Source organism: Pseudoxanthomonas suwonensis (genome assembly GCF_010093235.1).
GTDB classification, from domain to species: domain Bacteria; phylum Pseudomonadota; class Gammaproteobacteria; order Xanthomonadales; family Xanthomonadaceae; genus Pseudoxanthomonas; species Pseudoxanthomonas suwonensis.
Genome location: NZ_PDWP01000017.1, coordinates 1 through 93834, shown reverse-complemented (window position 1 = coordinate 93834; position 93834 = coordinate 1). Strand labels below are relative to the sequence as shown.

Genomic DNA, 93834 nt, shown 5'->3' with positions numbered 1-93834 from the left:
GGGCGGGCATGGCCGCATTATCCCAACCGGGCCCGTCCGTGCGTATCTTCCGGCCTTGAAACCGGGCCGGCGGACCGCATCTGGTGGACATCGCCGGCACGGCCGGCCCCCTCTTCGAGGACTACCCCATGCGGATGGACAAGCTCACCTCGCGTTTCCAGCAGGCGCTGGCCGACGCGCAGTCGCTGGCCGTGGGCCGCGACCACAACATGCTGGAGCCGGTGCACGTGCTGGTCGCCCTGATCGACCAGGCCGGCGGCAGCACCCGGCCCCTGCTTTCCCAGGCCGGCGTCAACGTGCCCGTGCTGCGCGAGCGGCTGGGCGAGGCGCTGGAGCGGCTGCCGAAGGTTTCCGGCCAGGCCGGCAACCTGTCGGTCGGCAACGACCTCGGCCGCCTGCTCAACCTGACCGACAAGCTTGCCCAGCAGAGCGGCGACCAGTTCATCGCCAGCGAGTGGTTCGTGCTGGCCGCGCTGGAAGACACCGGCGCCGTGGGCCAGGCGCTCAGGGCCGCCGGCGCCGACAAGGCGCGCCTGCAGGCCGCCATCGAGAAGATCCGCGGAGGGGAGACCGTGCAGTCCGAGAACGCCGAGGACCAGCGCCAGGCGCTGGAGAAGTACACCATCGACCTAACGGCGCGCGCCGAGTCCGGCAAGCTGGATCCGGTGATCGGCCGCGACGAGGAGATCCGCCGCACCATCCAGGTCCTGCAGCGCCGTACCAAGAACAACCCGGTGCTGATCGGCGAGCCGGGCGTGGGCAAGACCGCGATCGTGGAAGGCCTGGCCCAGCGCATCGTCAAGGGCGAGGTGCCCGAGCAGCTCAAGGGCAAGCGCGTGCTGAGCCTGGACATGGGCGCGCTGATCGCCGGCGCCAAGTTCCGTGGCGAATTCGAGGAGCGGCTGAAGGCCGTGCTCAACGACCTGGCCAAGAACGAGGGCCAGATCATCCTGTTCATCGACGAGCTGCACACCATGGTCGGCGCCGGCAAGGCCGAGGGCGCCATGGACGCGGGCAACATGCTCAAGCCGGCGCTGGCCCGCGGCGAGCTGCACTGCATCGGCGCCACCACCCTGGACGAGTACCGCCAGTACGTGGAGAAGGACGCCGCGCTGGAGCGCCGCTTCCAGAAGGTGTTCGTGGGCGAGCCCAGCGTCGAGGACACCATCGCCATCCTGCGCGGCCTCAAGGAGCGCTACGCGGTGCACCACGGGGTGGAGATCACCGACCCGGCGATCGTCGCCGCGGCCACCCTGTCCAACCGCTACATCGCCGACCGCCAGCTGCCGGACAAGGCCATCGACCTGATGGACGAGGCCGCCTCGCGCATCCGCATGGAGATCGACTCCAAGCCCGAGGAGCTGGACCGCCTCGAGCGCCGCCTGATCCAGCTCAAGATCCAGCGCGAGATGCTGAAGAAGGAGAAGGACGACGCTTCCAAGCAGCGCCTGGCTGATCTCGAGGCCGACATCGAAAAGCTCGAGCGCGAGTTCTCCGACCTCAACGAGGTATGGAAGTCGGAGAAGGCCGCGCTGCAGGGCGCGACCAGGGTCAAGGAGCAGCTGGAGCAGGCCCGGATCGAGCTGGAAGCCGCGCAGCGCGCCCAGGACTACGCGCGCATGAGCGAGATCCAGTACGGCCGCATCCCGGCGCTGGAGAAGCAGCTGGCCGCCGCCGCCGAGGCCGAGAAGAAGGACTTCAAGCTGGTCCAGGACAAGGTCACCGAGGAGGAGATCGCCGAGGTGGTCAGCCGCTGGACCGGCATCCCGGTTAGCAAGATGCTCGAGGGCGAGCGCGACAAGCTGCTGCGCATGGAGCAGGAGCTGCACAGGCGCGTGGTCGGCCAGGACGAGGCGATCCGCGCGGTGTCCGACGCGGTGCGCCGCTCGCGTGCCGGCCTGTCGGATCCGAACCGCCCGATCGGCTCGTTCCTGTTCCTGGGCCCGACCGGCGTGGGCAAGACCGAGCTGTGCAAGGGCCTGGCCGAGTTCCTGTTCGACAGCAGCGAGGCCATGGTCCGCATCGACATGAGCGAGTTCATGGAGAAGCACTCGGTGGCCCGCCTGATCGGCGCGCCTCCGGGTTACGTCGGCTACGAGGAGGGCGGCTACCTGACCGAGGCCGTGCGCCGCCGGCCGTACTCGCTGATCCTGCTGGACGAGGTCGAGAAGGCGCATCCGGACGTGTTCAACATCCTGCTGCAGGTGCTGGACGACGGCCGCCTGACCGACGGCCAGGGCCGCACGGTGGACTTCCGCAATACCGTCATCGTGATGACCTCCAACCTGGGCTCGCACCAGATCCAGGAGCTGTCCGGCGACGGTTCGCCCGAGGCCTACGTGCAGATGAAGGCGGCGGTGATGGGCGTGGTGCAGGCGCACTTCCGCCCGGAGTTCATCAACCGGCTGGACGAGATCGTCGTGTTCCACCCGCTGGACAAGGCGCAGATCACGTCCATCGCCCGCATCCAGCTGCACGGCCTGGAGAAGCGCCTGCACGAGCGCGGCCTGAAGCTGGAGCTGTCGGACGCGGCGCTGGAGCTGCTGGGCAACGTCGGTTTCGACCCGGTGTACGGCGCGCGTCCGCTCAAGCGCGCGATCCAGGCCCAGGTCGAGAACCCGCTGGCGCAGAAGATCCTGTCCGGCGAGTTCGCCAGCGGCGACACCATCAGGGTCGACGCCGAAGGCGGCCATCTGGTGTTCGCGCGGACGTGAATTGGTGATTGGTGATTGGTGATTGGTGATTGGTGATTGGTGATTGGTGATTGGGCGGCGGCGGCCGGGGGCCGCCGCCTGCCTTTTGCGGAATGAGGACATTCCGCGTGGCGATGGTTGGCGCTGAAACCGTGCGCTCCGTCGCGCCTTTGCTCGGCTATCTTCGGCGCTCCCGTCCATGCAACCGCGAGCGCAGCGCATGAGTGCACCGAACTGGAAGCCCGAGACCCTTGCCGTCCATGCCGGCTACAGCCCGGATCCGACCACCCGCGCGGTGGCCGTGCCGATCTACCAGACGGTGGCCTACGCCTTCGACAACACCCAGCACGGCGCGGACCTGTTCGACCTCAAGGTCCCGGGCAACATCTATACCCGGATCATGAATCCGACCCAGGAAGTGCTGGAGCAGCGCCTGGCCGCGCTGGAGGGCGGCATCGCCGCGCTGGCCCTGGCCTCGGGCCAGGCCGCGATCACCTACGCGATCCAGACCATCGCCGAGGCCGGCGACAACATCGTCTCCTCCAGCGCGTTGTACGGTGGCACCTACAACCTGTTCGCCCACACCCTGCCGCAGTTCGGCATCGAGGCGCGGCTGGCCGACTACCGCGATCCGGATGCGGTCGCCAGGCTGATCGACGGACGCACCAAGGCGGTGTTCGTCGAGTCGATCGGCAACCCGCGCGGCAACATCACCGACATCGAGGCGGTGGCCAAGGTCGCGCACGCGCACGGCGTGCCGCTGATCGTCGACAACACCGTGGCCACCCCGTACCTGCTGCGCCCGTTCGACCATGGTGCCGACATCGTGGTGCATTCGCTGACCAAGTACCTGGGCGGCCACGGCAACAGCGTCGGCGGCGCCATCGTCGATTCCGGGCGTTTCCCCTGGGCCGAGCACAAGGCGCGCTTCCGCCGCCTCAACGAGCCGGACGTCAGCTACCACGGCGTGGTCTATACCGAGGCCCTGGGCCCGGCGGCCTACATCGGGCGCGCGCGGGTGGTGCCGCTGCGCAACACCGGCGCGGCGATCTCGCCGTTCAACGCGTTCCTGATCCTGCAGGGCATCGAGACCCTGGCGCTGCGCATGGACCGGATCAACCAGAACACCCTGGCCGTGGCCCGCTACCTGAAGCAGCACCCGAAGGTGGCCTGGGTGAACTACGCCGGCCTGGACGACCATCCCGAGCATGCGCTGGTGCGCAGGTACCTGCCGAAGGGCGCTTCCGGCCTGCTGACCTTCGGCCTGCCCGGCGGGCGCGAGGCCGGCGCGCGCTTCCTCGATGCGCTGCAGCTGTTCACCCGCCTGGTGAACATCGGCGACGCCAAGTCGCTGGCCACCCATCCGGCATCGACCACCCACCGCCAGCTGTCGCCGGAGGAACTGGAGAAGGCCGGGGTCAGCGAGGACACCGTGCGCCTGTGCGTGGGCATCGAGCACATCGACGACCTGGTCGCCGACCTGGAGCAGGCGCTGGCAGCGGCCTGACGCGAAACGGCCACCGCGGGCGGGTGCCGCGGTGGCCGTGGATCGACAGCGTGAACAGGCTTTCCACGCGTTTCCCGGGTCAGACCGGCGGCACCGTCATCTCCGGGCGGCCGGCGTAGCGGTAGGCCGGGGTCGACATGACCATCTCCGCCAGCGAGTAGGCCAGTTCGCGCTCGGCCATGACCGCGCCGTCGGCGCCATGGGCCAGCAGGTGCTTGACCTCGGCGTCGCTGTGGGCGCGCGCCAGCACCGGCAGGGCGGGGTTGAGCGCGCGCAGCTTGGCGATCGCCTCGCCGGCCTCCAGCGGCTGCGGGATGGCGAGGATGGCGATGCTGGCAGACTCCGGATGGGCCTCGGCCAGGACCTTGTCCGAGGCGGCGTGGCCGCGGATGCCGGGGATGCCGAGGGCGTGGGCGCGGTCCACGTGCAGGCTGTTGTCGTCGATGATCACCACCGGCACGCCGCGGTCGCGCAGCACGTTGGCCAGCTCGCTGCCGACCCGGCCGTAGCCGATCACGATGGCATGGTTGCCGGGCTGCAGTGGCGGGCCCGGCTGCACCTCCGGTTCCGGCTGCACCTGGACTTCCTCGCGGTGCGCCGCTTCCCAGCGGTCCAGCAGCATGAAGATCATCGGGTTGAGCATGATCGAGATCAGCGCGCCGGCCAGCACCAGGGCCTGGCCGGTTTCCGGCAGGATCCGCAGGCTCACGCCCAGGCCGGCGATGATGAAGGCGAACTCGCCGATCTGCGCCAGCGAGGCGGAAATGGTCAGCGCGGTCGACTTGGGATGGCCGAAGGCGCGCACGATCACGAACGCCGCCGCCGACTTGCCGAACATGATGATCGCCGCGGTGGCCAGCACCTGCCAGGGATGCTCGATCAGGATCCTCGGGTCGAACAGCATGCCCACCGAGACGAAGAACAGCACCGCGAATGCGTCGCGCAGCGGCAGCGAATCGTTGGCCGCCTTGTGGCTGAGCTCGGACTCGTTGAGCATCATGCCGGCGAAGAACGCGCCCAGGGCGAAGGACACGCCGAACAGGGCGGCCGCGCCGAACGCCACGCCCAGGGCGATGGCCAGCACCGACAGGGTGAACAGCTCGCGCGAGCCGGTGCCGGCGATGCGCTCCAGCACCCAGGGAATGACCCGGCGCCCGACCAGCAGCATCACCGCCACGAACAGGCCCAGCTGGACGAAGGTCCAGCCGATCGAGCCCAGCACGCTGCCGAAGCTGTGGCGCTCGCCGCCGGCTTCCGGACCGAACAGACCCGCGATCACCGGCATCATGACCAGGGCCAGGACGCAGGCCATGTCCTCCACGATCAGCCAGCCGACCGCGATCTTGCCGCGCATGGTCTCCAGCAGGCGCCGCTCCTCCATCGCCCGCAGCAGGACCACGGTCGAGGCGGTCGCCAGGGAGAAGCCGAACACGATGCCATGCAGGTGCGACCAGCCCATTACCCAGGCCACGCCCCAGCCGAGCAGGGTCGCCACCGCGATCTGCGCCACCGCGCCGGGGATGGCGATCCACTTCACCTCCAGCAGGTCGTCCATCGAGAAGTGCAGGCCGACGCCGAACATCAGCAGCATCACGCCGATCTCGGCCAGCTGGTTGGCGATTTCCTGGTCGGCGACGAAGCCGGGGGTGAACGGTCCCACGCAGATGCCGGCGATCAGGTAGCCGACGAGCGGGGACAGGCGCAACCGGTTGGCGATGGCGCCGAGCACGAAAGCCAGGGCCAGGCCAACCGCGACGATGTCGATCAGGCTGGTGTCGTGGTGCATCAGGGGTGGTCGTGTGCGGGAAGTCCGCGCGGCCCCCGAGTTTCGCTGATGGCGGTGTCCGCCGTAAATAAAACGTTGGCACGAATCGTGCCGGGCTTGCCCTACGCCGGGCCGGTGTCCAGTGGCGGGGGAGCCCGGCCCCACCTGCCTTTCGCCGCGGGCGGAGCGCCCGGGCCAGGCGGCAGGGCGGATCGCCAGCCGCGCGGCCCGCCCGGAAAGGGACAGGCCCCGGCGCGTGCCGGGGCCCCGTCGGGCGGGCCTGCAGCCGCCTTACCAGCGGTAGCCGACCCGGCCGTACACGTAGCGGCCGTTGAAGCCGAACGGCGAATACAGGCTGTACGGGATCAGGCCCGAGGTGGAGTTCGGGAAGATGGTCTCTTCCGGGTACTCATCCAGCACGTTGTCCGCGCCCAGGGTGAGGGTCCAGTTCGCGGCCGGCCGGAAGCTGACCGAGGTGTCCAGGGTCCACTTCGCGTCGTAGGTCTGGTCCTGCGCCGGGTTGGAGAGGTGGCGGCTGGTGAACTCGCCGTAACGGGTGGCATTGGCGCTGAAGTCCCACTGCGCCAGCCGCCACGTCGCCCCGAGGGCGAACTTGTCGCGCGGGGCGCCTTCCTCGATGCGGCCGCGCTCGTCGCGCGCGATGCGCTCCAGGTTGGCGCCCAGCGCGGCCAGGGCCGCCGGATTGGGCGCGATCCGGGTGACCTCGGTCTTGTTGTAGTTGTAGCTGGCGGTCAGGTCCAGGCTGGAGGCGGCCAGCGGCACCGACCAGGTGCCGACCACGTCCACGCCGCGGGTGCGGGTGTCGATGGCGTTGTTGAAGTAGCGCGCCGCGGTCACCCCGGTGATGCCCAGGCTGGCCAGCAGGTCCTGTGCGGCCTGGTTGTCGGTGAGATTGAGGTTGGAGGACAGCACGATGCGGTCGTCGATCTCGATCTGGTAGGCGTCGACGGTCACGTACACCCGCTCTGCCGGCTGCAGCACCAGGCCCAGGCTGTACGACAGCGAGGTCTCGGCCTTCAGCGGCTCGGCGCCCAGGGCCTGGGCGGCCGCGCCGGTGGCCGGGAAGGTACCGGTTTCGGTCACAACGCTGTTGTTGATGTTGGTGGTGACCGCCTGGTAGTTCTGCTGCGCCAGGGCCGGGGCGCGGAAGCCGCTGGCCACGGTGGCGCGCAGGGCGACCGCGTCGGTGAAGGCGTAGCGTGCCGAAAGCTTGCCCGAGGTCTCGCTGCCGAAGTCCGAATAGTCCTCGTAGCGCCCGGCCAGGCCGGCGGAGAAGCGCTCGCCCAGGTCCGCCTCCAGGTCAACGTAGAGCGCGTAGCTGTCGCGCTGGTAGCTGCCGGCGTTGCGCGGAGTGAAGCCGCCGAAGCCCTGGGCGCCGGAACCGAAGTAGGAGTCCGGCTCGCCCGGGCCCTGGCGCCACTCCTCGTCGCGGTACTCGGCGCCGAAGGACAGCGTCGCCGGGTAGGCCAGGCCGATGTCCAGGGTCTTGGAGAAGTCGGCGTTGAACACGTCCTGGGCGTAGCGGAGGTTGCCGGCATGGAAGCTGCGCGGGCTGTCCGGGCCGAGGGCGTAGTTGACGGTGTTCCGGGTGTGGAAGTCGAGGTCGTTGCTGCCGAAGCTGTAGCTCAGGTCCCAGGTCCAGCCGCCCGCGGTGTCGCCCCTGAAGCCCAGCACCGCGCTGCGGTCCTTCGAATACTGGTTGATCTCCGGCACGTAGCCGCCCGGATACACCTGCGCCAGCAGCGCGCCCTGGTCGCTGTGGTTGCGCGAGCGGTAGAAGGCGAACGAGGTGATGTCGCGGTTGCTGGCGATCGCGGTCAGGTAGATCCGCGCACGCTCGCCGACGTTGAACGCGGCATTGGCCGAGACCGCGGACTGGTCGACCTCGGCCTCGCCGAAGCGGAACGCGCGCTCGCCGATGCCGGGGAAGTTGCCGGTATGGGGGGCGGTGCCCTGGTAGCGGCCGGAACGGTTGGTCGGGTCCTGCTGCCCGGCCTGCGCGGCCAGGTGCACGGTGCCGCCATCGCCGGCCAGGCTCAGCCCGGCGTCGCCGGCCAGCTGCCACTGTGCGCCATCGCCCTCGGAATACTCGCCGCCGGTGGCCGACAGGCTGCCGCCATGGCCGGCGCTCTTGAGCACGATGTTGACCACGCCGGCGATGGCGTCCGAGCCGTACTGCGCCGAGGCGCCGTCGCGCAGCACCTCGACCCGCTCGATCGCCGCCACCGGGATGGCGTTGAGGTCCACCGCCGAGGAGCCGCGGCCGATGGTGCCGTTGACGTTGACCAGGGCCGAGACGTGGCGGCGCTTGCCGTTGACCAGCACCAGCACCTGGTCCGGCGACAGGCCGCGCAGCTGCGCCGGGCGCACGCCGCTGGTGCCGTCGGCCATGGCCGGGCGCGGGAAGTTGAGCGAGGGCAGGGCGCGGGCCAGGGCGGTGGCCAGCTCGGTGGTGCCGGTGGCGGCCAGCGCCTCGGGGGTGATGATGTCGATCGGCGACTGCGATTCGGCCACGGTGCGGTCGGCGATGCGGGTACCGGTGACGATCAGGGTGTCCAGCACCGTGGGCGTGCGGGAGTCGGTTCCACCGGGCTCCTGCTGGGCCTGGGCCGCCGGAGCGGCGGCCAGCAGGGCGGCGGTCACGGCGGAGGCGAGAAGATGGGGCTTGGATGCCATGGGCTAGCTCCTTGCTGCGAGGTACGGGATGCATTGCAGGATGCTGCGCGGGTCCGCGCTGCATGCTGGACCGATGTCATGTCAAGTATTCGTTAACGTAGAATGGGACGTCGCAGGATGCCTCGGCATCTGCTGATTCCTTTTCGTTCTGAAAGCAAACTCCCGATGATTTCCCTGCGCAACTTCGCCCTGCGCCGCGGCGAACGCCTGCTGCTGTCCAATGTCGACCTGGCCCTGCATGCCGGTTACCGCGTCGGCGTGGTCGGCCGCAACGGCACCGGCAAGTCCAGCCTGTTCGCCGCGATCAAGGGTGAGCTGGAAGCCGACAAGGGCGACGTCGACCTGCCCGGCAAGGTGCGGATCGCCTCGGTCGCGCAGGAGACGCCTTCGCTGCCGGATCCGGCGCTGGACTTCGTGCTCGGCGGCGACGCGGTGATCGCCGCGGTGTTGCGCGAGGAAGCCGAGGCCAATGCGCGCGAGGACTGGGAGGCGGTGGCTGCCGCGCACCAGAAGCTGGCCGAGCTCAACGGCTACGACGCCGAGGCCCGCGCCGGCAAGCTGCTGCACGGCCTGGGCTTCCCGGCCGATACCCACCAGCGCCCGGTGTCCTCGTTCTCAGGCGGCTGGCGCGTGCGCCTGAACCTGGCGCGCGCACTGATGATGCCCTCGGACCTGCTGCTGCTGGACGAGCCGACCAACCACCTGGACCTGGATGCGGTCTACTGGCTGGAGCAGTGGCTGCTGAAGTACCCCGGCACCCTGCTGCTGATCTCGCACGACCGCGAGTTCCTGGACAACGTCGCCACCCACACCCTGCACCTGCACGGCGGCAACGCCAGGCTGTACGTGGGCGGCTACACCGACTTCGAGCGCCAGCGCGCCGAGCAGCTGCGCCAGCAGCAGATCGCGCACGAGAAGGAGCAGGCCGAGCGCGCCCACCTGCAGAGCTTCATCGACCGGTTCAAGGCCAAGGCCTCCAAGGCGCGCCAGGTGCAGAGCCGGATGAAGCGCCTGGCCAAGCTGGCCGGGACCGAGGCGGTACGCGTGGAGCGCGAGTTCACGATCCAGTTCGCACCGCCCAGCCGCCTGCCGCATTCGCTGATCCGGATCCAGGACGGGCAGTGCGGCTACCCGGCCGAGCCGGCAAGCGGAAACGGGCCGGCGGTGATCCTGAAGAACGTCGGCTTCGGCCTGGAGGCGGGCGACCGCATCGGCCTGCTCGGCCCCAACGGCGCCGGCAAGACCACCCTGGTGCGCACCCTGGTCGGCGAACTGCCGCCGCTGGTGGGCGAGCGCAACGCGCACCCGGACCTGCGCATCGGCTACTTCGCCCAGCACACGGTCGAATCGCTGCACGAGGGCCAGTCGCCGATCGACCACTTCCGCGAGATCTCGCCCGACAGCCCGACCCAGGCCTTCCGCGATTTCCTCGGCAAGTGGAATTTCCCGGGCGACCGCGCCTTCGAGACGGTGGACGGCTTCTCCGGCGGCGAGCGCGCGCGCCTGGCCCTGGCCCTGATCGCCTGGCAGCAGCCGAACGTGCTGCTGCTGGACGAACCGACCAACCACCTGGACCTGGAGATGCGCGAGGCCCTGGCCGAAGCGCTGGCGGACTTCGATGGGGCGATCGTGATGGTCAGCCACGACCGCCACCTGATCGGCCTGGTCTGCGACACCTTCTGGCGCGTGGCCGACGGCGTGGTCGAGCCGTTCGACGGCGACCTGGACGACTACGCCGCCTGGCTGCGCACCCGCCCGGTGGCGCAGGGCACCCGCGCGCGCCTGGAGCAGGCCGCGGCCGAGGCTCCGGCACCCACGCCGGCGCCCGCCGCGCCGGCACCGGCGAAGAAGCCGGCCAACCCGGTCAAGCTGGCCGCTGCCGAGAAGAAGGTCGCCGAGCTGGAAGCGCAGCTGGCCGAGCTCGATGCCCAGCTTGCCGACCCGGCGGTCATGGCCGATGCCGCCCGCCTGGCCGATCTTGCCCGCGCCCGCGAAGCCCTGGCCGCGCGCCTGGAGCAGGCCGAGCAGGCCTGGCTGGAAATGCTGGACTGAGTCAGCGGGGCCTCGTTGCCGCGCCCCCACTCCGCCCGCGGCAAGCCAGGCGCGGGCCGCGACAGGCGTGGCCCTGGTCAGCCGCCCACGGCCTCGCGCCCCTGTTCCTCCAACCACAGGCGGAAGCGTGCGGCCGGCTCGCGCTCGGTGCGCGAACGCAAGCGCGTGAGCCAGTAACGTCCCAGCTCGACCGTCGCCGCGAACGGCTGCACCAGCCGGCCCTCTGCGATCTCGCGCTCGAACATGCGCAGCGGCAGCAGGGCCACGCCACTGCCACCCGAGGCCGCGGCCGCCAGCGCCAGCGATGAATCGAACACCGGCCCGCGCGCCTCCACGCCAGCGGCGCCTGCGGCGGCCAGCCAGCGCGGCCATTCGTCGGTGCGGTAGGAGCGCAGCAGCGGCACGCCGGCAAGGTCGGCCGGGTCGTGCAGGCGCGTGGCCAGGCCCGGTGCGCACAGCGGCGCGAACGGGGTGTCCAGCACGGCCGTGCATTCCTGGCCCTGCCAGTCGCCGTCGCCGAAGCGGATCGCCAGGTCCAGGCCCTCGCTGGCCAGGTCGATGCGGTTGTTGTGGGTCTGCACCCGCAGTTCGATGTCCGGGTGCGCGGCCTCGAACCGCGCCAGGCGTGGCAGCAGCCAGCCGGCGGCAAAGGTCGCCACCGCGCCCACGGTCAGCACCTGGCGGTCCTCCGCGCCGAGGAAGCGCTGCATGCCCCCGGCGATGCGGTCGAACGCATCCTGCAGCACCGGGTACAGCGCCGCGCCTTCATCGGTCAGCGCGACGCCGCGCGGCAGGCGGTGGAACAGGGCCACGCCCAGGCGCTGTTCCAGGGTCCGGATCTGGTGGCTCAGCGCCGCCTGGCTCACGCACAGTTCCAGCGCGGCGCGGGTCAGGTTCTGGTGGCGCGCAGCGGCCTCGAAGGCGCGCAGCGCATTGAGCGGAAGCGGCGGGCGGGGCATCGCGAGCGGGAAGGTGGCGGAATGCCGAGGCTACAGCAGCGGGGCGGGCGATGTTCCGTGCGACCGGGGCCGCTGCCTTCGTGGCGCATCATCCCGGGTGGGCTTCACCGCAACGCGTAGCCCGGATAAGGCCGAAGGCCGCATCCGGGGTCCCGCCATCACCCCCGATGACCCTGTCCTGCAATCCAGCGGAAACCCTGCGACGCGTGGCGACGCGCCAGACGTTCGTCCCTGGCGCCTGGCATTGCCGCGGCGCGGCGAGCTTCGCTTGCCCGGGCTATGACGCCACAAACGCAGCTAATGGCTGCTCCCGAAAACTTGTGGTGGTGGCGGTTCGCTGGCGCTGCGGATAATCGCCGTCCACCCCCGAGGAGGATCGATCCATGCCCGACCGCCGCCGCTTCCTGCAGTCCGCTGGCCTGGCCGCCACGTCCATGCTCGTCGCGCCGGTGATGGCGCGCGCTGCGGCGTTCGCACCCGCGTCCAGCGGCGACGCGGTGCGGGCACGCATCGCCGCGGCAGCGGACTTCGCCGCGCTGGAGGCAGCCGCGCAGGGCCGGCTGGGCGTGGCCGTGCTGGACGCCGCCGGCGGCCGCTACCTGGGCGGGCATCGCCCGGACGAGCGTTTCCCGATGTGCAGCACGTTCAAGGCGGTGCTGTCGGCCGCGGTGCTGGCCCAGGCCGACCGCGGCGCGCTGGAACTGGACCTGCGCCTGCCGGTGCGCCGGTCCGACATCGTTTCGCATTCCCCGGTGACGCGCCGCCACGTGGGCAAGGACCTGACCGTGCGCGACCTGTGTCGCGCGACCATGACCACCAGCGACAACGCCGCCGCCAACCTGCTGCTGGGCCGGATCGGCGGGACTGCCGGCCTGACCGCCTTCCTGCGCGGGATCGGCGACGAGGTCACCCGCAGCGATCGCATGGAGCCGGAGATGAACAGGTTCGCCCCGGATGATCCGCGCGATACCACCAGCCCGAGGGCGATGGCTGCCAGCCTGGCCCGTTGCGTGGCCGGCGACGTGCTTGCGCCGGCCTCGCGCCTGCAGCTGGCCGACTGGCTGATCGACAACCGCACCGGCGACGACTGCCTGCGCGCCGGGATCGGCGACGGCTGGCGGGTAGGCGACAAGACCGGCAGCAATGGCACCGATACCCGCAACGACATCGCCATCGTCTGGCCACTCGCGCAGGGACGTCCCTGGACGGTGGCCGCCTACCTGCAGGGGGCCAGGGTCGACAGCCCGGCCCGCGACGCGGTGCTGGCGCGGGCCGGGGCGCTGGCGGCGGAGCTGGTCGCGGCCGGTTGAGGCCTCGGTGGGGGCGGAACGGCCTCCCTGCCGCGCAGGCACGGACAGGGCGGGCGCTCCGCGAGCCTGCTGGGCCCCGGGAGCGCCTCTTCTGCACGGGCTACGGTTCCTCCCGGGGCGTGGGGATGCCGGGGGGCGCCGGCTGGTTGTTCCCGCGCTGCCCCCGGGCGCCGGATGAGCCCTTCAGGCCGCCCGCAGGCCTTGAATCGTGAATACGTGCCACCATATCGCCTGCGGTTTTCCCACTGTCGTGTGTGCCATGCCCATCTACGCCTTCCAGTGCGACGCCTGCGGTCACGCCTTCGACCGCCTGCAGAAACTGTCCGATGCCGACCCGGACACCTGCCCTTCCTGTGGCGCCCCGGGCCAGGTCCGACGCCAGGTGACCGCCCCCTCGTTCCGCCTTGCCGGCGGCGGCTGGTACGAGACCGACTTCAAGAAGGACGGCGACAAGAAGCGCAACCTGGCCGACAAGGGCGAGGGCGGCGGCTCCAAGGCCTCCGATACCTCGTCCATTCCGGCGGCGGCGGCGACCGCCAGCTGATGGCCCGCCGCGCGGTGGTTCCGGCCCTGCTGTCGCTGGCCCTGCTGGCGGCCTGCACGCCGGCCCCGCCGTCCACGGGCGATGCGCCCGGGGCCACCCCTGAATCGACCGGTGCCGGCGATGCGTCCGCGTCGCCGGCCGATGCTTTCCTGGCCGCGCTGGCCAGCCATTGCGGCCAGGCCTTTGCCGGCAGGGTGGTGGCCGACCAGCCGGCGCCGCCCGCGGGCCAGCCCGACCCGTTCGCCGGCAAGGCCCTGGTGATGCACGTGCGTGGCTGCGACCAGCCCCGGCAGGGGCTGCGGATCCCGTTCCATGTCGGCGAGGACCGATCGCGCACCTGGGTGCTCACCCGCACCCCCGGCGGACTGCGCCTGGAGCACGACCACCGCCACGAGGACGGCAGTCCCGACGCGGTGACCATGTATGGCGGCGACAGCCGCGCGCCGGGTACTGCGGCCCGCCAGGAGTTCCCGGTGGGTGCGTCGTCGGTGGCCATGTTCCAGGCCGCCGGGCTGCAGGCCTCGCTGCGCAATACCTGGGCGATGGAGATCGAACCCGGCCGCCGCTTCCGCTACGAGCTCTCGCGCCCGGACGGGCGCCTGTTCCAGGTCGACTTCGACCTGTCCACGCCGGTGGAGCCGCCGCCGGCGCCCTGGGGCGCCGGAACGCCCTGACGGGCAGTCCCGCCGCATCCGGGACATCCCGCCCGGAACGCCAGTGTCCCCACGCTTGCCGGACCCAGGACGCGCGTCGCTTGCCCGGACTACGGCATCCGATCTCCCGGGTCGCGCCATCCCCCCACCATGCGCCCTTGGTCTGGCTCGCGCCGGCCACGCCTGCCGGGCATGATCGGGGTCGGACACAACGGGGAGAGGGAAACATGCAGATCACGCCGTCGCCGGTGACCGCAGCCGCGGCCGGGGTCGTCTCGGCACTGGTGATGACCGCACTGTGGCCGCGCCTGGGAGACGACAGCCTGTACTGGGTGCTGGCCTTCCTCCTGGTGATCGCCCTGCCGGTGCACGTGTTCGTGGTCGGCTTTGGCCGCGCCCGTCCGGCCAGCAGCGCGGATCCGGCGATGATCCGCCGCGTTGCGGTCTGGCTGGTGGCCGGCCTGGCGACCGTGGGAATCGGCCTGCTGTTCGGGCGGTGATTGGTGATTGGCTTGCGGCGGGTGCGCCTGGGCGCACGGCCGGAAGCCGCGCCCGGGGATACCGTCGCAATGCGGCACGGGTGGCCGGGTGTCTGTTGCCGGATGCGCTTCGCTTGTCCGGGCCGCGAATGACCAATCCCGATCCCGGCCTTCAACGCACTCCGAAGCGCGCGCGGCAGCCGCCATCGACCCAGATCGAGCCGCCGCTCCAGCCCCAGTTGCGGTTTTCCTCGCAACGGGTGCTGGAGATCTGCTGCACCACCACCGGGCGGCCCTGGCGCCGGTCCCAGTCGCAGGTGCGACGGCGCTTGTTGTCGCTGCTGCAGGTCACGCTGTAGTCCCTGCCGGGCCCCGGGCCCGGGCGATGGCCCGGCGCGGGGCCGTGGCCGGTGGTGAATTCCGCGCGGCAGCCGTCGTCCACCCAAAGGGTGTCGCCGCGCTGGCCCCAGGTGCGGCCTTCGACGCAGGCGGTCCTCGACAGCTGCCGCACCAGCACGGCGCGGCCGCGGATGGCGCAGATCTGCCGCCGGTTGTCGCGGCTCTCGCAGCGCACCAGCTCGCCGTTGCCGCCGCTCCAGCCGCCGCGGCCCTCGGCGAAGCGTCCACGGCAGCCGTCGTCCACCCACATCGTGCCGCCGCCGCCGCCGAAGTTGCGGCCCTCGATGCAGCGCGTGCCGGAGATGTTCTCGACCAGCACCGGGCGACCCTTGAACGGGGGGCGGCATTCGCGCCGGCGGCGGTCGTTGCTGGAGCTCACCAGGGTGGCCCCGGACCAGCTGGATCCGCTCCAGCGCCGGCCGTCGCGGCCGCGGAGCGACCCGGAGATGTCGCCGCGTACCTCGGGCATGCCCCAGCCATCCTCGACCCGGTCCAGGTAATAGGCCAGCTGGTCGTCGGGGATGGTGCGCCCGCCCGACTGCGAGGCGTATTCGCGCTCGATCAGCAGCACGCGCTGCGACGACGGCAGGGCACGCAGGTCTTCGCCGAGGCCGCGCGCGGCCGCGGGCGCGATCGCGGCCAGGGCCAGGCAGGCGGCGAGGAAGGCGGGGAAGGCTCGGGTCACAGGCAAAGCTCCATGCAGCGCCGTCGGGAAGGCGGTCGGGCGCGAATATAGCCGCCGGCCGCCTTAACCATGCCCGACCCCAGCCCTCAGCCGCGCCGGCCGGGATTCCTGGTCGGCACCACGGCCACGCGCTCGACTTCCAGTTCCTCGGTGTGGTCCAGCCAGGCGCGGATCACCAGCTGGTCCACCGCCGAATCCAGCCACAATGGCAGGCGGATCTGCTGGCCGGCGCGGTCGGGATCGACCTGCACCCATTCGCGGGCGCGGACCACGGTGCCGTCGTCGGACACCGCCTCCAGCCAGAACGAATGCGAAGGCAGGTTCCGCGTCTGTACCCGCAGCTGGTACTGGCCCGGCTTCATCGGCCGCGTCTGCCGGGCGACGGTAAGCGCGCGCCGCGGGCGTGGCCGCGCATCGGCCGCTTCCTGCAGCGGCGCGTCGACCTGGATGCCGCGCTGCAGCTCCTCTTCCGGGTAGAGGGTCAGGGCGTTGTTGCGGTCGACCACCAGGGCGCACCACTCGCCCTTGCCCGGCTCGTCGAAGAAGGCGGTGCAGCGGTCGACGTAGGCCAGGATGTTGTCCGGATCGCGCTGCGCGAACTGGCGCGGCGCGTCCTCCAGCACGATCGAGGCGATGTTCCAGCCCTGGTCGTACTCCAGCATCACCGGCGGGCGGATGCGCTGCATTCCCGCCACCACGCGGTCCTCCTCCACCCGCAGGGTGCGGGTCTCGCTGCCGGTCCACAGCTGGCGGGCGAAGCCCAGGTAGAGCGGGTAGCGCTCGCCGCCCTCGCGCGCGGCCAGGCTGGCGCCATGGGCGGGCGGATCCTGCAGCAGCGAGCGGCCGAAACCCAGGGCGCCCAGCTCCGGATCCAGCAGGTTGAGCAGGGTGGCGCCGGTGTCCAGGGTGCTGCCGGTGGTGGCGACCTGGCGCGGCTCCAGGCCGCTGCCGAGGAACAGCAGCAGGTTCTCGCGCTTCATCCCGGCCAGCACGTCGCCCAGGTCGTTGGGCATGGCCAGGTGGTCGGAGGCGACCACCACCAGGGTGTCCCCGGCCCAGGGGCTCTGGCGGATACGCTCGACCAGGCGGCCGATCAGGCGGTCGCTGCAGGCGATCGCGCGCAGCAGGCCGATGTCGCCATGCGGGCTGCCGTAACGCACGTCACGGCAGGCCTGGGGCAGGTGGCCGGCCGGATGGTGGGTATCCATGGTCAGGGCGGTGAGCATGAACGGGGCGCCGGCCTGCGACAGGCGCTGGAAGTCCTCGAACACGCTGTCCAGCAGCACGTCGTCGTGCACGCCCCAGCTGGAGAAGTGCCGGCGCGGCACGCGGCGGGCGCGGAACCAGGCCTGGTCCTTGACCGTCCCGAAGCCATGGCTGGCCAGGAAGCGGTCCTTGGCGGCGAAGGCCGAATCCGCGCCGCCGCTGAACTGCAGGGTGTAGCCCTGCTGGGCGAGGTAGTCGGTCAGGCAGTGCGCGCCGGGGAGGAACTGCTCCATCCGGCCCATGCTGTTCTCGTCGCCGCGGGAGGCGGTCAGCGGCACGCCGCACAGGGAGGCGACCATGCCGGCGATGGTCCAGCCGGTGCCGGGCGGGGAGGCCACGTCGCGGAAATCCAGCGCCTCGGCGGCGAGCCGGGTCAGGTTGGGCATCAGCCCCGGGAACACCGTCTCGTCGAAGTAGGTGCGCTCCAGGCTCTCGGCATAGATCCAGACGATGTTGCGGCGCTGCCCCAGGGGGCGGTCCGGGACCAGGTACTCGGCCGCAACCTGGCTGGCGTCCACCGGGCGGCTGTGCTGGTACAGGCGCCAGCCGTCCCGGGCCAGCGGGCTGGCCAGGACCGCGACCACGAAGGTCGCCAGGAAGGCGGGGAACACCACTGGCCGGGCCGGGCCCGGCGCCGGGCGACGGCGCAGGCGCCAGGCCATCCAGGCCGGCAGGGCCAGGGACAGCAGCAGCAGGGCGGTGGTGATGGCCAGCGGCCCGCTGAAGTCCGCCACGCCGGCGCCTTCGATGCCGCTGTAGAGATGGTAGAGCGTGGCCGCGTCCAGGCCGTCGCCGCTGAGGCGGTCGACCAGCCACCACAGGCTCAGCCCGGCCAGCAGCAGGGCCAGCAGGGCGGCCTTAATGCGCACCAGGCGGGGTGAGGCAAGCAGGAGCCCGGCCAGCATGGCCAGGGCGAAGGCGAGCACCGCCCCCGTCATGCAGCGCTTCCCGCCGGAAGGGGGGCTGCCGTCACCGGCGTGTCATGCAGGGGTGTCAGGATCATCGGGGCACCTCGAGTCATGTTTCGACGCGCAAGCTGCCCGCACAATCCTGAACGAGATGTTTTGTCGCGGCCTGGCGCCCCGTGGCACCGGTGCGCCGCAGGCGCCCCGCGGGGACGGGGCGAGAGGGTAAAATTGCCCCTTTCCGCCCGGCAGCCGGGCGGTTGCCCCACTCGCGGAGCCTGCATGCGTACCCATTTCTGCGGCCTGGTCGACGAATCGCTGATCGGCCAGACCATCACCCTCGCCGGCTGGACCGACGTCGCCCGCAACCTCGGCGGCGTCTGCTTCATCGACCTGCGCGACCACGAAGGCATCGTCCAGGTCACGGTCGAGCCCGACAACGCCGAGGTCTTCGCCGTCGCCGCCTCCCTCGGCTACGAGGACGTGATCCAGGTCGAGGGCGTCGTCCGCGCCCGCCACGCGGTCAACGACAGGATCCGCTCCGGCAAGGTCGAGGTGATCGCCACCCGCATCACCATCCTCAACAAGGCCGCGCCGCTGCCGTTCCACGCGCACGAGAACCCGTCCGAGGAAACCCGCCTGCGCTACCGCTACCTGGACCTGCGCCGTCCGGAGATGCAGCGCATGCAGCGCACCCGGATCAAGCTGGTGCAGGCCCTGCGCCGCTACCTGGACGCGGCCGGCTTCCAGGACATCGAGACCCCGATCCTGACCAAGGCCACCCCGGAAGGCGCGCGCGACTTCCTGGTGCCGGCGCGCATGCACCCGGGCGAGTTCTACGCCCTGCCGCAGAGCCCGCAGCTGTTCAAGCAGATCCTGATGGTGGCCGGCTTCGACCGCTACTACCAGATCGCGCGCTGCTTCCGCGACGAGGCCCTGCGCGCCGACCGCCAGCTGGAGTTCACCCAGCTGGACATGGAGTTCGCCTTCGTGCGCGAGCGCGACGTGCAGGACTTCGTGGAAGGCATGATCCGCCACATCTTCAAGGAGGTCGTGGACGTGGAGCTGGACGCCCGGTTCCCGCGCATGACCTGGGCCGAGGCCATGCGCCGCTACGGCTCGGACAAGCCGGACCTGCGCATCGACCTGGAGCTGGTCGACGTGGCCGACCTGGTCAAGGACAGCGGCTTTGCCGTGTTCACCGGCCCGGCCAACGACCCGGACGGCCGCGTGGCCGCGCTGCGCATCCCCGGCGGCGCCAGCCTGTCGCGCAAGCAGATCGACGAGTACGCCGCCCACGCCGCCAAGTTCGGCGCCAAGGGCCTGGCCTACATCAAGATCGACGAGGCCGGTGCGGTCTCCTCGCCGATCCAGAAGTTCTTCGGCGAGGACGCCTTCGCCGCGCTGCTGAAGCACGTCGGCGCCGGCAACGGCGACATCGTGTTCTTCGGCGCCGGCGGCTACAACAAGGTCTCCGACTTCATGGGCGCGCTGCGCCTGAAGGCCGGCAGGGACTTCGGCCTGGTCGCCGAGGGCTGGCGCCCGCTGTGGGTCACCGACTTCCCGATGTTCGAGTGGGACGAGGAGGAGCAGCGCTACGTGGCCCTGCACCACCCGTTCACCGCCCCGGCCGTGGACGACATCGCCGAGCTGCGCGCGCACGCGAAGACCGCGGTGTCGCGCGGCTACGACATGGTGCTCAACGGCAACGAGATCGGCGGCGGCTCGATCCGCATCCACCGCCCGGAGATGCAGAGCGCGGTGTTCGAGCTGCTGGGCATCGGCGCCGAGGAGGCCGAGGCCAAGTTCGGGTTCCTGCTGGACGCGCTCAAGTACGGCGCCCCGCCGCACGGCGGCATCGCCTTCGGCATCGACCGCATCGCCGCGCTGATGGCCGGCACCGAGTCGATCCGCGACGTGATCCCGTTCCCGAAGACCACCTCGGCGCAGTGCCTGATGACCGGCGCGCCGTCGCCGATCCCGGCCGAACAGCTGGCCGAGGTCCACGTGAAGGTACGCGAAGAATCGCTGCACAAGTAAGGCCTGCCCTGCATCGCGCTGGCGCGATGCCGGGTGGGTTTCTCCCGCAATCCCCGCGGCTGCCGCCGCGTCCTCCCTTGACCCAAGGGAGGCTCCAATTGATCAGACGGAGCTGTTCGATGACCGAGTTTGCTTTTGCACTTGAATGGGAACGCCTGGGCAACGAGGGTTCCGACCCGGCCCTGGTGACCGAGCGCGCCCGCGTGTTCGGCGGCTGGCTGGTCCGCGTCGGCACCTCGCCGGCGTCGATGGCGCTGGCCTTCGTGCCCGATGGCGAAGGCCGCTGGGACGGCGAGGACTTCGGCGAGGAAGACTACGAGTACGACGAGGACGCCGAAGAGGAAGAGGACGAGGAAGAAGAGGACCTCGACGACGACGAGGACCTCGACGAAGAAGAAGACGAGGACGAGTGAGCCTGCTCATCCGGCGCGCGACGGTCGACGATGCGGCGACGCTGTCGTCGCTGTGCGCGCGCACCTTCACCGAGACCTTCGGCCATCTCTACCCGCCGGAGGACCTCGAGGCCTTCCTGTCCGAGGCCTATGAAGTGGGGCGCCAGGCGACGATCCTGGCGCACCCGGACTATGCGGTGTGGCTGCTGGAGGACGACGGCGTCGCGGTCGGCCATGCCGCCGCCGGCCCCTGCGGCCTGCCGCACCCGGAAGTGGCCCCCGGCGACGGGGAGCTGAAGCGGTTGTACGTCCTGGCCTCGCACCAGAATGCGGGCTGGGGCGGGCGCATCTTCGCCGAGGCCGAGCGCTGGCTGCTCCGCGACGGTCCGCGCACCCTGTGGATCGGCGTGTGGTCGGGCAACGACGGCGCCCAGCGCTTCTACGCGCGGCACGGTTACGAGAAGGTCGGCACCTACGAGTTCCCGGTCGGGCGCGTGCGCGACCTGGAATACATCCTGCGCCGCCCGGCGGCCTGAGCCGCGCTGGCGCGCGTTTGCCGCGCCAGTCTGGAGCCTGCGGCGCGACAAAGGAGGCGGTTATGGTCGATCGGCTGGCGGTACTGCTGGAGCGTTTCCCGGTAAGCGCGCGCGTGTTCAATGCCGGCGCGCTGTGCGGCATCAACCTGCTGGAGGACCGCGACACCGGCCAGATGCACCTGGTCCGGCGCGGGCCGCTGGAGGTGTCCCACGGCGGGCCGCCGGTTCTGGTCGAGGAGCCCAGCCTGCTGCTGTATCCGCGGCCGATGCCGCACCGCTTCAACAGCGATCCGGAGCTGGGCGCGGACATGGCCTGCGCCGACCTGCATTTCGACGGTGGCGCGCAGAACCCGCTGGCGGCGGCGCTGCCGGCCTTCACCTGCGTCCCGCTGTCCGCCCTGGCCGGGACGGGGCCCGTGCTGGACCTGCTGTTCGAGGAAGCCTTCGACCACCGTTGTGGCCGCCAGGCCATGGTCGACCGCCTGTTCGAGGTGGTCATGATCCAGTTGCTGCGCCATCTGATGGAGCAGGGCGAGGTGAAGGGCGGGCTGCTGGCCGGCCTGGCGCAGGCGCGCCTGCGCCATGCGCTGGTGGCCATGCATGAAGCGCCGGCGCGGGAATGGACGCTGGAGGAACTGGCCGAGGCGGCCGGCATGTCGCGCAGCGTGTTCGCCGAGACCTTCCGCGAGGTGGTCGGGCTGACGCCGGGCCAGTACCTGCAGGGCTGGCGCGTGCGCCTGGCCCAGCAGGCGCTGCGTCGCGGCCGGCCGTTGAAGGTGGTCGCCTCCGAGGTCGGTTATGGCAGCGAGGCGGCGCTGTCGCGCGCGTTCAAGTCGCATGCCGGGGTCTCGCCGCGGGCCTGGAAGCGCAAGCAGCAGGAGGCCGCGGCCTGATGGCGGCACCGGCCCCGGCCCGTGAAAGGGTGCTGCTGGTGCACGGCCTGTGGAACTCGCCCTGGTGGTTGCTGCCGCTGGCGCTGCGGCTGCGCAGGCTCGGGTTCGAGGTCGAAGGTTTCGGCTATCCCAGCATCCTCGGCGGGCCGGAGCCGGCGATCGCCGCCCTGGCGGAGCGGCTGCGCGCCGGCCCGCCATGCAACCTCGCCGGGCACAGCCTGGGCGGACTGATCGCGGTGGAGGTCCTGCGCCGCTACCCGGAGCTGCCGGTGCGGCGGGTGGTCTGCCTGGGTTCCCCGCTGTGCGGCAGCGCCACGGCCCGTTTCCTGGCCACGCACCGGGCCCTGGCCTGGGCGCTGGGACGCAGCGCGCCGCTGCTGCTGTGCGGCTGCCAGCCGTGGCGGGGGAGGGCGGAGCTGGGAGTGGTCGCCGGCGACTCGCCGCGTGGCGTCGGCAGGCTGCTGTCGGCCGTGGGGCCGGATTCGGACGGCCCCGGGGCCCTGGAGGAGACCCGGCTTCCCGGGGCCAATGCGTACTGCCGGATACGCGCCAGCCATACCGGACTGGTGCTGTCGGCCAAGGCTGCGCGGCAGGTGGCGGCCTTCCTGCGCACCGGCGCGTTCGTGCCGGCGTCGGCCGGCAGCGCTGGGGATGGTGGCGGCCGGCTATAATCCGTCGCTTCGCAACGCAGTACGAACGGTACGCCCATGGGTCGTGGTCCCTCGATCGAAGCGCGCAAGAACGCCAGCGACGCCAAGCGCGGCAAGATTTTCACCAAGCTGATCCGCGAGATCGGCGTCGCCGCCCGCGCCGGCGGAGGCGATCCGAACAACAACCCGCGCCTGCGCGCGGCGGTGGACAAGGCATTGTCGTCGAACATGTCCAAGGACGTGATCGAGCGCGCGATCAAGAAGGCCACCGGCGAGCTCGAAGGCGTCGAGTACGAGGAAGTGCGCTACGAGGGCTACGCCCCCGGCGGCGTCGCCGTGATCGTCGACTGCCTGACCGACAACCGCGTGCGCACCGTGGCCGACGTGCGACACGCCTTCTCCAAGTGCGGCGGCAACATGGGCACCGAGGGCTCGGTCGCCTTCATGTTCAAGCGCTTGGGCGTGCTCAGCTACGAGGGCGCCGACGAGGAGAAAGTGACCGAGGCGGCGATCGAGGCCGGTGCCGACGACGTGGTCGTGTATCCGGACGATGGCGCGATCGACGTGGTCACCGCGCCGGAGAACTTCGAGGCGGTGAAGCAGGCCATGGAAGCCGCCGGCCTGGCCCCGGGCTATGCCGAGGTGACCTTCCGCGCCGACAACGACGTCGCCGTGTCCGGCGAGACCGCGCAGCAGGTGCAGAAGCTGCTGCACATGCTCGAGGACCTGGACGACGTGCAGAACGTCTATTCGAACGCCGACCTGGGCGACGCCGGCTGAGCATGCATCCGGCCCGGGGCGAACAGGCGGCGGGCCGGAAGGCGCCGGGGGCGGGCGCATGAACGCCGCGCGCGTGCCGTTGCCCGCCATCCGCATCCTCGGGATCGACCCGGGTTCGCAGCGCACCGGCGTGGGCATCATCGACGTCGACCCGGCGGGCAGGGTGCGCCATGTGCACCACCAGCCGCTGGTGCTGCTGGGCGAAGGCGACTTCGCCGCGCGCCTGAAGCGGCTGCTGCACGGGTTGACCGGGCTGATCGAGGAGTACCGGCCGCAGGAAGTGGCGATCGAGCAGGTGTTCGTGGGCCGCAGCGCGGATTCGGCGCTCAAGCTGGGCCAGGCCCGCGGCGCGGCGATCAGCGCGGTGGTGCTGCGCGACCTGCCGGTGTCCGAGTACGCCGCGCGCGAGGTGAAGCTGGCCGTGGTCGGCACCGGCGCCGCCGACAAGGCCCAGGTCCAGCACATGGTCGCGGCCATGCTTGGATTGCCGGGCAAGCTGCAGGCCGACGCCGCCGACGCCCTGGCCATCGCCCTGACCCATGCACATGTGCGTGCCACCGCACAGAGGCTGGGGGTCAGCACGAAGCTGGCCTGGAGGAAATAGAGCCGTGATTGGTGATTCGTCATTGGTGATTCGTGGAAAGCGCGGGCGCCTTCCTGCCGTGCCGGCGCTTTCGCTTTTGCTTTCTCGAATCACCAATCACGAATCCCGAATCACGCTCCGTAGGAGCCCCCCATGATTGGAAGACTGCGCGGAACCCTGGTCCTCAAGCAGCCGCCGTGGCTGGTGGTCGACGTCAACGGCGTCGGTTACGAGCTGGAGGCGCCGATGAGCACCTTCTACGACCTGCCCGAGCTGGGCCGGGAAGTCTCGCTGTTCACCCACTACGCGCAGAAGGAGGACAGCGTCTCGCTGTACGGCTTCCTGCGCGAGGGCGAGCGACGGCTGTTCCGCGACGTGCAGAAAGTCAGCGGCATAGGCGCCAAGATCGCGCTGGCGGTGCTGTCGGGAGTGAGCGTGGACGAGTTCGCGCGGCTGATCCAGGCCGGCGACGTCACCGCCCTGACCCGGATCCCCGGCATCGGCAAGAAGACCGCCGAGCGCATGGTGGTGGAGCTGCGCGACCGCGCCGCCGACCTGGCCGGCGGCGGCGCCGGGGCCGGGTTGACGGCGGCCCCCGGCGACCCGCTGGCCGACGCCGCCACCGCCCTGCAGCAGCTCGGCTACAAGCCGGCCGAGGCCCAGCGCATGGCCCGCGACGCCGCGGCACCGGGCGACGAGGCCGCCGCCATCCTCCGCAAGGCGTTGCAGTCGGCCCTGCGCTGAGGCGCGCTCGCGCCCTGCTCACGCCCGACCGCGCTAAGGTTCGCCCGCCATGTCCGCAGCGTCATCGCCGTCCCCACATGCCGGCCACGGGCCCGGTGCCCACGGGCCGGGCGGCTCGCACCTGGCCCTGGTGCTGGGCGCCATCGGCGTGGTCTTCGGCGACATCGGCACCAGTCCGCTGTACACGCTCAAGGAAGCGTTCTCGCCGCACTACGGCCTGACCAGCGACCACGACACCGTGCTGGGCGTGCTGTCGCTGGCGTTCTGGTCGCTGATGGTGGTGGTCACGCTGAAGTACGTGACCATCATCATGCGCGCCGACAACGATGGCGAGGGCGGCATCATGGCGCTGATGGCCCTGGCCCAGCGCACCCTGCGCAACGGCTCGCGCTCGGCCTACGTGGTCGGCATCCTCGGCATCTTCGGCGCCTCGCTGTTCTTCGGCGACGGCGTGATCACCCCGGCCATCTCCGTGCTGGGGGCGATGGAGGGCCTGGAGGTGGCCGCGCCGGGCCTGCACCACTTCATCGTGCCGCTGACCATCGTCGTGCTCGTGGTGCTGTTCGCCGGGCAGCGTTTCGGCACCGCCAAGGTGGGCAAGGTGTTCGGGCCGGTGACCATGCTCTGGTTCGTGGCCATCGCCGCGATCGGCGCCTGGAACATCATCAAGGCTCCCGAGGTGCTCAAGGCGTTCAACCCGTGGTGGGCGGTGCTGTTCTTCGCCGACCACGGCTGGCACGGCGTGTTCATCCTCGGCGCGGTGGTGCTGGCGGTGACCGGCGGCGAGGCGCTGTACGCGGACATGGGCCACTTCGGCGCGCGCCCGATCCGCCACGGCTGGTACTTCTTCGTGCTGCCGTGCCTGGTGCTCAACTACCTGGGCCAGGGCGCGCTGGTGCTCGAGCACCCGGAACTGGTGCGCAACCCGTTCTACGAGTCGGTGCCGGCCTGGGCGCTGTACCCGATGATCGTGCTGGCGACGATGGCGGCGGTGATCGCCTCGCAGGCGGTGATCACCGGCGCGTTCTCGATCGGCCGCCAGGCCATGCAGCTGGGCTACATCCCGCGCATGCGCATCAAGCACACCTCCAGCGAGGCCATCGGCCAGATCTACGTGCCCGGCATCAACTGGATGCTGATGGTGATGGTGATCGGCCTGGTGCTGGTGTTCCGCAGCTCCTCCAACCTGGCCGTGGCCTACGGCATCTCGGTCTCGGCCACGATGCTGATCGACACCCTGCTGCTGGCCCTGGTGGCGCGCGCGCTGTGGCCTGCCGGGCGGCGCTGGATCCTGGCGCTGTGCGTGGCGTTCTTCTTCATCGACGTGGCCTTCGTGGTCGCCAACGGCGCCAAGCTGCTGCAGGGCGCCTGGTTCCCGGTGGTGCTGGGCCTGGTGCTGTTCACCCTGATGCGTACCTGGCGCCGCGGCCGCGCGCTGCTGCGCGAGGAGATCCGCAAGGACGGCATCCGCGTGGACACCTTCCTGCCCGGCCTGATGCTGGCGCCGCCGGTGCGGGTGCCCGGCACGGCGATCTTCCTCACCGCCGATCCCGGCCTGGTGCCGCACGCGCTGCTGCACAACCTCAAGCACAACAAGGTGCTGCACGAGCGCAACGTGTTCCTGACCGTGGAGACACTGCCGGTGCCGTATGCGCCGGTGGAGAAGCGGATCCGGGTCGACGCGATCGGCGACGACTTCTACCGGGTGATGGTCCGGTTCGGCTTCATGGAGCCCCCGGACGTGCCGCTGGCGCTGATGCGTGCCTGCGACCGCGACGGCCTGTCCATGGACCCGATGGATACCACCTACTTCGCCAGCCGCGAGAACGTGGTTGCCGGCGCACGCCGCGGCATGCCGACCTGGCGCGACAAGCTGTTCGCGGTCATGCACCGCAACGCGGCGCCGGCCACCGGCTTCTTCCGCATCCCCGGCAACCGCCTGGTCGAACTGGGCGCGCAGGTCGAGATCTGACGCCCGGGCTCGGCCCGGCCGCCAGGAGTCTCGGCACGCGCGACCGGCAACGGCCATAATCGCGGCATGAACGAACACCGCAGCATCCTCGGCGCCGGCGCCACCCGCGAGGACGAGGCCCTGGAAGCCTCGATCCGGCCGCAGCGACTGGACGAATACCTCGGCCAGCAGCCGGTCCGCGAGCAGCTGGGCATCTACATCGAGGCTGCCCGCGCCCGCGGCGAGGCGCTGGACCACGTGCTGATCTTCGGTCCGCCGGGCCTGGGCAAGACCACGCTGAGCCACGTCATCGCCAACGAGCTGGGAGTGAACCTGCGGGTCACCTCCGGCCCGGTGATCGAGAAGGCCGGCGACCTGGCCGCGCTGCTGACCAACCTGCAGCCGCACGACGTGCTGTTCATCGACGAGATCCACCGCATGTCGCCGGTGGTCGAGGAAGTGCTCTATCCCGCGATGGAGGACTTCCAGATCGACATCATGATCGGCGAGGGCCCGGCCGCGCGCTCGATCAAGCTGGACCTGCCGCCGTTCACCCTGATCGGCGCCACCACCCGCGCCGGCCTGCTGACCGCGCCGCTGCGCGACCGCTTCGGCATCGTCCAGCGCCTGGAGTTCTACACGCCCGAGGAGCTGACCCGGATCGTGCGCCGTTCGGCGCGGATCCTGGGCATCGACTGCGAACCGGATGGCGCCGGCGAGATCGCCCGCCGCGCGCGCGGCCCGCCGCGCGTCGCCAACCGCCTGCTGCGCCGGGTGCGTGACTACGCCCAGGTCAGGGCCGGCGGGCGCATCGACCAGGCGGTGGCGCAGGCGGCCATGGCCATGCTCAAGGTCGACCCGGAGGGCTTCGACGAACTCGACCGGCGGCTGCTCAACACCATCATCGGCCACTTCGACGGCGGCCCGGTGGGCGTGGAATCGCTGGCCGCGTCGCTGTCGGAGGAGCGCGGCACGCTCGAGGACGTGATCGAGCCGTACCTGATCCAGCAGGGCTTCCTGGTGCGCACCGCGCGCGGGCGCATGGCCACGTCCAAGGCCTATCGCCACCTCGGCCTGGTCGCCCCGGCGCGGGACACCGGCGAGCTGTTCTAGCGGCGTCGCCCCATCCTTGTAGCCCGGACAAGGCCGCAGGCCGCATCCGGGGGGGCATGCGCGGTCCATCGCAGCATTCCGGTAGCGCGCTCCATCCGCGCACGCGGGTGCGCTTCGCTTGCCCGCCTACGGCGGAAGACGGGAAGTCAGCCCTGCATCCGCCGGGCGGCCATCCGCGCGCAGGTAGCCACCGCCGCCTCCAGGCTGGAAGGATCGGCCAGGCCCTTGCCGGCCAGGTCCAGGGCGGTGCCATGGTCCACCGCCACGCGCGGGTAGGGCAGGCCCAGGGTCAGGTTCACCGCACGCTCGAAGCCGCTGTACTTGAGCACCGGCAGGCCCTGGTCGTGGTACATGGCCAGCACCGCGTCGAAACCGCGCAGCTTGCCCGGCAGGAAGGCGGTATCGGCCGGCAGTGGACCCACCAGGCGCATGCCCTCGGCGCGCAGCGCCTCCAGCACCGGGATGATGGTGTCGATCTCCTCGTGGCCGAGGTGGCCGTCCTCGCCCGCGTGCGGGTTCAGGCCCAGCACCGCGACCACCGGATCGGCGATGCCGAAGTCCTCGCGCATGGCCCGGTCCAGGATCCCAAGCACCCGTCGCAGGAGGCCGGCGTCGATCGCGTCGGGGACCTGGCGCAGGGGCAGGTGGGTGGTCGCCAGGGCGACCCGGACCACGTCGTTGGCCAGCATCATCACCACGTCGCGGCCGGCATGACCGGCCAGCAGTTCGGTGGTGCCGGTATAGGGGATGCCGCCCTCGTTGATCGTCGACTTCTGCACCGGGCCGGTGACCATGCCGGCGAAGCGGCCTGAAAGACAGCCTTCGGCGGCGCCCAGCAGGGCATCGACCACTGCCTGGGCATTGCGTGCGTCGGGACGGCCGAAGGCGACCGGGACGGAATTCCGGACTTCCTGCAGCGGCAGGTCACCGGGCCGGGTGGCCGGCTGGTCCGGGGGCAGCAGTTGCAGCGGCAGGCCAAGGGCCGCGGCGGCGGCGTGGAGCGCGTCGGGGTCGGCGAGGGCGACCAGGGTGCAGTCCTGGCGCGGATCCTGCGCCAGGCGGACGCAGAGCTCGGGGCCTACCCCGGCCGGTTCGCCGGGAACCAGCGCCAGCCGGGGGAGCATGGATCAGGTGCCCGGCGGCGTGCGCTGGTCGCTGGCGCCAGCGCCGACCGGATCCACTTCCTCGGCGCGGTCGCCAGTGCGGAACACGACGTAGGCTTCGCCGCGCATTTCCTGCAGGTAGCGCTCGTATTCCTCTTCCAGCTTGCGGCGGCCGATGGTGTCGCGCACCTGGGCGCGGCGGTTCTCGTCGGTCACGTCGGTCTCGCGCCGGGCCACGCGCTCGATGATGTGCCAGCCGGCGTCGGTGCGGAACGGCTGAGACACCTGGCCATCCTCCAGCGCGGTGACCTGGTTGCCGAAGTCCGGGCCGTAGGCATCGGCCGGGAACCAGCCCAGGTCGCCGCCCTGGCCGCGGGTGCTGTTGTCCTCGGACGCCTCGCGGGCCACGGCCTGGAAGTCGGCGCCGCCGGCGATGCGGGCGCGTAGCGTGTCGATCTTGGCGCGCGCGGTGGCGTCGTCCTGGCGGTCGTTGACCCGCACCAGGATGTGTCGCACGTGGTACTCGGTGATGGTCTGCGCCGGGGCCTCGTTGCTGTCGCGGACCTCGGACAGGCTCAGCAGCTGGAAGCCGCTGGGGCCGCGCACCGGACCCAGGATCTCGCCCGGCTGCATGCGCCCGATCTGCTGGGCGAAGGCCGAGGGGATCTCGTCCAGCGTGCGCCAGCCGAGGTCGCCGCCTTCCAGCGCGTTGGGGCTGTCCGAATAGCGGACGGCGGCGGCGGCAAAGTCCATCTCGCCCCGGTTGATCACGTTGAGCACGCCTTCGATCTTGCGCTGGCCGGTGGCGATCTGCTCGGCGGTGGCGCCGTCGGGCAGGGCGACCAGGATGTGGGCCAGGCGGTACTGGCGGCTGTTGCCGGCCTCGCGGGCGAGCGCGGCGTCGACCTCGCCCTCGCTGACGTTGATCCGCTGGATGAAGCTCTGGCGCAGGCGCTGGACCGTGATCTCCTCGCTCAGCGAGCGGCGGAACTCCTCGAAGGACAGGCCGTCGGCGGCCAGGCGCTGGCGCAGGCCGTCCAGGGTCAGCCGGTTCTGCTGGGCGATCGCGGCGACGGTCTGGTTGAGCTCCTGGTCGCTGACGCGGATGCCCTGCTGGCGCGCGCGCGCCACCTGCAGCTTGACCAGGATCAGGCGCTCCAGCACCTGGCGCTCGAGTACCGGACGCGGCGGCAGCTGGGCTTCGCGGCCGGCGTACTGGGCCGCGATGTTGCGCATGGCCACGTCCAGCTCGCTCTGCAGGATCACGTCCTCGTCCACGATCGCGGCGATGCGCTCGATGGGCTGCAGCTGCTGCTGGGCCACGCCGGCGAAGGGGAGGAACAGCAGGGCGGAGGCCGCCAGGAGAATCGCGGGAAGGCGTCGGCTCATGGACTCACGGAATGAGGTTCGGATCGTAGTCGTCCGGATCGGGCGTGGTGTTGCTGGGCGGGACCAGGTAGAGGTCGTCGCGGTGGTACCCGAGAATAGCACGGCGCAGGGTGCGCTCCGTGTCCTGGCCCGCCGCGCCCAGGCCCTTCAGAACGAATTCCACCTGCAGCGCGTTGTCCAGCTCGCCCTCGCGGTTGTGCACGAAGCGGCGGGCGATGGCGCGCACGGCCAGGCAGCAGCTGTCCCACTGCACGCCGGCGATGGCCTCCAGCAGCTTGTCGTCGGAGATGGAGTGGTAGTAGCGGCCGACCACGCTCCAGGTGGCATTGATCGGATACAGGAACGAGAAGTCGGCCTGCTCGAGCAGGTCGCGGCGATAGCGGTAGCTCAGGTTGACGACGCCGTCGTCCGGCCACAGGTAGCGGGCCCGGACGCTGACCAGGTCCTGGCGGCGGAACTTCGGGTCCCACTGGTACGAGGCGCCGAGGTTCCAGCGGTCGTTGATCATGTAGTTGCCGTCCGCCACCCACGCCGACTTGCCCTGCGGCACCTCGGTCTCGCCGGGCGCGGTGACCCGCGAGTCCTGGAAGTAGCGGATCTGGCCGACGCTGGCCGACAGCTTCTCGCGGCCGTCGGCCTGGCGGATCAGGCGGGTGCTCAGCGCGATGGTCAGCTGGTTGGCATCGGACTGGCGGTCGGCGCCGGAATAGCGGTTGTCGCGGAACAGCTGGCCCCAGCTGAAGGTGAAGGGGCGGGTATCGAACAGCGGCAGGTCGTCCTGGTCGCGGTACGGCGCATACAGGTAGAACAGCCGCGGCTCGAGGGTGTGCAGGAAGCGCTCGCCGCCCCAGCTGGCCTCGCGGTCGAAGTAGACGCCGGCGTCGAAGCTGGCGATCGGCAGGCTGCGCGAGGGATTCTCGTCGCCGCGCCGGCCCTCGGCGTCCACCAGGGGTTCCTCCAGCTGGTAGGCGGTGTGCCGCCATGCCAGGGTCGGGGTGACGTACCAGGCCGGGCCGCCAAGGCGTGCGGACACGAAGGGCTTGAGGTCCAGGCGCTCGCCGCCGGCCCTGCTCGAATCGGGATGCTCGAAGTGCACGGCCTCGGCGTACACGCCGGCATCCAGCCAGCGGCCCAGCGGCTGCTGCCAGGTGGCGTAGATGCGCGGCAGGCGGCTGAAGGGCAGGTGCCTGTCCTGCAGCGTGTAGTCGGTGCGCTGGAAGTGCTCGACCATGGCGCCGGCGCTCCAGTGTTCCCCGACGCCGTATACCCCCGCGGTGCTCTGCAGGTAGGACGCGGACACGCCGGCCAGGCGGTTGGAGAAGTCCTCGACGAAACGGTCGTCGCTGACCCAGCCGACATTGGCGCGTGCCTGCCAGTGGCGGTCGATGTTGTGGTAGCCGCTGTACTGGAAGCGGCCGCGGTCGCGGTTGCGCAGGTCGTCGTCGGGCATGTAGCTGCCCTCGAAGATGCCGCGACCACCCTCGTACAGGTAGCGGAACTCGGCGTCCAGCATCAGCCCGCGCTTGGTCATCAGGCGCGGCGAAAGGGTGGCGTCGTAGTTCGGCGCGAGGTTGAGGTAGATCGGCTGGCGGTAATCGAAGCCGTTGCGCCCGGACATGCTGGCCGACGGATACAGCAGGCCAGTGCGGCGCCGGTCGTCCACCGGGAACTTGAACCACGGCACGTACAGCACCGGGAACCGGCCCATGCGCAGCACCGCGTTGCGCGCCACGCCGAAGCCTTCGTCGTTGTCCACGTCGATGCGCTGGGCACGCAGCTCCCATGCCTGCTGGCCGGGATCGCAGGTGCTGTAGGTGGAGTGGTACATCTGCCCCACCGGGCCGCGCATGGCGATCGAATCGGCACCACCGTTGCCGCGCCGGTCGACCAGCTGGTAGCGGATGTTGGTGATGACGTGGCTGTCCTCGTCCTGGTTGCCCTCGGCGCGGTCGGCCACGATGCGGATGCCGGAGTCCTGGTAGCGGACGTTGCCCTCGGCCACGTAGCGGCCGGTCTCGGTGTCGAAGCTCAGCTGGTCGGTGCCCAGGAACTGGTCGCCGCGGACCAGGGCCACGTTGCCCTGGTACTGGGGGGTGGTCTCGGTGCCGCTGAGTTCGTCGCCCTCGATGTCGGTGGGCTGCTGGTCGCGGGCCTGGGCGATGGCCGGATCCGCCGGCGGCGCCTCGCTGAAAGGAGGCAGCACGTCGCCCACCGGGCACAGCCCCCAGTTCAGCGGCTTCTCGTCGGCCATGGCGGGCAGGCTCAGGGCTACGCCCAGGGACAGCGGCAGCAGGCGCAGGGGAGTTCGCAGGGGGTCTCGCACGAGGGCAGGGGCGTCCGGGCCGGAAATCGGCGGTAGCTTGCCGGATGCGGGGGCATGCGGGCAATGAAAGATGTGCGCGGCAGCCGGCGCGGGGTCAGCCGCCCAGGGCCTTGACATGCGCCACGGCGCATTCGGCCAGCGCGTCCAGGTTGTAACCGCCCTCGAGCATCGACACCAGCCGGCCCTGCGAATGGCGCAGGGCGATGGCCAGCAGTTCGGTGGTCAGCCAGGCGAAATCCTCCGTGTCCAGCATCAGGTCCGCCAGCGGGTCGGCCAGGGGCGCGTCGAAGCCGGCGGACACCAGCAGCAGCTGGGGGCGGAAGTCGTCCAGCAGCGGCAGCAGGCTGTCCGCCCAGGTGTTGCGGAAGCGGAAGCCGCCGCTGCCGGGCGGCAGCAGCACGTTGTGCAGGTTGCCCACCCCGCGCTCGCGGGAATGGCCGGTATGCGGGAACAGGCCGGACTGGTGGGTACTGAAGTACGCCACCGCGGGGTCCTCGCGGAAGATCGCCTGGGTGCCGTTGCCGTGGTGCACGTCGAAGTCGACGATGGCGATCCGCTCCAGCCCGTGCTGGTCGCGGGCGTAGGCCGCGGCCACGGCGATGTTGTTGAGCAGGCAGAAGCCCATCGGGGTGTCGGCCGTCGCATGGTGGCCCGGCGGGCGCACCGCGCAGAACGCGATCCGGTCGGGTCCGGCCATCACTGCATCCACCGCGGCGATCCCGGCGCCGGCCGCGTGCACGGCCGCGCGCGCCGAACCCGGCGAAACCAGGGTCTCGGCGTCGATGTGCTGCACGCCGCACACCACCGGCGCCAGCACCTGGTCGACCAGTTCGGCGGTATGCACCCGGCACAGGTCGCCGCGCCGCGCGGCCGGGGCTTCGCGCCACTCCAGGCCGGGGCATTCGTGCTGCAGGGCGTCGACCACCACCTGCACGCGCGCGGGCTGTTCCGGGTGGTCCGGGCCGGTGTCGTGGGACAGGCAGGCGGGGTGGGTCCAGGCGAGCATGGGCCCACGCTACCGCGGCGCGCTGGCCCGCGCCATAGAACCTCGGGAGGGGGTCAGCCCCCGGCGTGGCGCCGTTCGTGGCGCCACAGCACCTCGCCCTCGCCGGCGGCACGGGCCAGCACGCGGGCCAGCACGAACAGCAGGTCGGACAGCCGGTTGAGGTAGCGCAGGGCCTCGCCGCGGACGGCTTCCACCCGCGACAGGGCGACGGCCTCGCGCTCGGCGCGACGCACGATCGTCCGGGCCAGGTGGCAACGGGCCGCGGCCTCGCCGCCGGCCGGGAGGATGAAATCCTTCAGCGGGGGCAGGGCTTCGTTGTGCCGGTCCAGGGCCTGCTCCAGGCCGGCTACGTCGGCCTCGGCGATGGCGGCGTGGCCGGGGATGCACAGCTCCCCGCCCAGGTCGAACAGCTGGTGCTGGACGGTGGTCAGCAGGTCGCGGATGTCATCGGGTACGCCCGGCGCGGCCAGGACCACGCCGATGGCGGAGTTGGCTTCGTCCACGGTGCCGTAGGCGGCCACCCGCAGCGAGTCCTTGCCGGTGCGGCTGCCGTCGCCCAGTCCGGTCGAACCGTCGTCGCCGGTGCGGGTGTAGATCTTCGACAGCCGGTTGCCCATCGGCTCAGCCGGCGGTGCGGGTGCGGTCCAGGCGCAGCGCCGGGGCGATGCGTTCGGCAGCGACCTGCAGCGCCGTGGCGATGGCGGTGTAGGTGGCGGCGGTGCCCGTGTAGCCCGGCAGCCAGTCGAGGAAGTTCTTCCACCAGCCGGCCACGGTCGGCTCGGCGACCACGCCGCTGTACCAGTAGAAGGTGCCCTGGGCGACGAACTGGCAGGCGACCACGGCCACCAGGAAGGCGCCGAGCAGGCGGCCGGCCTGGACCAGGCTGGCGCCGGTGTAGCGGCGGCGCAGCCAGCTGCCGCCGGCCCACAGCAGGCCATAGGCCGGGACCAGTCCCCAGTACGCGGCCGAGACGCAGTAGTGGCCCCAGAACGAGGCGGCCTGGCGCGAGATCACCATCCAGTCGATGCCCATGGCCAGCGCCATCAGCAGCGGGAAGGCCCAGCGGCCCCAGCCGCGCAGGGCGAAGCCGGCGACGAAGAACACGGCCCAGCTGGCGTCCGGCGGGGAGAAGTGGTCGAACACGTGGGCGCGCGAGGCGGCCATCAGCAGGGCCAGGACGGACAGGACGAAGAGGCGTTGGCTGGTGGCGGTCATTGCACGGGGCCTGGTGGATAACGTGGCCGGCATTCTAGCGGAGCGGGCGGGCCCGCGTTGGCGGCGCCGCGGAAGAGGGGAGCGACGCCGGGCGGCGGCACGGCGTGCATGCGCCGCCGCGTATCATGTGCCGATGATCCGAACGCATGATGTCGTGATCGTCGGCGGCGGCCTGGTGGGCGCCAGCCTGGCGATCGCCCTGGACGGGCTGGCGCTGGACGTGGCCCTGGTGGAGGCCACCCCGGCCGGCGAGCTGCCGGCCGTCTTCGACCAGCGCAACCTGAGCCTGGCCCAGGCTTCGGTCAACGCGCTGGAGGCGCTGGGCGTGATGGCCAGCCTGCAGGCGCCGGCCGGCCCGATCCGCCGCATCCACGTCAGCCGCGCCGGCGATTTCGGCCGGGTGCAGCTGGACGCGGCCGACTACGGACGCGAGGCCTTCGGCCAGGTGGTGGTGGCGCGCGCCTTCGGCCAGGCGCTGGAGGCGAGGCTTTCGCGGGTACAGGGACTGGTGCGTTACCGTCCGGCGCGCTTCGCCGGGCTGGAAGACGGAGGCGACGGCCACCGCGGCCTGCGCCTGGAAACCGCCGACGGCGCTCTGTCCCTGCGTACCCGCCTGCTGGTGGCCGCCGATGGCCCCGGCAGCGCGGTGCGCGAGGCGCTGGGCATCGGCGTGCGCCGCCATGACTACGGCCAGACCCTGTTCGTGGCGCGCGTGCGTGGCGAGCGGCCGGCCGACGGCACCGCCTGGGAGCGTTTCACCGACAGCGGGCCGACCGCGCTGCTGCCGCGCGGAGACCGCGCCTACGGTGTGGTGCATGGCGTGCCCACCCACGAGGCCGCCGCGGTGGCCGCGCTCGACGAAGCCGGCTGGCTGGCGCGGATCCAGTCCGCCTTCGGCTGGCGTGCCGGGCGTTTCCTCGCGTCGGGCGAGCGCAGCGCCTACCCGATGGCCCGGGTCGTGGCCGAAAGCCTGGTCGCGCCGCGTGCGGTGCTGCTGGGCACCGCCGCCCAGACCATCCACCCGGTGGGCGCGCAGGGCTTCAACCTCGGCCTGCGCGATGCCCTGACCCTGGCCGAGCTGCTGCGCGACGCGCCCGGCGGCGCCGCCGGCGCCGATGCGCTGCTGGCAAGTCACGCCGGGCGCCGCCGCGAGGACCGCGAACGCACCCTGGCCTTCTCCGATGGACTGGCGCGGATCACCGCCAATCCCTCGCCGCTGCTGCGGCCGCTGCGCAGCCTGGGCCTGGTCGCCGCCGACCGCGCGGCCTGGCTGCAGGCCTGGCTGGTGGGCGGGGCCATGGGCTTCCGTGGCGACGTGCCGGAGCTGTGCCGATGAGCCGCGTGCGCCTGGATGTCGTCATCGCCGGCGGCGGCGTGGTCGGCGCGGCCTGCGCCCTGGCCCTGTCGCGCGCAGGCCTGGAAGTGGCCCTGGTCGAACCGCGGCCGGCGCCATGCTGGTCGCGGGAGCAGCCGGACCTGCGCGTCTACGCGCTGGCTCCGGACAACGCCGCCCTGCTGCAGCAGCTGGGCGTGTGGCCGCAGGTGCTGGCCGCGCGCGCCCAGCCCTACCGCTGCATGCGGGTGTGGGACGCGGCGGGCGGCGACGAACTGGGGTTCGAAGCCTCGTCGATGAGCCGGCCGGAACTGGGCTGGATCGTCGAGAACGACCTGCGGGCCGACCGCCTGTGGTCGGCCCTTGCCACGGCCGGCGTGCGCTGCATCACCCCGGCACGGGTCGAGGCGCTGGAGCAGGACGAGGCCGGCGTGCGCCTGCGCCTGGATGACGGCAGCCGCCTGGAATCGCGCCTGGCGGTGGCTGCCGATGGCGCGGGTTCGGCATTGCGGCGGCTGGTCGGACTGCAGGTCGATGCCCACGACTACGGCCAGCGCGGCGTGGTCGCCTATATAAGGACGGAGCATCCGCACCAGGCCACCGCCTGGCAGCGTTTCCTGCCGACCGGCCCGCTGGCGCTGCTGCCGTTCGCCGATGGCTTGACCTCGATCGTGTGGAGCCTGCCCGATGCCGAGGCGGCGCGCGTGCTGGAACTGGACGAAGGCCGGTTCGCGATCGAGCTGTGCGATGCCTCGGCCGGACGCCTGGGCAGGGTGGAGCTGGCCTCGAAACGCGCCGCCTTCCCGCTGCGCCGCCAGCTGGTGCGGCAGCAGGTGGCCGGGCGCGTACTGGTGCTGGGCGATGCCGCCCATGTGGTGCATCCGCTTGCCGGCCAGGGCGTGAACCTGGGCCTGCGCGACGTGGCCGCGCTGCAGGAGGAAGTCGCCGGCGCGCTGCGCCGCGGTTCCGACTGGGCCGCGCCACACCGCCTGCAGCGCTGGGAACGGCGCCGGCTCAGCGACAACACCGTGTCCGCGCATGCCTTCGAGGCCATCAATACGGTGTTCTCGAACGCGCATCCGGTGCCCACGCTGCTGCGCGGCCATCTGCTCGGACTGGCCGGCCGCCTGCCGCCGCTCAAGCGCGCGCTGTGGCGGCACGCGGCCGGGATCTGATCAGCGGATCCAGCCCGACAGTTCGTTGCGGTCCAGGCGGCCGTCGCCGTTGTCGTCCACGGCGCGGAATTCGTCCGCCAGGGTGGAATGGGCGGCGGCCTCGCGGCGGTCGATGACGCCGGCCCCGTTGGCATCGAGTGCGTCGAAATCGATGCGGTAGTCGCCGACCACGCTGTCCGGTTCGTACGAGCGCACCACGGTGCGTTCGTCGTGGTCGCCCTGGATCACCACCATGCCGCTCTGGCGCTGCATGGGCGCGGCGGTCGGCGGCGGGTCGGGCGGGGGCAGCGGCAGGGTCGAGGCCTGCGCCAGCGCGCCGCCACTGGCGGCAGCAAGTAGCAGCGCCATGGTGCATGCACAGGTACGTCTCATGCGTGGCTCCTGTTCCGGACCGGGTGCCTGAAACTAGGAGCCAAGCGGTGAAGCGCCGGTTAACCCGGCGCCGCCGTTACAGCACGATGCGCTTGCCGCCTTCCCGTGCCGAGGCATGCACCGCGTCGACCACGCGCATGTCGCGCAGGCCTTCCTCGCCCGGCACCAGCGGCGGCCGTTTTTCCAGGATCGCCAGCGCATCGTTGTCCATCTGCAGTGCCTGCTGGTGGGGAACGCCACCGTCGTCGAAGCTGCCGCCGTCGCTGGTGCGGCCGCCGATGCCCTTGTACGCCTGGAACGGCGACACTTCGTACCAGCCGCGCTCGCAGTCGGCGCGCAGGGTGTTCATGTTCTTCCCGAAGCTGGTCGAGCACTCGGCGACCAGGCCGTCGGCGAACTCCAGGGTGAAGTAGGTGGTCTCGTCGACCCCTTCGAACAGGTGCGGGCGGTGGATCTCGCTGCGGGCGGTGACCGCCATCGGCTCCTGGCCGGTGATGTAGCGGGCGCCCTGCAGCGAGTACACGCCCATGTCGTACATCGCGCCGCCGCCGTGCTGCGGCAGCAGGCGCCAGGGCTTGCTGGACGGGTCGACGTCGTCGTAGGCGTGGAAGCCGGCGTCGGCGCTGACCTTGAGGATGCGGCCGTAGGGCCTGTCCTTCGCCATCGCCCGCAGCCGCGCGGTACTGGGCTGGTGCTGCATGCGGTAGCCGATGGCCAGCTGCACGCCGGCGGCGCGGCAGGCATCGATCATTTCCTGTGCCTCGGCGGCATTCATCGCCATCGGCTTCTCGCACCACACATGCTTGCCGGCGGCGGCCGCGCGCCGGGTCAGCGGCAGGTGCAGGTCGTTGGGCGTGACGATGTAGACGGCCTGGATGTCCGGGTTGTCGGCGATGCGGTCGAAGTCGTCGTAGCTGTAGACGTTGCGGTCGGCGATGCCGTACTGCTGCTGCCACTGCGGGATCTTCTCCGGCGAGCCGGTGACGATGCCGGCGAGGTGGCAGTTGCGGGTCAGCTGCAGCCCCGGGGCGAGCAGGTGGGTGGCGTAGTAGCCGAGGCCGACCAGCGCCACGCCGATCGAGTCGGGACGGCGACCGGCCGCCGCGCCATCGCGTGCCGCGGCGGAGGCTCCGCGCGGGCCGGCTGCCGTGGCCGGCAGCGCAGCGCCGAGTCCGGCAGCGGCCATGGCGGCCAGCAGGTGGCGGCGGGTCATTCCGGTGTCGAGCATGTTCCCTCCAGATGGGTGCGGGTGGTGCGCGTCGCGCGGGACTGTCGCCGGCTGGCGGACGGCACACGATGCCACATGCCGGAGCGGGGCTGGGACGCCGGCGTATGCCCGTGGCCGGTGCGCGCCGCGCCCGTGCGATCCTCCGCCGGCGGCGGGAACCGGGACGTGCGTTGCAGCCGCATCCCAGCCCCTGCGACGGGCCGTGGCCATACTGCAGCACCGGAGGAGAAGCCCCCAATGCAGCAGCTCGAACTAAAAGACCCGGCGGCCTTCGCCTCCGAATTCCTGCGCCAGACGCAGCTGCAGGGCTTCGGCGCGCTGAGCAAGCGCGACCTGGAGCTGCTGGTGTTCGTGCTGCTGGAGCGTGACGGGGCGATCGACCGCAATGCCAGCAACCACGCGGCGGCGGCCCAGCTGCGGGTGACGCCGGCGAAGCTGCGCGCGCTGCGGCGCGACGGCTACGCGCGCTGGCGGCAGCTGGTGGCCGAGCCGGCCGACGAGGCGCTGCGCCGGATCCTCGGCAACGTCCTGACCGAGGCCAACCTGCGTGCGGGCAGCAGCCATGTCAGCGAACGCAGCCGCAAGGAGGGCTTCCTCGCGGTGCGCATCGAGCATCCGGATGATCGCCAGCAGTTCGAGCAGGCGGTCCTGGACTCCGGTGGATTGCCGGTCTACGAGCGCAACCGCGAAGTGCTGGCCGTGCGCTTCGACACCCTGGTCGCGCTGGCCGAGCGCAGCGGCTTCCTGCAGCCGGACACCGAGGCCGTCGTCGCGGCCCTGCGCGGGCTGGCCCCGGCCTCGCAGGAGCTCGCCGAGCTGCTGCGCAAGGACATCACGCGCATCACCTGGGCCGACGTGCGCAACACGCTCAACAGCCTCGGCGCCAAGGCCGTGGCCGGCAGCGCCGAGGGCGCGGTCCGCGGACTCCTGCGGGTGGTGTTTCCGTTCCTGCCCTGAGGTGCGTGCCCATGGCCAGGCCCCCATCGGGTCGTGGCCCGCCGCCCGTGCGCCAACGGCACGCGTTTCTGTTCGCGGAGAGTTGTGCTGCGACGCACAACAAATGTCGTCCGCTGTCGTCGGGCGCGGCCGTTTCGCGTGCCTGGCAGGTCGCGGAACGCCATACCGCATGGCATGGGGGGCGGTATGCGGACTTGCATCACGCAATGCCTTGATTGTGATGCTCTTTCAAAACATGCCTGCGTATTAAGGAAAACGCGGGTATCGGCCTGCATGAAGCGATGGCCTGCGGTGTCAATCTCCTTTCGTTTTCTCCGCGTGAATGTCACGTCCGCAACCGTGAAAAAACTGTTGCGCTGCATCGTGGACACCCTGCAAAACAGCTGCTATCCATTCGCCCCGCGTTAACTGGTACCGCTAACTGTTTCATGTGGATTTCAGTTTCCGGCCAGCGCACGGGGCGCCATGGAACGAGAAGTGTGCTCCGTTTCAAATTGCCGGGGGAGATCGTTCGACCCGGCGCGGCCTGGCGAAGACTCCAGGGCCAAGTGCAGGTGCCGCCCTGGGTAGCCGAAGGCGGAAGGATCCACCGATTCGAAAAACTGAGAGAGGGGAGGTTTACCAGGATGTACACGTGTCTCCGATGTCCAGCGCTGTCTATCGGCGTGACCGCGGCCGGTTCCGGGTCGCCCACGCGCCAGCGCACGCCGACAGCTGTCAATTCCCAGTGCTGAGGACCAAGCAATGAACCACAAGCTGAAGAAGCTCCGCTCGCGGGCGATGTTCACCATCGTCGGCGGCATGATCGTCATCAATCCCGCATTCGCGCAGGAAGCCACGCAGCTGGACACCGTGCAGGTCACGGGCCTGCGGAGCAGCCTTGACCACGCGATGAACATCAAGCGCGACACGCCCGGCGTGGTCGACGCGATCAGCGCCGAGGACATCGGCAAGTTCCCGGACACCAACCTGGCCGAGTCGCTGCAGCGCATCACCGGCATCTCGATCGAGCGCCGCGACGGCGAAGGCGCCCAGGTCACCGCGCGTGGCTTTGGCCCGGGTTACAACCTCGTCACCCTCAACGGCCGCCAGATCCCGGGTGCCGACGGCTTCGGCGGCGGCGGCCTTGAGGTCGGCGGCGTTGGTTCCGGTACCCGCGGCTTCAACTTCGCCCAGCTCGCCTCCGAGGCGATCAACGGCGTCACCGTGTACAAGACCGGCCGCGCCAACGTGGCCAGCGGCGGCATCGGCGCGACCGTGGACATCCTGACCGCGCGTCCGTTCAACAACCGCGGCGGCGAAGTCGTCGCCAGCGCCGGCGTCAAGGGTGTCTACGACGACTCGCAGCTGTTCGATACCGATTTCACCCCCGAAGTGTCGGGTATCTTCAGCTACGCCAACCCGGACAAGACCTGGGGCGCGAGCATCAACGCCAGCTACCAGAAGCGCCACGGCGGGTCCGTGCAGGCCACCCAGAACACCTGGAACGTGGCCCGCTGGACCGGTACCGACGAGAAGCTGCTGCCGGGTGCGGTGGTCGAGAACGCGCCGCAGGAAGGCCAGCTGTACAGCATGCCGAACGACGTGCGCTACGCGTTCCAGGATTTCGAGCGCGAGCGCATCAACGCCCAGGGCGTGCTGCAGTTCGCCCCGACCGACGCCCTGACCCTGACCCTGGACTACGTCTACTCGACCAACGAGATCGCCCAGGACCGCGGCGAGCAGACCCAGTGGCTGCAGAACAAGCTGACCCACGTCACCTTCGACAGCGATCGCGCGGTCGCCACGCCGACCTACATCCGTGACCTGGCCGGCAGCGGCAAGGACTTTGGTTTCGAGCAGCAGCGCGAGGAGCAGAAGTACAAGCTCGATTCGATCGGCTTCAACGCCAAGTGGCAGGTCAACGACGCCTTCAGCCTGAACTTCGACGCCCACCAGACCAAGGTCAGCAGCCGGCCGAACGATCCGATCACCGGCGGCAGCTCGACGGCGTTCAGCTTCGGTGGCGTGGCTCCGGACCGCACGAACAACGACTGGACCCAGGAGTACTGGTTCACCAACGGTCTGCCGATCATGACCCGTACCCTGTATCCGACGACCGCCGACGCGCTCGCGAATACCAACGGGGTCACCAACCGCGACTTCACCGGCGACGAACTGGGCAGCCAGATCATGCGCATCTGGTCGACGCGGCAGGATACGGAGGTCAAGGAAGCCCGCATCGATGGTGCGTTCGACTTCGACAACGGCCGCTTCCTGTTCGGTGCCGCCAGCTCGAAGAGCTCGATGCGCCGCCTCAACGTGGACGGCCACGCACAGCTGATGACCCTGGGCAACTGGGGCGTGGACGACGCCGGGCAGCTGCAGGGCATGCTCCCGCTGCTGCGCCAGTTCAGCATCACCAGCATGTTCGACGACTTCAACCCGGGCATCGCCCGGAGCAACGTCTGGGCCGGCAACGCCAGTGAGCTGGCGCGGTGGGCGGAGCAGGTCTGCGCCGACGGCACTGCGCCGGCGGCCTGGGGCGACAACTGCAACACCATCAGCTCGCAGGTCTCCACCCGGCTGAACAACGACGACCTGGTCGAGGAAGACACCAAGTCGCTGTACGTGCAGTGGGAGCAGGACGGCATGCTGGGCCCGTGGTCCACCTATACGGTCTTGGGCCTGCGCTATGAGCGCACCGACGTGCGTGCGCGCTCGGTCATTACGGCTCCGTCCGGCATCAACTGGCTGTCCAACAACGACTTCGGTCCGAACATGGACAACGCCCAGGTGCTGACCGAGTACGGCGACGGCCGCTACAGCTTCATCCTGCCGAACCTGGACTTCAGCATCGACTTCCGGGATGACCTGAAGGGTCGCGCCTCGTTCAGCAAGACCATCGCCCGTGCGCCGTACGGCAACCTGTATCCGGGCGCCACGGTCGGCAATCCGAGCGGCTCGGTGCTGTTCGGCGAGCAGTACCGCGCTACGGGTGGTCGCCAGAACACCGGGCTGCTGCCGCTCGAGTCCGACAACATGGACATCGGCCTGGAGTGGTACTTCGCGCCCTCCAGCTATGTTGCGGTGACCTACTGGAACAAGCGGGTCAAGAACTTCATCGGCAACAGTGTCAGGCAGGAGAACCTGTACGGAATCACCGACCCGACCTCCGGTCCCGACGCGCAAGCGGCCCTGGCGTTCCTGAACAGCGACGCCTGCCAGCTGCAGGTCACCACGGCCGGCAACGACCCGGCCACGGCCTGCAATGGCGACTACACGACGCTGTTCACCGCACTGGCCATGCTGCGGAACGAAGCCGCGACCGGTGGCCTGGGTGCGTACAACGGCAGCCAGGCCCAGGTCCTCGACATGGAGTCGCGGTTCGACATCACCGGCACGGACGCGGACCCGCTGTACGTGTTCGACGTGAACATCCCGGTCAACCAGCGTGCCGCCACGCTGCACGGCTGGGAGATCGGTGGCCAGTACTTCTTCGGCGACAGCGGCTTCGGCATCCTGGCGAACTACACCATCGTGGAGGGCGACGTCGGCATCGACCGCGCCGCCGACCCGAATGCGGACGTGTTCGCGCTCACCGGCCTCAGCGATACCGCCAACGTCGTGCTGATGTACGAGAAGTATGGCTGGTCGGCCCGCCTGGCCTGGAACTGGCGTGACGAGTACCTGCTTGCGGCCAACCAGAACGGCAACAACCGCAACCCGTACTTCGTCGAGGAGTACGACCAGTTCGACCTGAGCGTCAGCTACCGTCTGACCGACAACCTGTCGCTGGGCTTCGAGGCGATCAACCTGACGGGCGAGGACGTGCGCTGGCACGCCCGTTCCACCAGGCAGTTCGTGCGCCTGGTCGAGCAGTCGCCGCGCTATATGGTCGGCCTGCGCTACACCTTCTGAGGCAAGCCAGGAAGGAAATGCAGGTGCATTGATGCACGGGGACCGTTGCTTCGGCAGCGGTCCCTTTTTTTGCCGGGCCGCGGCTCCACGGCACTCCTTGCGGAGCCCACGGTCTGTGGCTATGGTCGAACGATCCAGGCGTCCCGGTGCGAAGCGCCGGTGCAGCGCAACCCATCCGAGATTCCCGATGCCCCGCTACGAGCTGCTCAACAACATCACGCACAAGGACCTGCGCGTCAGCACCCACTTCGGCGCCGAGTTCGGCGACCAGGTCGGCATGGTGGCGGCCTATCCGACCGAGTTCGCGGAGCTGCAGCGCGAATACCCGATCTTCCTGCGCAAGGACCCGAAGGGCTCGTACCACGCGGTGGCCCTGCTGGGCTTCTCCGAGGACGAGAACCTCTACCTGCAGGGCGACCGCTGGACGGCGAACTACCTGCCCGGCGCGGTGGCCAAGGGTCCGTTCCTGATCGGCTTCCAGGAGCAGATGGTCGACGGCCAGCTGCGCACCGAGCCGGTCATCCACGTGGACGTTGAGCACCCGCGCGTTCGCAACGGCGAGGGCCGGGGGCAGGCGCTGTTCATGCCCCATGGCGGAAACAGCCCCTACCTCGATTACATCGCGCGCGTCCTGCGCGGCATCGACGTGGGCGCCCGTGCGGCGGAGGAGATGTTCGCGGCGCTGGACATCGCCGGCCTGATCCAGCCGATGGACCTGGAAGTGCGGGTCACCGAGGACTACGTGGCCAAGGTGACCGGCCTGCATGGCATCGATCGCGACGCGGTGGCCGCGCTGGGCGGCGAGCCGCTGCAGGAGCTGCACCGCAAGGGCTGGCTGGAAGGCGCCTTCCTGCTGTTGGCCTCGGTCAACAACGTGTCGCGCCTGATCGCGGAGAAGCAGCGCCGCCTGCGCATGGCCGAGGAACTGGCAGTCCCCGCCTGAGCCATGTTCGACACGCTACTTCCCGTACGCGAAATCCAGGGTGGCCGGCGTGACGACCTGCCCCTTGAGCGGTTGCTGGATGATGCCGTGCCCACGGTCATGCGCGGGCTTGCCGGCGACTGGGGGCTGGTCCAGGCCGGATTGCAGGGACCGCAGGCAGCCATGGATTACCTGCGCGGCCACTACAACGGCAACCCGGTCCATTACTCCTGGGGCGATCCATCCACCGAGGGCCGCCCGTACTACAACGCCGATTTCACCGCCCTGAACTGCGAGGTCAGGCGCGGACAGCTCGACCAGGTGCTGGACGACCTGGCTTCCCACCTGGACGATCCTGCACCGCCTACCTACTACGTGGCCTCGCTGCTGGTGGACTACTGCCTGCCGGGCATGCGCCAGGAGAACGACCTGGAATTCGCCGCCAAGGGCGTGCAGGCGCCGCCGGCGATCTGGATCGGCAACCGGGTCACCGCGTCCTGCCACTATGACGCGCCGAACAACATCGCCTGCTGCGCGGTGGGGCGGCGCCGCTTCACCCTGTTCCCGCCCGCGCAGATCCACAACCTGTACCCGGGGCCGCTGGAGCCTACCCCGGGTGGCCAGGCGGTGAGCATGGTGGACTTCCGCGACCCGGATTTCGAGCGCTACCCGCGCTTCCGCGAGGCGCTGGCGCATGCGCAGACCGTGGTGCTGGAGCCGGGCGACGCGCTGTTCATCCCGAGCATGTGGTGGCACCACGTCCAGGGGCTGGACCCGTTCACGGTGCTGGTCAACTACTGGTGGGCGAGCATGCCGGCGTGGATCCCCACGCCCATGCATGCGCTCTACCACGCCATCTGGACCCTGCGCGACCGCCCCGAGGTGGAGAAGCAGGCCTGGCGGGAGGTCTTCGAGTACTACGTCTTCGGCGACAGCGGGCGCGCCGCCGAGCACCTGCCCGAGGCGGCGCGCAACTACCTGGCGCCGTTCGACGAGGTGCAGGCCAGGCGGATGCGCGCCCTGCTGATCAACAAGCTCAACCGGTAGCGGCGGCGGCCGCCCGGGGAAAATCCAGCGGGCGCGCGGCCCTTGCCGCCGCCCGTCCAGACGCGCCACTGCGCGGCACCAGAGAGAGGGGAATGGCTTTGGAAAAGAACCGGATTCGCAAGGTCGTCATCGCCGGCGGCGGCACCGCCGGATGGGTCGCCGCGTGCGCGCTGACCCACCAGTTCCGCGGGCTGCTGGACATCACCCTGGTGGAGTCGGAGGAGATCGGTACCGTCGGCGTGGGCGAGTCGACCATCCCGACCATCCGCACCTTCCACCGCCTGCTGCAGATCGACGAGCGCGAGTTCATGCAGGCGGTGGCCGGAAGCTTCAAGCTCTCGATCTCCTTCGAGAACTGGCGTCGCCCGGGCGACCACTACTTCCACCCGTTCGGCACCACCGGCGTCAACACCTGGTCCTGCGACTTCCACCAGTTCTGGCTGGAGAGCCGCCGCCGTGGCGCCAAGTCGACGCTCGGCGACTACTGCCTGGAGACCGCCGCCTCGCGCAAGCAGCGCTTCGCGCTCTTCAACCAGGGCGATGGCGACGCGCAGCAATGGTCCATGCGCTGGGTCCAGTCGCCCACGACCATGAGCCGCAGCAACGTCAGCTACGCCTACCACTTCGACGCGGCGTTGTACGCGGCGTTCATGCGCAGCAAGTGCGAGGGCCGCGGCCTGAATCGCATCGAGGGCAAGATCCGCGAGGTGCGCCAGGATCCGGAGAACGGTTTCGTCCAGGCCCTGGTGCTCGAGGACGGCCAGGTGGTGGAGGGCGACCTGTTCATCGACTGCACCGGTTTCCGCGGCCTGCTGATCGAGCAGACCCTCAAGACCGGCTTCATCGACTGGAACAACTGGCTGCCGTCCAACCGCGCCGTGGCCATGCAGGTGGAGACCGACGAGCCGCCGGTGCCGTATACCCGCGCCGTCGCCCACGAGGCCGGCTGGCGCTGGCACATCGCCCTGCAGCACCGGGTCGGTTGCGGCTGGGTGTTCTCCAGCGCGCACATGTCCGACGACGAGGCGGCCGCGAAGCTGCGCGCCTGCTATCCGGACGCCAACATCGTGCGCGATCCCTGGATCGTGCCGTTCCGCACCGGCCGCCGGCGCAAGGTGTGGAACAAGAACGTGGTCGCGCTGGGCCTGGCCAGCAGCTTCATCGAACCGCTGGAGTCCACCAGCATCCACGTCAGCCTCTCCGCGGTGACCAAGCTGATCCAGATGTTCCCGATCGCCGGCATCGACGAATCGGTGGCCGAGCGGTTCAACGACGTCTGCTGCGCCGAGCTGGAGCACATCCGCAACTTCATCATCCTGCACTACCACCTCAACGAGCGCGACGAGCCGATGTGGAAGGCGTGCCGCGAGATGGAGGTGCCGAAGGAGCTGGCCGAGCGCATCCGCATCTTCCGCGAGAGCGGCTATGCCTGGCAGGGCGAGGACGAGCTGTTCCGCCTGGATTCGTGGACCCACTGCATGCTCGGCCAGGGCGTGGTGCCGGAGAAGCACCACCTGATCACCCGCGCGCTCGGCGACGCCGACATGAAGCGGCTGATGGATGGCGTGCGCGCGCCGATCGACCAGATGGTCGAGGCCATGCCGCCCCACCACGAGTTCCTCAAACGCTACTGCCCGGCCGATCCTTCGGTGTGGACCATGCGCCGCAAGTCCGTGGTGGGTTGAGCCTGCCGTGATCATCGAGCTGCCCCCGCAGGTCCGCGTCCAGCGCCTGTCCATCGGCAGCGAGGGCGCCCCGTTGCTGGTGGTCGACCAGTTCGTGGCCGATCCGGAGCGGCTGGTGCGCAAGGCCACGCGCCTGGAGTTCGCGCCGCAGGGCGCGTTCTTCCCGGGGCTCCGGGCGCGTGCGCCGGCGTCCTACGAAGCCTTCCTGGAGCGGCTGGTGCAGCCGCTGCTGGGAGAATTCTTCGGCCTGCGACCCGGGCGCCTGCGGTTCCCGATGTGCCATTACTCGCTGGTCACGCAGGCGCCGGAGAAGCTGGCCTTCCTGCAGCGGATCCCGCACATCGACTCGGCCTCGCACCAGGGGCTGGCTTCGGTGCATTACCTGTTCCGCGGGCAGTGGGGCGGCACCGCGTTCTACCGCCACCGCGCCACCGGCTACGAATACGTGGACGAGGCGCGGCAGGAGGCGTACTACCGGCAGCTGGAATCCGAAAGCCGGGGTCCCGATGCGCCCGGTTACGGCTACATAGGCGAGGACACGCCAATGTTCGAGCGCATCGGCCAGGTCGAAGGCGTGTTCAACCGGCTGGTGATGTACCGGCGCAACTCGCTGCACTCGGCGACGATCGACAACCACAACGTGCCGCCGCCCGACCCCCTGACCGGTCGGTTGTCGATCAACACCTTCATCGACGTGATTCCCTAGCTCGCGGCCGGGAAGCATGTAATCCGCAGCGGCCCCCACGCCCACCGACGCGCCAGGGTGTGCCTGGTGGCACGTCCAGGCGCCCCGTATTCATCGATTCGTGGCGGAAAGCGCATGACACGCAGATATGGTGCTGCGCCGCACAATAATGGATAGCGCTGTCGCCCGGAAATGCTTCCAAGCACGGATGCGCGCGTTGCCGAAGCGCATGAATCCATACCCGGATACACGGACGGCTGCATACAGCGGCGTATTCCGCAAATTGCTGATTGGCATGTCGTTTTGAAATGCCAGGACACATCTGAGATCAGCAAAGCACGAACAACTCGTCAGAATGATCTGATGCAGTTTCCCGGTTTGTTTTCTGTGCGTGAACGTCTCACGCGTAACCGTGGAAGAACTGTGCAACGCGTTGTTTACACCCTGGAAAACAGCTGTTATCCATGCGCCCCGCGTTAACGGTACCGCCGGTTTCCCAGCCCGCAGTGCCAACACGCGGGATGCAGGACGTAGAGCCTGCATCTGGTTCTTCCGCCGGCAGGCGTCGGCCGCGTAGCTACCCGCCGAGGCTGGTGCGGGTCGTGCCCGGTGAACCGGGCGGCGGAGGACTCACCCAGGAGAAACATGGAGAGGGCTTACAGGATGTGCATGTTCCCCGATGTCCAGCGCTGTCCATCAGCGTGACAGCCGCCCCCGATCGCATGCGCCTTCGCATGCCGACAGCTGTCAATCCCCCAGTGCCAAGGATCCCCCAATGAGCCAGAAGCTGAAGAAGTTCCGCTCGCGGGCGATGTTCACCATCGTCGGCGGCATGGTCGTGATCAATCCCGCTTTCGCCCAAGATTCCCAGGAAGCCACCCAGCTGGACACCGTGCAGGTCACGGGCCTGCGGAGCAGTCTCGACCAGGCGATGAACATCAAGCGCGATTCCGCCGGCATCGTGGACGCGGTGAGCGCCGAGGACATCGGCAAGTTCCCGGACACCAACCTGGCCGAGTCGCTTCAGCGTATTACCGGTATCTCGATCGAACGCCGCGACGGCGAGGGCGCGCAGGTCACGGCGCGCGGCTTCGGCCCGCAGTTCAACATGGTCACCCTCAACGGCCGCCAGGTGCCCGGCGCCGACGCGTTCGGCGCGCCGCGCCAGGTTCCCGTTGGCGGCGTGGATGGCGGCACCCGCGCGTTCAACTTCGCCCAGTTGGCCTCAGAGGCGGTGAACGGGCTGGAGGTCTACAAGACCGGCCAGGCCCACGTCCCGTCCGGTGGCATCGGTGCCACGATCAACATCCTCACCGCGCGCCCGTTCAACAACCGCGGCGGCGAGGTGGTGGCCAGCGCGGGCGTGAAGGGCGTCTACGACAAGTCGCAGCCGTTCGACAACGACATCACGCCCGAGGTCTCGGGCATCTTCAGCTACGCCAATCCTGACAAGACCTGGGGCGTGAGCCTGAGCGCCAGCCAGCAGAAGCGCCGCGGCGGCTCGGTCCAGGCGACAGAGAACAAGTGGAATGTCCAGGAATGGACGGGTTCGATGCCGGGCAATCCCACCATCGTGAACGAACCGGAATTGGGCGAGCTCTACGCGCGTCCGAACGACATCCGCTACGCCTTCTCCGATTTCGAGCGCGAGCGCGTCAACGCGCAGGCCGTGCTGCAGTTCGCTCCCCGCGAGGACCTGGTCTTCACCCTGGACTACACCCACTCGACCAACGAGATCACCGAGAAGCGCGGCGAGATGGGTATGTGGTTGCAGGACGACAACTACACGCACATCGAGTTCGACCGCAGCGGCGCCGTCGCCACTCCTGTGTACATCCGCGAGATATCCACCGCCGGTTCCACGCCGTTCAAGGATTTCGGCATGGAGCAGCAGCGCAATGCGCAGAAGTACGAGTTCAACCAGATCGGCCTTAACGCGGACTGGCAGGTCAACGACAGCCTGCGCCTGAGCTTCGACGCGCACAATTCCAAGACCGAGAGCAATCCCAATGATTCCCTGACCGGGGGCGGTGCGCTGTACGTCAGCGTGGCAGGCACCAACCGCTGCACCGGCGTGCCGAACTGCGGTGGGCACTATGCCCAGGAGATGCGGTTCAACAACGGCGTGCCGATCGGCGCCCGAACCTGGTATCCGACCCTGGCGGATGCCCAGGCGGGCACCAATGGCGATGTGAACCCGCCGTGGCAGGAAGGGCAGGTCGGTACCCAGGTCCTGCGGGTCAACGCGCAGCGCCAGGAGTCGGAGATCAAGCAGGCGCGCATCGATGGCGAATGGGTGTTCGACGAGGGGCGATTCCAGTTCGGCGTGGACACCAGCAAGATCACCTTGCGGCAGCAGAACAATTCCGAGAACCAGCAGGTCCTGGGCAACTGGGGGGTGGCCAACGTCGCCAGCGACGTCCAGAACGGCCTGATGGACCTGCTAACCCCGTACGACGTCGTTGGCATGTTCGACGACTGGAGCGTGCCGGGCGCATTCCGCAGTGGCTTCCGGGGGGATGCCGGGGAGCTGGCCAAGTGGGCCAGGGATGTCTACGGCGCCGACATTGGCCTCAACCCGATCCTGAACACCAACAGCTTGGTGGAGGAGAAAACCCACTCGGCCTATTTCCAAGTGGACCTGGAAGGCCAGCTGGCGGGTCGACGCACCAATACCCGCCTGGGCCTGCGCTATGAAACCACCGATGTCGAGTCGGTCAATGTCGTGGCCAATCGCGCGGCGGTGGTCTGGCAGGCCAACAACGACTCCAGGATCCAGGATGGCGAGCCGGGCGACACGACGGTCTATCGCGACACGAACAGCTACAGCTACATCCTGCCGAACCTGGACTTCTCGATCGACTTCACCGATACCCTCAAAGGCCGCGCTTCGTTTGGTCGTACCATCGCGCGTGCGCCCTTCACCAGCCTGGCCGCGGGTCCGGGCACTGTGAACGGGCCGAACGGATCGGTGCTGTTGAACGAGTCCAGCCGCGGTTCGGGTACCGAGCAGAACACCAAGCTGCGGCCGCTGGAGTCGAACAACATCGACCTGGCGCTGGAGTGGTATTTCGCCGATGCCAGCTACCTGAGCGCGACCTACTGGAACAAGTCGGTGAACAACTTCCTGGGCACCTCGGTGTACCAGGGGAACATGTATGGCCTGACCGACCCGACCTCGGGGCCGGATGCACGCGCGGCGCTCGCCTTCCTGGACAGCGCGGACTGCGTGACCCAGGTGCAGGCGGCAGGGGGCAATCCGGACGGCGCCTGCGCGGCGAGCGACACCAACCTGTTCACCGCGCTGGCGATGCTGCGCAACGCGGATGCCACGGGTGGCCTGGCCGCGTACGACGGAACCCAGGCGCTGCAGATGGAGGAGGCCTACGACCTGGTCGGCGAGGAGGGCGATCCGCTGTACATCTTCAACATCAGCCGCCCGGTCAACCAGCACACCGCCAAGCTCAATGGCTGGGAACTGGCCGGCCAGTACTTCTTCGGCGACACCGGCTTCGGTATCTACGCCAACTACACCATCGTCAATGGCGACGTCGGCTTCAACAACGCGTCCATCGCCGAGCAGTTTGCCCTGCTGGGCCTCAGCGACACCGCCAACGTGATGCTGATGTACGAGAAGTACGGCTGGTCGGCGCGCCTGGCCTGGAACTGGCGCGACGAGTACCTGATCCTCAGCAACCAGGACGACGCCTCGCACAATCCGTACTACGTCGAGGAGTACGACCAGATCGACCTGAGCGTGACCTACCAGCTCGACGACCACTGGGCCTTCAGCGTGGAAGCGATCAACCTGACCGGCGAGGACGTGCGCTGGCACGGCCGCACCGGCAGCCAGATCGTCAGGCTGGTCGACCAGGAGCCGCGCTACATGGTGGGCGTGCGCTACAAGTTCTGATCGGGGCACGCTGCCGTCGTGGTGGCGCCGGGGACCGCTGCCTGTGCAGCGGTCCCTGCACTTTGCCGGGGCGGTGGGCAGGGAACGCCCGCGGCCCCGTGTTGACAGGGAACAGGAGAGGGGATGGCGCGCTACGAGCTTCTGAACAACGAGGTCCACAAGGACCTCAGGGTGGCGGTAGGCTACGGCCCGCAGTTCGGTGACGCGGTGGGCGCGGTGCCCGCGTTCCCGACCGAGTTCGCCGAACTGGTGCGTGACTACCCGATCCTGCTCAAGCGCAATGCCGAGGGATCGGGCTGGGACGCGTTCGCCCTGCTGGGCTTCGACAAGGACGAGAACCTGTTCCTCCAGGACGGACGCTGGGACGCGGGCTACCTGCCCGGGTACGTGGCGAAGGGGCCGTTCCTGATCGGGTTCCAGGCGCAGGTGGACCAGGGCGTGGAGACCTTCGAGCCGGTCATCCATGTCGACATGGACCATCCGCGCGTGGGCGCCCCCGACGGCGTGCCGGTGTTCCTGCCCCAGGGCGGCCATGGCCCGTACCTGGAATACGTCATCCGCGTGCTGCGCGGGATCCACGACGGGGTGCAGGCCGCACGACCCATGTATGCCGAGTTCGAGCGGTTGGGGCTGATCCAGCCGGTGGAGCTGGACCTGCAGTTCAACGCCACCACGACCGGTCGCCTGCGGGGATTCCACGCGATCGACCGCGAGCGGCTGGCCGGGCTCGCGGACGCGGACGTGGTGTCGCTGCATCGCAGCGGCTGGCTGGAGGGCGCCTACCTGATGCTTGCCTCGCTCTACAACGTCAACCGGCTGGTGGCGCGGAAGCGGGCGCGGCTGGCGGCGCAGGGCTGAGGCCGCGGCGCACCGTGCGACGGATTCGAGCGGAAAGGGCTGCCCATGCCGTGCATCGGCATGGCGCCCTGGCGGACGCGCCAGCTCAGACCAGCGCGTAGCGCAGCGCGAACAGCACGGCCACCAGCCAGACCGCCGGGTGTACCTCGCGCCAGCGGCCGGTGCCGGCCTTCAGCACCGCATAGGCGATGAAGCCGAAGGCCAGGCCGTTGGCGATGGAGTAGGTGAAGGGCATGGCCAGCGCGCACAGCGCGGCCGGGACCGCTTCGGTCAGTTCGCTCCATTCGATCTCCACCAGCTCGCGCAGCATCAGCCCGGCCACGAACAGCAGCGCCGGGGCGGTGGCATACGGCGGCACCATCGCCGCCAGCGGCGAGAACAGCAGCGCGGCCAGGAACAGTGCGGCGACCACCAGTGCGGTCAGGCCGGTGCGGCCGCCGACCTGCACGCCCGAGGCGCTTTCGGCGTAGGCGGTGGTTGAACTGGTGCCCAGCAGCGAGCCGGCCAGGATCGCGGTGCTGTCGGCCAGCAGGGCGCGGCCGAAACGCTTCTGGCCATCCGGCAGCTTCAGCAGGCCGGCGCGGCTGGTCACGCCGTAGAGGGTGCCGGTGGCGTCGAACACCTCCACCAGCACGAAGACCAGCACCACCTGCAGCAGCACCGACAGGCCCGCGCCTTCCTCCCAGTGCAGCAGGCCCGGGAGGTCCAGCTTGAGGAAGGTCGGCTCCAGGCTGGGCGGCAGCGACACCAGTCCGTTCCACTGCACCAGGCCCAGGGCCCAGGCAGTAGCGGTGACGGCGAGGATGCCGACCAGGATCGCACCGCGTACCCGGCGCGCCTCGAGGATCGCGATCAGCAGGAAGCCGCCCAGGGCCAGCAGCGGTTCCGGTTCGGTCATCGGTCCCAGCCGCACCAGGGTGTCGGCGTCGCCGATCACCACGCCCGATTTCTGCAGGGCGATGATCGCCAGGAACAGGCCGATGCCGGCCACGATCGCGCTGCGCAGCGACACCGGGATGCCGTCCACCAGCCAGCGGCGCACGCCGGTCACGGTCAGCAGCAGGAACACGATACCCGACAGCAGCACCGCCGCCAGCGCCTGCTCCCACGGCAGCCCGGCCGCGCCGACCACGGTGAAGGCGAAGAACGCGTTCAGGCCCATGCCCGGGGCCATGCCCACCGGGAAATTGGCCGCCAGCGCCATCACCGCCGAACCCAGCGCCGCGGCCAGGCAGGTGGCCACGAACACCGCGCCCGGGTCCATGCCCGTGGTGGCCAGGATCGCCGGGTTGACGAAGACGATGTAGGACATCGTCAGGAAGGTGGTCAGGCCGGCCAGCACCTCGGTGCGCGTGCTGGTGCCGTGCTTGCTCAGCTTGAACAGGCGTTCGGGCAGGGACATGGCGGGCTCCGGCCTTGCGGGGGCTGGAAAAGACACCGGCCGCACTGGGCGGCCGGTGGAAGCTTACTTCAGGGCCTTGAAGCGCAGGCGCTTCGGGCCGGCCTCGTCGCCGAGGCGGCGCTTCTTGTCCTCCTCGTACTCGCGGTAGTTGCCCTGGAAGAACTCCACGTGCGAGTCGCCCTCGAAGGCGAGGATGTGGGTGGCGATGCGGTCCAGGAACCAGCGGTCGTGCGAGATCACGAAGGCGTTGCCCGGGAACTCCAGCAGCGCGTCTTCCAGCGCACGCAGGGTCTCGATGTCCAGGTCGTTGGACGGTTCGTCCAGCAGCAGCACGTTGCCGCCCTGCAGCAGGGTCTTGGCCATGTGCAGGCGGCCGCGCTCACCACCGGACAGCGAGCCGACGCGCTTCTGCTGGTCCTGGCCCTTGAAGTTGAAGCGGCCGATGTAGGCGCGCGACTGGATCTCAACGCCGTTGATGTTGAGGATGTCCAGGCCGCCGGACACTTCCTCGAACACGGTCTTGTCGCCTTCCAGCTTGTCGCGGCTCTGGTCGACGTAGGCCAGGTTCACGGTCGGCCCGATCACGATCTGGCCCGAATCCGGCTTCTCCTGCCCGGTGATCATCTTGAACAGGGTCGACTTGCCGGCGCCGTTGGGGCCGATGATGCCGACGATCGCGCCCGGCGGCACGATGAAGCTCAGGTCGTCGATCAGCAGGCGGTCGCCGAACCTCTTGGAGACATTCTTGAACTCGATCACCGAGTTGCCCAGGCGCTCGCCCGGCGGGATGAAGATCTCGTTGGTCTCGTTGCGGCGCTGGTACTCGACCGACTGCAGCTCGTCCAGGCGGGCCAGGCGCGCCTTGCCCTTGGAGCGGCCGCCCTTGGCGTTCTGGCGGGCCCATTCCAGTTCCTTGGCGATCGCCTTCTGGCGCGCCTTCTCCTGGTTCTCTTCCTGCTTGAGCCGCTCTTCCTTCTGCTGCAGCCACTCGGTGTAGTTGCCCTTCCACGGGATGCCACGGCCGCGGTCCAGCTCGAGGATCCACTCGGCGGCGTTGTCGAGGAAGTAGCGGTCATGGGTCACGGCCACCACGGTGCCGGTGTAGCGGGCCAGGAACTGCTCCAGCCACTCCACCGACTCGGCGTCCAGGTGGTTGGTCGGCTCGTCCAGCAGCAGCATGTCCGGCTTCTGCAGCAGCAGGCGGCACAGGGCGACGCGGCGCTTCTCGCCGCCGGACAGGTTGCCGATCTTCGCGTCCCACGGCGGCAGGCGCAGGGCATCGGCCGCCACTTCCAGCTGCTGCTCGAGGGTGTGGGCGTCGCCGCTGGCGAGGATCGCCTCCAGGCGCTCCTGCTCCTTGGCCAGGGCGTCGAAGTCGGCGCCTTCCTCGGCGTAGGCGGCGTAGACCTTCTCCAGCGCGGCCTGGGCCTGCAGCACCTCGCCCACGCCTTCCTCGACGGCTTCGCGCACGGTCTGCTCTGGATCCAGCTGCGGCTCCTGCGGCAGGTAGCCGACCTTGATGCCAGGCTGCGGGCGGGCCTCGCCCTCGTAGTCGGTGTCCACGCCGGCCATGATCCTGAGCACGGTGGACTTGCCGGCGCCGTTGAGTCCGAGCAGGCCGATCTTGGCGCCCGGGAAGAAGCTCAGCGAGATGTCCTTGATGATCTGCCGCTTGGGCGGGACCACCTTGCTGACCCGGTTCATGGTGTAGATGTACTGCGAGGACATGGTCTCTCCGTGCGCAATCCGCCTGCCCGCAGGGACAGGCGGCATGGGAATCTGGGGAATCGCCAATTATAGCCCCGTCCCGGGGCGGGCCGCTGGCCGGCGGGGCCGGCCTTGCTGGATGCTGAATGCGGCTTTCACGCGCATCGGCTGGAACCGGTTTCGCGGGGAAACCGTTCAGGCGGCGTCGGCAAGATGGAGCCGTCACCACAGCGAGAGCCGCCCCATGAAGCGCACTCAACTGATCGCCCTGACCGTCGCCGCCCTGCTGGGGCTTGGCGCCGCGGTTCCCCGGGCCGAAGCCGCCGGTGACCGCCACCACGACCGCCATGGCCTGAGCCGGGGCCATGACCGTGGCCCGGCCCATCACCGCGACCACGGCCGCAAGGAACGCGCCCATTACAACGCCGGCTACCGGGAGGGCTACCGCGATGCCCGCCACCATTCCCGCCCGGTCGTGGTCCACCACCGTCCGGCGCCGCCCCCGCCGCCGCGCCATGTCTGGGCGCGTGGCCAGCGCTTCCATGACCACTACCATGGCCCGGTCTACGTGGTGCACGACTACCCGCGCTACCACCTGCGCCACCCGCCGCACGGCCACCACTGGGTGCGCGACGACCGCGGCAACATGCTCCTGGTGGCGATCGCCACCGGCGTGATCGCCGACCTGATCCTGCACCACTGAGCCACCCCGCCAGGGGCGGGCGGCCACGACCGGCCACCTTCGGGTGGCCGGTCGCGTTTCCAGGGGAGGGAGCGGGCGCGGGACCGGCCGGCCGGCTTACAATTGGCGGGCCTTTCCCCTTCCTGCCTGCTGGAGCCGCCGATGTATTCGCGTGATGCCCGTATTGCGTCCTACGACCCCGAACTGGCCCAGGCCATCGCTGACGAGGCCCGCCGCCAGGAGGACCATGTCGAGCTGATCGCCAGCGAGAACTACGCCAGCCCGCGCGTGATGGAAGCCCAGGGCAGCGTGCTGACCAACAAGTACGCCGAAGGCTACCCGCACAAGCGCTACTACGGCGGCTGCGAACACGTCGACGTGGCGGAGCAGCTGGCCATCGACCGGGTCAAGCAGCTGTTCGGCGCCGACTACGCCAACGTGCAGCCGCACAGCGGCTCGCAGGCCAACCAGGCGGTGTACTTCGGCCTGCTGCAGGCCGGCGACACCATCCTCGGCATGTCGCTGGCGCACGGCGGCCACCTCACCCACGGCGCCAAGGTCAACGCCTCCGGCAAGCTGTTCAACGCCGTCCAGTACGGCGTCAACGACCAGGGCCTGATCGACTACGACGAAGTCGAGCGCCTGGCCGTGGAACACAAGCCGAAGATGGTGGTGGCCGGCTTCTCCGCCTACTCGCAGGTGATCGACTGGGCGCGTTTCCGCGCCATTGCCGACCAGGTCGGCGCGTACCTGTTCGTCGACATGGCCCACGTCGCCGGCCTGGTCGCCGCCGGCGTGTACCCGAACCCGCTGCCGTACGCGCACGTGGTCACCTCGACCACCCACAAGACCCTGCGCGGCCCGCGCGGCGGCATCATCCTGGCCTCCGCCGGGGGCGCGGGCGACAAGTTCGAGGACATCTCCAAGAAGCTGCAGTCGATCGTGTTCCCGGGCATCCAGGGCGGTCCGCTGATGCACGTGATCGCGGCCAAGGCCGTGGCCTTCAAGGAGGCCCTGGAGCCGGAGTTCAAGGCCTACCAGCAGCAGGTGGTGAAGAACGCGCAGGCCATGGCCAACACCCTGATCGCGCGCGGCTACAAGATCGTCTCCGGCGGCACCCAGAACCACCTGATGCTGGTGGACATGATCGGCAAGGACGTGTCCGGCAAGGATGCGGAGGCCGCACTGGGCAAGGCCCACATCACCGTCAACAAGAACTCGGTCCCCAACGACCCGCGTTCGCCGTTCGTGACCTCGGGCCTGCGCCTGGGTACCCCGGCCGTGACCACCCGCGGCTACACCGAGCAGGACTGCGTGGACCTGGCCAACTGGATCGCCGACGTGCTCGACGCGCCGAACGACGACAGCGTGATCGAGGCGGTGAAGGCCAAGGTCACCGAGCAGTGCCGCAAGTACCCGGTCTACGGCTGAGCCGCGGCCGGTCCCGGGCGGTCGCCGCCCGGGACCCGGCGATGTCCGTGGCGGCGGCCGCCGCGGCCGGCGCGACCATGGCCAGCAAGCCGCGCGCGGGCCGCGCCCGCTGAGGAACACCCATGCATTGCCCCTTCTGCCAGCACAACGACACACGCGTGATCGATTCGCGCGTGTCCGAGGACGGCGCCACCATCCGCCGCCGCCGCGAATGCGAAGCCTGCGGCGAGCGCTTCTCGACCCTCGAGACCGTGGAACTGAAGCTGCCGTCGATCATCAAGAGCGACGGCCGCCGCGAGCAGTTCGACGCCAAGAAGCTGCGCCAGGGCTTCGACCGCGCGCTGCAGAAGCGCCCGGTGGCCGAGGAGCAGGTCGAGGCCGCGGTGCGCGCCGTGGTGCATGCGGTGCGCATGAGCGGCGAGCGCGAGCTGCCGTCGCGGCGCATCGGCGAATTCGTGATGGACGAGCTGCGCAAGCTCGACCACGTGGCCTACGTGCGCTTCGCCTCGGTGTACCGAAGCTTCCAGGACGTGGCCGATTTCCGCGAGGAGATCGAGAAGCTGGAGCGCGGGCTGCCGTCGAGCGAGCAGCTGCCGCTGCTGGAAGCGGCGGGCGTGGTCCCGCCGGGCCACGGGCGCGTCGCCGAGCGGGCGAAGAAGCGCTGAGCACGCCGGTGCGCATCGACTGGCTCAGCGCGCATCCAGGGCATGCCGCCGGGCTGGCGGCGGCCCACGTGCAGGCCTTCGGCGCGCTGCTGCCGGACTGGACGGTGGAGGAGGCGCTGGTCGAGCTGCGTTCGCACGACCGCGCCGCGACCATCCCCTCGACCCTGGTCGCCCTGGACGAGGCTGGCGACTGGCTGGGCTCGGTGAGCCTGCTGGCCGAGGACCATCCGGACATCCCGCAGTATTCGCCCTGGCTGGCCAGCCTGTACGTGCGCCCGGAGGCGCGTGCCCGTGGCGTCGGCCGCGCGCTGGTGGCGCGCGCCGTGGCCGAGGCCGGCGCGCTCGGTACGCCGGTCCTGTACCTGTACTGCAGGCCCGACGTCGCCGGCTGGTACCAACGGCTGGGCTGGCGCCGGCATGAAGTGCTGCGGCTGGGCCCCCTGGAGGTGCATGTGCTTGCGATCGACTGCGGGAACCACCGATGAGCGATGTCTTCGACGCCTTCGACCACGCCTGCATGGCGCGCGCACTGCGGTTGGCCGAGCGCGGGCTGTACACCGCGCGGCCGAACCCGGTGGTCGGCTGCGTGATCGCACAGGGCGGGGAAATCGTCGGCGAGGGCTGGCATCCGCGTGCCGGCGAACCACACGCGGAGGTGTTCGCGCTGCGCGAGGCCGGCGAACGCGCGCGCGGCGGCACCGCCTACGTGACCCTGGAGCCCTGCGCCCACCATGGCCGCACCCCGCCGTGCGCCGAGGCGCTGGTGCAGGCCGGCGTGGCGCGGGTGGTGGCGGCCATGCGCGATCCGTTCCCGCGGGTGGACGGGGCCGGCTTCGCCCTGCTGCAGGCGGCGGGGATCGAGGTCGCCGCCGGCCTGATGGAGGCCCAGGCGCGCGACCTCAACCGCGGTTTCCTCTCGCGCTTCACCCGTGGCCGGCCATGGCTGCGGGTCAAGCTTGCCGCCAGCCTCGACGGCCGCACCGCGATGGCCAGCGGCGAGTCCAAGTGGATCACCGGCGGGGCCGCGCGCGCCGACGTGCAGCGCCGGCGCGCACGCAGCGGCGCGATCCTGACCGGTGCCGACCCCGTGCTGGCCGACGCCCCGGCCCTGACCGTGCGCCTGGGCGACGACACCCCGTTCCAGCCACCGCTGCGGGTGGTGCTCGACAGTCGCCTGCGCAGCCTGGCCATGCCCAGGGTGCGCGACGGCTCCGCGCCGACGCTTTACCTGCACGGCCCGGACGCGGTGCCGCCGCCGGGCCTGGACGCGGAGTTCGCCGTCGTGCCGCTGCGCGATGGCCACCTGGACCTGGAGGCCGCGCTGCGGCTTCTGGCAGGACGTGACATCAACGAGGTCCAGGTCGAGGCCGGTCCGGCCCTGTGCGGCGCGCTGCTGTGCGCGGGCCTGGTCGACGAACTGCTGCTGTACCAGGCGCCGGTGCTGCTGGGCGACGGCGCGCGCCCGCTGTTTGCCGGCATGGGCATCGAGACGATGGCCGGAACGGTCCGCCTGCGGCTGGTCGAGTCGGTGGCGGTGGGGGCGGACCGCCGCCTGCTGCTGCGCCCGGAATGACGAAGGGCCCCGCAGGGCCCTCCGTCGCAGGTACGCGCGCGGCGCGCTGCCTCAGAAGCTGGCGCGCACGCCCACGCTGTAGCGGGTGGCGTCCTCGATCACTTCCACTTCGCCCACCAGGCCCCAGGTGCGGTTGAAGGCGACCTGGCCGCCGAGGTAGCCGGCGAAGGAACCTTCGACGTCGCTGCCGTCGATGTAACCGGCCCTGGCCCACAGCTCGGTACGGGCGGACGGCTTGCCGCGCAGGCCGACCGTGGCGCGTCCGCCATTGACGTGATCCTTGTAGCTGCCGTCCAGTTCCGCATCACCGGTGCCGGAGATCCGTGTCTTGGCTTCCAGGCGCATCCACGCCAGGTCGGCGGTGAAATCCAGGCGTTCGGTGAACTCCTGGTGGTAGCCGATGCCGAACTCCGGCTGCGCCACCTCGTACTTCACCCGCGCCGGGGCGTAGCGGTAGCTGGTGGAGACGACCGAGTAGCCACCGAACAGGTGCACGTTCTCGGCGATGGCGAACGAGCCGCGCAGGTAGCCACCGTCGCCATCCGGGTCGCCCAGCCAGTCGTCGTTGACCTGGAGCTGGGTCCAGCCGGCCTCGACATAGGTGTAGCTGACGCCATCGGCGGCGGCCGCGGTGAAGGGCAGGGCGGCCAGCAGGGCGGCGGCAATGAGGGTACGCATGTGGGGAATCTCCGAAGGAAGTCCATGTCGCCGGCCCCGTTGCGGGATCGGCAAGAGCGGTCGACCGTGACCGCGTGCGAATGTTAACAAATACTTCACGCTCTGGGTGGGCGGATGCGCGGTGGTAGAATGCCGCGCCGGTCCGCCGGCATCGACAACCACAAACCAACGTCTTCAGGGCGGGGTGGAATTCCCCACCGGCGGTAGGTGCCAGGTCCGGCGACGGACACGGTGCGAGCCCGCGAGCGCCTCCGGCCATCCGGAGGGTCAGCAGATCCGGTCAAATGCCGGAGCCGACGGTCGTGGCGCGCTGGTCGCGCCCTAGAGTCCGGATGAGAGAAGACGCCGCGCCCGGCCGCAAGGCCCTGGGCGTGCGTGCTTTTGCCCCTGGACGTTTTTCGCCATCGAACGCGGGAGACGCTCCATGCTGCAACCGACCACCATCCTCCATGCCGCGCCGTCGCACGCGTGCCCACGCGGAGGATTGCGCTGATGTTCACCGGGATCATCGAAGGCGTCGGCCGCCTGGCCGCGCGCGAGCCGCGTGGCGGCGACGTCCGCTTCGGCTTCGCCACGGGCACCCTGCCGTGGCTGGGCAGCGGGGCCGACGACATCCGCATGGGGGAGAGCATCGCGGTCAATGGCGTGTGCCTGACCGTGATCGCCTTCGATGCGCAGGGCTTCCAGGCCGACGCCTCCACCGAGACCCTGGCCCTGACCACCCTGGGTGAGCTACCGGTGGGCGCGGCGCTGAACCTGGAGCGGGCCATGCGCCCGACCGACCGCCTCGGCGGCCACATGGTCAGCGGCCATGTCGACGGCATCGGCCGGGTGCTGTCGGTGCACGAGGATGCGCGCGCGCAGCGCTGGCGCTTCGCCGCCCCGCAGCAGCTGCTGAAGTACATCGCCAAGAAGGGCTCGATCTGCGTCGATGGCGTCAGCCTGACCGTCAACGAGGTCGACGGCGAAGGCTTCGAGGTCGCACTGATCCCGCACACCGTCGCCCATACCCGCTTCGCGGAGACGAAGGTCGGCGAGGCGGTGAACCTGGAGATCGACCTGGTCGCGCGCTATGTCGAGCGCCTGCTGGGCGAGCGCGGAGGCCAGGCATGAACTTCGCCCCGGTCCCCGAGCTGCTGGAGGAGATCCGTGCCGGGCGCATGGTGGTCATCGTCGACGACGAGGACCGCGAGAACGAGGGCGACCTGATCATGGCCGCCGAGCTGGTGCGGCCGGCCGACATCAACTTCATGGTCACCCACGCGCGCGGCCTGGTGTGCCTGTCGCTGACCCGCGAGCGCTGCGCCCAGCTCGGCCTGGCGCCGATGGTCCAGCGCAACACCGCCCAGTTCCATACCAATTTCACCGTCAGCATCGAGGCGGCCGAGGGCGTGACCACCGGCATCTCCGCCTACGATCGCGCCCACACCATCCGCACCGCGGTGCGCCCGGACGCCAAGCCCACGGACCTGAGCCAGCCCGGGCACGTGTTCCCGCTGATCGCCCAGCCCGGCGGCGTACTTACCCGCGCCGGCCACACCGAGGCCGCCAGCGACCTGCCGATGCTGGCGGGGCTGGAGCCGGCGGGCGTGCTGGTCGAGGTGATGAACCCCGACGGCACCATGGCCCGGCGCCCGCAGCTGGAGGAGTTCGCGCGCCAGCACGGGCTGAAGATCGGCTCGATCGCCGACCTGATCGCCTGGCGCCTGGCCAACGAGCACACGGTCGAGCGGGTCGACGAGCGCGACATCCAGACCGAGTTCGGGCCGTTCCGGCTGGTCACCTACCGCGACCGCATCGCCCACGAACTGCACTTCGCGCTGGTCCGCGGGGCGCCCGACCGCGAGACGCCGACCCTGGTCCGGGTCCAGGTGGAGAATCCGCTCGCCGACCTGCTGCACTGGCGGCGCGAGGACTTCGGCGTGGCCGGCACCGATGCGCTGCGCGCGATCGCGGCCGAGGGGCAGGGCGTGATGGTGGTGCTGTCGGCCCCGCGCGATCCGGAGGCCCTGCTGGCGCGCCTGCGTGCCGAGCCGGAGGCCCGCCGCGATCCCAAGGACGTGGGCCAGTGGCGGCGCAACGGCGCCGGCGCCCAGATCCTGGCCGACCTCGGCCTGGGCCGGCTGCGGGTACTGGGCATCCCGCGCCGCCAGGTCGGCCTGGCCGGCTACGGGCTGGAAGTGGTCGAGTACCTGTCGCCGTAAGCCGGCGGTCCCCGCGAACGGCCCCGGCCGGCCATGTCCGGTAAACTGTCCGACCCCTGAGGATCACCGAACCCATGACCCTGTACGAAGGCGACCTGCGCGTGCCTGCCGGCGCCCGCTTCGCGATCCTGGCCAGCCGCTGGAACGCCCGCATCACCGACGCCCTGGGGGCCGGCGCCCGCCGCAGCCTGGCCGACAACGGCGTGCCCGAGGACGCGGAGGACGTGGTCCGCCTGCCCGGCGCCTGGGAACTGCCGATGGCCGCGCGCAAGCTGGCGACCGCCGGTACCCATGCCGCGATCATCGCCCTGGGCTGCGTGGTCCGTGGCGATACCCGCCATTACGAACACGTCGCCGACCTGTGCGCCGAGGGCCTGATGCGCGTGGCGCTGGACACCGGCGTGCCGGTGCTCAACGGCGTGCTGGCGGTGGAGCGTTTCGAGGACGCAGAGGCCCGCGCCGGCGGCAGCCACGGCAACAAGGGGGAGGAAGCGGCGATGGCCGCGCTGGAAATGGACAATCTGCTGGAGCGCCTGCCATGAACCGTCCGTTCCGTTCCCGCACCGGCGTCGATCCGGTCCTGCGCGCGCGCGCGCGCCGTCGCGCCCTGCAGGCGATCTACGCCTGGCAGATCTCCGGCGGCAACGCGCAGCAGGTGATCGCCCAGTTCGCCCACGAGCAGGCGCCCGAGATCGCGGACCTGGCCTACTTCGAGGACCTGGTCACCGGCGTGCTGGCGCATCGCGCCAGCCTCGACGAGGCCCTGGCCCCGCACCTGGACCGCGGCGTGGAGGAAGTGGACGCGATCGAGCGCGCCGTGCTGCGCCTGGCCGCCTACGAGCTGCTGCACCGCATGGACGTGCCGTACCGGGTGGTGATCAACGAGGCGATCGAGATTGCCAAGCGCTTCGGTTCCGAGCACGGCCACACCTACGTCAACGGCGTTCTGGACCGCGCCAGCGCGCAGTGGCGCGAAGCCGAGGTCCAGGCTTCGCGCAACGGCCGCTGACCCAGCGCCGATACGCGCCGCCGGCGACCTGCCGGGCGGCGCGCCCAGCCTCCCGCACGCCGGAGCCGCCATGGCCGAGTTCGACCTGATCGGGCTGATCCGCGAGCGCGCTGCCACGCGCGACGACGTGCTGCTGGGCATCGGCGACGACGCCGCCTTGCTGCAACCGCCGCCGGGCCATGCCCTGGTGGTGACCGCCGATACCCTCAACGAGGGCGTGCATTTCCCGGCCGGGACCGCGGCCGCCGATATCGGCTGGAAGGCGCTGGCGGTGAATCTGTCCGATCTGGCCTCGATGGGGGCCAAGCCGGCGTGGTGCACGCTGTCGCTTTCGCTGCCGCGTGCAGACGCTGCGTGGGTCGTGGCTTTTATCGACGGATTCCTGGACCTGGCCGGTCGCCATGGCATCGCCCTGGTCGGTGGCGACACCACCCGCGGTCCGCTATCGATCGGCGTGACCGCGATGGGCCTGGTCGAACACGGCGCTGCACTGCGCCGCGACCGCGCGCGGGTGGGCGACGATATCTGGGTCACCGGCACGCCTGGCGATGCCGCCGGCGCACTGGTGCTGGGCGGACATATGCCTGGTCCGCAGCCAGCAGGCGAAGTGTCTGCCGCTGCACGCGCAATGCTCGAGGCCCGTCTGGCGAGGCCCACCCCGCGGGTGGAGGCCGGCCGCGCCCTGCTGGGCCTGGCCCACGCCTGCGTCGATGTCTCCGATGGCCTGCTGGCCGACCTGGGCCATGTCTGCGTCCGCAGCGGCGTCGGCGCCGAGCTGCGGCTGGACGCGTTGCCCGCATCGGCCGCGCTGCGCGAGGTCTTCGGCGATGCCGCACGGGTGCTGCAGGCCGCCGGTGGCGACGACTACGAACTGTGCTTCACCGCGCCGGCCAACCTGCGCGAACAGGTCCAGCTTGCGCTGGAGCACGTGGGCGTCGATGGCGCCCGTATCGGCCGCATCGTCGCGGGGCCGGGCGTGCGCGCGCTGGATGCGCAGGGCCAGCCGTGGCAGCCGCCACGCGCCGGCTACGAACACTTCGGCTGAGCCGACTCAGCTGCGTCCTGCCACCGCGTCGGCCATGCGCCGCACGGCCTCCTCCAGCAGCGGTCGCGGCATGGCGAAGTTGAGCCGCACATGGCCGTCGCCACCTTCGCCGCATTCGGCGCCGTCGGTCAGGGCGACATGGGCGTGGCGGCGGAAGAACTGGGCCGGTGGCTGGTCCAGGTCCAGCGGGCGGCAGTCCAGCCAGGCCAGGTAGGTGCCCTGCGGCGCGATGTATCCGACCTGCGGCAGCAGTTGGGCCAGCAGCCGCCCGAGCAGGTCGCGGTTGCCGCGCAGGTAGTCCAGCACCGCCAGCCGCCATGGATCGCCCTCGCGCCAGGCCGCGGTGTGCGCGACCACGCCCAGGGTGGCGGTGCTGTTGCCGGCGAAGTGGCCGATGCGCCGCCAGGTTTCCAGGTCGGCCGGATTGGTGAACACCATCTGCGCGCACTTCATCCCGGCCAGGTTCCAGGCCTTGGACGCGGAGATGGCGGTGATCGCCTGGCGTGCGGCTTCCCCGCCGAGCGAGGCATAGGGAACGTGTCGTGCGCCGGGGTACACCAGCGGTGCATGGATCTCGTCGGCGAACACGCGCACGTCGTGGCGCGCGGCGATCGCGGCGATGCGCTCCAGCTCCCTGCGCGAGTAGACCTTCCCGATCGGGTTGTGCGGATTGCACAGCAGCAGCATGCGTGCGCCGCCGGCCAGCGCGGCCTCCAGTGCATCCTCGTCCAGCGTCCACTCGTCCCGGCCGCGGTGCATGGGCACCGGCACCACCGGGTTGCCGAGCAGTTCCAGCAGCGGCACGAACGGCATGTAGCACGGCATCGGCAGCGCCACCGGCGCGCCGGCGGGCAGGTAGTGGCGCAGCACGATCTCCAGCGCGGCGATCACGTCCGGGACCGCGCGCACCTGCGAGGCATCGATTTCCCAGCCATGGTGCGCGCGCTGCCATTGCGCGCAGGCTTCGGCCAGGGCGCGCACCGGCGCGGCGGAGAGGTAGCCGAGCTGGCCGGCGTCGACCGCCTCGTGCAGGGCCTGGCGGATCGGCGTTGCCACGCCGAAGTCCATCTCCGCCACGAAGGCGCCGATGCAGTCCGGGAAGGCGCGCCACTTCAGGCCGCCGGCCTGGCGCAACTGCTCGAGGGTGATGCGGTCGAACTGGCTGGTATCCACGCGCGTGCTCCGTGCCGGCGGACGATGGTCGGTGGCGCCTCAGCCCCGCGGGGGCGGCAGCACCTTGCCTGGATTGAGGATGCCATCCGGATCCAGCGCCGCCTTCACCGCACGCATCGCCGCCAGGGTGGCCGCGTCGAAGGCGCGATCCATCCAGTCGCGCTTGGCCACGCCGATGCCGTGCTCGCCCGACAGCGTGCCGCCCAGGGCGATCACTTCGGCGAACAGTCCCGCCAGCGCCGCATGCGCGCGCGCGTCCTCGTCCGGATCGTCCGGGTGGTACATGATGTTGACGTGCAGGTTGCCGTTGCCGGCATGGCCGAAGGCCACGATCGGAAGCGCATGCTTCGCCGACAGCGCCTCGACCGCGGCGACCAGGTCGGGAATGCGCGACACCGGCACCACCACGTCCTCGTTGATCTTGCCCGGCGCGATGCTGCGCAGCGCCGGCGAGAGCGCGCGCCGCGCCGCCCAAAGGCGATCGCGCGCGGCGCCGTCCATGGCCACGTCCAGGTCGAGCATGCCGTCGCCTCCGGCGGCATCGGCCAGCGCCTGCAATGCGATCGGCAGGGTGTCCTCGTCGCCGTCGGCCTCGACCAGCAGCATCGCGCCGGACTCGGGCACGTCGCTGCCGTTGCGTCGGAGCAGGGCGATCGCGCTGCGGTCCATGAACTCGAGCATCGCCGGCACCTGCGGCTGCCGCATCAGTCGCGAGACCGCCGCCGCGGCGCTGGCCGCGTCGCGGTAGAACACGCGCAGCCCGGCCTGCGCCTTCGGCCGCGGCAGCAGGCGCAGGGTGGCTTCGACGATCAGCGCGAGCGTGCCTTCGCTGCCGACGATGAGATGGGTGAGGTCGTAGCCGGTGGCGTCCTTGGTCCAGGGACCGCCGCAGCGGATGACCTCGCCCGTGCCGGTCACCGCGACCAGGCCGAGCACGTTGTCGCGGGTGGTGCCGTACTTCACCGCGCGCGGCCCGCCGGCATTGCAGGCAAGGTTGCCGCCGATGCTGCAGCGTTCGGCGCTGGACGGATCCGGCGCCCAGAACAGCCCGTGCGGCTGCAGCGCCTGCTGCAGGTCGTTGTTGAGGACGCCGGGCTGGACCACGGCGCAGCGGTCGTCGGGGCGGATGTCGAGGATCCGGTCCATGCGCGCGAACGAAACCACCACGCCGCCGGAAAACGGCACCGCGCCGGCAGCGGTGCCGGTGCCCGCACCACGAGGGACCACGGCCACGCCATGGGCGCGGCAGGCGCGCACGATCGCGGCGACCTGCTTCGTGTCGGAGGGCAGGGCGACCGCGTCGGGCATGGCCCAGCGCCGCGAGTCGTCCTCGCCGTGGGCGCGGCGCGCGGCCTCGTCGGTGCGCCAGCCCGCGGGGCCGAGCAGGGCGGAAAGTTCGGCGGCGAGCGCGTGGGGCAGGGCGGCTGTCATCCGCGGATTGTAGGCCCGCGCCGCGGGGCGTCAGGCCTCGTCCACGCGGAAGGCATCCTTGAGCCAGTCGATACGCGGACTAGCCGGATCGCCGCTGGCCTCGGCCACGTCGAAGCGGCAGGGCTGGCGCGCCAGGCGGGGATTGGCGGCCAGGTAAAGCTGGGCGGCCCGCACCAGGCGCCGGCGCTTGCCGGTGTCGACCGAGGCGAAGCCCCCGCCGAACGTGGAGCTGGAACGGTAGCGCACCTCGACGAAGACCACGATGTCGCGGTCGAGCATCACCAGGTCCAGCTCGCCGCCGCGGTAGCCGACATTGCGCGCCAGCGTGCGCAGGCCCGCGCGCTCCAGGTGCGCCTGCACCGCGTCCTCGACCAGCGCGCCGCGGGCGCGGCGGTCGACCTGTCCGGAGCCCGTCCCTGGGCGCCGCATGGACCTGGCCTCAGTTCCCCAGCGGGATCGGCTGGCCGCCGCTGAAGGTGGCCCATGCCGGCTGGCGTACGACGTTGCCGAAGCCATCCAGGCGCAGGTCGCCGGTGGCGCCGCGCAGCTGGCCGTCGGCGGCGGTCACCAACTGTTCCAGATAGGCGCTGATGCGCCAGGCGTCGTAGCCGAAGGCGAACAGGCGTGCCGCCGGGCCGCGCGCGGTCGGCAGCATCTCCGCCGCGCGCCCGGCGGTGGGCAGGCCGCTGGTGCCACGGGTCGGCCAGGCCTCGGTCGGGTAGACGATGCCGTCGAGCACCGCATCCTCCTCGGCCCTGCCGGTGCCGGAGGCCAGCTGCGACGTACCGATCCGGGTGCGCGAGGCGAACCCGGCCAGGGCCAGCTGCGGCGCCAGCGCCCGCGCCTGCGGGCCGCGGACGGCCAGGAATACCGAGTCGGCGCCGGCGGCAGCGGCTTCCACCAGGGCCGCGGAGAGGTCGCCGGGCTGCTCGCCCACCGACAGGGTGGCGGCGATGCTGCCGCCGCGGTCGGCCAGGCGGTTGCGGAAGGCTTCGACCGTGCGCAGCGCGTTCTCGTCGGTGCCGGCCAGCACCAGCACCCTGCGGCGCTCGCGCGCCAGCAGGTAGTCGGCGGCGGCAAGGCCATCGTCTTCCGGTGCCAGCGAGAACATGGCATGGCCCGGCGGCGGTGCGCTGGCGCCACGGTTCAGGGCGAGGCTGGGCACGTCCAGCGCCGCCTCGCGGAAGACCGCGCCCACCTCGTCGCGGCCCAGCGGGCCGACCACGAAATCGCTGCCTTCGGAGACCGCGCGGGCGTAGGCCGCCTGGGCCCCGGCTGGCGTGCCGGTGGTGTCGTAGAACACGACCTCCGGGCGCTGCCGGGTCTCGCCGTAATAGCCGGCCAGCAGGCCGTCGCGCACCGGAGCCGCGGCGGTGGCCAGCGGGCCGGACAGCGGCAGCAGCACGGCCAGCCGGCGCGGCGGGCGATAGCCATCGGCGGCGGCCGGCGGACGCGAATCGAAGTTCCAGCCCTCGCCGCGGTTGAACGGGCGCGGCAGCGGCAGGCCGCGCTGGACCAGGGCGCGCGCGGCGAAGTTGTAGAGCGGATCGCCTGCGGGCAGGGAGGCCGCGTATGCACCAAGGGTGGTGTTGTCCAGCGAGGCCAGCAGGCGGTCGATCCGGCGGCGGTTGTCCAGGCGGGCCTCGCCGTTCAGGCCGGCGTCGGCACGTGCGCGCGCCGCGGCGGCAGCGCGCGCGTCACCGGTCGCCTCGAGCGCCCCGGCCTGGGCCAGATGCCAGCGCGATTGCAGTGCCGGCGGCAGCGTCGTGGCATCGCCACCGGCGAGGGCGGTCACGGCCTCGGCCGGACGCCCGTCCTCCAGGGCCAGCTCCGCGTTGAGGAGGGCCAGGCGTCCACCGGTGGCGCCGCCGACCCGGCGCGCATCGACCTGGGCCAGCAGGCTGCGCGCGCGTGCCTGGTCGCCGGCCTCGCGCCAGGCGAAGGCGGCGTCGGCTAGGAGCGCGGTGCGGCGGGCCCCGGTCGCGGTGCTGGCCGGGGCCTCCAGCCGGGTCGCGGCTTCCCGCGCCTGGCCGCTTTCCAGCAGGGCGATGGCCGAGGCGTATTCCGGGGGGGGGCCGGCGGTCGTGGCGGCGCTGGCGCAGCCGGCGGCCAGCAGCATGGCCAGGCCCGGGGCCAGCCAGCGCAGGCGGTGGGACGGGGACTTCAGCGGCACGTGGTTCGGCATATCCATCCGTTGGGCCGGAGGCGGGTTCTGAAAGGGCTTAGGATTCTACCTTTCCCCTGCTTCCCGGACCCGTGATGCCCGCCGCCACCCTGCATGTCGTCGCCACGCCCATCGGCAACCTCGGCGACCTTTCGCCGCGGGCGCAGCAGGTGCTGCGCGAAGTGGCGGCGATCTGCGCCGAGGACACCCGCCGCAGCGGCCAGCTGCTGTCGCACTTCGGGATCTCCACGCCGCTGGTCGCGCTGCACGAGCACAACGAGCAGCAGATGGCCGAGCGCCTGGTGGCGCGGCTGCTGGCCGGCGAGTCGCTGGCCCTGGTCAGCGATGCCGGCACGCCCCTGGTCAGCGACCCCGGCTTCCGCCTGGTGCGCGCCGCGCGCGAGGCGGGGGTGAGGGTCAGCCCGGTCCCGGGACCGTCGGCCCTGATCGCCGCGCTGAGCGTGGCCGGCCTGCCCAGCGACCGCTTCGCCTTCGAGGGCTTCCTGCCGGCCAAGGCCAGCGCCCGCCGCGAGCGCCTGGCCGCGCTGGCCGGCGAGCCGCGAACCCTGGTGTTCTACGAGTCCTCGCACCGGATCGAGGAATCCCTGGCCGACCTGCGCCAGGCCTTCGGCGAGGAGCGCCCGGCCGTGCTGGCGCGCGAGCTGACCAAGCTGTTCGAGACGGTGCTCGATGGCACCCTGGCCGACCTGCACCGGCGGGTCCAGGACGATGCCGACCAGCGCAAGGGCGAGTTCGTGCTGGTGGTGCAGGGTGTGGGCGAGGATGCCGACGCGAAGCTGGCCGAAGGTCGCCGCGTCCACGCCATCCTGGCCAGGCAGCTGCCGCCGTCGACCGCCGCCAAGCTGGCCGCCGAGATCACCGGCGCCCCGCGCAAGGCGCTCTACGGCGCCGGCCCCGGGGAGTAAGCCGCGGCTGCGTGCAGGGCTGGAGGAGCGGCCGCAAGTCGCCGGCTCCGGGCGGAGCCGCGGCGCTCCGGAACCGGGTTACCCCGCTGCACGCCCCCCGGCCGGGTACACATATGCATGTACGCCCTTCCTTGCCACCGCTCCGTTCGCCCCAGGCCCCCTTGGTAAGGGGGCCGCCGCGGCAGCGACGGGGGATTGGAGGTGAAGATTCGAGGGGCCCGCGCTTTGCTTCAGCAAAGCGTGGGGTATTCGTACGGCGAAGCCGTAGAATACGTCCCCGCGGAGTCGGCCAGACAGTCGCGTCATGCGCAAGCATGCCGAGGAAAGTCCGGGCTCCACAGGGCACGGTGCCAGGTAACGCCTGGGCGGCGCGAGCCGACGGAAAGTGCAACAGAGAGCAGACCGCCGATGGCCCGGCACGCCGCAAGGCGGGTCGGGATCAGGCAAGGGTGAAACGGTGCGGTAAGAGCGCACCGCGAGCCTGGCAACAGGCCGGCACGGCAAACCCCACCGGGAGCAAGACCAAATAGGGAGACCATGCCGCGGCCCGCGGTGTCTCCGGGTAGGTTGCTTGAGCGTCGCGGTGACGCGGCGCCTAGAGGAATGACTGTCCACGACAGAACCCGGCTTACCGGCCGGCTCCGCACCTCATCCAGCAGCCCCCGCCCCCGGCGGGGGCTGTTCTCGTTGGGCCCGCCGTGGCGGTGGGGCGCGCCCGGCCGGCGGTCTGCCCCTGAGACGGCCGCCCAGGCACGGTTGCCATGGGGCGTCGGGCGTGCCGTCCGGGCGCGGTGGGTCGGCAGGCTGCTGCGCCGCGCAAACTTCCGGGGGTCCCGACCGGGGCGTATGTCCGGGCTGGCCGACTGCTACACACCGCGTTAACACGGCCGGCTTCGGGCCGAATCTCAAAATTTGAGACTAAACAGCGACTTGTGGAAAACCCTTGAACTTGTCTGTGAACATCTTCGCAAACCATTGACGCTACAGGCGATTTTTCGTTCCACGGCCTGTTGACAACCCTGTTGGTGGTGCTAAGGTGGGCGCCAGTGGGAAACCTGGGTATTTGGTGGTTTTCCGTGGTGAACAACCTCCCAGCAGCCGATGCGGGTAGTACGACGTGTTCCAGGGCGAGACCGCCATCACAGTGGACGACAAGGGACGGGTGGCCATTCCCACGGCCTACCGTGACCTTGTCGCGCGCGAGTGCGGCAACCGCCTGGTCATCACCTACAACCCCTTCGAAGCCGGCTCCCTCTATCTGTATCCCCATGCCGAATGGGAGCGGGTCCGCGATTCGGTCATCAAGCTGCCCAGCACCCGCCTGGCCCACCGCCAGCTGCAGCTGAAGCTGGTCGGCGCTGCCGCGCCGGTGGAGCTGGACGGCAACGGTCGCATCTCCATCCCGGCCAGCCACCGCAGCGCGGTCGGCATCGAGAAGAAGGCGGTGCTGCTGGGCATGGGCGACAAGTTCGAACTGTGGAGCGAGCAGGCGCACCACGCCCAGATCCGCCGGACCCTGTCCGACGAGGACCTGAGCGAGCACATGCTCGACCTGAGGTTGTGATGGCGGGGGACCGGATGCGGACCGCGCAGCCCGGCCACCCCGCGGACCCGTCGACGCCGGCGGCGCACCTGCCGGTGCTGTTCGCCGAGGTCCTGGATGGTTTGCGCGTGGTGCCCGAGGGGCGCTACCTGGACGGCACCTTCGGCCGCGGCGGGCATGCGCGCGGCGTGCTGGAGCGACTCGGCCCCGGAGGCCGCCTGCTGCTGATGGACAAGGATCCCGAAGCGATCGCGGTGGCCGAGGCCGGTTTCGGCAGCGACCCGCGCGTCTCGATCCGCCGCGGCAGCTTCACCGGCATGGCCGACTGGGACGAGGCGCGCGACCTCGACGGGATCCTGCTCGACCTGGGCGTGTCCTCGCCGCAACTGGACGTGGCCGAGCGCGGCTTTTCCTTCGGCAAGGACGGCCCGCTGGACATGCGCATGGACCCCGACTCGGGCGAGAGCGCCGCCGAGTGGCTGGCGCGTGCGGACGAGCGCGAGATCGCCGACGTGCTGTGGACCTACGGCGAAGAGAGGCAGAGCCGGCGCATCGCCCGCGCGATCGTGGTCGCGCGGGCCCAGCAGCCGATCACCCGTACCGCCCAGCTGGCGAGCCTGATCGCCAGCGTGGTCCCGCGCGGCAAGGACCGCAGCAACCCGGCGACCCGCAGCTTCCAGGCCATCCGCATCCACATCAACCGCGAGCTGGCCGACCTGGAGGCCGGGCTGGATGCGGCGCTGGCCGCGCTGCGCCCGGGCGGCCGCCTGGCGGTGATCAGCTTCCACTCGCTGGAAGACCGCATGGTCAAGCAGTTCATCGCCCGCCATTCCAAGGCGCCGCCGGCCAACCGCCGGTTGCCGGAGGCGAGCGTGTTCGTGCCGGCGCTGGCCGCCCTGGGCGGCGCGATCCGTGCCGGCGCCGAGGAGCTGGAGGCCAACGTGCGCTCGCGCAGCGCGGTGCTGCGCGTGGCCGAGAAGCTGGACGGGCAGGGGAGGCGCGCGGCATGACCCGCTTCCTCGTCGGCATCCTGCTGCTGGCCGTGGTCGCCACCGGGATCGCGGTGGTGTACGAGCGCTACCGCCATCGCCAGCTGTTCGTCGAGCTGACCCGCCTGGAGCGGCAGCGCGACGAGCTCAACATCGAATTCGGCCGCCTGCAGCTGGAGCAGGCGACCTGGGCGCAGGCCAACCGCATCGACCAGGTCGCGCGCGAGCGCCTGGGCATGAAGTTCCCCGATGCGGAAGACATCGTGGTGGTGCGCCCATGAGCGATCGCCGCCCGGTCCGCAACCGCAACCGTGCCCCGTTCAACCTGCGGGGCCGGATGATGCTGGTCGGCGCCGCCCTGGGCCTGTGCTCGGTGGCGCTGGTCGGCCGTGCGGCCTGGGTGCAGCTGGTGGACGCCGAGTTCTACCAGCGCCAGGGCGAGGCGCGCTTCGTGCGCGAGATCCCGATCCCGACCTCGCGTGGCATGATCACCGACCGCAACGGCGAGCCGCTGGCGGTGTCCACGCCGGTGGAGTCGATCTGGGCCAATCCCCAAGAGCTGCTGCGCTACCCGGAGCGCCTGCCGGAACTGGCCAAGGCGCTGGACGTGCCGCTGGACCAGCTCACCACCCGGCTGTCGCAGCGGGCGGACAAGGAGTTCGTCTACCTCAAGCGCCGCATCAACCCCGACCAGGCGCACGCCATCCTCGCCCACAACGTGCCGGGCGTGTTCTCGCAGCGCGAGTTCCGCCGCTTCTACCCGCAGGGCGAGGCGATGGCCCACGTGCTGGGCTTCACCAACATCGACGACCGCGGCCAGGAAGGACTGGAGCTGGCGTTCGACGAATGGCTGCGCGGCAAGCCCGGCGCCAAGCGCGTGATCCGCGACCGCCACGGCCGCATCGTCGAGAACATCGACCTGGTGCGGGCCGCCGAGCCGGGCAAGGACCTGGTGCTGAGCATCGACCGCCGCATCCAGTTCCTGGTCTACCGCGAACTGCGCAACGCGCTGGAGAAGCACAAGGCCGCCAGTGGCTCGGCGGTGGTCCTGGACGTGGCCACCGGCGAAGTGCTGGCGATGGTCAACCTGCCCAGCTACAACCCCAATGCGGTCACCGGGGGCAACCCGGACAGCCGCCGCAACCGCGTGGTGACCGACCTGATCGAGCCTGGCTCGACCATGAAGCCGATCACCGCCGCGGCCGCCCTGAGCGCGGGCAAGGTCCACGCCGCCACCAAGTTCGACACCAGCCCCGGCTACATGGGCCTGGGCCGCTTCACCATCCGCGACCACCGCAACTACGGCGTGCTGGACGTCACCGGCATCATCACCAAGAGCTCGAACCTCGGCGCGGTGATGCTGGCGCAGCCGCTGGACGACCAGTATTTCTACGACTTCATCCGCGGCTTCGGCTTCGGCAGCCCGCCGCGCAGCGGCTTCCCGGGCGAGGCCGCCGGCGTGCTGCGTCCACCGGCGCGCTGGGACGGGCTGACCAAGGCCACGATGTCCTACGGCTATGGCCTGTCGGTCACGCCGTTGCAGATCGCCCAGGCGTACGCGGCGCTGGGCAACCATGGGCGCCTGACCCCTCCGACCTTCGTCAAGGGCCAGATCAACGAGTCGCGCCAGGTGGTCGCCCCGGAGATCGCCGACCAGGTGGTGCGGATGATGCAGACGGTGACCGAGCCGGGCGGCACCGCCACCCAGGCCGCGATCCTCGGCTACCACGTCGCCGGCAAGACCGGCACCGCGCGCCAGGCCTCCGCGGGCGGCTATTCGCGCCGCTACACCACGACCTTCGCCGGCCTGGTGCCGGCGTCCAACCCGCGCTTCGCCACCGTGGTGGTGGTCAACGATCCGCAGGCCGGGTCCTACTACGCGGGCCTGGTGTCCGGCCCGGTGTTCCGCGCGGTTATGGAAGACGCGCTGCGGGTGATGGACGTGCCGCCGGACGACATCGACACCTGGCTGGCCGCGCAGGCCAAGGGCGAAGCCAAGCGCAATGCCGCGCTGGCGCCATTGCCGGAGGCGATCGACGATCCCGGCGCCGAGGATCCCACCCTGCCGCCGGCGATGTCCGGCGTGGGAGGGCTCCCATGAGCCGGTCGATGCCGCTGTCGCGCCTGCTGCCCGACGTCGCGCTGCCGCGCGACCTCGTCGTTTCCGGGCTGGTGATGGACAGCCGCCAGGTGCAGCCGGGCGATGCCTTCGTGGCGATCGCCGGGTTCGGTACCCATGGCCTGGCATTCGCCGCGCAGGCGCTCCAGGCCGGTGCGGCCGCGGTCCTGTTCGAGCCGCCGGCGCCGGCCGAGTACCCGGCGCCCGCCGGGGCGATCGCCGTGCCAGGCCTGCGCTCGCGCCTGGGCGCGATGGGCGACCTGTTCCACGGCCACCCCTCGCACGCCATGACGATGGTCGGGGTCACCGGCACCAACGGCAAGACCTCGACCGTCCAGCTGCTGGCCCAGGCCTGGCACCAGCGGGGCCTGCGCGCCGGCAGCATCGGCACGCTCGGCGCGGGCCTGCATGGCGAGGTGCGCCCGACCGGTTTCACCACGCCGCTGGTGCTGCCGATGCACGCGCTGCTGGGCCAGCTGCGCGACGCCGGCGCCGAGGCGGTGGCCATGGAGGTCAGCTCGCATGCTCTGGACCAGGGGCGTGTCGACGGCGTGCACTACGACGTCGGCGTGTTCACCAACCTCACCCGCGACCACCTCGACTACCACGGCGACATGGCCACCTATGGCGAGGCCAAGTCGAAGCTGTTCTTCCGCGACGGCCTCAGGGCCGCGGTGCTGAACCTGGACGACGACTACGTCCAGGCGCTTGCGGCGCGGATCCCGGCGGGCGTGCGCGTGGTCGGGGTCAGTTCCCGCGGCCGCGCCGGCGCGACCCTGCAGGCGCGCGCGCTGCAGTTCGACGCGCGCGGCATCTCCTTCGAGCTGTGGGATGGCAGCGAGGCCCACCCGGTGCGTTCGCCGCTGCTGGGCCGCTTCAACGTCGACAACCTGCTGGCCGTAGCTGGCGTCCTGCATGCGCTGGGCGACAGCGCGTCCTGCGTGGCCGCCACGCTGTCGCGGTTGCAGCCCGTGGCCGGGCGCATGAACCGCCTTGGTGGCGACGGCGTGCGTCCGCTGGTGGTGGTCGACTACGCCCACACCCCCGACGCGCTGGAACAGGCGCTGGCCAGCCTGCGCGCCCATGCCGGCGCGCGGCTGACCTGCGTGTTCGGCTGCGGCGGCGAGCGCGATCGCGGCAAGCGCCCGATGATGGCGCGCATCGCCGAGGCGCACGCCGACCAGGTGGTCGTCACCGACGACAACCCGCGCGGCGAGGATGGCGACGCGATCGTCGCCGGGATCATGGCCGGCTTCGCCGCGCCCGAAGCGGTGCAGGTGGAGCGCGACCGCGCGCTGGCCATCGCCCGCGCCATCGCCCGCTCCGGCGCGCAGGACGTGGTCCTGGTCGCCGGCAAGGGGCATGAGCCCTACCAGGAGATTGCCGGAGTGCGGCATCCATTCGACGACACCGAGGTGGCGCGCGCCGCCCTGGATGCGTGGAGCCCGGCGGAGGTGCAGGCATGAAGCGCACCCCGCTGTCGCTGATCGCGCACTGGGCCGGCGGCGAGCTGCACGGCCAGGACGTGGCGGTGGACGCCATCGCCCACGATACCCGCGCGCTGTCTTCCGGCAGCCTGTACCTGGCCCTGCGCGGCGAGCGCTTCGACGGCCACGACTTCGCCGCCGACGCGCTGGCGCGCGGAGCGGTCGCGCTGCTGGTCGAGCGCCTGCTGGACCTGGATGCGCCGCAGGTACTGGTGGAAAGCAGCGAGCTTGCCCTGGCGCGGATCGCCGCCGGCATGCAGCGCGGCCGCGACGCGAAGGTGGTGGCCATCACCGGCAGCAACGGCAAGACCAGCGTGAAGACCCTGGTGCTGTCGGTGCTCCGGCAGGCCGGCCATGCCTACGCCAACCCGGGCAACCGCAACAACGAGATCGGCCTGCCGCTGGCGGTGATCGATGCCCCGGAGGATGCGGATTTCGCCATCTACGAGATGGGCGCCGGCAAGCCGGGCGACATCGCCTACCTGACCGACGTCGCCCGTCCGGACGTGTCGGTGGTCAACAACATCGCGCCGGCCCACCTGGAGCGGATGGGCGACCTGCTGGGCGTGGCCACGACCAAGGGCGCGATCTACACCGCGCTGCCGGCAGGTGGCACCGCCGTGGTCAATGCCGACGACGCCTTCGGTGCCTGGTTCGAGCAGCAGCTCGTGCGTCCGGCCGAAACCGGACGCCGGCTGCTGCGCTTCGGCCTGGACGCCAGCGCCGAAGTGACCGCGCGCGACGTGCAGGCCGGTGCCGAAGGCAGCCGTTTCGTGCTGGTCACGCCGCAGGGCGAGGCCATGGTCGAGTTGGCGCTGCCGGGTCGCCACAACGTGCGCAACGCGCTGGCTGCGGCCGCGATCGGCCTGGCCTGCGGCGTGCCGCTGGCGGCCATCGCCGAGGGGCTGGCACAGGCGCGTCCGGTCGCAGGCCGCCAGGTCGCGCACGGCCTGCCCGGCGGCGTGGTGCTGGTGGACGACAGCTACAACGCCAATCCCGGCTCGGTGGCAGCGGCGATCGATGCCCTGGCCGGCAGCGGCGACGAGGCCTGGCTGGTGCTGGGCGACATGCGCGAACTGGGCCCGGAGGCCGCGGCGCTGCACGCCGACGCCGGCCTGCGCGCGCGCCAGGCCGGGATCGCCCGGTTGTACGCGCTGGGCGAGCTGAGTGCCCACGCGGCGCGTGCCTTCGGCGACGAAGGCCGGCATTTCGACAGCCACCAGGCGCTCGCGGCGGCCCTCGCCGCGGACCTGGCGGCACGCGCGCCGGCGGATGCGGCCGGCGCCGGGGAGCGGCGCCTGCGGGTGCTGGTGAAAGGGTCGCGCGGCAGCGCGATGGACCGGATCGTGAACGCGCTGCTGGCGCAGGGAGACGCTACGCATGCTGCTTGAACTGGCGCGCTGGCTGCAGGGCCTGGAGAACTTCTTCGGACTGTTCGCCTATCTGACTTTCCGCGGCATCCTGGCTGCGCTGACGGCGCTGTTCCTGTCGCTGTGGCTGGGCCCGGCGGTGATCCGCAAGCTCGGCCAGCTCAAGGGCGGCCAGCCGATCCGCAAGGACGGCCCGCAGTCGCACTTCTCCAAGGCCGGCACCCCGACCATGGGCGGCTCCATGATCCTGATCACCGTCATGCTGGCGGTGCTGATGTGGGGCGACCTGCGCAACAAGTACGTGTGGACCGTGCTGCTGGTGATGCTGGCCTTCGGCGCGATCGGCTGGTACGACGACTGGATCAAGATCGTCAAGCGCGACCCCAACGGCCTGAAGTCGCGCTGGAAGTACCTGCTGCAGTCGATCTTCGGCCTGGCCGCCGGCCTGTACCTGTACCTGTACGCCGACGTGCCGGCGGCGACCACCTTCTACGTGCCGCTGTTCAAGTCGATCGCGCTGCCCCTGGTGGGCATCTCGTTCGTGGCCATCGCCTACTTCTGGATCGTGGGCTTCTCCAACGCGGTCAACCTGACCGACGGCCTGGACGGCCTGGCGATCATGCCCACCGTGCTGGTGGCCGTGGGCCTGGGCGTGTTCGCCTACGCCTCCGGCCACGCCGTGTTCGCCAACTACCTGCAGATCCCGCAGGTGCCGGGCGCCGGCGAGCTGGTGATCATCTGCGCGGCGATCGCCGGCGCGGGCCTGGGCTTCCTCTGGTTCAACACCTATCCGGCGATGGTGTTCATGGGCGACATCGGCGCGCTGGCGCTGGGCGCCGTGCTCGGCACCATCGCGGTGATCGTGCGCCAGGAACTGGTGCTGGTGGTGATGGGCGGCATCTTCGTCATCGAGACCCTGTCGGTGATGATCCAGGTCGCCAGCTTCAAGCTCACCGGCAAGCGCGTGTTCCGGATGGCGCCCATCCACCACCACTTCGAGCTCAAGGGCTGGCCGGAGCCGCGCGTGATCGTGCGTTTCTGGATCATCTCGGTGGTGCTGGTCCTGGTCGGCCTGGCGACGTTGAAGGTGCGCTGATGAACGACCTGTCCCGCCAGGCGACCCGGCTGGAGGCCATCGGAGGCCGCTACGACCCGTGGCTGTGCGGCGCCGCGCTGGCGCTCGGCGCGCTGGGCGTGGTGATGGTCGCCTCGGCCTCGATTGCCATCGCCGAGAACCTGGGGGCGGGGCCGTTCCACTACCTGGTCAGGCACGTGCTGTTCGTGGGCGTCGGCGCCGTGCTGGCGGTACTGGCCATGCGCACCGAGCTGAAGCTGGTGGAGAAGTACAACCAGCAGCTGCTGCTGTGCTGCTTCGTCCTGCTGCTGCTGCCGTGGCTGCCGGGGCTGGGCGTGAGCGTCAACGGCGCGCGCCGCTGGATCAACCTGGGCATCTCGCGCTTCCAGGTGGTCGAGGCGGTGAAGGTCATCTACATCGTGTGGCTGGCCAGCTACCTGGTCCGCTTCCGCGACGAGGTCAACGCCACCTGGCCGGCGATGCTCAAGCCGCTGGGCGTGGCGATCCTGCTGGTGGGCATGCTGCTGGCGCAGCCGGACTTCGGTTCGGCCACCCTGCTGCTGGGCATCACCGCCGGCATGCTGGTACTGGGCGGCGTCAACCTGCCGCGCATGTCCGCGCCCATCCTCGTGCTGCTTCCGGCGCTGGTGGCGATCGCGATCATCGAGCCGTACCGCATGCGCCGCATCACCTCGTTCATGGATCCGTGGCAGGACCAGCTCGGCGCCGGCTACCAGCTGTCCAACGCGCTGATGGCCGTGGGCCGCGGCGAGTGGTTCGGCGTGGGCCTGGGCGCCTCCGTGCAGAAGCTCAACTACCTGCCGGAGGCGCATACCGACTTCATCTTCTCGGTCATCGCCGAGGAGTTGGGCTTCGTCGGCGTGTGCGGCGTCATCGGCCTGTACGTGCTGCTGGTCGGCCGCGCCCTGTACATCGGCATGAAGTGCGTGGAGATGCGCCGCCACTTCGCCGGCTACATCGCCTTCGGCGTCGGCCTGTGGCTGGGCATGCAGAGCTTCGTCTCGATCGGCGTGAACCTGGGCCTGCTGCCGACCAAGGGCCTGACCCTGCCGCTGATTTCCTCCGGCGGCTCCAGCGTGATGATGACCTGCGCGGCGATCGGCCTGCTGCTGCGCGTGTCGTCCGAGCTGGAGCGCGCCGAACGCCAGGTGGCGCGCCTGCGCCCGGACGCGGTCGCGCCGGTGGCCGCCGCCGAGGAGCCGGCGGCACCGTCGCCGGTGGCGGCGCGTCCGGCCGCGGTCCGCACCGCGCCGCGCGCCGCGCCCGCTTCCGGTCGCGGCACCTCGCGCGTGGAACCGACCTTCGGAGGCTTCGCATGAGCCGCGCCGTGCACGAAGACGCCCAGGCGCGCCCGGTCATGCTGATGGCCGGCGGTACCGGCGGCCACATCTTCCCGGCGCTGGCCGTGGCCCATGAGCTGCGCGCCATGGGCGTGCCGGTGGTCTGGCTCGGCGCGGCCGGCGCGATGGAGACCCGCCTGGTCCCGCAGCACGGCATCGAGGTCGACACCCTCCCGGTGGCAGGCGTGCGTGGCAAGGGCGGCGCGACCCTGCTGGCCGCGCCGCTGCGCCTGCTGCGCGCGGTGCGCGCCGCCAGCACGGTGCTGCGCCGCCGCCGTCCGCGCGCGGTGATCGGGTTCGGCGGCTTCGCCTCCGGTCCCGGCGGCCTGGCCGCGCGCCTGGCCGGCATCCCGCTGCTGGTGCACGAGCAGAACCGTGCGCCCGGCATGACCAACCGCGTGCTGGCCCGCCTGGCCCGACGCACCCTGTCCGGCTTCCCCGGCGCGTTCGCGCGCGAGGAAGTGGTGGGCAACCCCGTGCGCGAGGTGATCGCCGCGCTGCCGGAGCCGCAGCAGCGCCTGGCTGGCCGCAACGGTCCGCTGCGCCTGCTGGTGCTGGGCGGCAGCCAGGGCGCGCGTGCGCTCAACGAGGCGGTGCCGGTGGCGCTGGCGGCGCTGGCCGACGTGGCCATCGAAGTGCGCCACCAGTGCGGCGAGCGCCTGCACGAGGAAGCCCGCGCCGCATATGCGGCCGCCGGCGTGCAGGCGAGCGTGGAGCCGTTCATCGCCGACATGGCGGCGGCCTATGCCTGGGCCGACCTGGTGGTATGCCGTTCCGGCGCATCGACCCTGGCCGAACTCTGCGCCGCCGGCGTCGGCAGCGTGCTGGTGCCGTTCGCGGCCGCGGTGGACGACCACCAGACCCGCAACGCCGAATACCTGGTCGAACACGGCGCCGCGCTGTTGTTCCAGCAGGGCGAGGGCCTGGCCGGGAAGCTGGAGCAGGCGCTGCGCGGACTGGCCGCCGATCCGCAGCGTCGCCTGGCAATGGCCGTGGCCGCGCGTGGCCTGGCGCGCCCGGATGCCGCCCGCCACATCGCCGGGATCGTCCTCGACGAAGCCCTTCCTTCCCCCGATTCCCCTGGAGTTTCCCCATGATCCGCCGCCTCCACGACACCGACAACCTGGTGCGTGCGTTCCCGCGCGTGCACTTCGTCGGCATCGGCGGCACCGGCATGAGCGGCATCGCCGAAGTCATGCTGACGCTGGGCTACGAAGTGTCCGGTTCGGACGCCGCCGAGAACGCCGCCACCCGTCGCCTGGCCAGCCTGGGGGCGCGCATCGTACGCGGCCACTCGGCCGCCAACGTGCTGGGCACCGACTGCGTGGTGGTGTCCTCCGCCATCCGCGAGGACAACCCCGAGCTGATGGAAGCGCGCAGCCAGCGCATCCCGGTGGTGCCGCGCGCGGCCATGCTGGCCGAGCTGATGCGCTTCCGCCGCGGCATCGCCGTCGCCGGTACCCACGGCAAGACCACCACCACCTCGCTGACCGCGGCGGTGCTCAGCGAAGGCGCGCTGGACCCGACCTTCGTGATCGGTGGCCAGCTGCTGGCCGCCGGTGCCAACGCCAAGCTCGGCGGCGGCCAGTGGCTGGTGGCCGAGGCCGACGAGAGCGACGGCAGCTTCCTGCGCCTGAACCCGCTGATCGCGGTGATCACCAACATCGATGCCGACCACCTGGAGAACTACGGCGGCGATTTCGCGCGCCTGCGCTCGGCCTTCGCCGAGCTGCTGCAGCGCCTGCCGTTCTACGGCCTGGCGGTGCTGTGCATCGACGACCCGGAGGTCGCCGGCCTGGCCGCGGAGACCCCGCGCCACGTGATGACCTCCGGCACCGCCGAGAACGCCGACGTGCGCGCCGAGGACATCGTCCAGGAAGGCGCGCGCATGCGTTTCACCCTGCGCCTGCCCGAGGGCGCCAGCGTGCCCGTGACCCTGGCCCTGCCGGGCCGGCACAACGTGCTCAACGCGCTGGCTGCCGCCGCTGTGGGCTGGCAGCTGGGCGTGGCGCCGCAGGCGATCGCCGCGGCGCTGGAGAAGTTCGCCGGCATCGGCCGCCGCTTCAACGACCTGGGCGAGGTCGCCACTGCCGCCGGTGCCAGGGTGCGGGTGGTCGACGACTACGGCCACCATCCGCGCGAGCTGGCCGCAGTGTTCGCCGCCGCCCGCGGCGGCTGGCCGGACAAGCGCCTGGTGGTGGCGTTCCAGCCGCATCGCTACACCCGTACCCGCGACCAGTTCGATGCCTTCGCCGCGGTGCTGTCCGAGGCCGATGCGCTGGTGCTCAGCGAGGTCTATCCGGCCGGCGAGCAGCCGATCCCCGGTGCCGACTCGCGCGCCCTGGCGCGTGCGATCCGCGCCCGCGGCCGCAGCGAGCCGGTGGTGGTCGGGCGCGCGGCCGAGCTGCGCGAAGTCCTGCCGGACGTGCTCCAGGACGGCGACCTGCTGCTGATGATGGGTGCCGGCGACATCGGCTACATCGCCCAGCAGGTGGCGGCCGAGGGCTTCATCGGCAAGGAGGGCAAGGCATGAGCGCGATCGCCCTGCCGCCGCCGCGCTTTGCCGACCCGGCCGTGTTCGGCCGCGTCGCGGTACTGATGGGCGGCACCAGCTCCGAGCGCGAGGTCTCGCTGAATTCCGGCAGCAACGTGCTGGAGGCGCTGCGCGCGCGTGGCATCGACGCCCAGCCGGTGGACGGCATCCCCGCGCTGGTGGAGTCGCTGGCGCAGAAGCGCTTCGATCGCGTCTTCAACATCCTGCACGGCGGCGACGGCGAGAACGGCGTGGTCCAGGGCCTGCTGCAGGGCCTGGGCGTGCCGTACACCGGTCCCGGCGTGCTGGGCAGCGCGCTGACCATGGACAAGATCCGCACCAAGCTGTTGTGGATCGCCGCCGGCCTGCCGACCGCGCGCTTCGTGCGCATTCCCCCCGGCGGCGACCTGGCCGCCGCGGTTCGCGAGCTGGGCCTGCCGGTGTTCGTGAAGCCTTCCTGCGAGGGCTCCAGCGTCGGCGTGTTCCCGATCCGCTCGGAAGAAGAGCTGGCGCCGGCGCTGGAATTCGCGGCCGGCTACGAGGGCGAGCTGCTGGCCGAGCAGATGCTGACCGGTGGCGAGTACACCGTGGGCATCCTCGGCGAGGTGGCCCTGCCCAGCATCCGCATCGTCCCGGCCTCGGGCTGGTACGACTACCACGCCAAGTACATCGCCGAGGACACCCAGTACCTGTGCCCCGGGGTGGAAGGCGCGGAGGAGGACGAGATCCGCGCCCTGGCCCTGGCCGGCTTCCGTGCCGCCGGCTGCTCCGGCTGGGGCCGCGTGGACGTCATGCGCCACGCCGACGGCCGCTTCATGCTGATGGAGGTCAACACCGCGCCGGGCATGACCAGCCACTCGCTGGTCCCCAAGGCCGCCGCCCAGCTGGGCATCGGTTTCGAGGAACTGTGCTGGCGGATCCTGGAGCAGACGGTATGAAAAAGCCGGGATTCGTGATTTGTGATCTGGGATTCGTCAAGGCGGAGCTGCCGCGGGCTGGACGTCGGCTGGACGTCGTGCGCGTTGGCCTTGCTTTCCCGAATCACCAATCACCCATCACGAATCACCCGGCAGCCCGGAGGGCCGCCGCATGAACGCGCTGCTGCGCCTCTCCGCCTGGCTCCTGGCACTGGCGCTCGTCGCCCTGCCGGTGGTCGCCGTGCTCAACGGCTGGGTCGGCGCCGAGCGCTGGCCGTTGTCGCGCCTGCGCGTGACCGGCCAGTTCGAGCGCGTCCAGGCCGAGCAGCTGCGTGCAGCGGTGGCGCCGTATGCGCGCGCCGGCTACTTCGCGGTCAGGCTGGAGGATGCGCAGCGTGCGGTCGAGCGGCTGCCCTGGGTCGAAAGCGCCCATGTCGGCAAGCATTGGCCGGACGTGCTGGAAGTGAGCGTGGTCGAGCACCGTCCGTTCGCGCACTGGGGCGAGGACCGCATGCTTTCCGAGCGCGGCCGCCTGTTCCTGCGTCCGGCCGAGCTGGCCGGGGCGCGCCTGCCGCACCTGGATGGTCCGGATGCGCGTACCGCCGACGTGGTCGAGGTCTACAACGAAAGCCAGGCGCTGTTCACGCCGCTGGGCTTCCACGTGACCCACGTGGCGCTGGACGCGCGCGGCAGCTGGTCGCTGGTCCTGGACAGCGGGCTGGAGGTGCTGGTCGGCCGCGACGACGCGCGCGCGCGCCTGCAGCGCTTCACCCGCGTGCTGCCGCAGCTGCTGGCGCACCAGGCGCGCCCGCTGGAGCGCGCCGACCTCCGCTACACCAACGGCTTCACCCTGGCATGGGGGCAGCCGCGCACCTCTTCCAATCCTCCTTCTGCGCTTCCCACGGCCCTGGCCGCAAGGACGCAGGCAGCACAGGCGAGCAGTACATGAACCGCAAAGGCGACAAGTCCCTCATCGTCGGTCTCGACATCGGCACCTCCAAGGTGGTGGCGCTGGTGGGCGAGTACTCGCCGGGCAACCCGATCGAGGTCATCGGCATCGGTTCGCATGAGTCGCGCGGGCTCAAGCGCGGCGTGGTGGTGGACATCGAGTCCACCGTGCAGTCGATCCAGCGCGCGGTCGAGGAGGCCGAGCTGATGGCCGGCTGCGAGATCCGCTCGGTGTACGCCTCGATCTCGGGCAACCACGTGCAGTGCAAGAACTCGCCGGGCATCGTCCCGATCCGCGAAGGCGAGGTGACCTGGCAGGACCTGGACCGGGTCCTGGACGCGGCCAAGGCGGTGGCGATCCCGGCCGACCAGCGCATCCTGCACGCGATCCCGCGCGAGTACGTGCTGGACGACTCGCAGGAAGGCATCCGCAATCCGGTGGGCATGACCGGCGTGCGCCTGGAGGTGCATGCGCACCTGGTCACCTGCGCGCAGTCGGCGGCGCAGAACATCACCAAGTGCGTGCAGCGCTGCGGCCTGCAGGTGGACGACCTGATCCTGTCCTCCCTGGGTTCCTCCGTGGCGGTGCTGACCGCCGACGAGCGCGAGCTGGGCGTGGTCCTGGTCGACATGGGCGCCGGCACCACCGACATCGCGGTGTTCGTGCAGGGCGCGATCTGCCACACCGCCTCGCTGCCGATCGCCGGCGACCACGTCACCAACGACATCGCGCACATGCTGCGCACGCCGACGCCGGAGGCCGAGCAGATCAAGGGGCGCTACGGCTGCGCGCTGGCGCAGCTGGCCACCGCCGAGGAAAGCATCCAGGTGCCCTCGGTCGGCGACCGGCCGCCGCGGCGCATGCCGCGCGCCTCGCTGGCCCAGGCGGTGCAGGGCCGTTACGAGGAGATCTTCGAGATGGTCCAGGCCGAGCTGCGCCGCTCCGGTTTCGAGGAGCTGGTGCGTGCGGGCATGGTCCTGACCGGTGGCGCTTCGAAGATGGAAGGCGTGATCGAGCTGGCCGAGGAAATGCTGCAGATGCCGGTGCGCATCGGCATCCCGCAGCACGTCTCCGGCCTGGGCGAGGTGGTGGGCAACCCCGTGCATGCCACCGGCGTGGGCCTGCTGCTGATGGGCAGCCAGATCGAGCATCCGCGGCGGCCCTCGCTGCCCAGCGGGCGCGCCGGCAGCTTCCTGAAGAAGCTGCGCAACTGGTATCGCGGGGAGTTCTAAAGGCCGGGATTCGGGATTGGTGATTCGTGATTGGTAACAGCGCGGATTGCCGGTTGTGGCAGGGAATCACGGCCCGGTGGGTTTGGAAGCGGAGCGGAAGAAGTACGGCAGGAAGGCGGAAGGGAAGGCAGAAGGCAACTGGCAGCAACTGGCAGTAACGGGCGCGGCGGGTCGGCGGATGCAGACCAGCCACGCGGACAAAAAACCAAGAAGAACGCCGGAGAGGCGAGGGCGGATTCATCGAATTACGAATCCCGAATCACCAATCACGGCTCCAAAAGAGGACAACGGACATGGCATGCTTTGAACTGATCGAGAAGATGGCTCCAAACGCGGTGATCAAGGTCATCGGCGTCGGCGGCGGCGGCGGCAACGCGGTCGCGCACATGGTCAACAGCAGCGTCGACGGCGTTGAGTTCATCATCGCCAACACCGACTCGCAGGCGATCAAGAACTGTGGCGCCAAGCTGCAGCTGCAGCTCGGCGGCAACGTCACCAAGGGCCTGGGCGCCGGCGCCAACCCGGAAGTGGGCCGCCAGGCGGCGCTCGAGGACCGCGAGCAGATCATCGCCGCGCTGGAAGGCGCGGACATGGTGTTCATCACCGCCGGCATGGGCGGCGGCACCGGCACCGGCGCCGCGCCGGTCGTGGCCCAGCTGGCCAAGGAGATGGGCATCCTGACCGTGGCCGTGGTCACCAAGCCGTTCCCGTTCGAGGGCCGCCGCCGCATGCAGGTCGCGCTCAAGGGCATCGAGGAGCTGAGCCAGCACTGCGACTCGCTGATCACCATCCCCAACGAGAAGCTGATCACCGTGCTCGGCCGCAACGCCACCATGGTGCAGGCGTTCCGCGCCGCCAACGACGTGCTGCAGGGCGCGGTGCAGGGCATCGCCGACCTGATCGTGCGCCCGGGCCTGATCAACGTCGACTTCGCCGACGTCCGCACCGTCATGTCCGAGATGGGCCTGGCGATGATGGGCACCGGTTCGGCCCGCGGCGACGACCGCGCCCAGGCCGCCGCCGAGGCCGCCATCCAGAACCCGCTGCTGGACGACGTCAACCTGGCCGGCGCCAACGGCATCCTGGTCAACATCACCGCCGGCCCGGACTTCACCATGGCCGAGTTCGACGAGATCGGCCGTTCGATCGAGGCCTTCGCCTCCGAGGACGCGACCGTGGTGGTCGGCACCGTGCTGGATCCGGACATGCAGGACGAGGTGCGCGTGACCGTCGTCGCCACCGGCCTGAACCGCGCCGTCGCCCGCCAGCCGGTCCGCGACCGCGAATACGGGAGCCGCGACATGGGCATGCGCCAGGAAGCGCAGCGTCCGATGCGCGTGGTCCGCGACGGCACCACCGGCCTGCCGATCGACGACGGCTTCAACGCCGACCCGGTCGCCAGCGCGGTGAACGTGCTGGGCCTGCGCCGCTCCGGCAGCGCCGCCGCCCCCAGCGCTCCCGCCAGTGCCCCGGCCGCGGCCGACCTGCCCAGCGACTACCTGGACATCCCGGCCTTCCTGCGCCGCCAGGCCGACTGAGCACCAACCCCCTGGCGGAACGCCATGTCCGCCGGTGGGGGATCGCCCGGTGCCGTCCGTACCGGCATCGCCGGGCGGCGTATGTCCTCTTGCTGCCGGGCCGCAAGGCCCGGCAGGTTTTCGCCCCCGCGGCGGAGGGCATGCGAAAGGTCCCGGAACCCGTGTCCCTGCTGCATCCCGCCGCCGTTGCTCGGCCGGGGTTCATGCGTTCGCGTGCTATTCTCATCGCGTCAAGCGACCACCACCCGACGTCGCAATATTCACCCAATGACCCGGCAGCGCACCCTCAAGAACACGATCCGCGCCACAGGCGTCGGCCTGCACAGCGGCAACAAGGTCTACATGACCCTGCGCCCGGCCCCGGTCGACCATGGCATCGTGTTCCGCCGCATCGACCTGGACCCGGTGGTCGAGGTGCCCGCCGCCGCCAGCCTGGTCACCGAGACCACGCTCTGCACCGGCCTGACCTGCGGCGAGGCCAAGATCCAGACCGTCGAGCACCTGATGTCCGCCGCCGCGGGCCTGGGCGTGGACAACATGATCGTCGAGCTGTCCTCGGCCGAACTGCCGATCATGGACGGGTCCGCCGGCCCGTTCGTGTTCCTGCTGCAGTCCGCCGGCATCGAGGAGCAGGACGCGCCCAAGCGCTTCATCCGCATCCTCAAGGAAATCGAGGTGCGCGAAGGCGACAAGATCGCCCGCTTCTCGCCCTACGACGGCTTCCGCCTGGATTTCACCATCCAGTTCGACCACCCGATGATCCCGGCGCGGCAGTCGCACCACGTGCTGGAGTTCTCGGCCGCCGCCTACATCCGCGAGATTTCCCGCGCGCGCACCTTCGGCTTCATGCGCGACCTGGAGTACATGCGCGACCTCAACCTCGGCCTGGGCGGTTCGATGGACAACGCCATCGTGCTGGACGAGTTCCGGGTGCTGAACGAGGACGGCCTGCGCTACGCGGACGAGTTCGTCCGCCACAAGATCCTCGACGCGATCGGCGACCTGTACCTGGTCGGCGGTCCGGTGCTGGGCGCCTACGAGGGCTACAAGTCCGGCCATGCGCTCAACAACAAACTGGCCCGCGCGCTGATGGCCGATGCCTCGGCCTGGGAGCGGGTCAGCTTCGAGGACGCCGGAACCCCGGCTCCGCTGGCCTACGGCACCGCCGCCCTGGCCTGATCACTGCGCCGCTGCCTGCGGCGCGTTCCCCTGCCGGTCCGATCCGCCGCTTTTCAAGCCGTGGCGGGCAGTTTGCGCTGCCGGATTGCGCCCGGTGCCTGCGTGGGACCGCTTGGTCCCGGCGTCGGATTCCATCCTTTGCACCAGATTGGTGCGTTCACCGCGCCTGCCCCCCGGTGAACCTGATGTCGGAATCTCGACGTGTATAACGACTTTTTAACGAATCGCTAACGACGTGAGCGAAATGTGAGGCTAGGATGCCTCCACCTGCCCGGTTGGTTGCGTTATCAACGACCCGACCGGCGGGGGGCGGTCCTGGATGTGGGGAAACTTCCAGGACCGTCGGGATCTTCCGGAAGGGGATCCCGCAAGGATGCCAATGCGTCGCCCACGGCTTTGAGGGCGGTCGCTGAAACCAAGGGGGACGTTGCCTGCGCCGGTGGCGCATGCAATGGCACGGTGGTCGTTTTGAGGATGACTGCGGTGGGGTTCAGGCCGACGGAACGGGCCGCATCGAGGAGTTCGGCTTCTGCCAGGCGCAGCCGCGCCCGCCAGACCGGCGAATCGGTGACAAAAACGAGTTGTCCGCCGGAAACGTTGGCCAGCCTGCAGTGGGCTGCCGCACCGGGGGGCAGCAGGGGACGCAACTGCTGGTCCAGCGCATCGAGCCAGAGGGCACGACGCAGGGGAGCGCCAGTTTCACCCGCCAGAGCGGCTTCGGCCGCGGGAAGTGGATTGGTTGCCCTGCGGGCGTTGGACTTCAAATCAGGCATACCTAAAGCATGAGCTACAAACTGATCGTAAGGAACCCGCTGCCGGGCCAGAAAGCCGGGCTGTGGGGCCGGATCCAGGCCTGGAGCGCACAGCGGCCGGGCGTCATGGCTGGTGTCCTTCTGGCGGCGGGCGGCCTGGCGGGATTCGGCGCAGGTGCCGGCGTAGGCATGGCCAATGCGTCGCACACCGACATCGAGCTGGCGCGCCAGCAGCAGGAGCTGGAGCAGGTCCGCCGGCAGTCCCAGCAGGAAATCAACGCGCTGGCCGCGCGCCTGGGCGAGCTGCAGGCGCAGGCCAACCGCCTCAACGCCCTGGGCGAGCGGCTGACCGAAGCCGGCCAGCTCGACGACGGCGAGTTCGACTTCCAGGGCACGCCTGGCCAGGGTGGTGCGGAAGTTGCGCGCGACATGCCGAAGGAAGAACTGCTGCAGGGCCTGGACGAGGTCGAGCGCCAGTTTGCCGCCTCCGGCCGTCAGCTCTCGGTGATGGAGGCGCTGCTGTTCGACCTGCAGCTTGAGTCCAACGCCGTGCCTTCGCGCTCGCCGGTGCGCCGCACCTACATCACTTCCAGCTTCGGGCGCCGTGCCGACCCGTTCGGCCGGGGTGGCCAGTTCCACAAGGGCATCGACTTCAACGCCAACGTCGGCGACCCGGTGATGGCGGTGGCCGACGGCGTGGTCAGCTTCGCGGACAACCGCAGTGGTTACGGCAAGACCATCGAGATCGACCACGGCAACGGCTACGTCACCCGCTACGCGCACAACTCGCGCCTGGTGGTGAAGGCCGGCGACCTGGTCCGTGCGGGACAGGAGGTGGCCAAGGCCGGCTCCACCGGACGTTCCACCGGCGCCCACGTGCATTTCGAGGTCTGGGAGAACGGCAAGGTGGTCAACCCCCGCCAGTTCCTCGGCGACAACCGCGCCCCGGGGGCGCGTCGCAGCCGGGGCTGAGCACGCTCCCGGCCGCCAGGGCCCGCCCGCGAGGGCGGGCCTTTTCGTTTCCGGAAACCGCGCCGACGGACGGCGCCGCCGACGCTTGAGTTCGGCCATCGGCGTCCCAAGTTACAATGACCAATTGCCGTGGGCCGGGCTTCGTGCCCCTGCCCAGGGGCGCCCGGAGGCGCCCGCGGCGCTCATTCCCAACCGGCCTTTTCGATGATCAACAAACTGCTCACCCGTGTCTTCGGCAGCCGCAACGAACGGCTCCTGCGCCAGCTGGACCGCATCGTCGCCCGGATCAACGCCCTGGAGCCGGAGATGCAGAAGCTCTCCGACGAAGAGCTGAAGGCCAAGACGCCGGAGTTCCAGAAGCGCATCGCCGACGGGGAGCCGCTGGACAAGATCCTGCCGGAGGCGTTCGCGGTCTGCCGCGAAGCCAGCTCGCGCGTGCTGGGCATGCGCCACTACGACGTCCAGCTGATCGGCGGCATGGTCCTGCACATGGGCAAGATCGCCGAGATGCGCACCGGCGAGGGCAAGACCCTGGTCGGCACCCTGCCGGTGTACCTCAACGCCCTGGAAGGCAAGGGCGTGCACGTGGTCACCGTGAACGACTACCTGGCCCGCCGCGACGCCGCCTGGATGGGCAAGCTGTACAACTGGCTGGGCCTGAGCGTGGGCGTGGTCTACCCGGGCATGCCGCACGCCGACAAGAAGGCGGCCTACGCCGCCGACATCACCTACGGCACCAACAACGAGTTCGGCTTCGACTACCTGCGCGACAACATGGCGCTGTCGAGGAACGACCGTTTCCAGCGCGGCCTGCACTACGCCATCGTCGACGAGGTCGACTCGATCCTGATCGACGAGGCGCGTACCCCGCTGATCATTTCCGGCCCGGCCGACGAGTCGCCGGAGCTGTACATCCGGGTCAACCGGATCGTGCCGCAGCTCAAGCGCCAGGAGGTCGAGGACGGCGTCGGCGACTACTGGGTCGACGAGAAGGGCAAGCAGGTGCACCTGTCCGAGGCGGGCATGGAGCACGCCGAGGAGCTGCTGCGCCGCGCCGGCATCCTCGCCGAGGACGAGAGCCTGTACGGGGCCAACAACCTGTCGGTGGTGCACCACCTCAACGCCGCCCTGCGCGCGCACGCGCTGTTCCAGCGCGACGTGGATTACATCGTGCGCGACGGCGAGGTGGTGATCGTCGACGAGTTCACCGGCCGCACCCTGGCCGGCCGCCGCTGGTCCGACGGCCTGCACCAGGCCGTGGAGGCGAAGGAAGGCGTGCCGGTCCAGCGCGAGAACCAGACGCTGGCGAGCATCACCTTCCAGAACCTGTTCCGCATGTACAAGAAGCTGTCCGGCATGACCGGCACGGCGGACACCGAGGCCTACGAGTTCCAGAGCATCTACGGCCTGGAAGTGGTGGTCATCCCGACCCATCGCCCGGTGCAGCGCATCGACCACCCGGACCAGGTGTTCCTCAACCGCGAGGGCAAGTTCCGCGCGGTGCTGGCCGACATCCAGGACTGCCACAAGCGCGGCCAGCCGGTGCTGGTCGGCACGACCTCGATCGAGACCTCGGAGATGCTGTCCAACTTCCTGCGCAAGGCAGGGGTGGCGCACGAGGTGCTCAACGCCAAGCAGCACGAGCGTGAAGCGCAGATCGTCGCCAACGCCGGCCGCCCCGGCGCGGTGACCATCGCCACCAACATGGCCGGCCGCGGCACCGACATCGTGCTCGGCGGCTCGCTGGAGGCCGAACTGGCCGCGCTGGGCGAGGACGCGGCCGATGCGGAGAAGGAAAAGGTGCGCGCCGCCTGGCGCGAGCGCCACGAGGCGGTCAAGGCCGCCGGCGGCCTGCACATCATCGGCACCGAGCGGCACGAGAGCCGTCGCATCGACAACCAGCTGCGCGGCCGCTCCGGCCGCCAGGGCGATCCGGGCTCGTCCCGCTTCTACCTGTCGCTGGAAGACAACCTCATGCGCATCTTCGCCTCCGACTGGGTGCAGAAGGCCATGCGCATGATGGGCATGAAGGAAGACGACGTCATCGAGGACCGCCTGGTCACCCGCCAGATCGAGAAGGCGCAGCGCAAGGTCGAGGCCCACAACTTCGACATCCGCAAGAACCTGCTGGACTTCGACGACGTCAACAACGACCAGCGCAAGGTGATCTACGCCCAGCGCGACGAGCTGCTGGAAGCCGACTCGGTCAAGGAGAACATCGACGGCATCCTCGGCGACGTGGTCAACGAGATGGTCACCCGCTTCGTGCCGCCGGAGTCGGTGGACGAACAGTGGGACCTGCCGGGCCTGGAAGCCACGCTGGAGTCCGAACTGGGCCTGCGCCTGGACCTGCAGGGCCTGGCGAAGTCCAGCGAGGAACTGGACGCCGAGGGCGTCGAGCGCCACGTGCAGGAAGCGGTCGTCGCCCTGTTCGAGGAAAAGGAGAGGCAGCTCGGCGCCGAGACCATGCGCGCCCTGGAAAAGCACATCATGCTGACCGTGCTCGACCAGAGCTGGAAGGAACACCTGGCGCGCATGGACTACCTGCGCCAGGGCATCCACCTGCGCGGCTACGCGCAGAAGCAGCCCAAGCAGGAATACAAGAAGGAAGCCTTCGAGCTGTTCTCGGAGATGCTGGACAACGTCAAGCGCCAGGTCATCAGCCTGCTGGCGCGGGTCCGCATCCGCAGCGAGGAGGAGGTCGCCGCGCTGGAAGCCCAGGAGCGGGCCCAGGCCGAGGCCAAGCTGCGCCAGGCCCAGTTCCAGCACGCCCGGGAGGAGGGCTACGGCACCGAGGACGAGGTCGCCGGCATCGTTGGCGCCCAGGCCGCCTCGGGCGGTACCGTCGTGCGCGAGGAGCCGAAGGTCGGCCGCAACGACCCGTGCCCCTGCGGCAGCGGCAAGAAGTACAAGCACTGCCACGGCCAGCTGGGCTGAGCCCGGATGTGCGCCGGCCCTTGGGCCGGCGGCGGCAGGACGGACGCCCCCGCAAGGGGGCGTTCGCGTTCGTGGGCGGTAGGC

Annotated in this window: 76 protein-coding genes, 1 other RNA gene and 1 riboswitch; of the genes, 56 read left to right on the top strand and 21 right to left on the bottom strand. The window is 70.5% G+C overall.

Going from position 1 to position 93834, the window contains the following annotated elements; all coding sequences use genetic code 11:
* The first annotated feature begins 128 nt into the window (after positions 1–128).
* Together clpB and CSC68_RS09985 are read left to right on the top strand one after the other, a co-directional pair.
* Positions 129–2714, top strand: coding sequence for an ATP-dependent chaperone ClpB (gene clpB, locus CSC68_RS09990; protein WP_162203413.1), 2586 nt, complete (start codon positions 129–131; stop codon positions 2712–2714).
* Positions 2715–2913: 199 nt separating this feature from the next.
* Entirely contained in the window at positions 2914–4200 is a 1287-nt protein-coding gene (locus CSC68_RS09985) for an O-acetylhomoserine aminocarboxypropyltransferase/cysteine synthase family protein (RefSeq protein ID WP_162203412.1), read from the top strand.
* A gap of 79 nt (positions 4201–4279) precedes the next feature.
* Here the strand turns inward: CSC68_RS09985 and ybaL are convergent, their stop codons facing one another.
* Both ybaL and CSC68_RS09975 read right to left on the bottom strand, forming a co-directional pair.
* Complete coding sequence (ybaL, locus tag CSC68_RS09980) at positions 4280–5986, bottom strand: YbaL family putative K(+) efflux transporter (protein WP_162203411.1); 1707 nt, start codon at positions 5984–5986, stop codon at positions 4280–4282.
* A gap of 270 nt (positions 5987–6256) precedes the next feature.
* Positions 6257–8662 (bottom strand): TonB-dependent receptor plug domain-containing protein, encoded by a 2406-nt coding sequence (locus CSC68_RS09975; protein ID WP_162203410.1) that lies wholly within the window; start codon positions 8660–8662, stop codon positions 6257–6259.
* 165 nt (positions 8663–8827) lie between these two features.
* Here CSC68_RS09975 and CSC68_RS09970 point away from each other — a divergent pair, with 165 nt between their 5' ends.
* Positions 8828–10714, top strand: coding sequence for an ABC-F family ATP-binding cassette domain-containing protein (locus CSC68_RS09970; protein ID WP_162203409.1), 1887 nt, complete (start codon positions 8828–8830; stop codon positions 10712–10714).
* A gap of 77 nt (positions 10715–10791) precedes the next feature.
* On the opposite strand, the gene CSC68_RS09965 is transcribed toward CSC68_RS09970, so the two are convergent.
* Positions 10792–11673, bottom strand: a complete 882-nt coding sequence (locus CSC68_RS09965; RefSeq protein WP_162203408.1) for a LysR family transcriptional regulator — start codon at positions 11671–11673, stop codon at positions 10792–10794.
* A gap of 383 nt (positions 11674–12056) precedes the next feature.
* On the opposite strand from CSC68_RS09965, the gene bla reads away from it, so the two are divergent.
* From bla to CSC68_RS09945, 4 genes are all read left to right on the top strand, one after another.
* Positions 12057–12983 (top strand): class A beta-lactamase, encoded by a 927-nt coding sequence (gene bla, locus CSC68_RS09960; protein ID WP_162203407.1) that lies wholly within the window; start codon positions 12057–12059, stop codon positions 12981–12983.
* 259 nt (positions 12984–13242) lie between these two features.
* Positions 13243–13527 carry an FmdB family zinc ribbon protein gene (locus tag CSC68_RS09955; protein ID WP_162203406.1) on the top strand — a complete coding sequence of 95 codons (285 nt, stop codon included), beginning with the start codon at positions 13243–13245 and terminating at the stop codon, positions 13525–13527.
* Positions 13527–14201 (top strand): hypothetical protein, encoded by a 675-nt coding sequence (locus tag CSC68_RS09950; RefSeq protein WP_162203405.1) that lies wholly within the window; start codon positions 13527–13529, stop codon positions 14199–14201. The genes CSC68_RS09955 and CSC68_RS09950 overlap by 1 nt, the downstream gene beginning before the upstream one ends.
* Before the next feature lie 206 nt (positions 14202–14407).
* Positions 14408–14680: a hypothetical protein gene (locus CSC68_RS09945; protein WP_162203404.1), complete on the top strand. Its 273-nt coding sequence runs from the start codon at positions 14408–14410 to the stop codon at positions 14678–14680.
* A gap of 151 nt (positions 14681–14831) precedes the next feature.
* On the opposite strand, the gene CSC68_RS09940 is transcribed toward CSC68_RS09945, so the two are convergent.
* A complete protein-coding gene (locus tag CSC68_RS09940; protein WP_246193521.1) occupies positions 14832–15743 on the bottom strand; it encodes a DUF3011 domain-containing protein in 912 nt (303 codons plus the stop codon).
* An 86-nt stretch (positions 15744–15829) separates the two neighbouring features.
* Complete coding sequence (locus CSC68_RS09935; protein ID WP_162203403.1) at positions 15830–17947, bottom strand: phosphoglycerol transferase I; 2118 nt, start codon at positions 17945–17947, stop codon at positions 15830–15832.
* Positions 17948–18196: 249 nt separating this feature from the next.
* Between CSC68_RS09935 and aspS the strand changes: the two genes are divergently transcribed.
* The 10 genes from aspS to ruvB all read left to right on the top strand — a co-directional run bounded on the left by aspS (position 18197) and on the right by ruvB (position 27596).
* Complete coding sequence (aspS, locus tag CSC68_RS09930; RefSeq protein WP_162203402.1) at positions 18197–19954, top strand: aspartate--tRNA ligase; 1758 nt, start codon at positions 18197–18199, stop codon at positions 19952–19954.
* Between the two features lie 119 nt (positions 19955–20073).
* Positions 20074–20367, top strand: a complete 294-nt coding sequence (locus tag CSC68_RS09925; RefSeq protein WP_162203401.1) for a DNA primase — start codon at positions 20074–20076, stop codon at positions 20365–20367.
* Entirely contained in the window at positions 20364–20882 is a 519-nt protein-coding gene (locus CSC68_RS09920) for a GNAT family N-acetyltransferase (RefSeq protein ID WP_162203400.1), read from the top strand. Before CSC68_RS09925 ends, CSC68_RS09920 begins: the two co-directional genes overlap by 4 nt.
* A gap of 62 nt (positions 20883–20944) precedes the next feature.
* The gene (locus CSC68_RS09915; RefSeq protein WP_162203399.1) at positions 20945–21775 is read left to right on the top strand and encodes an AraC family transcriptional regulator; all 831 of its coding nucleotides are present in this window, start codon (positions 20945–20947) and stop codon (positions 21773–21775) included.
* A complete protein-coding gene (locus CSC68_RS09910; protein WP_162203398.1) occupies positions 21775–22446 on the top strand; it encodes an esterase/lipase family protein in 672 nt (223 codons plus the stop codon). The genes CSC68_RS09915 and CSC68_RS09910 overlap by 1 nt, the downstream gene beginning before the upstream one ends.
* Before the next feature lie 36 nt (positions 22447–22482).
* Entirely contained in the window at positions 22483–23205 is a 723-nt protein-coding gene (locus CSC68_RS09905; protein ID WP_162203397.1) for a YebC/PmpR family DNA-binding transcriptional regulator, read from the top strand.
* Positions 23206–23263: 58 nt separating this feature from the next.
* Positions 23264–23809 (top strand): crossover junction endodeoxyribonuclease RuvC, encoded by a 546-nt coding sequence (ruvC, locus tag CSC68_RS09900; protein ID WP_162203396.1) that lies wholly within the window; start codon positions 23264–23266, stop codon positions 23807–23809.
* 132 nt (positions 23810–23941) lie between these two features.
* Complete coding sequence (gene ruvA / locus CSC68_RS09895; protein WP_162203395.1) at positions 23942–24532, top strand: Holliday junction branch migration protein RuvA; 591 nt, start codon at positions 23942–23944, stop codon at positions 24530–24532.
* Between the two features lie 49 nt (positions 24533–24581).
* Complete coding sequence (locus CSC68_RS09890) at positions 24582–26504, top strand: potassium transporter Kup (protein ID WP_170296349.1); 1923 nt, start codon at positions 24582–24584, stop codon at positions 26502–26504.
* Between the two features lie 66 nt (positions 26505–26570).
* Positions 26571–27596 carry a Holliday junction branch migration DNA helicase RuvB gene (gene ruvB / locus CSC68_RS09885; protein ID WP_162203394.1) on the top strand — a complete coding sequence of 342 codons (1026 nt, stop codon included), beginning with the start codon at positions 26571–26573 and terminating at the stop codon, positions 27594–27596.
* A 146-nt stretch (positions 27597–27742) separates the two neighbouring features.
* Here ruvB and pdxA read toward each other — a convergent pair whose 3' ends face one another.
* From pdxA to CSC68_RS09855, 6 genes are all read right to left on the bottom strand, one after another.
* Complete coding sequence (pdxA, locus tag CSC68_RS09880; protein ID WP_162203393.1) at positions 27743–28720, bottom strand: 4-hydroxythreonine-4-phosphate dehydrogenase PdxA; 978 nt, start codon at positions 28718–28720, stop codon at positions 27743–27745.
* A gap of 3 nt (positions 28721–28723) precedes the next feature.
* Complete coding sequence (locus CSC68_RS09875) at positions 28724–30088, bottom strand: peptidylprolyl isomerase (RefSeq protein WP_162203392.1); 1365 nt, start codon at positions 30086–30088, stop codon at positions 28724–28726.
* A 4-nt stretch (positions 30089–30092) separates the two neighbouring features.
* On the bottom strand, positions 30093–32399 hold the full coding sequence (gene lptD / locus CSC68_RS09870) for an LPS assembly protein LptD (RefSeq protein WP_211365729.1): 2307 nt from the start codon (positions 32397–32399) through the stop codon (positions 30093–30095).
* A 106-nt stretch (positions 32400–32505) separates the two neighbouring features.
* Positions 32506–33417 (bottom strand): histone deacetylase family protein, encoded by a 912-nt coding sequence (locus CSC68_RS09865; RefSeq protein ID WP_162203391.1) that lies wholly within the window; start codon positions 33415–33417, stop codon positions 32506–32508.
* A 53-nt stretch (positions 33418–33470) separates the two neighbouring features.
* Entirely contained in the window at positions 33471–34034 is a 564-nt protein-coding gene (locus CSC68_RS09860) for a cob(I)yrinic acid a,c-diamide adenosyltransferase (RefSeq protein ID WP_162203390.1), read from the bottom strand.
* A gap of 4 nt (positions 34035–34038) precedes the next feature.
* On the bottom strand, positions 34039–34632 hold the full coding sequence (locus CSC68_RS09855; RefSeq protein WP_162203389.1) for a hypothetical protein: 594 nt from the start codon (positions 34630–34632) through the stop codon (positions 34039–34041).
* A gap of 133 nt (positions 34633–34765) precedes the next feature.
* Between CSC68_RS09855 and ubiH the strand changes: the two genes are divergently transcribed.
* Both ubiH and CSC68_RS09845 read left to right on the top strand, forming a co-directional pair.
* Entirely contained in the window at positions 34766–35968 is a 1203-nt protein-coding gene (gene ubiH / locus CSC68_RS09850) for a 2-octaprenyl-6-methoxyphenyl hydroxylase (RefSeq protein WP_162203388.1), read from the top strand.
* Entirely contained in the window at positions 35965–37140 is a 1176-nt protein-coding gene (locus CSC68_RS09845) for a UbiH/UbiF family hydroxylase (protein ID WP_162203387.1), read from the top strand. The genes ubiH and CSC68_RS09845 overlap by 4 nt, the downstream gene beginning before the upstream one ends.
* Here CSC68_RS09845 and CSC68_RS09840 read toward each other — a convergent pair whose 3' ends face one another.
* Together CSC68_RS09840 and CSC68_RS09835 are read right to left on the bottom strand one after the other, a co-directional pair.
* Positions 37141–37512 carry an EF-hand domain-containing protein gene (locus tag CSC68_RS09840; RefSeq protein ID WP_162203386.1) on the bottom strand — a complete coding sequence of 124 codons (372 nt, stop codon included), beginning with the start codon at positions 37510–37512 and terminating at the stop codon, positions 37141–37143. It abuts the gene before it with no gap.
* 76 nt (positions 37513–37588) lie between these two features.
* Positions 37589–38740, bottom strand: a complete 1152-nt coding sequence (locus CSC68_RS09835; protein ID WP_162203385.1) for a Gfo/Idh/MocA family protein — start codon at positions 38738–38740, stop codon at positions 37589–37591.
* Positions 38741–38977: 237 nt separating this feature from the next.
* Between CSC68_RS09835 and CSC68_RS09830 the strand changes: the two genes are divergently transcribed.
* From CSC68_RS09830 to CSC68_RS09795, 8 genes are all read left to right on the top strand, one after another.
* Positions 38978–39697 carry a hypothetical protein gene (locus tag CSC68_RS09830; protein WP_162203384.1) on the top strand — a complete coding sequence of 240 codons (720 nt, stop codon included), beginning with the start codon at positions 38978–38980 and terminating at the stop codon, positions 39695–39697.
* Positions 39698–40441: 744 nt separating this feature from the next.
* Positions 40442–43597: a TonB-dependent receptor gene (locus CSC68_RS09825; RefSeq protein ID WP_162203383.1), complete on the top strand. Its 3156-nt coding sequence runs from the start codon at positions 40442–40444 to the stop codon at positions 43595–43597.
* A gap of 187 nt (positions 43598–43784) precedes the next feature.
* Complete coding sequence (locus tag CSC68_RS09820) at positions 43785–44540, top strand: SapC family protein (protein ID WP_162203382.1); 756 nt, start codon at positions 43785–43787, stop codon at positions 44538–44540.
* A gap of 3 nt (positions 44541–44543) precedes the next feature.
* The gene (locus tag CSC68_RS09815; protein ID WP_162203381.1) at positions 44544–45566 is read left to right on the top strand and encodes a cupin-like domain-containing protein; all 1023 of its coding nucleotides are present in this window, start codon (positions 44544–44546) and stop codon (positions 45564–45566) included.
* Between the two features lie 92 nt (positions 45567–45658).
* Entirely contained in the window at positions 45659–47251 is a 1593-nt protein-coding gene (locus CSC68_RS09810) for a tryptophan halogenase family protein (RefSeq protein ID WP_162203380.1), read from the top strand.
* A 7-nt stretch (positions 47252–47258) separates the two neighbouring features.
* A complete protein-coding gene (locus CSC68_RS09805; RefSeq protein ID WP_162203379.1) occupies positions 47259–47957 on the top strand; it encodes a DUF6445 family protein in 699 nt (232 codons plus the stop codon).
* 754 nt (positions 47958–48711) lie between these two features.
* Positions 48712–51849: a TonB-dependent receptor gene (locus CSC68_RS09800; protein ID WP_162203378.1), complete on the top strand. Its 3138-nt coding sequence runs from the start codon at positions 48712–48714 to the stop codon at positions 51847–51849.
* Positions 51850–51972: 123 nt separating this feature from the next.
* Positions 51973–52707 carry a SapC family protein gene (locus CSC68_RS09795; protein ID WP_162203377.1) on the top strand — a complete coding sequence of 245 codons (735 nt, stop codon included), beginning with the start codon at positions 51973–51975 and terminating at the stop codon, positions 52705–52707.
* Positions 52708–52792: 85 nt separating this feature from the next.
* Here CSC68_RS09795 and CSC68_RS09790 read toward each other — a convergent pair whose 3' ends face one another.
* Complete coding sequence (locus CSC68_RS09790) at positions 52793–54109, bottom strand: NCS2 family permease (protein WP_162203376.1); 1317 nt, start codon at positions 54107–54109, stop codon at positions 52793–52795.
* Between the two features lie 63 nt (positions 54110–54172).
* A complete protein-coding gene (ettA, locus tag CSC68_RS09785; RefSeq protein ID WP_162203375.1) occupies positions 54173–55837 on the bottom strand; it encodes an energy-dependent translational throttle protein EttA in 1665 nt (554 codons plus the stop codon).
* Between the two features lie 223 nt (positions 55838–56060).
* Here ettA and CSC68_RS09780 point away from each other — a divergent pair, with 223 nt between their 5' ends.
* From CSC68_RS09780 to ribD, 5 genes are all read left to right on the top strand, one after another.
* Positions 56061–56519, top strand: coding sequence for an RcnB family protein (locus CSC68_RS09780; RefSeq protein WP_162203374.1), 459 nt, complete (start codon positions 56061–56063; stop codon positions 56517–56519).
* A 141-nt stretch (positions 56520–56660) separates the two neighbouring features.
* On the top strand, positions 56661–57929 hold the full coding sequence (gene glyA / locus CSC68_RS09775) for a serine hydroxymethyltransferase (RefSeq protein WP_162203373.1): 1269 nt from the start codon (positions 56661–56663) through the stop codon (positions 57927–57929).
* A 122-nt stretch (positions 57930–58051) separates the two neighbouring features.
* Positions 58052–58594, top strand: a complete 543-nt coding sequence (gene nrdR / locus CSC68_RS09770; protein ID WP_028915957.1) for a transcriptional regulator NrdR — start codon at positions 58052–58054, stop codon at positions 58592–58594.
* Between the two features lie 8 nt (positions 58595–58602).
* A complete protein-coding gene (locus CSC68_RS09765) occupies positions 58603–59079 on the top strand; it encodes a GNAT family N-acetyltransferase (protein ID WP_162203372.1) in 477 nt (158 codons plus the stop codon).
* Positions 59076–60167, top strand: coding sequence for a bifunctional diaminohydroxyphosphoribosylaminopyrimidine deaminase/5-amino-6-(5-phosphoribosylamino)uracil reductase RibD (ribD, locus tag CSC68_RS09760; protein WP_162203371.1), 1092 nt, complete (start codon positions 59076–59078; stop codon positions 60165–60167). Before CSC68_RS09765 ends, ribD begins: the two co-directional genes overlap by 4 nt.
* Before the next feature lie 51 nt (positions 60168–60218).
* Here the strand turns inward: ribD and CSC68_RS09755 are convergent, their stop codons facing one another.
* A complete protein-coding gene (locus tag CSC68_RS09755; protein ID WP_162203370.1) occupies positions 60219–60845 on the bottom strand; it encodes a hypothetical protein in 627 nt (208 codons plus the stop codon).
* A 166-nt stretch (positions 60846–61011) separates the two neighbouring features.
* A riboswitch (FMN riboswitch) is annotated at positions 61012–61193 on the top strand.
* Positions 61194–61337: 144 nt separating this feature from the next.
* Between CSC68_RS09755 and CSC68_RS09750 the strand changes: the two genes are divergently transcribed.
* The 5 genes from CSC68_RS09750 (at position 61338) to thiL (ending at position 65103) form a co-directional block, all read left to right on the top strand.
* On the top strand, positions 61338–61958 hold the full coding sequence (locus CSC68_RS09750) for a riboflavin synthase (RefSeq protein WP_162203369.1): 621 nt from the start codon (positions 61338–61340) through the stop codon (positions 61956–61958).
* A complete protein-coding gene (gene ribB, locus CSC68_RS09745; RefSeq protein ID WP_162203368.1) occupies positions 61955–63049 on the top strand; it encodes a 3,4-dihydroxy-2-butanone-4-phosphate synthase in 1095 nt (364 codons plus the stop codon). The genes CSC68_RS09750 and ribB overlap by 4 nt, the downstream gene beginning before the upstream one ends.
* Positions 63050–63123: 74 nt before the next feature.
* Entirely contained in the window at positions 63124–63591 is a 468-nt protein-coding gene (gene ribH, locus CSC68_RS09740) for a 6,7-dimethyl-8-ribityllumazine synthase (RefSeq protein WP_162203367.1), read from the top strand.
* On the top strand, positions 63588–64058 hold the full coding sequence (gene nusB / locus CSC68_RS09735; RefSeq protein WP_162203366.1) for a transcription antitermination factor NusB: 471 nt from the start codon (positions 63588–63590) through the stop codon (positions 64056–64058). The genes ribH and nusB overlap by 4 nt, the downstream gene beginning before the upstream one ends.
* 70 nt (positions 64059–64128) lie before the next feature.
* Positions 64129–65103 carry a thiamine-phosphate kinase gene (gene thiL / locus CSC68_RS09730; RefSeq protein WP_162203365.1) on the top strand — a complete coding sequence of 325 codons (975 nt, stop codon included), beginning with the start codon at positions 64129–64131 and terminating at the stop codon, positions 65101–65103.
* Between the two features lie 6 nt (positions 65104–65109).
* Here thiL and CSC68_RS09725 read toward each other — a convergent pair whose 3' ends face one another.
* The 4 genes from CSC68_RS09725 to CSC68_RS09710 are packed head-to-tail and all read right to left on the bottom strand — an operon-like array spanning position 65110 to position 69826.
* Positions 65110–66276 carry a MalY/PatB family protein gene (locus CSC68_RS09725; protein WP_162203364.1) on the bottom strand — a complete coding sequence of 389 codons (1167 nt, stop codon included), beginning with the start codon at positions 66274–66276 and terminating at the stop codon, positions 65110–65112.
* Between the two features lie 39 nt (positions 66277–66315).
* Positions 66316–67707 carry an FAD-binding oxidoreductase gene (locus CSC68_RS09720; RefSeq protein WP_162203363.1) on the bottom strand — a complete coding sequence of 464 codons (1392 nt, stop codon included), beginning with the start codon at positions 67705–67707 and terminating at the stop codon, positions 66316–66318.
* 30 nt (positions 67708–67737) lie between these two features.
* Complete coding sequence (locus CSC68_RS09715; RefSeq protein ID WP_162203362.1) at positions 67738–68136, bottom strand: YraN family protein; 399 nt, start codon at positions 68134–68136, stop codon at positions 67738–67740.
* A gap of 10 nt (positions 68137–68146) precedes the next feature.
* Complete coding sequence (locus tag CSC68_RS09710; protein WP_246193522.1) at positions 68147–69826, bottom strand: penicillin-binding protein activator; 1680 nt, start codon at positions 69824–69826, stop codon at positions 68147–68149.
* A 140-nt stretch (positions 69827–69966) separates the two neighbouring features.
* Here CSC68_RS09710 and rsmI point away from each other — a divergent pair, with 140 nt between their 5' ends.
* The 17 genes from rsmI (at position 69967) to lpxC (ending at position 89089) form a co-directional block, all read left to right on the top strand.
* Positions 69967–70797 carry a 16S rRNA (cytidine(1402)-2'-O)-methyltransferase gene (gene rsmI, locus CSC68_RS09705; RefSeq protein WP_162203361.1) on the top strand — a complete coding sequence of 277 codons (831 nt, stop codon included), beginning with the start codon at positions 69967–69969 and terminating at the stop codon, positions 70795–70797.
* Between the two features lie 281 nt (positions 70798–71078).
* Positions 71079–71444, top strand: an RNA gene (gene rnpB / locus CSC68_RS09700) — RNase P RNA component class A.
* A 470-nt stretch (positions 71445–71914) separates the two neighbouring features.
* On the top strand, positions 71915–72361 hold the full coding sequence (gene mraZ, locus CSC68_RS09695; protein WP_162203360.1) for a division/cell wall cluster transcriptional repressor MraZ: 447 nt from the start codon (positions 71915–71917) through the stop codon (positions 72359–72361).
* A gap of 14 nt (positions 72362–72375) precedes the next feature.
* The gene (rsmH, locus tag CSC68_RS09690) at positions 72376–73350 is read left to right on the top strand and encodes a 16S rRNA (cytosine(1402)-N(4))-methyltransferase RsmH (RefSeq protein ID WP_162203359.1); all 975 of its coding nucleotides are present in this window, start codon (positions 72376–72378) and stop codon (positions 73348–73350) included.
* Positions 73347–73610, top strand: a complete 264-nt coding sequence (gene ftsL, locus CSC68_RS09685) for a cell division protein FtsL (protein ID WP_162203358.1) — start codon at positions 73347–73349, stop codon at positions 73608–73610. Before rsmH ends, ftsL begins: the two co-directional genes overlap by 4 nt.
* Positions 73607–75430: a peptidoglycan D,D-transpeptidase FtsI family protein gene (locus tag CSC68_RS09680; protein ID WP_162203357.1), complete on the top strand. Its 1824-nt coding sequence runs from the start codon at positions 73607–73609 to the stop codon at positions 75428–75430. The genes ftsL and CSC68_RS09680 overlap by 4 nt, the downstream gene beginning before the upstream one ends.
* Positions 75427–76914 (top strand): UDP-N-acetylmuramoyl-L-alanyl-D-glutamate--2,6-diaminopimelate ligase, encoded by a 1488-nt coding sequence (locus tag CSC68_RS09675; protein WP_162203356.1) that lies wholly within the window; start codon positions 75427–75429, stop codon positions 76912–76914. The genes CSC68_RS09680 and CSC68_RS09675 overlap by 4 nt, the downstream gene beginning before the upstream one ends.
* Positions 76911–78326: a UDP-N-acetylmuramoyl-tripeptide--D-alanyl-D-alanine ligase gene (locus CSC68_RS09670; RefSeq protein WP_162203355.1), complete on the top strand. Its 1416-nt coding sequence runs from the start codon at positions 76911–76913 to the stop codon at positions 78324–78326. Before CSC68_RS09675 ends, CSC68_RS09670 begins: the two co-directional genes overlap by 4 nt.
* Complete coding sequence (mraY, locus tag CSC68_RS09665) at positions 78316–79401, top strand: phospho-N-acetylmuramoyl-pentapeptide-transferase (RefSeq protein ID WP_162203354.1); 1086 nt, start codon at positions 78316–78318, stop codon at positions 79399–79401. The genes CSC68_RS09670 and mraY overlap by 11 nt, the downstream gene beginning before the upstream one ends.
* Positions 79401–80720 carry a putative lipid II flippase FtsW gene (gene ftsW / locus CSC68_RS09660; RefSeq protein ID WP_162203353.1) on the top strand — a complete coding sequence of 440 codons (1320 nt, stop codon included), beginning with the start codon at positions 79401–79403 and terminating at the stop codon, positions 80718–80720. Before mraY ends, ftsW begins: the two co-directional genes overlap by 1 nt.
* The gene (murG, locus tag CSC68_RS09655) at positions 80717–81838 is read left to right on the top strand and encodes an undecaprenyldiphospho-muramoylpentapeptide beta-N-acetylglucosaminyltransferase (RefSeq protein WP_162203352.1); all 1122 of its coding nucleotides are present in this window, start codon (positions 80717–80719) and stop codon (positions 81836–81838) included. Before ftsW ends, murG begins: the two co-directional genes overlap by 4 nt.
* Positions 81835–83274 carry a UDP-N-acetylmuramate--L-alanine ligase gene (murC, locus tag CSC68_RS09650; RefSeq protein ID WP_162203351.1) on the top strand — a complete coding sequence of 480 codons (1440 nt, stop codon included), beginning with the start codon at positions 81835–81837 and terminating at the stop codon, positions 83272–83274. Before murG ends, murC begins: the two co-directional genes overlap by 4 nt.
* Positions 83271–84212 (top strand): D-alanine--D-alanine ligase, encoded by a 942-nt coding sequence (locus tag CSC68_RS09645; protein ID WP_162203350.1) that lies wholly within the window; start codon positions 83271–83273, stop codon positions 84210–84212. The genes murC and CSC68_RS09645 overlap by 4 nt, the downstream gene beginning before the upstream one ends.
* A 151-nt stretch (positions 84213–84363) precedes the next feature.
* Positions 84364–85140 (top strand): cell division protein FtsQ/DivIB, encoded by a 777-nt coding sequence (locus CSC68_RS09640; protein WP_162203349.1) that lies wholly within the window; start codon positions 84364–84366, stop codon positions 85138–85140.
* Positions 85137–86372: a cell division protein FtsA gene (gene ftsA, locus CSC68_RS09635; RefSeq protein WP_162203348.1), complete on the top strand. Its 1236-nt coding sequence runs from the start codon at positions 85137–85139 to the stop codon at positions 86370–86372. The genes CSC68_RS09640 and ftsA overlap by 4 nt, the downstream gene beginning before the upstream one ends.
* A gap of 293 nt (positions 86373–86665) precedes the next feature.
* Positions 86666–87910, top strand: coding sequence for a cell division protein FtsZ (ftsZ, locus tag CSC68_RS09630; protein ID WP_162203347.1), 1245 nt, complete (start codon positions 86666–86668; stop codon positions 87908–87910).
* A gap of 267 nt (positions 87911–88177) precedes the next feature.
* Positions 88178–89089, top strand: a complete 912-nt coding sequence (gene lpxC / locus CSC68_RS09625; protein ID WP_162203346.1) for a UDP-3-O-acyl-N-acetylglucosamine deacetylase — start codon at positions 88178–88180, stop codon at positions 89087–89089.
* Positions 89090–89376: 287 nt separating this feature from the next.
* On the opposite strand, the gene CSC68_RS09620 is transcribed toward lpxC, so the two are convergent.
* Complete coding sequence (locus CSC68_RS09620) at positions 89377–89862, bottom strand: DciA family protein (protein ID WP_162203345.1); 486 nt, start codon at positions 89860–89862, stop codon at positions 89377–89379.
* 9 nt (positions 89863–89871) lie between these two features.
* Between CSC68_RS09620 and CSC68_RS09615 the strand changes: the two genes are divergently transcribed.
* On the top strand, positions 89872–90813 hold the full coding sequence (locus CSC68_RS09615; protein ID WP_162203344.1) for a M23 family metallopeptidase: 942 nt from the start codon (positions 89872–89874) through the stop codon (positions 90811–90813).
* Positions 90814–91017: 204 nt separating this feature from the next.
* Positions 91018–93750 carry a preprotein translocase subunit SecA gene (secA, locus tag CSC68_RS09610; RefSeq protein ID WP_162203343.1) on the top strand — a complete coding sequence of 911 codons (2733 nt, stop codon included), beginning with the start codon at positions 91018–91020 and terminating at the stop codon, positions 93748–93750.
* Positions 93751–93834: the final 84 nt, after the last annotated feature.

Excerpts from the sequence above, each read along its gene's own strand:
- CSC68_RS09710 (WP_246193522.1), bottom strand. The coding sequence starts at position 69,826 with ATGCTGCTGGCCGCCGGCTGCGCCAGCGCCGCCACGACCGCCGGCCCC.
- ftsW (WP_162203353.1), top strand. The coding sequence starts at position 79,401 with ATGAACGACCTGTCCCGCCAGGCGACCCGGCTGGAGGCCATCGGAGGC.
- CSC68_RS09640 (WP_162203349.1), top strand. The coding sequence starts at position 84,364 with ATGAACGCGCTGCTGCGCCTCTCCGCCTGGCTCCTGGCACTGGCGCTC.
- thiL (WP_162203365.1), top strand. The coding sequence starts at position 64,129 with ATGGCCGAGTTCGACCTGATCGGGCTGATCCGCGAGCGCGCTGCCACG.
- ruvC (WP_162203396.1), top strand. The coding sequence starts at position 23,264 with ATGAACGCCGCGCGCGTGCCGTTGCCCGCCATCCGCATCCTCGGGATC.
- ruvA (WP_162203395.1), top strand. The coding sequence starts at position 23,942 with ATGATTGGAAGACTGCGCGGAACCCTGGTCCTCAAGCAGCCGCCGTGG.
- CSC68_RS09955 (WP_162203406.1), top strand. The coding sequence starts at position 13,243 with ATGCCCATCTACGCCTTCCAGTGCGACGCCTGCGGTCACGCCTTCGAC.
- CSC68_RS09875 (WP_162203392.1), bottom strand. The coding sequence starts at position 30,088 with ATGAGCCGACGCCTTCCCGCGATTCTCCTGGCGGCCTCCGCCCTGCTG.
- ruvB (WP_162203394.1), top strand. The coding sequence starts at position 26,571 with ATGAACGAACACCGCAGCATCCTCGGCGCCGGCGCCACCCGCGAGGAC.
- CSC68_RS09905 (WP_162203397.1), top strand. The coding sequence starts at position 22,483 with ATGGGTCGTGGTCCCTCGATCGAAGCGCGCAAGAACGCCAGCGACGCC.
- CSC68_RS09680 (WP_162203357.1), top strand. The coding sequence starts at position 73,607 with ATGAGCGATCGCCGCCCGGTCCGCAACCGCAACCGTGCCCCGTTCAAC.
- CSC68_RS09780 (WP_162203374.1), top strand. The coding sequence starts at position 56,061 with ATGAAGCGCACTCAACTGATCGCCCTGACCGTCGCCGCCCTGCTGGGG.
- nrdR (WP_028915957.1), top strand. The coding sequence starts at position 58,052 with ATGCATTGCCCCTTCTGCCAGCACAACGACACACGCGTGATCGATTCG.
- CSC68_RS09810 (WP_162203380.1), top strand. The coding sequence starts at position 45,659 with ATGGCTTTGGAAAAGAACCGGATTCGCAAGGTCGTCATCGCCGGCGGC.
- bla (WP_162203407.1), top strand. The coding sequence starts at position 12,057 with ATGCCCGACCGCCGCCGCTTCCTGCAGTCCGCTGGCCTGGCCGCCACG.
- CSC68_RS09950 (WP_162203405.1), top strand. The coding sequence starts at position 13,527 with ATGGCCCGCCGCGCGGTGGTTCCGGCCCTGCTGTCGCTGGCCCTGCTG.
- ybaL (WP_162203411.1), bottom strand. The coding sequence starts at position 5,986 with ATGCACCACGACACCAGCCTGATCGACATCGTCGCGGTTGGCCTGGCC.
- aspS (WP_162203402.1), top strand. The coding sequence starts at position 18,197 with ATGCGTACCCATTTCTGCGGCCTGGTCGACGAATCGCTGATCGGCCAG.
- CSC68_RS09620 (WP_162203345.1), bottom strand. The coding sequence starts at position 89,862 with ATGCCTGATTTGAAGTCCAACGCCCGCAGGGCAACCAATCCACTTCCC.
- CSC68_RS09795 (WP_162203377.1), top strand. The coding sequence starts at position 51,973 with ATGGCGCGCTACGAGCTTCTGAACAACGAGGTCCACAAGGACCTCAGG.
- CSC68_RS09845 (WP_162203387.1), top strand. The coding sequence starts at position 35,965 with ATGAGCCGCGTGCGCCTGGATGTCGTCATCGCCGGCGGCGGCGTGGTC.
- CSC68_RS09720 (WP_162203363.1), bottom strand. The coding sequence starts at position 67,707 with ATGACAGCCGCCCTGCCCCACGCGCTCGCCGCCGAACTTTCCGCCCTG.
- CSC68_RS09915 (WP_162203399.1), top strand. The coding sequence starts at position 20,945 with ATGGTCGATCGGCTGGCGGTACTGCTGGAGCGTTTCCCGGTAAGCGCG.
- glyA (WP_162203373.1), top strand. The coding sequence starts at position 56,661 with ATGTATTCGCGTGATGCCCGTATTGCGTCCTACGACCCCGAACTGGCC.
- CSC68_RS09865 (WP_162203391.1), bottom strand. The coding sequence starts at position 33,417 with ATGCTCGCCTGGACCCACCCCGCCTGCCTGTCCCACGACACCGGCCCG.
- CSC68_RS09715 (WP_162203362.1), bottom strand. The coding sequence starts at position 68,136 with ATGCGGCGCCCAGGGACGGGCTCCGGACAGGTCGACCGCCGCGCCCGC.
- ettA (WP_162203375.1), bottom strand. The coding sequence starts at position 55,837 with ATGTCCTCGCAGTACATCTACACCATGAACCGGGTCAGCAAGGTGGTC.
- CSC68_RS09835 (WP_162203385.1), bottom strand. The coding sequence starts at position 38,740 with ATGCTCGACACCGGAATGACCCGCCGCCACCTGCTGGCCGCCATGGCC.
- ribH (WP_162203367.1), top strand. The coding sequence starts at position 63,124 with ATGACCCTGTACGAAGGCGACCTGCGCGTGCCTGCCGGCGCCCGCTTC.
- CSC68_RS09965 (WP_162203408.1), bottom strand. The coding sequence starts at position 11,673 with ATGCCCCGCCCGCCGCTTCCGCTCAATGCGCTGCGCGCCTTCGAGGCC.
- CSC68_RS09815 (WP_162203381.1), top strand. The coding sequence starts at position 44,544 with ATGTTCGACACGCTACTTCCCGTACGCGAAATCCAGGGTGGCCGGCGT.
- CSC68_RS09945 (WP_162203404.1), top strand. The coding sequence starts at position 14,408 with ATGCAGATCACGCCGTCGCCGGTGACCGCAGCCGCGGCCGGGGTCGTC.
- CSC68_RS09935 (WP_162203403.1), bottom strand. The coding sequence starts at position 17,947 with ATGACGGGGGCGGTGCTCGCCTTCGCCCTGGCCATGCTGGCCGGGCTC.
- clpB (WP_162203413.1), top strand. The coding sequence starts at position 129 with ATGCGGATGGACAAGCTCACCTCGCGTTTCCAGCAGGCGCTGGCCGAC.
- CSC68_RS09645 (WP_162203350.1), top strand. The coding sequence starts at position 83,271 with ATGAGCGCGATCGCCCTGCCGCCGCCGCGCTTTGCCGACCCGGCCGTG.
- ftsA (WP_162203348.1), top strand. The coding sequence starts at position 85,137 with ATGAACCGCAAAGGCGACAAGTCCCTCATCGTCGGTCTCGACATCGGC.
- lpxC (WP_162203346.1), top strand. The coding sequence starts at position 88,178 with ATGACCCGGCAGCGCACCCTCAAGAACACGATCCGCGCCACAGGCGTC.
- CSC68_RS09790 (WP_162203376.1), bottom strand. The coding sequence starts at position 54,109 with ATGTCCCTGCCCGAACGCCTGTTCAAGCTGAGCAAGCACGGCACCAGC.
- CSC68_RS09840 (WP_162203386.1), bottom strand. The coding sequence starts at position 37,512 with ATGAGACGTACCTGTGCATGCACCATGGCGCTGCTACTTGCTGCCGCC.
- CSC68_RS09830 (WP_162203384.1), top strand. The coding sequence starts at position 38,978 with ATGCAGCAGCTCGAACTAAAAGACCCGGCGGCCTTCGCCTCCGAATTC.
- CSC68_RS09970 (WP_162203409.1), top strand. The coding sequence starts at position 8,828 with ATGATTTCCCTGCGCAACTTCGCCCTGCGCCGCGGCGAACGCCTGCTG.
- CSC68_RS09910 (WP_162203398.1), top strand. The coding sequence starts at position 21,775 with ATGGCGGCACCGGCCCCGGCCCGTGAAAGGGTGCTGCTGGTGCACGGC.
- ubiH (WP_162203388.1), top strand. The coding sequence starts at position 34,766 with ATGATCCGAACGCATGATGTCGTGATCGTCGGCGGCGGCCTGGTGGGC.
- CSC68_RS09825 (WP_162203383.1), top strand. The coding sequence starts at position 40,442 with ATGAACCACAAGCTGAAGAAGCTCCGCTCGCGGGCGATGTTCACCATC.
- CSC68_RS09860 (WP_162203390.1), bottom strand. The coding sequence starts at position 34,034 with ATGGGCAACCGGCTGTCGAAGATCTACACCCGCACCGGCGACGACGGT.
- CSC68_RS09985 (WP_162203412.1), top strand. The coding sequence starts at position 2,914 with ATGAGTGCACCGAACTGGAAGCCCGAGACCCTTGCCGTCCATGCCGGC.
- ftsL (WP_162203358.1), top strand. The coding sequence starts at position 73,347 with ATGACCCGCTTCCTCGTCGGCATCCTGCTGCTGGCCGTGGTCGCCACC.
- rsmI (WP_162203361.1), top strand. The coding sequence starts at position 69,967 with ATGCCCGCCGCCACCCTGCATGTCGTCGCCACGCCCATCGGCAACCTC.
- pdxA (WP_162203393.1), bottom strand. The coding sequence starts at position 28,720 with ATGCTCCCCCGGCTGGCGCTGGTTCCCGGCGAACCGGCCGGGGTAGGC.
- CSC68_RS09675 (WP_162203356.1), top strand. The coding sequence starts at position 75,427 with ATGAGCCGGTCGATGCCGCTGTCGCGCCTGCTGCCCGACGTCGCGCTG.
- CSC68_RS09925 (WP_162203401.1), top strand. The coding sequence starts at position 20,074 with ATGACCGAGTTTGCTTTTGCACTTGAATGGGAACGCCTGGGCAACGAG.
- ribB (WP_162203368.1), top strand. The coding sequence starts at position 61,955 with ATGAACTTCGCCCCGGTCCCCGAGCTGCTGGAGGAGATCCGTGCCGGG.
- CSC68_RS09800 (WP_162203378.1), top strand. The coding sequence starts at position 48,712 with ATGAGCCAGAAGCTGAAGAAGTTCCGCTCGCGGGCGATGTTCACCATC.
- secA (WP_162203343.1), top strand. The coding sequence starts at position 91,018 with ATGATCAACAAACTGCTCACCCGTGTCTTCGGCAGCCGCAACGAACGG.
- nusB (WP_162203366.1), top strand. The coding sequence starts at position 63,588 with ATGAACCGTCCGTTCCGTTCCCGCACCGGCGTCGATCCGGTCCTGCGC.
- CSC68_RS09890 (WP_170296349.1), top strand. The coding sequence starts at position 24,582 with ATGTCCGCAGCGTCATCGCCGTCCCCACATGCCGGCCACGGGCCCGGT.
- CSC68_RS09615 (WP_162203344.1), top strand. The coding sequence starts at position 89,872 with ATGAGCTACAAACTGATCGTAAGGAACCCGCTGCCGGGCCAGAAAGCC.
- mraY (WP_162203354.1), top strand. The coding sequence starts at position 78,316 with ATGCTGCTTGAACTGGCGCGCTGGCTGCAGGGCCTGGAGAACTTCTTC.
- murG (WP_162203352.1), top strand. The coding sequence starts at position 80,717 with ATGAGCCGCGCCGTGCACGAAGACGCCCAGGCGCGCCCGGTCATGCTG.
- CSC68_RS09670 (WP_162203355.1), top strand. The coding sequence starts at position 76,911 with ATGAAGCGCACCCCGCTGTCGCTGATCGCGCACTGGGCCGGCGGCGAG.
- murC (WP_162203351.1), top strand. The coding sequence starts at position 81,835 with ATGATCCGCCGCCTCCACGACACCGACAACCTGGTGCGTGCGTTCCCG.
- CSC68_RS09750 (WP_162203369.1), top strand. The coding sequence starts at position 61,338 with ATGTTCACCGGGATCATCGAAGGCGTCGGCCGCCTGGCCGCGCGCGAG.
- CSC68_RS09755 (WP_162203370.1), bottom strand. The coding sequence starts at position 60,845 with ATGCGTACCCTCATTGCCGCCGCCCTGCTGGCCGCCCTGCCCTTCACC.
- CSC68_RS09975 (WP_162203410.1), bottom strand. The coding sequence starts at position 8,662 with ATGGCATCCAAGCCCCATCTTCTCGCCTCCGCCGTGACCGCCGCCCTG.
- CSC68_RS09820 (WP_162203382.1), top strand. The coding sequence starts at position 43,785 with ATGCCCCGCTACGAGCTGCTCAACAACATCACGCACAAGGACCTGCGC.
- ribD (WP_162203371.1), top strand. The coding sequence starts at position 59,076 with ATGAGCGATGTCTTCGACGCCTTCGACCACGCCTGCATGGCGCGCGCA.
- CSC68_RS09855 (WP_162203389.1), bottom strand. The coding sequence starts at position 34,632 with ATGACCGCCACCAGCCAACGCCTCTTCGTCCTGTCCGTCCTGGCCCTG.
- ftsZ (WP_162203347.1), top strand. The coding sequence starts at position 86,666 with ATGGCATGCTTTGAACTGATCGAGAAGATGGCTCCAAACGCGGTGATC.
- rsmH (WP_162203359.1), top strand. The coding sequence starts at position 72,376 with ATGCGGACCGCGCAGCCCGGCCACCCCGCGGACCCGTCGACGCCGGCG.